Source organism: Flavobacterium sp. 83, from assembly GCF_000744835.1.
Lineage (GTDB): Bacteria > Bacteroidota > Bacteroidia > Flavobacteriales > Flavobacteriaceae > Flavobacterium.
In genome coordinates this window covers 749731-865073 of record NZ_JQMS01000001.1, presented here as the reverse complement: position 1 = coordinate 865073, position 115343 = coordinate 749731, and the positions used below count along the sequence as shown (strand labels likewise).

81 protein-coding genes and 1 tRNA gene (2 of these 82 only partly in view) are annotated in these 115343 nt (G+C 34.5%); 45 read left to right on the top strand and 37 right to left on the bottom strand.

The features are described 5' to 3' along the window. From T410_RS03755 to T410_RS03740, 4 genes are all read left to right on the top strand, one after another. On the top strand, window positions 1-2775 hold the 3' portion of the coding sequence (locus tag T410_RS03755) for a TonB-dependent receptor domain-containing protein (RefSeq protein ID WP_035668835.1). Its footprint begins 60 nt before the window's first position; the window shows 2775 of its 2835 coding nt (coding positions 61-2835); its start codon lies off the left edge, out of view; the stop codon is at window positions 2773-2775. A gap of 31 nt (window positions 2776-2806) precedes the next feature. After that, complete coding sequence (locus T410_RS03750) at window positions 2807-4273, top strand: SGNH/GDSL hydrolase family protein (RefSeq protein ID WP_035668834.1); 1467 nt, start codon at window positions 2807-2809, stop codon at window positions 4271-4273. Window positions 4274-4532: 259 nt separating this feature from the next. Beyond that, entirely contained in the window at window positions 4533-6044 is a 1512-nt protein-coding gene (gene atpD, locus T410_RS03745) for a F0F1 ATP synthase subunit beta (protein ID WP_035668832.1), read from the top strand. A 78-nt stretch (window positions 6045-6122) separates the two neighbouring features. After that, window positions 6123-6404 carry a F0F1 ATP synthase subunit epsilon gene (locus T410_RS03740; protein ID WP_035668831.1) on the top strand — a complete coding sequence of 94 codons (282 nt, stop codon included), beginning with the start codon at window positions 6123-6125 and terminating at the stop codon, window positions 6402-6404. 51 nt (window positions 6405-6455) lie between these two features. Here the strand turns inward: T410_RS03740 and T410_RS03735 are convergent, their stop codons facing one another. From T410_RS03735 to T410_RS03710, 6 genes are all read right to left on the bottom strand, one after another. Then, entirely contained in the window at window positions 6456-6998 is a 543-nt protein-coding gene (locus T410_RS03735) for a GNAT family N-acetyltransferase (RefSeq protein ID WP_035668830.1), read from the bottom strand. A gap of 85 nt (window positions 6999-7083) precedes the next feature. Further along, on the bottom strand, window positions 7084-7506 hold the full coding sequence (locus tag T410_RS03730; protein ID WP_238567341.1) for a DoxX family membrane protein: 423 nt from the start codon (window positions 7504-7506) through the stop codon (window positions 7084-7086). Window positions 7507-7730: 224 nt separating this feature from the next. After that, window positions 7731-9287 (bottom strand): vanadium-dependent haloperoxidase, encoded by a 1557-nt coding sequence (locus tag T410_RS03725; protein WP_035668829.1) that lies wholly within the window; start codon window positions 9285-9287, stop codon window positions 7731-7733. A gap of 9 nt (window positions 9288-9296) precedes the next feature. After that, a complete protein-coding gene (locus T410_RS03720) occupies window positions 9297-10199 on the bottom strand; it encodes a hypothetical protein (RefSeq protein WP_035668828.1) in 903 nt (300 codons plus the stop codon). A 110-nt stretch (window positions 10200-10309) separates the two neighbouring features. Next, the gene (locus T410_RS03715) at window positions 10310-11515 is read right to left on the bottom strand and encodes a hypothetical protein (protein ID WP_051929347.1); all 1206 of its coding nucleotides are present in this window, start codon (window positions 11513-11515) and stop codon (window positions 10310-10312) included. Window positions 11516-11985: 470 nt separating this feature from the next. Continuing rightward, window positions 11986-12525, bottom strand: coding sequence for a hypothetical protein (locus T410_RS03710; protein ID WP_152556927.1), 540 nt, complete (start codon window positions 12523-12525; stop codon window positions 11986-11988). A 285-nt stretch (window positions 12526-12810) separates the two neighbouring features. On the opposite strand from T410_RS03710, the gene T410_RS03705 reads away from it, so the two are divergent. From T410_RS03705 to T410_RS03685, 5 genes are all read left to right on the top strand, one after another. Further along, window positions 12811-13959 (top strand): 8-amino-7-oxononanoate synthase, encoded by a 1149-nt coding sequence (locus tag T410_RS03705; RefSeq protein WP_035668824.1) that lies wholly within the window; start codon window positions 12811-12813, stop codon window positions 13957-13959. A gap of 147 nt (window positions 13960-14106) precedes the next feature. Next, a complete protein-coding gene (locus tag T410_RS03700; RefSeq protein WP_238567340.1) occupies window positions 14107-14385 on the top strand; it encodes a GxxExxY protein in 279 nt (92 codons plus the stop codon). Between the two features lie 49 nt (window positions 14386-14434). Next, window positions 14435-15055: a dethiobiotin synthase gene (bioD, locus tag T410_RS03695; RefSeq protein WP_035668823.1), complete on the top strand. Its 621-nt coding sequence runs from the start codon at window positions 14435-14437 to the stop codon at window positions 15053-15055. 28 nt (window positions 15056-15083) lie between these two features. Beyond that, window positions 15084-16355 carry an adenosylmethionine--8-amino-7-oxononanoate transaminase gene (gene bioA / locus T410_RS03690; RefSeq protein ID WP_035668822.1) on the top strand — a complete coding sequence of 424 codons (1272 nt, stop codon included), beginning with the start codon at window positions 15084-15086 and terminating at the stop codon, window positions 16353-16355. Between the two features lie 101 nt (window positions 16356-16456). Beyond that, the gene (locus T410_RS03685; RefSeq protein ID WP_035668820.1) at window positions 16457-17611 is read left to right on the top strand and encodes a beta-ketoacyl synthase N-terminal-like domain-containing protein; all 1155 of its coding nucleotides are present in this window, start codon (window positions 16457-16459) and stop codon (window positions 17609-17611) included. 130 nt (window positions 17612-17741) lie between these two features. On the opposite strand, the gene T410_RS03680 is transcribed toward T410_RS03685, so the two are convergent. Next, window positions 17742-18221 carry a regulatory protein RecX gene (locus T410_RS03680; protein WP_035668819.1) on the bottom strand — a complete coding sequence of 160 codons (480 nt, stop codon included), beginning with the start codon at window positions 18219-18221 and terminating at the stop codon, window positions 17742-17744. Between the two features lie 608 nt (window positions 18222-18829). On the opposite strand from T410_RS03680, the gene T410_RS16420 reads away from it, so the two are divergent. The 5 genes from T410_RS16420 to T410_RS03655 all read left to right on the top strand — a co-directional run bounded on the left by T410_RS16420 (window position 18830) and on the right by T410_RS03655 (window position 34970). Then, a complete protein-coding gene (locus T410_RS16420; protein ID WP_051929346.1) occupies window positions 18830-22294 on the top strand; it encodes a T9SS sorting signal type C domain-containing protein in 3465 nt (1154 codons plus the stop codon). A 230-nt stretch (window positions 22295-22524) separates the two neighbouring features. After that, window positions 22525-25056: a hypothetical protein gene (locus T410_RS16415; protein WP_051929345.1), complete on the top strand. Its 2532-nt coding sequence runs from the start codon at window positions 22525-22527 to the stop codon at window positions 25054-25056. A 153-nt stretch (window positions 25057-25209) separates the two neighbouring features. Beyond that, window positions 25210-25911 carry a T9SS sorting signal type C domain-containing protein gene (locus tag T410_RS16410; RefSeq protein WP_193743719.1) on the top strand — a complete coding sequence of 234 codons (702 nt, stop codon included), beginning with the start codon at window positions 25210-25212 and terminating at the stop codon, window positions 25909-25911. A 258-nt stretch (window positions 25912-26169) separates the two neighbouring features. After that, the gene (locus T410_RS03660; protein ID WP_035668816.1) at window positions 26170-30798 is read left to right on the top strand and encodes a T9SS sorting signal type C domain-containing protein; all 4629 of its coding nucleotides are present in this window, start codon (window positions 26170-26172) and stop codon (window positions 30796-30798) included. 317 nt (window positions 30799-31115) lie between these two features. Then, complete coding sequence (locus T410_RS03655; protein WP_035668814.1) at window positions 31116-34970, top strand: T9SS sorting signal type C domain-containing protein; 3855 nt, start codon at window positions 31116-31118, stop codon at window positions 34968-34970. A 68-nt stretch (window positions 34971-35038) separates the two neighbouring features. On the opposite strand, the gene T410_RS03650 is transcribed toward T410_RS03655, so the two are convergent. The 5 genes from T410_RS03650 to T410_RS03630 all read right to left on the bottom strand — a co-directional run bounded on the left by T410_RS03650 (window position 35039) and on the right by T410_RS03630 (window position 39517). Beyond that, window positions 35039-35908 (bottom strand): cupin-like domain-containing protein, encoded by an 870-nt coding sequence (locus T410_RS03650; protein ID WP_035668813.1) that lies wholly within the window; start codon window positions 35906-35908, stop codon window positions 35039-35041. 80 nt (window positions 35909-35988) lie between these two features. Beyond that, window positions 35989-37074 (bottom strand): biotin synthase BioB, encoded by a 1086-nt coding sequence (gene bioB, locus T410_RS03645; protein ID WP_035674047.1) that lies wholly within the window; start codon window positions 37072-37074, stop codon window positions 35989-35991. Between the two features lie 97 nt (window positions 37075-37171). After that, a complete protein-coding gene (locus T410_RS03640; protein ID WP_035668812.1) occupies window positions 37172-37609 on the bottom strand; it encodes a hypothetical protein in 438 nt (145 codons plus the stop codon). Window positions 37610-38015: 406 nt separating this feature from the next. Then, window positions 38016-38465, bottom strand: coding sequence for a hypothetical protein (locus tag T410_RS03635; protein WP_035668811.1), 450 nt, complete (start codon window positions 38463-38465; stop codon window positions 38016-38018). A 122-nt stretch (window positions 38466-38587) separates the two neighbouring features. Continuing rightward, window positions 38588-39517 (bottom strand): bifunctional riboflavin kinase/FAD synthetase, encoded by a 930-nt coding sequence (locus tag T410_RS03630; protein WP_035674044.1) that lies wholly within the window; start codon window positions 39515-39517, stop codon window positions 38588-38590. Between the two features lie 217 nt (window positions 39518-39734). On the opposite strand from T410_RS03630, the gene T410_RS03625 reads away from it, so the two are divergent. Then, window positions 39735-42413 (top strand): reprolysin-like metallopeptidase, encoded by a 2679-nt coding sequence (locus T410_RS03625; protein ID WP_035668806.1) that lies wholly within the window; start codon window positions 39735-39737, stop codon window positions 42411-42413. A gap of 53 nt (window positions 42414-42466) precedes the next feature. Here T410_RS03625 and pth read toward each other — a convergent pair whose 3' ends face one another. From pth to T410_RS03610, 3 genes are all read right to left on the bottom strand, one after another. Continuing rightward, window positions 42467-43141: an aminoacyl-tRNA hydrolase gene (gene pth / locus T410_RS03620; protein WP_035668804.1), complete on the bottom strand. Its 675-nt coding sequence runs from the start codon at window positions 43139-43141 to the stop codon at window positions 42467-42469. Between the two features lie 266 nt (window positions 43142-43407). Then, entirely contained in the window at window positions 43408-44019 is a 612-nt protein-coding gene (locus T410_RS03615; RefSeq protein ID WP_035668803.1) for a 50S ribosomal protein L25/general stress protein Ctc, read from the bottom strand. Between the two features lie 106 nt (window positions 44020-44125). Next, entirely contained in the window at window positions 44126-45067 is a 942-nt protein-coding gene (locus tag T410_RS03610; RefSeq protein WP_035668801.1) for a ribose-phosphate pyrophosphokinase, read from the bottom strand. Between the two features lie 220 nt (window positions 45068-45287). Here T410_RS03610 and T410_RS03605 point away from each other — a divergent pair. Then, window positions 45288-45367 (top strand) — tRNA-Leu (locus tag T410_RS03605). A 186-nt stretch (window positions 45368-45553) separates the two neighbouring features. Next, window positions 45554-47473 carry a glycoside hydrolase family 97 protein gene (locus T410_RS03600; protein ID WP_035668800.1) on the top strand — a complete coding sequence of 640 codons (1920 nt, stop codon included), beginning with the start codon at window positions 45554-45556 and terminating at the stop codon, window positions 47471-47473. A gap of 416 nt (window positions 47474-47889) precedes the next feature. Here the strand turns inward: T410_RS03600 and T410_RS03595 are convergent, their stop codons facing one another. From T410_RS03595 to T410_RS03540, 12 genes are all read right to left on the bottom strand, one after another. Next, window positions 47890-49077: an aldose epimerase family protein gene (locus T410_RS03595; protein ID WP_035668799.1), complete on the bottom strand. Its 1188-nt coding sequence runs from the start codon at window positions 49075-49077 to the stop codon at window positions 47890-47892. 18 nt (window positions 49078-49095) lie between these two features. After that, complete coding sequence (gene araA / locus T410_RS03590) at window positions 49096-50610, bottom strand: L-arabinose isomerase (protein WP_035668796.1); 1515 nt, start codon at window positions 50608-50610, stop codon at window positions 49096-49098. A gap of 83 nt (window positions 50611-50693) precedes the next feature. Beyond that, window positions 50694-51386 carry an L-ribulose-5-phosphate 4-epimerase gene (locus T410_RS03585; protein WP_035668795.1) on the bottom strand — a complete coding sequence of 231 codons (693 nt, stop codon included), beginning with the start codon at window positions 51384-51386 and terminating at the stop codon, window positions 50694-50696. Continuing rightward, a complete protein-coding gene (locus T410_RS03580) occupies window positions 51379-53070 on the bottom strand; it encodes a ribulokinase (RefSeq protein ID WP_035668793.1) in 1692 nt (563 codons plus the stop codon). Before T410_RS03580 ends, T410_RS03585 begins: the two co-directional genes overlap by 8 nt. A 167-nt stretch (window positions 53071-53237) precedes the next feature. After that, window positions 53238-55223, bottom strand: coding sequence for an alpha-L-arabinofuranosidase C-terminal domain-containing protein (locus T410_RS03575; protein WP_035668790.1), 1986 nt, complete (start codon window positions 55221-55223; stop codon window positions 53238-53240). Window positions 55224-55312: 89 nt separating this feature from the next. Next, on the bottom strand, window positions 55313-57280 hold the full coding sequence (locus tag T410_RS03570; protein WP_035668788.1) for a glycoside hydrolase family 127 protein: 1968 nt from the start codon (window positions 57278-57280) through the stop codon (window positions 55313-55315). Between the two features lie 33 nt (window positions 57281-57313). After that, window positions 57314-58294 (bottom strand): arabinan endo-1,5-alpha-L-arabinosidase, encoded by a 981-nt coding sequence (locus tag T410_RS03565; RefSeq protein ID WP_035674042.1) that lies wholly within the window; start codon window positions 58292-58294, stop codon window positions 57314-57316. A gap of 107 nt (window positions 58295-58401) precedes the next feature. Beyond that, window positions 58402-59397 carry a glycoside hydrolase family 43 protein gene (locus T410_RS03560; RefSeq protein ID WP_081897797.1) on the bottom strand — a complete coding sequence of 332 codons (996 nt, stop codon included), beginning with the start codon at window positions 59395-59397 and terminating at the stop codon, window positions 58402-58404. 82 nt (window positions 59398-59479) lie between these two features. Continuing rightward, a complete protein-coding gene (locus tag T410_RS03555) occupies window positions 59480-61096 on the bottom strand; it encodes an arabinan endo-1,5-alpha-L-arabinosidase (protein WP_035668787.1) in 1617 nt (538 codons plus the stop codon). 11 nt (window positions 61097-61107) lie between these two features. After that, window positions 61108-62655 (bottom strand): alpha-N-arabinofuranosidase, encoded by a 1548-nt coding sequence (locus T410_RS03550; protein ID WP_035668786.1) that lies wholly within the window; start codon window positions 62653-62655, stop codon window positions 61108-61110. A gap of 99 nt (window positions 62656-62754) precedes the next feature. Beyond that, window positions 62755-64317 (bottom strand): RagB/SusD family nutrient uptake outer membrane protein, encoded by a 1563-nt coding sequence (locus T410_RS03545; RefSeq protein ID WP_035668784.1) that lies wholly within the window; start codon window positions 64315-64317, stop codon window positions 62755-62757. A 31-nt stretch (window positions 64318-64348) separates the two neighbouring features. Then, on the bottom strand, window positions 64349-67396 hold the full coding sequence (locus T410_RS03540) for a TonB-dependent receptor (protein ID WP_051929343.1): 3048 nt from the start codon (window positions 67394-67396) through the stop codon (window positions 64349-64351). A 629-nt stretch (window positions 67397-68025) separates the two neighbouring features. On the opposite strand from T410_RS03540, the gene T410_RS03535 reads away from it, so the two are divergent. After that, the gene (locus T410_RS03535) at window positions 68026-68715 is read left to right on the top strand and encodes an NUDIX domain-containing protein (RefSeq protein WP_035668779.1); all 690 of its coding nucleotides are present in this window, start codon (window positions 68026-68028) and stop codon (window positions 68713-68715) included. A gap of 200 nt (window positions 68716-68915) precedes the next feature. Here T410_RS03535 and fsa read toward each other — a convergent pair whose 3' ends face one another. The 3 genes from fsa to T410_RS03520 form a co-directional block, all read right to left on the bottom strand. Beyond that, window positions 68916-69572 (bottom strand): fructose-6-phosphate aldolase, encoded by a 657-nt coding sequence (gene fsa / locus T410_RS03530; RefSeq protein WP_035668777.1) that lies wholly within the window; start codon window positions 69570-69572, stop codon window positions 68916-68918. Window positions 69573-69595: 23 nt separating this feature from the next. Continuing rightward, window positions 69596-71635, bottom strand: a complete 2040-nt coding sequence (locus T410_RS03525; protein WP_035668774.1) for a transketolase — start codon at window positions 71633-71635, stop codon at window positions 69596-69598. Window positions 71636-72041: 406 nt separating this feature from the next. Next, window positions 72042-73040, bottom strand: coding sequence for a GntR family transcriptional regulator (locus T410_RS03520; protein WP_035668772.1), 999 nt, complete (start codon window positions 73038-73040; stop codon window positions 72042-72044). Between the two features lie 127 nt (window positions 73041-73167). Here T410_RS03520 and T410_RS03515 point away from each other — a divergent pair, with 127 nt between their 5' ends. The 8 genes from T410_RS03515 (at window position 73168) to T410_RS03480 (ending at window position 85544) form a co-directional block, all read left to right on the top strand. Then, window positions 73168-74193: an aldose epimerase family protein gene (locus tag T410_RS03515; RefSeq protein WP_238567339.1), complete on the top strand. Its 1026-nt coding sequence runs from the start codon at window positions 73168-73170 to the stop codon at window positions 74191-74193. After that, window positions 74194-75249, top strand: a complete 1056-nt coding sequence (locus T410_RS03510) for a glycosyl hydrolase 53 family protein (RefSeq protein ID WP_238567338.1) — start codon at window positions 74194-74196, stop codon at window positions 75247-75249. It begins immediately after the preceding gene. A gap of 112 nt (window positions 75250-75361) precedes the next feature. Then, window positions 75362-77788 carry a DUF4982 domain-containing protein gene (locus T410_RS03505; RefSeq protein WP_035674035.1) on the top strand — a complete coding sequence of 809 codons (2427 nt, stop codon included), beginning with the start codon at window positions 75362-75364 and terminating at the stop codon, window positions 77786-77788. 132 nt (window positions 77789-77920) lie between these two features. Next, window positions 77921-79090, top strand: a complete 1170-nt coding sequence (gene galK / locus T410_RS03500; RefSeq protein ID WP_035668768.1) for a galactokinase — start codon at window positions 77921-77923, stop codon at window positions 79088-79090. Window position 79091: 1 nt separating this feature from the next. Continuing rightward, entirely contained in the window at window positions 79092-80144 is a 1053-nt protein-coding gene (locus T410_RS03495; RefSeq protein ID WP_035668763.1) for a UDP-glucose--hexose-1-phosphate uridylyltransferase, read from the top strand. A 36-nt stretch (window positions 80145-80180) separates the two neighbouring features. Beyond that, entirely contained in the window at window positions 80181-82403 is a 2223-nt protein-coding gene (locus tag T410_RS03490) for an alpha-galactosidase (protein ID WP_035668755.1), read from the top strand. Window positions 82404-82490: 87 nt separating this feature from the next. Further along, window positions 82491-83510, top strand: coding sequence for a UDP-glucose 4-epimerase GalE (gene galE, locus T410_RS03485; RefSeq protein ID WP_035668753.1), 1020 nt, complete (start codon window positions 82491-82493; stop codon window positions 83508-83510). Between the two features lie 348 nt (window positions 83511-83858). After that, window positions 83859-85544, top strand: coding sequence for a sodium/sugar symporter (locus T410_RS03480; RefSeq protein ID WP_035668752.1), 1686 nt, complete (start codon window positions 83859-83861; stop codon window positions 85542-85544). A gap of 358 nt (window positions 85545-85902) precedes the next feature. Here the strand turns inward: T410_RS03480 and T410_RS03475 are convergent, their stop codons facing one another. After that, window positions 85903-86268 carry a toxin-antitoxin system YwqK family antitoxin gene (locus tag T410_RS03475; protein ID WP_035668750.1) on the bottom strand — a complete coding sequence of 122 codons (366 nt, stop codon included), beginning with the start codon at window positions 86266-86268 and terminating at the stop codon, window positions 85903-85905. A gap of 237 nt (window positions 86269-86505) precedes the next feature. Between T410_RS03475 and aspS the strand changes: the two genes are divergently transcribed. The 17 genes from aspS (at window position 86506) to T410_RS03385 (ending at window position 102906) form a co-directional block, all read left to right on the top strand. Beyond that, complete coding sequence (gene aspS / locus T410_RS03465) at window positions 86506-88254, top strand: aspartate--tRNA ligase (protein WP_035668748.1); 1749 nt, start codon at window positions 86506-86508, stop codon at window positions 88252-88254. A 129-nt stretch (window positions 88255-88383) separates the two neighbouring features. Then, window positions 88384-88578, top strand: coding sequence for a cold-shock protein (locus tag T410_RS03460; protein ID WP_007137066.1), 195 nt, complete (start codon window positions 88384-88386; stop codon window positions 88576-88578). Window positions 88579-88811: 233 nt separating this feature from the next. Continuing rightward, window positions 88812-89177 carry an NADH-quinone oxidoreductase subunit A gene (locus tag T410_RS03455; RefSeq protein WP_035668746.1) on the top strand — a complete coding sequence of 122 codons (366 nt, stop codon included), beginning with the start codon at window positions 88812-88814 and terminating at the stop codon, window positions 89175-89177. 86 nt (window positions 89178-89263) lie between these two features. Further along, window positions 89264-89812, top strand: coding sequence for an NADH-quinone oxidoreductase subunit B (locus tag T410_RS03450; RefSeq protein ID WP_035668744.1), 549 nt, complete (start codon window positions 89264-89266; stop codon window positions 89810-89812). A 3-nt stretch (window positions 89813-89815) separates the two neighbouring features. After that, on the top strand, window positions 89816-90337 hold the full coding sequence (locus T410_RS03445; protein WP_035668742.1) for an NADH-quinone oxidoreductase subunit C: 522 nt from the start codon (window positions 89816-89818) through the stop codon (window positions 90335-90337). A 35-nt stretch (window positions 90338-90372) separates the two neighbouring features. Further along, window positions 90373-91611, top strand: a complete 1239-nt coding sequence (locus tag T410_RS03440; RefSeq protein ID WP_035668739.1) for an NADH-quinone oxidoreductase subunit D — start codon at window positions 90373-90375, stop codon at window positions 91609-91611. 82 nt (window positions 91612-91693) lie between these two features. Continuing rightward, window positions 91694-92224 carry an NAD(P)H-dependent oxidoreductase subunit E gene (locus T410_RS03435; protein WP_035668738.1) on the top strand — a complete coding sequence of 177 codons (531 nt, stop codon included), beginning with the start codon at window positions 91694-91696 and terminating at the stop codon, window positions 92222-92224. 1 nt (window position 92225) lies between these two features. Then, window positions 92226-93593: an NADH-quinone oxidoreductase subunit NuoF gene (gene nuoF, locus T410_RS03430; protein ID WP_035668736.1), complete on the top strand. Its 1368-nt coding sequence runs from the start codon at window positions 92226-92228 to the stop codon at window positions 93591-93593. An 18-nt stretch (window positions 93594-93611) separates the two neighbouring features. Further along, entirely contained in the window at window positions 93612-94661 is a 1050-nt protein-coding gene (locus tag T410_RS03425; RefSeq protein ID WP_035668733.1) for a 2Fe-2S iron-sulfur cluster-binding protein, read from the top strand. Then, window positions 94654-95706, top strand: a complete 1053-nt coding sequence (nuoH, locus tag T410_RS03420) for an NADH-quinone oxidoreductase subunit NuoH (protein WP_035668731.1) — start codon at window positions 94654-94656, stop codon at window positions 95704-95706. The genes T410_RS03425 and nuoH overlap by 8 nt, the downstream gene beginning before the upstream one ends. Window positions 95707-95839: 133 nt before the next feature. Beyond that, on the top strand, window positions 95840-96385 hold the full coding sequence (locus T410_RS03415; protein WP_035668729.1) for an NADH-quinone oxidoreductase subunit I: 546 nt from the start codon (window positions 95840-95842) through the stop codon (window positions 96383-96385). Next, window positions 96385-96924 carry an NADH-quinone oxidoreductase subunit J gene (locus T410_RS03410; protein ID WP_035668726.1) on the top strand — a complete coding sequence of 180 codons (540 nt, stop codon included), beginning with the start codon at window positions 96385-96387 and terminating at the stop codon, window positions 96922-96924. Before T410_RS03415 ends, T410_RS03410 begins: the two co-directional genes overlap by 1 nt. 1 nt (window position 96925) lies before the next feature. Beyond that, window positions 96926-97246, top strand: a complete 321-nt coding sequence (gene nuoK, locus T410_RS03405) for an NADH-quinone oxidoreductase subunit NuoK (RefSeq protein WP_035668725.1) — start codon at window positions 96926-96928, stop codon at window positions 97244-97246. A 6-nt stretch (window positions 97247-97252) separates the two neighbouring features. Beyond that, on the top strand, window positions 97253-99148 hold the full coding sequence (nuoL, locus tag T410_RS03400; RefSeq protein ID WP_035674033.1) for an NADH-quinone oxidoreductase subunit L: 1896 nt from the start codon (window positions 97253-97255) through the stop codon (window positions 99146-99148). 9 nt (window positions 99149-99157) lie between these two features. Beyond that, window positions 99158-100600 (top strand): NuoM family protein, encoded by a 1443-nt coding sequence (locus T410_RS03395; RefSeq protein WP_035668724.1) that lies wholly within the window; start codon window positions 99158-99160, stop codon window positions 100598-100600. Between the two features lie 13 nt (window positions 100601-100613). After that, window positions 100614-101984 carry an NADH-quinone oxidoreductase subunit N gene (locus T410_RS03390; protein WP_035668723.1) on the top strand — a complete coding sequence of 457 codons (1371 nt, stop codon included), beginning with the start codon at window positions 100614-100616 and terminating at the stop codon, window positions 101982-101984. A 205-nt stretch (window positions 101985-102189) separates the two neighbouring features. After that, complete coding sequence (locus T410_RS03385) at window positions 102190-102906, top strand: DsbA family oxidoreductase (RefSeq protein ID WP_035668722.1); 717 nt, start codon at window positions 102190-102192, stop codon at window positions 102904-102906. A gap of 81 nt (window positions 102907-102987) precedes the next feature. Here T410_RS03385 and T410_RS03380 read toward each other — a convergent pair whose 3' ends face one another. Continuing rightward, on the bottom strand, window positions 102988-103698 hold the full coding sequence (locus tag T410_RS03380; protein ID WP_035668720.1) for a hypothetical protein: 711 nt from the start codon (window positions 103696-103698) through the stop codon (window positions 102988-102990). A gap of 512 nt (window positions 103699-104210) precedes the next feature. Between T410_RS03380 and T410_RS03375 the strand changes: the two genes are divergently transcribed. Beyond that, a complete protein-coding gene (locus tag T410_RS03375; RefSeq protein WP_035668717.1) occupies window positions 104211-105203 on the top strand; it encodes a Gfo/Idh/MocA family protein in 993 nt (330 codons plus the stop codon). Window positions 105204-105283: 80 nt separating this feature from the next. On the opposite strand, the gene T410_RS16405 is transcribed toward T410_RS03375, so the two are convergent. After that, window positions 105284-105880, bottom strand: coding sequence for a hypothetical protein (locus T410_RS16405; protein ID WP_051929342.1), 597 nt, complete (start codon window positions 105878-105880; stop codon window positions 105284-105286). 189 nt (window positions 105881-106069) lie between these two features. On the opposite strand from T410_RS16405, the gene T410_RS03365 reads away from it, so the two are divergent. Beyond that, window positions 106070-106942, top strand: a complete 873-nt coding sequence (locus T410_RS03365; protein ID WP_035668714.1) for an AraC family transcriptional regulator — start codon at window positions 106070-106072, stop codon at window positions 106940-106942. A gap of 259 nt (window positions 106943-107201) precedes the next feature. Here T410_RS03365 and T410_RS03360 read toward each other — a convergent pair whose 3' ends face one another. The 4 genes from T410_RS03360 to T410_RS03345 form a co-directional block, all read right to left on the bottom strand. Further along, entirely contained in the window at window positions 107202-108257 is a 1056-nt protein-coding gene (locus T410_RS03360) for a nucleoside hydrolase (RefSeq protein ID WP_035668711.1), read from the bottom strand. A gap of 197 nt (window positions 108258-108454) precedes the next feature. After that, window positions 108455-110464, bottom strand: coding sequence for a beta-galactosidase (locus T410_RS03355; protein WP_035668710.1), 2010 nt, complete (start codon window positions 110462-110464; stop codon window positions 108455-108457). 498 nt (window positions 110465-110962) lie between these two features. Next, a complete protein-coding gene (locus T410_RS03350; RefSeq protein WP_035668709.1) occupies window positions 110963-112468 on the bottom strand; it encodes a RagB/SusD family nutrient uptake outer membrane protein in 1506 nt (501 codons plus the stop codon). Between the two features lie 14 nt (window positions 112469-112482). Beyond that, window positions 112483-115343 carry the 3' portion of a TonB-dependent receptor gene (locus T410_RS03345; protein WP_035668707.1) on the bottom strand. It continues 250 nt past the right edge of the window, so the window shows 2861 of its 3111 coding nt (coding positions 251-3111); its start codon lies off the right edge, out of view; the stop codon is at window positions 112483-112485.

The window sequence follows — 115343 nt, the reverse complement described above, 5'->3', positions numbered from 1 at the left end:
ACAATTTCAGGTATTGTTACAGACAGTAACAATCAACCTATTCCTGGAGCCAATATCAAAATTGTTGGAGAAACCGCTGGTAGCGTTACCGACATTGATGGAAAATTTACTTTAAATTCATCAAAAAAACCTCCCTATGTGCTTACTATTACAAGCATAGGTTATGGTTCTCAAAGAGTAAATGTTTCTTCAAATAATCAAAAAATCAGTGTTAAGCTTGCTGATGCAGAAACAAAATTGAATGAGATTGTTGTTTCTGCTTCCAGAACACCGGAAAGAGTATTAGAATCTCCTGTTACTATTGAAAGAATGAGTGTTGCTGATATAAAGAAAACGGCATCGCCAACCTTTTATGATGGTTTAGAGAATTTAAAAGAAGTTCAGATGAATACAAGTAGTATGTCCTTTAAGTCAATAAATACACGTGGTTTTGCAACTGTGGCAAATACTCGTTTTATGCAATTGGTTGACGGAATGGACAACTCTTCACCATTATTAAATTTTGTGTTAGGAAATTTAATTGGTGTTTCAGAAATAGATGTTCAAAGTGTGGAGTTGTTGCCAGGTGCATCTTCTGCTCTATACGGAGCAAATGCATTTAATGGTATTCTGTTTATGAATAGTAAAAGCCCATTTACAAGTCAAGGAATCACTGCTTACGCAAAATATGGGCAAACTAGTCAAGAAGCTGCAGGGTCGAACGATTTTATTGATTATGGAGTTAGAATGGCGCATGCGTTTAGTTCAAAATTAGCGGGTAAAGTTAACTTTACTTATATGAGAGGTACAGATTGGCATGCAACAAATTATGATGACAAAACACATCCGGGTATTGACAGAAGTAATGTGAATTACGATGGTATAAATGTATATGGGGATGAAGTTTCTACAAATTTAAAAGGAGTTGGGCAATCATTGGCTACTTTAGGTTTGATATCTCAAGGAGCTGTCAACTTACTGCCTAACTATAATGTGAGCAGAACGGGGTACAACGAGGTAAATTTAACGGATAATAAAGCAAGTAATACTAAAATTGATTTCTCGCTTCATTACAGACCTTTTGGAAATGAAAATTTAGAAATCATTTGGCAAAGTAAATTTGGTTTTGGAAATGCAGTATATCAAGGGGCAAACAGATATTATTTGAATAACTTTTTTATGCAACAACATAAATTAGAATTTAAAGGTAAAAACTTTTTTGTAAGAGGGTATACTACAACTGAAGACGGGGGAGATTCTTATGATATGCTTTTTACAGGTATCAACATAAATAGAAAATGGAAAGATGATAAAACATGGTTCGGACAATATGCAGGTGCTTATATTCAATCTACATTAGCTGGTATGACTCCTGAAAATGCGCATATTGCAGCAAGAGCTACTGCCGATACAGGTAGATTTTTACCAGGAACGCCTGAGTTTAAAAATGCTTTTAATCAAGTAATTGCTGATCCAAGTGTGCTTTCAGGTTCAAAATTGGTAGATAATTCTAAAATATACCATTCGGATGCAAATTATAATTTTAAAGACGTTATAAAATTTGCCGAAATTCAAGTTGGTGGATCTTTTAGATTGTATGAATTAAATTCTCATGGCAGAATTTATACTGATGCAAATGGACCTATTAATTACAATGAATATGGTGCTTATACACAGTTAACAAAAAGATTTGTAGATGACAGATTGAAATTTACAGGATCTCTTCGTTATGATAAATCAAAAAATTTCGATGGTAGTTTTTCACCTAGAGTGTCGCTAGTATATTCTGGAGGAGAAAGTAAGAAACACAACTTTAGAGCTTCTTTTCAAACCGGTTTCAGAAATCCTTCAACGCAAGATCAATACATTGGTTTTAATGTGGGAAGTGCAATATTGCTTGGTTCAGCTCCTGATAACTTAACAAGATATAGTGAAATTTTACCAGTTTCAACTGCTGTAGGTCAGGCTTTTGCTGGTGGATCAACTGTTGTTATGACGGGGATTAATGCTTATAATAATTCATACACAGCATCTTCGGTTGGGGCGTTTAGTGCCTTGGCAGCTAGTAATCCTGTTGCAGGGTCCGCTTTGTTGAGAAAAACAAATGTTAATTATGTGAAGCCAGAACAGGTTAAAGCATTTGAATTAGGATACCGCTCATTCATAAAAGACATGTCAGTTGATATTAATGGATATTATAATATTTACAATGATTTCATTGGAAACTTAAATGTTGTTGCGCCGTTATATGGTAAAGCACAAGATTCTCCAAGTCCTTTAGCAGGTCCAACAGATCCTGGAACACAGTCATTACATGCGCTTCAAAATGGTAATTACAGAGCCTATCAATTATATACGAATACTAATATTGAAATCAAATCCCTTGGTTTTGGGATTGGACTTTCTAAAAAAGTATATAGAAATTTCGAAGTTGGTGTTAATTATAACTTTGCTGAATTTAAGTTTGATCAAGAAAAAGATCCAAGTTTTGAAGCTGGGTTTAATACACCAAAACATAGAGTAAAAGCTTCATTTGGAAACGAAAAATTGTTTGATAATTTTGGATTTAACATAAGCGGAAGATGGAATAGTTCCTATTTGTGGCAATCTACAATGGTGGATGGTATGATCGCTTCAGCTACAGTAATCGATGCTCAAGTAAATTACAATATGCCAAAACTTAAATCAACTCTTAAATTAGGAGCTTCAAACATTGGCGGAAAAGAGTATACTCAGGTATTAGGTGCAGGATTAATTGGACAGCAGTTTTTTGCTTCTTGGACAATCAACCCATAATTAAGGCTTTAATTTAAAAAAAAATACGACCATGATAAAAAATTTCAAATGGCTACTATTGGTTTCTTTAAGCTTTGTAGCATGTAATAATGATGATAATACAACTGTCGTTGAAGAGCCGGTGAGTTCGGGGACGGCTAGTTTTACAAAATATGTTGCGTTAGGGGATTCTTTTGCGGCAGGTTATAGTGATGGCGCGCTTTTCAAAAAAGGACAGGAAGGTTCTTATGTAAATATAGTAGCTCAGCAATTTGCTACTGCAGGTGGAGGGGACTTCAAGATACCTTTTACATCAGATAATTTTGGTGGATTGTTATTGGGAGGAAATGTAATAGCTGGAGTTCGCTTGTATTTCAATGGCGCAGGGCCTGCGCCGGTTAGTGGAACACCTACAACTGAAGTGAGTACTAAAATCACTGGGCCTTTTAATAATTTAGGAATTCCTGGGGCAAAAAGTTATCATTTGGTAGCGCCTGGATATGGAAATGTTGCCGGAGTTGCTTCGGGTAAAGCAAATCCTTATTTTGCAAGATTTGCAACTTCGTCCGGTACAACAGTTTTGGCCGATGCTTTAGTTCAGGCACCCACTTTCTTTTCATTATGGATTGGAGGGAATGATGTCTTGGGTTATGCTACATCTGGGGGTGTTGGTGTAAACCAAACAGGGAATTTAGATCCGGCTACTTATGGTGGAAATGATATAACTGATCCTAATGTTTTTGCAAGTGTTTATTCAAGTTTGGTTACTAATTTAACTGCAAATGGAGCAAAAGGAGTGGTTGCAAATCTCCCTTATGTAAATACGCTTCCTTATTTTACAACTGTTCCTTATAATCCAGTTCCGTTAACTGCAGAGGTGGCTGCTCAATTAAATGCTGGTTATGCAGCATATAATGGTGGATTGCAATATGCTGCGGCAAATGGTTTGATTACGGCTGCAGAAGCAACAAAGAGAACGGTTAAGTTTGTTGCGGGCAGTAATGCGGTTGTTGTTGTTGATAGTTATTTAACAAATTTAGCTGCATATGGCATCCCTTCTTATAGACAAGCTACTGCTGAGGATTTGCCTGTTTTAACATCTAGAACTTTTATCGGGACTCTTGTGAATGGTAATCCAGCTGCTGTTAATGGGGTTTCGGTTCCTTTAGCTGATCAATGGATATTGACTAAAGATGAGATTGCCGAAGTTAAAGTTGCTACAGATGCTTATAATGTCACTATAAAAGCAATTGCTGATGCTAAAGGACTGGCTTTTGTTGATACGAAAGTGATTATGACTCAATTATCAAGTGGAGGAATTGTTAGTAATAGTTTTACACTTACTTCGGCTTATGTAACTGGTGGGGCGTTTTCACTTGATGGGATTCATCCCAGTCCTAGAGGTTATGCTTTAATTGCAAATGCTTTTACGGCTGCCATAAATGCGAAATATTCTTCAACATTAAAGCCTGTTGATTTGAGTCAATATTCGATATTATATCCAGCCATAATTCAATAATCGTATTGTGGTCTGGCATGAAAAACCATCCGTTTTATAACGTGGTGGTTTTTTTGTTTTTACCCGAATAATAAAGGTTTGTTTGTTTTAAAACAATATAAAAAAACAAAGCAGTAAAAATATGCGGTTTTTTTATAAAAAAATATTGATTTTATATTTTAAAAAATTATCTTTGCGCACTGAAAAAAGCATCTAATCGATAAATTTCGGTTGGTATTATTTCATAAACCTAAATAGCTATTTAATAAATACATAAGTAATGTCTAAAGTAATAGGAAAAGTTGCCCAAATCATTGGCCCAGTAGTTGACGTTGTTTTCAACGGTAAGGATGTTGAACTTCCAAAAATTTATGATTCATTAGAAATCACAAAAAAAGATGGTACATTATTAGTACTTGAAGTGCAATCTCACATTGGTGAAAACACAGTTCGTACCATTTCGATGGACTCAACAGATGGTTTGAGTAGAGGTTATGAAGTAGTTGGAACAGGGAATCCTATCCAAATGCCAATCGGTGCAGATGTTTACGGCCGTTTATTCAACGTAATTGGAGATGCCATTGATGGTTTAGGAAACTTGCCAAAAACAGGTGAAAACGGAATGTCTATTCACAGACAAGCTCCAAAATTTGAAGATTTATCTACTTCTTCTGAAGTTTTATTCACAGGTATTAAAGTAATCGATTTAATTGAGCCTTACTCAAAAGGGGGTAAAATTGGATTGTTCGGTGGTGCTGGAGTTGGTAAAACAGTATTAATTCAGGAGTTGATTAACAATATCGCAAAAGGTCACGGTGGACTTTCAGTATTCGCAGGAGTAGGAGAAAGAACACGTGAAGGGAATGACTTACTTCGCGAGATGTTAGAGTCAGGAATTATAAAATACGGGGATGAATTCATGCACTCTATGGAAAATGGAGGATGGGATTTATCTAAAGTTGATATGCCAGGGATGAGAGAGTCAAAAGCTACTTTCGTTTTCGGTCAAATGAATGAGCCTCCAGGAGCTCGTGCTCGTGTGGCACTTTCTGGATTATCTATCGCTGAATATTTCCGTGATGGAGCAGGAACTGATCAAGGTAAAGATGTATTGTTCTTCGTGGATAATATCTTCCGTTTTACACAAGCAGGTTCTGAGGTTTCAGCACTTTTAGGTCGTATGCCATCTGCGGTAGGATACCAACCAACATTGGCTACTGAAATGGGTGCGATGCAAGAGCGTATTACATCTACAAATAAAGGTTCTATTACATCTGTACAAGCGGTTTACGTTCCTGCGGATGATTTAACTGACCCGGCTCCGGCTACAACTTTTGCTCACTTAGATGCTACTACTGTATTGTCTCGTAAAATTGCTGAGTTAGGAATTTATCCTGCGGTGGATCCATTAGATTCAACTTCAAGAATTCTTACTCCTCAAATCTTAGGTGATGAGCATTATGACTGTGCTCAAAGAGTAAAAGAAATTTTACAAAAATACAAACAATTACAAGATATTATTGCGATTCTTGGTATGGAAGAATTATCAGAAGATGATAAATTAGCCGTTTCAAGAGCGCGTCGTGTTCAACGTTTCTTATCTCAACCTTTCCACGTTGCTGAGCAATTTACAGGATTAAAAGGAGTTTTAGTTGATATTAAAGATACTATCAAAGGATTTAATATGATTATTGATGGTGAATTAGATCACTTGCCAGAATCAGCTTTTAACCTTAAAGGTACCATTGAAGAAGCTATCGAAGCTGGAGAAAAAATGTTGGCGGAAGCTTAAAATTAGTTTAAAAGTTTAAAGTTTAAAGTTTACTCATAACTTTAAACTTTAAACTTTTGAATTTCAAACTACAAAAATATGTTATTAGAAATAGTATCACCAGAAGCAAAATTATTTTCAGCAGAAGTGACTTCGGTTACATTGCCAGGAGTTGATGGAAGCTTTCAAATTTTGAATAACCACGCACCAATCGTTTCTATTTTAGGAAAAGGTGTTGTGAAAATTACAGCTTCTAATTTTGCTTTCGCAAAAGAAGTAGCCAGTAAATTCACAAAGCTAGATGATCAAAATTATACACTAGCAATCACTTCAGGAACAATTGAAATGAAAGATAATAAAGTTATTATTTTAGCGGACTAAAGTAATTTCGATTATAAAAAATTAAAGCCTAACTTAGTCGTTAGGCTTTTTTTATGTCCAATCCCAAGCAATTATATTCCAAACTGTACCATCTTCTTCATAATGATCGATTGTTTTGAAACCAACGGATTCGTGTGCTTGCATGGAGCGAAGGTTTATAGTGGCAACTTCGGTGATTAAATAATCAAATTGATGTTGCAGCTCCTCTCTGTAAAAATGATAAAGACCTCGAAATATTCCTTGTTTTCTATAGTTTTTATCTACGCAAATTTGACCCATTACAACGAATGTTTTATCCTTGGGCACTAATCCATCGATTCTTTCAAACATGGGTATAAGAACCTCAATTTCGTTTCTAAAGCTGGATAGCATCACCAATGCAAAACCTACTACGATATCATTGTCTTTTGCAATAATATGTGCACAGGCTGAATTCATTTGTTCTAATAGGGCAACAGTGTGTTGTACGGTAACAAATCCTTCTTGAAGTTTTTCTTCAGAACTTATGTTTTGGGAACTATTTTGTAATTGTAGTGTTCTAATTTGTTCTAGTTCATCTAGACTTGATGCTCTTTTGTAAATTATCGGTTTCATCTAATGCTATTGATTAATTACCATTTGTTTTAGCTGTAATTATAAAAATAGATAATCTTTTAATTATGAAAAGCGAATTCAATCTTTATTTTATAATTAGTTTCGAATTCATTTCGGCATAATAGGTTTCATTGTATTTTGCTGCAACTACAAGAGCTCCTGAAATTAAAATAAGATTTTTAATTATGTATTGACCAACCAGAGTAGGGCAGTAGGGAAAAGCATCAAAACAGACTGTTTTTAGAATAAAAATAGGAAAAAAGGTAACTGCCATATGCATCAATAGCAATACAATTGTGTAAGGAATAAATCGTTTTATGAGTAATCCAAGACCTATAATTACTTCACCAATACCTAGAATTGGAATAAATATTTCGGGTTTAAACCAATAAACAGTTTGTTCTACTAATTCTCCTGCAGGACTCATCCCGAAAATTTTCAAAGTACCAAACCAGACGTATATTATAGCAAGTGAAATTCGCATCAGATTGACACTGTGTTTTTGCATTTTTTTACTAAATCTAAAATAAAAGGATTTGAATGTTGGTTCCATAATGAAATTGTTAGTTGTATTCGTTTCCTGTTTTGCAATGTCAGAAATCATTGTTATTGTATATGTAGCTAATAGTGAATAAATAGCCTAACAGATTTCCAACGTCTGTTAGGCTGTAGTTGATAAAATGAAATATTAAAACAAACCACTAAAACAAACCATCAACTTATTTATATAAATTATTCAGCACCGTCAGTAGCGGCTCTAGCGAGAGCAATACCACCCACTTTTTCGCCTAATTCAAGTCCTTTTTCACAATCACTTCTATAGTGGATACAGCCAAACATTCTAGAATCAGATGCTTCTTTTGCCATATTTATAAAACGCTGCGATTTTTCAGGAATTAAATGTGATAAAACTACGCAAGCAGCTCCACTAAAAGTAGAATGACCCGATACATAAGAAGGGAAATTTGGTGTTCCAGTCATTGTTTTTATAGAAGGATCCATTTGTGATGGTCTTGGATTAAAATAAGTATACTTAGCGTCCCAGCAGCTAATGGCGGCGTCCATCATAGCAATATTCAATAATGCCATATTTCTTGCCCATCGTACTTCACTATAATTTTGTTCTACAAATGACTCTGATGCAATAGCATTCCAGTGCCCGGGTGGTGTATAAGTTCCTACGCCATCAGCCCAAAAAGTAACAATTTCCATGTTCTTTCTGGATGGATTATTGGCATAATTTTTTACTTCAGCTAATTCTTTTGCAAATTGTTCTGATTTTGTAGACGGGGGTGAAGCTGGACGGTTCGCTATAACCATTTCAGGAGTCATAAGGAATGATTTGACTTTTCCGAATAATGGTAACATAGGTGGTCTGGTAGGTAATTCTAAAGATTTCCATGGTGTTTCTCCAGTAGCCAAAGTTTGTGTTTCTAATTGTGTCCAAAGTGCTTGGTTCCCAATAGCAGCCCCAGCTCCATCTGTACTGGCACGTGCGATAAATTTTGCCGCAATTTTTCTGCCTAAAATGATACCGGCATCTACATCACTACGAACGTTAGCACCGCTTATAATGCGATACAGTTTTTGTTCTTCTGCTTTTCCGTCAATGTATGCGATTTCAGTTGGGAACAATAGTTTTAATAATTCAACAGTTACACCAGATAATACACCGTCTTCTGAAGGATAAGAAGGCATAGGACTTTTTGGAATTAAAACTTGTAATGTTGCATCAACAGTAAACGGAGCTGCTCTATTGTATAGTTTTTTATAATACCAAGTGGCAACCATTGCGTCATATTGGGCTGCACTTACATAGGCATAAGCTCTAGCTGCATAAGGTGGATTTGAAAATGGAAATTGCGGATTTGCAAAAGGATTCGCCGCTGATGGTGCAGGATAGGTTCCATCTTCATTTTGATAAGGAGGACGGTTGTGTCTTGCCACTAAAGTTCGCATGATTTCATTCCAGCGTAAAACACCACCAGCGCTCCAATATTTTATTATTCTTTTTTGATCTTCTGATATATTGACTTGGTAGCTTTTTATTTCATTGATTTCTCTTGTGTATGCTGGTGTACTTGTGGCAACAGGTGCATCAAGTGGGAATTCGTTTGGAGTTGTTAATAAAAAAGTTTTCCAAGTTCCGGCTGCATCATCTGTATTGGTAGGATTTAAAGCTTGAAATTGTTCGTTTTTTTCAGTAATATCATCACTACATGAATAAGTACAGGCAAGAAATAAAGTTATAAGAGTAGTGTAGGCTATTTTTTGTATTTTATTTTTCATCTTGATTTGCTATTTTTTAAAATTAATCACATAAAACAAACCACCATAAAAGGTGTCTGATTTTCCAACGTTTCTACCTTCTACAACATAGTTATAACCGCCTACAAGAGATAATTCAGGTATTTTTTTAAATGTATATTTTGAATTAACACCATATTTTAGTGCATTCATTGTATTACTTGGAAAAGGCATATTATTTTTTGTAATGTCAAATCCTCCAGATTGGGTTACCCAATTGTCTATAATGAACTCAGCAATTAATCTATTAGAACGATAACCAGCTCTAAAGTTCACTGAAATGGCATCAGGCATATCAACTTCGTTTGTATAATGGATTTCGTCAGTTAAATAAGCATTTCTGTCAATTGTTATATTCGCTCTTTTTACATAAGCACCAGATAATGTAGCAAAGAAGTTTCCTCTCTGATAATCTCCCATTAATCGCAATGAAGCGGTTTTGCTTCGTAAACCGAGACTTAATGGTAAATAATCAGCGGGATAATCGGATAGTGGTGTTGAATAACTTCCCAATACATAAATGGAATAGGTGGATTGGCCAACTGTTTTCTCCAGAGGCATGTATTTTAGCGTAAGCGAAAGATCTTGAATTCCTTTTTGACCTTTCATGGTTCCAGCAGAAGCGTTGGTTTCTACATACGGCACACTAAAAATAGCATTCAATTTATCTGAGATACCATAATTTCCCATTAGACCAATGGATTTTGTGGATACGGTGCCAAGGTTTAGATTTTCTCTCTTGAAATCACCTTCCCAATATTGATCCCAACTACTGTATTGGTATATTGTTCCAACGCAAAAGTTGTTTTTGCTCATCATGATGCCATCAATATCTGTTTGAGCATTCATGAAAATAGGTACTAATAATAAGCAACTTAAGTAAATTTTTTTCATTTTAATAAAATGGTTTAATTATGAAATGGCATAAGTAATCTTTTGTTTTTATAATTTTATTCTAAAGAACAACTGAAGAGAATTAACGCTCTTCAGTTGTTAATCTAAAATTAATGCTTCATTGACATTGTCATTTTTTTATTCAAATTGAAACGATATGAATAACCAACATTGATAGAGTAATCTGCAAAAGCGGCATCACCTTGTACATGTACGTATTTGCTTGGATCTGTAATTACTGAATTTTGTAAATCTTGAGAAGCAATATCAGCAGCACTTTGAATACGGTTTTTTACAACATTGTAAGGGATGTAAAGACTGAAACCATGTTTTCCTATACGGTATGAAAAGCCATATTCAACAGCAATAACATATCCAGGACGACGGTATGCTACTTGACCACCAAAAGCGTCATAAGCAGGAATGCCTTCAAATCTTCCAGCTAATGATACGGTGAAATTTTCTTTTTTGTCAACAGCAGCCATAAAACCTGCACGTCCAAAATATTGGTCTGGACTAGCGTAGATTTCATATCCTTCCAATCCAGCTTTTGGTGCTGATTTGAAAGTGCCATTAGATTCTCTTGGATTAAATAAATAATATCCATTTGCAAAACCATAAAGACGCCCGGTTAATTGTCTAAAAGCTTGTATTTCTACTGAATAACCAACACCTCCGTCACCAGGTTGAATAGCTTGGTCCATTACTACACTTTTAGTAGTTCCGTCTGCTTGTGGTGCGTCATCTCTTCGATCATGGCTACCAGTATTTAATTTTACACCTAATCCTACCATAAGATTTCCTTTTTTGGCAGTTTTTGGATCAAAAACCCAATAGTTTACACTTAAACGCGCATCAGCAATTCCATCAGCGTAAACGCTGTAACGATAAGTGTTTTTTACCGGTGTAGTTTGTTTTAAAATTTGAGAACGTTCATTGTTTACATAAGGCAATGTTGCGTTCAATTGGATGCGGTCAGTCAATCCGTAAGATATATTTAAATCAACCGCATGTGAATAGATGTTTACTGCATTACCGCGTTCTTTTCCGTTTGCATCAAACCCACCTCCTGTTAATTGGCGTTGTGGTTGCTCTTCTGTACCAACAAAGTGCCTCCAAGAATGAAAATAGCGATAATTTGCTCCTACTTGAAACTCCCCTTCACTTAAAGTATAGGAATTAGAAGAGTTCATGTTTTGTCCCCCCATTTGGCGTACAGCCACACAACCTTGAGCAGTCATATTTTGGGTATTGAAACCGATTGTAACGAATAAAATAATTATAAAAGCGGAATGTAAAAAAGATAAATTTTTCAAAGTTTAGTTTGTTTGAATGGTTAATAATGTAAAATAGATTGGCACAACTTCTTTTAAATAAGACTGGTGATGAAAACAGTTTAATAGTAAATGGCATATAATCAATGTAATACAAGATTGTATTTTTGGCTCTTGCCAAAAAGGGTACCCAGGTATAACAAAGAAAATGACGGGCTAAAAGATTACTTTGCAACAAATGGTTTTAAGAAATCTTTTGTTGAGATTTGCAAATGAATTTAAGTCTAGATGTAAAAAGCAGAAAAACGTACCTATTAAAAGTAAAATAATAAATAGACCAATATTGTAAGCTCAAAAACGAGTGGCTTTAAAAAACAGTATATTGTGTTGTTTTTTACTGGTAAATTTTAAATTATTTGTAATTAATATACATTTTAGCTCAAGCAATCATGAATTATAATGCTTTTGCAAAAGTCTAAGTCTGTGAAAGGTTTCACAAGAAATAAAGAAGATTATGCCATATCAGGCGGAGAATACGATAAAGAAAAGTATCCGGAATGTAATGCCATGTTTGGCGTAATGATTGGCTCTATTGAGCTAATAGCAGTTTTTGGAGAAAAATCAACCGCAATAGTATTATTTGGAATGTAATCTTGTAGAAAAGATTTCATCAGTTTTTTTACTGGAGCGTCTTTTGAAGAAGATCCATTGAATAATTGATTGTCAACAATGTCTTTTAGGTCTTTACCTATTGCATCCTGATGTGAATTATGAAGGTAATAAAGACTTAAGACGTTATTTTGAATTCTTTTCTTGAAAATATGGTAACTTTTATTATTTATAACCACATCTTCATTTACATATTCAAAATCAGTGTCTTCAATAAAAGAATATAAAGTAGCATTTAATTTTATTATGTGCATCTCTGAACTAGGTGCCTTTTCCATACTAGTTACCCATGCTTGCTCTTGTTGATAAGCAAACATCAGATAGTATCCCAGAACATTGTAAAACAATGTTACTAATAAGAAAAGTGATGCAATTCGTTTCATAATGGCCGAAAGTAGAAAACTATTTTATAACGAAATATTTTTGAAGTGAATTTTAAGATAGTTTTAACATAATTTTAACATAATGTTGAATCGAAACCGTTTTCGAAATTTTTTATCATTTTTATTTCCACTATTATTTTTCATTTGTTAATTTTTAAAGAATTTCATTTTTATGAATAGTATAATTCGATCTTAAAACCGAATGAATCCCATAATTACAATAAGTCACTAAACAAAAATGGAACAAAATATATAAACCAAAAAAGATGCTTATTTTTGTGGCCTATGAGAAAATTTCCAAAAAAATTATCCGCTAAACTTGAAATCAGAAAGCAAAATAATGCCTTGCGACAATTGTCTTTATCCAGTAAAGGGGTTGATTTTGCTTCCAATGATTATCTTGGATTGTCTAAATCAGAAACTATTTTTCATGATACTCATGAGTATTTAATTCAAAATAATAGGGTTCAAAACGGAGCAACAGGTTCCAGATTATTATCCGGAAATCATAAATTATATCCAGAAACCGAAAATTACATCGCTCAGTTTCACAAATCAGAATCGGCTTTGATTTTTAATTCGGGGTATGATGCCAACGTTGGTTTTTTTAGTTCGCTTCCGCAAAAAGGCGACTTAATTTTATACGATGAATTGTGTCATGCTTCCATTCGCGACGGAATTCAACTGTCGAATGCCAAAGCCTATAAATTTAATCATAATGATTTTGAGGATTTAGAACGATTGATTCTTCGTAATCAAAATGCAGTCATCTATATAGTTACCGAATCTGTTTTTTCGATGGATGGCGATACACCCAATCTGGAGGAATTAGTGCAAGTATCCGAAAAGTACAATTGTTATTTAGTGGTTGATGAAGCGCATGCTTTGGGCGTTTTTGGTTCAACTGGAGAAGGATTGGTTCAAATGTTAGGCTTGCAAAATCAGGTTTTTGCACGGATTATGACTTTTGGGAAAGGTTTGGGATGTCACGGAGCCGCTATTTTAGGATCTTTAGAATTGAATGATTATTTAGTAAATTTTTCCCGAAGTTTTATTTACACCACAGGACTTTCGCCACATTCGGTTGCTACGATATTGATGGGGTATCACTATTTAGACAAAGAGAAACAAAACATAGAAGTGCTGAGGGAAAACATCATTCATTTCAATCAGGAAAAAAGCGTATTGGGTTTAAAGCAATTATTTGTTAGAAGTAAATCGGCCATACAATCAGCCATAATTCCAGGAAATGAAAACGTTAAATCCATAGCTCAAAAGTTACAAGCAAAAGGATTTGATGTCAAAGCGATACTTTCGCCAACGGTGCCAGAAGGGCAGGAGCGACTGCGATTTTGTTTGCACAGTTTTAATTCAAAAGAAGAAATCTCAGAAGTGTTGCAATTGTTGAGTACTTTTGTGTTTAGCCACAGATGACACGGATTAAACGGATTTTAATTTTTAAACCATAAATAATGACTGAAATTTTACACAAAGAATTATCGGAATCTATATTAAAAGTTTTTTTATGAAGTTTATAATGAATTGGGTTATGGTTTTCTTGAAAAGGTGTATCAAAACGCAATGTATTTAGAATTAAAATCACAAGGTTTTAAAGTGGAACCTCAAAGGCAAATTAAAGTATATTATAAAAAAGAACTTGTTGGTGATTTTTTTGCCGATTTATTAATTAATGATGTTATCATTTTAGAATTAAAGGCTTGTGAGAGTTTGGTGAAAGCGCATTATGTTCAAACTTTAAATTATTTAAAGGCGACAAATATTGAAATAGGTTTGTTATTAAATTTTGGAGAAAAACCAGAAATTAAAAGACTAATTTTTACAAATAATAGAAAAAACTAAAGAATCTATATAAATCCGTTTAATCCGTGTCATCTGTGGCCAAATATCTATGAAATTATTTATTACAGGAATATCTACCGATGTCGGTAAAACCATTGCATCAGCAATTATAACAGAATCGCTAGAAGCTGATTATTGGAAACCGATTCAAGCGGGCGATTTAGAAAACTCTGACAGTCATAAAGTCAAATCGTTTTTGTCTAATAAAAATACCGTGGTTCATCCTAATAGTTATGCTTTGAATACACCGGCGAGTCCTCATCTGGCGGCTGAATTAGACAATATTGTTATTGATTTAAAGAAAATCATCGAGCCAAAAACAGCAAATCATTTAGTTGTTGAAGGCGCTGGGGGTATTTTTGTGCCATTAAATTCAAATGATTGTGTTATTGATTTGATTCAGCCCGATTATAAAGTGATTTTGGTTTCCAGACATTATCTAGGAAGTATCAATCATACTCTGCTCACAATTGAAGCCTTACAAAACCGAAAAATTACTATCGCAGGAATTATTTTTTCTGGTGACGAAAATAAAGCTACAGAGACAATAATATTGAGTAAAACTGGAGTAAAATGCATAGGAAGAATTGAACAAGAACCCTATTTTGACCAAAATGTAATCAAAGAATATGCTGATTTGTTCCGGGAGAATTTATTGAAACTTCAATAGCAATCACAATAGCAAAATTTAAAATCAAATGAATTTAACAGAAAGAGACAGCCAATATCTTTGGCATCCTTATACACAACACAAAACTGCAGCATTGCCAATTGCCATTAAAAAAGGAGAAGGGGCTTTGCTTTGGGACGAGAATGACAAAGAATATATTGATGCCATCGCTTCTTGGTGGGTAAATCCATATGGTCATTCGAATAAATTTATCGCGGATGCGATTTATAAACAACTCACCACATTAGAACATGTTCTTTTTGGTGGATTTACGCATGAGCCAGCAATTTTGGTTGCGGAGAAGTTGATGGAAATTTTGCCAAAAAACCAGCAAAAAATATTCTTTTCGGATAATGGTTCTACCGCAGTGGAAGTTGCGATTAAAGTCGCACTACAATATTTTTTCAATAAAGGGGAAAAGAGAACTACAATAATTGCTTTCGAGAATGCTTTTCATGGCGACACTTTTGCGGCCATGGCAGCGAGCGGAATTTCCTTTTATACGCAGGCTTTTCATGGGATGTTTATTGATGTAGTTCGGATTCCAGTTCCTGTAAAAGGAAAAGAACAGGAAAGTTACGATGCACTTGACAAAGTTATAAAAGAGAATAACTGCGCCGGTTTTATTTATGAGCCACTTGTTCAAGGAGCAGCAGGAATGGTGATGTATGAACCGGAATCATTAGATCAATTAATCCGAATTTGTCAGGAAAATAAAGTACTTACTATTGCTGATGAAGTCATGACCGGTTTTGGAAAAACAGGAAAAACTTTTGCAACCGATTATCAGGTAGAAAAACCAGACATGATGTGTTTGTCAAAAGCGTTGACAGGAGGGACAATTCCTATGGCAATTACCACTTTTACTCAAGATATTTTCGAGGCCTTTTACAATGATGATATTAATAAAGCGCTGTTTCACGGGCACACATTTACCGCAAATCCTACAGGTTGTGCGGCGGCTTTAGCAAGTATAGAATTGTTGCAAACTATTGAAATGCAAGCGAGTATTGCTCGGGTAAATCAAAGCCATCTGGACTTTCAGGAACACATAAAAAAACATCCTAAAGTAACCACAACGCGTGTTCTGGGAGTAATTTTTGCTTTAGAAATAAAAACGGAAAGTGCTGCCAGTTATTACGGAACCTTACGTAATAAATTGTACGATTTTTTTATCGAAAACGGAGTAATTCTGCGACCTGTTGGGAATATCGTTTACATTTTGCCTCCTTATATCATTACTGATGAGCAATTGAAAAAAGTGTATCGAGTGGTTGAAAAGGCTTTAGAAATAGTTTAAATTTATAACAATAATGGGGTATTTTGAAAGTGTAAATTTTCAAACCTTGGTAAACTTTGTAAAAAACTTTGCGACCTTTGCCCTTAAATAATAATCGTATTTTGTCACAAACAATCTCTATAACTGCTATCGCTTCCATTTCACCTTTAGGGAATACTCCTGAACTGATTTGGGAAAATTATCTAACTGAAAAACATTGTTTTGTTGAGCGTGATTTAGACTTTAAAAAAACATTTGTAGCGGCCTTAGATGCTACTTCAGAACAAGTTGTCACTGAATTGCGAGAATCAGATAACAAGTACAAATCGTTAGATAAATCTGTTTTGTATGCTATGGTGGCATCAAGAAATGCGATGCAAAATGCTGGTTGGTCTCAAAATGATGTTTTCGGAATTAATATTGGTTCTTCTCGTGGTGCCACAGATTTGTTCGAAAAGCATTATAAGGAATATTTAGAAACAGGAAAAGCACACACGCTGTCTTCGCCTACGACAACTTTGGGAAATATTTCTTCTTGGGTTGCTCATGATTTGCAAAGTTCAGGTCCTGAGATTTCGCATTCTATTACTTGTTCTACTGCTTTGCATGCAGTTTTAAATGGTGTGGCTTGGCTAAAGGCTGGAATGGCTGATAAATTTTTGGTTGGAGGTAGTGAAGCACCTTTAACGGATTTTACCATTGGACAAATGCGTGCGTTGAAAATTTATTCGAATAGTGAAGAGACGTATCCTAATCGTGCTTTGGATTTAGAAAAGAAACAAAGTACGATGATTCTGGGCGAAGGCGCCGGAGTTTGTTGTCTCGAAATTGGGAAAAAAGAAAATGCCTTGGCTTATATTGAAGGAATTGGCTATGCGACAGAAATTTTGGAACACAATATTTCTATCTCTGCAGAAGCGAGTTGTTTTCAAAAATCAATGAAAATGGCGTTGCAAAATACAGATTTATCACAAGTTGATGCAATTGTCATGCACGCACCGGGAACCATAAAAGGTGATTTAACCGAATATCGAGCGATTGAAAAAGTATTTGGTGAAAGGCTTCCGTTATTAACTACTAATAAATGGAAAATTGGTCACACTTTTGGTGCTTCAGGAATACTTAGTATGGAATTGGCCATTATGATGATGCAACACAACACCTTCATTGGAGTCCCTTTTGCGAAAGCGCAATTACAAACAAAACCGATTAGAAAAGTATTGATTAATGCCGTTGGTTTTGGCGGAAATGCAGTAAGTGTTTTGTTGTCTCTGTAGTTTTGGTTAAAAATCAGCCGCAGATTTGAACGGATTTCCACAGATTATTTAAAATATCCCCCAACTTAAATGACCTCGTATGTCTTATATGGTTAAAATATAATATCCGTGATAATCTGTTATATCAGTTTCATCCGTATGCCAATCCTTCTAATTCCTTTACTTTATCATAAACCAGATTGCTCTCAAATCCTCGGCGTAACATATAATCACAGAATTTCTTCCGTTTTTTCATTAAATTGGTTTCTCTTATGGATTCCCAGTGTCTTTCTGCTAGTGTGTGAAAAGTTGTTGCATATTCCTCAGGAGTGATTTCCTTTAATGCAATATTGATAAGTGTTTGTGTTATTTTTTTTGACTTTAATTCGTTTACAATCCTAATTTTTCCCCAATGTTTAATGCGGTGTTTTCCTCTGGCAAAACTGCACGCAAAACGTTCTTCATTTAGAAAATTATCGCTGATTAGATGTGCCATAATACTGTCGATTTCCTCTGACTCCATTTTCATACTTCGCAGTTTTTGTACTACTTCTTCATGACTGCGTTCTTGATAGGCACAAAAATGTTCGATTTTATGGATGGCTTCTTTTAGGGAATAAACGTCATTCATTTTTGATTTTATTGATAGATATAAATATTTTATAAATATTTATCAATCTATATTGATTCCAAAAATAGTATTTTAATTGAATAGGATTCTGAATTAATCGTTGGAATTCTTTCTTTTTAACTTTTCTTATTTTAAATAAGTTTATTTTTTTTAGCGCTTTTTTTTAAATTTAGAAGTGTTTTTGTGGCAAGAATCCCTGAAAAAACACACTTTTTCACTTTATTTTGTTTAACGATATTTTTTTGTATTTAGTTGTTGCTGCAAAAAAAATATTTTTATAAAACTCATTAAAACAGTATTTTATATTTTAAAAAAAAGACATTTTTTTGAAATATATACAAATAATATTTTTTTATAGGTTAAACAATATTGTATATCAACTTATAAAAAAGTACTTAATCGATAATTTTAGATTGACCATTTTAAAAAAATATCAAAAATTATCTTTGTCAAACAAGTTTTTGTTTTAAAATGTAGATTTTCTGTTAGTACTTCAAAACTAAGAGCTGGATTTATACGTATTTAAATGCTGATATGACAAGAATCTTTTTTGAAATAAAAAAGATTTAAAAAATTTGTGAGATTTTAATTTTGATTAAACGGTTAATATGAATAAATTTTTACTTTTAGTAATTGCATCTTTTTTTAGTTTTGTTTCGGGTTATGGACAGACTGTAGTGAATTTTAATTCAGGATCTACTAATTGGATTTGTCCTGCCGGAGTGACATCCATAAAGGTTGAAGCGTGGGGGTCTGGATCAGGAGGTAGTAGTAATGGTGGCGGCGGTGGTGCTTTTGCGGGAAACAATACTCTTGCAGTAACTCCAGGAGTAACTTATCTTATAACTGTTGGTGCAGGTGGGAATTCTGGTAATAACGGACAAGATTCCAGTTTTGGAACCTTAGTTATTGCTAAAGGTGCTGAAGGTGCTGCAGGCGGATTGGCGTCAGCCAGTACAGGTACAATTAAATATAATGGTGGAAATGGTGGATCAAGTGGTGGAAATAGCGGCGGCGGTGGCGGCGGATCAGCCGGTTCCCTAGGAGATGGTGGAAATGGTGGAAATGGTGGAGGAAATTCGCCTGGAGTAGGTGGATTAGGTGGTAGTGGAATTAGTGGCGTTGGAGGTGCTGGCGGAGGTAATAAAGAGAGTGGAAATGACGGTTTAAATCCAGGAGGTGGAGGTGGAGTTAGTGGAAATAGTAATTCTGTAAACGGAAAAGGAGGTAATGGGAAAGTTGTTATTACTTATGCTTGTAAAGTATATAGTCTTACAAGTGTTTCGGTACCTACCTCTGCATGTACTCCTCCTAGTACAATTGTTGTAACTCTGTCGGGTTCGGCTAATGGTCTTCCGGTAGGTAATTATACAGTAACCTATACAAGAAGCGATCCTAATGCAACAGGATTGACAGCTTCTATGACTGTAACTACTGCGGGAACTGGAGTTTTTACAGCAGTAGGATTGACTAATCCGGATAACGCTGGAACGACTATTACTGTTACAAATTTAGCGTCAGGTTCATGTTCAAATGGAATTACATCAAATAATATTTCTAATACCTTTGTATTGCGTGCTCCATTAAGCGCTCCTTCCGGTTTAAATGGGTATGGATCTTGTCCTAATTATATCGTTCAATGGAATAATGGATCTCCGCGTGTTGATAATTATTTTTTAGATGTTTCTATTAGTAATACTTTTGGAACATTTTTGGCTGGATATAATAGTAAAGATCTTGGGACGGCTTTCTCTGCAACTATCACAGGGCTAGCGAGTGGTACAACATATTATTACAGAGTTCGTGCAGCTAATGTATGTGGAACATCTGGAAATTCTGTTGTAGCAAGTTTTGTTGCTCCAGGGGTGTCAGTAGCTCCAATCACTGGAGGTTCAACAACTGTTTGTGTAGGTTCGCAAACTCCAGCGTTCAATGATGCAACCTCAGGGGGAACTTGGTCAATAATAAATGGTACAGGAAGTGCAACAATAACATCTGGGGGAATTGTTTCTGGTTCTACTCCAGGGACTGTTACAGTTGTCTATTCAGTAAGTAATAATGGCTGTACTAGTTCAGTGACAATGCCTTTAACGGTAAATGCTTTACCATCCAAGCCAACTGTAGGAGTACCTAATCAGCCTAATTGTAATTCAAATAAAGGAAGTGTTTCTGTAAGTAATTTGCCAACGTCAGGTATTTTAGTACAAAACATAGGAGGTGTAATTACAAATTACACTATTACGGGACAAACCATGAATATTACGGGACTTTCTCCTGGCGATTATACATTTAGCGTATCTGTTGGTTCATGTAGTTCAATTGTTTCTGATATAGTCAAAATTAACCCAGTAACAACAACATCTTGGACGGGTACATCTTGGTCAAAGGGGATTCCAACACTTTCTGATGAAGCAATTATTAATGCAAATTATGATACTTCAATCCATGGAAAGATTGACGCTTGTAGTTTGATTATTAATAATGCTACACTTATTGTAGGGAATCAAAACTTTGTTACAATACAAAACGATTTAACGGTTAATCCAAGTGGAGTCATGAAGATTTTGAATCAAGGCTCATTGGTAATGATAAATGATTCAGGTATTATTACTTATAAAGGTATTATTGAGGTGAATAAAACAACAACGCCCTTTGAAAAATATGATTATACATATTGGTCTTCGCCAATAGTTGGTCCTGCAAACATAGGAGCAATATTTCCAACATGGCGAACAGATTATGCATTTGCATTTCATCCTGAGAATTTCATTGATGCTAATAATGATGGTTTTGATGATAATGGTGATGATTATATAAATGCATCTACGATGGACCCGGGTAGGGGATATATTATTATGGGACCCACTTCGGGAAGTTTTCCAAGAACAGAATCAGTGGTTTTTACGGGTAAAGTTAATAATGGAGTAGTTAAAACGGACATCGTTTTAACTCCTGGGACTGACCCTGAAGATGACTTTAATTTGGTTGGCAATCCTTATCCATCGGCTATATCAGCAGATGCATTAATAAAAGCTAATATTAGCGGGACAGGTACAATCAATAAGACTATTGAAGGAACTTTGTATTTTTGGACGCATAAAGCGGATATTTCAGTTAGCAATCCTGGGCCAGACGGACTAAATTTTTCTCAGGATGATTATGCGGTATATAATTTAAGCGGTGGAGTAGGTACTTCTGGTAGTGCTTCAGGAGGAGGAAAGCCTTTAGGATATATAGCTTCGGGACAAGGTTTTTTTGTAGAAGCTGATGTTGCGGGTTATTTGACTTTTAATAATTCTATGCGTGTCAGTCCCTCGATTGTATCTTCTCAACCAACACCCACAAATGCAAACACCCAGTTTTATAAAATTTTACCAACTAAGGATAAAGCAGTATCTAAAGATCGTGTTTGGCTGAATCTGGAAAATGAGGATGGTATGTTTAGTCAACAATTAGTGGGTTATTTTGAAAATACAACTATGGGTTTTGATAATGGGTATGATGGTTTGGTTAGTGATGCTGGTAATTATGTTAGTTTTTATTCCTTTATAGATGAGGGGATTTATAAAATACAAGGAAGAGAATCTTTTGATAATAAGGATCAAGTTCGTTTAGGTTATTTTAGTGCGGTTGCAGGACCTTTTAATATTAATATTGACTCTAAAGAAGGGGTTTTTGATGAAGATCAAACAAATGTCTATTTAGAAGATAAATTAACCAATACTATTCATGATTTAAAGAAAGGACCCTACAATTTTGAAACAGACAGTGGAACATTCAATGATCGTTTTGTATTGCGTTACACAGATAAAAAATTAGGAACGGGAGATTTTGATAAAGCAAATTTGGAGGTTGCAGTTACTGTAAAAAACAAAGAAATAAAGATTAATTCAGAGATTGAAATGCTAGATAAAATTTTAATTTTTGATATTTCTGGAAAACTAATTTATAAAAAAGCTAATATTAATAATAATGAGACTACAGTTGTAAATTTGACTTCCGGAGTACATACTTTATTAGTAAAGATTGTTTTGAAAAATGGACAAAATCTAACTAGAAAAATTATTTATTAAAGACTATTTAGTGCATTGTAAAAAACCTTGTCTGTTTCAAATAGACAAGGTTTTTTTGTTTTTATATTTCTTAAATATATACAAAACAGTTGTATAACGAATAAAAATGCGCATCAACGATTTTATTATTTTTTATTGTATTGTTTTTTTTAATTTGTTTTTTGATGTAAGTTTTTTCTTTTAGAAGGACTCAGTTTTAAAAATAAATGTATTAAAATAATATTAAATATATGGTTAAGAAATTACTTTTTACCCTTTTTTTAGTCCTGGTTCAAACGGCAGTTTTTGCACAAACAGTAGGAGATTATCGATCTAATATAGTTAATGGAAATTGGACTTCCTTAGCAAGCTGGCAGTATTATAACGGTTCTTCATGGGTTACTCCTTCAGGAACATCGCCACAAGGTTATCCTGGGCAATTTACAGGTACGGGTGTCGTAACAATTAGGAATGGAAATAATATTTCTATAAGTGTTTCAACTCCAAATAATTTTTCTTCTTTGGTTATTGGCGAGGGGATTTCTGGGATTTTAACAGTTGCTGCAGATGTTGATGTTAAAACTCTAAATATAAAAATTAATGCAAGTGGACAAATTAAATTTTCAGGAAATAATGAAATCCGTTTTCCTGAAAATGCTTCAATTATAATTAATTCGCCAGGAAAAATAGATGATGGAGGAACATGTAATAATAATGTTGCTGTTTATATCGGAACTACAAAGTACGCTGTGTGTAAAGGTGCGGGGAATGCAGAATTTTCATTTGAAGAAATTAATTCAAGTGGAGGTAGTATAATAGCTAATCCAGGCAATAATTCTTCTGTTTGTGGTAATACAATTGTTTTGTCAGGTTCTTATTCTGGGGCTAAATTAGCGGACTTTCCAGTCACTTATAAATGGTCAGGTTCGGGTTTAACTTTTAGTCCTTCAGATACTGCTCAGTCACCATCGGTATCATCGGCTGTTTCAGGTACGTATTTATTAAGATTAACAGTGACCAATGGGAATTATAGTAATTACAAAGATATTACTATTGTTTTTAATAGCTTGCCAACATCACCATCAGTTGAGGCATTATCACAACCAACTTGCACTACCTCAAACGGAAGTTTTACAATAGCTAATTATAATGCATCTTATACTTATACGGTAAGTCCATCAGCAGGGGTTACGGTTTCTGGAAATACAGTAACTGCTCCAACTGGCAGCTATACAGTAACCGCTACATTGGGAACTTGTACATCAGTTGCATCGTCTAGTGTAGTAATTAATTCGCAACCTGCAGCGCCAGTTCAACCTACTCTAAGTACTCCAATACAACCAACTTGCACTACCTCAAACGGGAGTTTTACAATAGCTAATTATAATGCATCTTATACTTATACGGTAAGTCCATCAGCAGGGGTTACGGTTTCTGGAAATACAGTAACTGCTCCAACTGGCAGCTATACAGTAACTGCTAAATTGGGAACTTGTACATCAGTTGCATCGTCTGGTGTAGTAATTAATTCACAACCTGCAGTACCAGTTCAACCTACTCTAAGTACTCCAATACAACCAACTTGCACCACCTCAAACGGGAGTTTTACAATAGCTAATTATAATGCATCTTATACCTATACGGTAAGTCCATCAGCAGGGGTTATGGTTTCTGGAAATACAGTAACTGCGCCAACTGGCAGTTATACGGTTACGGCTACATTGGGAACTTGTACATCTGTTGCTTCAGCAAGTGTAACTATTAATGCACAACCTACTAATACTTGGAATGGTTCAGCATGGTCAACTGGATTAGCGCCTACAAGTTCTGAGAAAATAATTTTTGATGGATTTTATTCTTCAGCTACGAATCTTAATGGTTGTTCTTGTCAGGTTAATTCAGGTAAATCAGCTACTATATTGTCAGGCGGGATACTAAAAATAACTAATGAGCTTACTGTTTTAGGAACAGGAACGTTAACATTTGAGAATAATTCGAGTTTAGTACAAATAAATGATGCTGCAATAAATACAGGTAATATAATTTATAGAAGACAAACGACTCCAATAAGTAAATTTGACTATACCTATTGGTCTTCTCCCGTGTCACCACAAACACTGTATAATGTATCTCCAAATACCCTTTATGACAAATTTTTCTCTTACAATGCAGTATCAGACATTTGGACTCAGGAAAACCCAGGAAACAATATGGTAAAAGGGGCTGGTTATATTATTCGCGGTCCTCAAAATTATGCTGCACCAACTCCTCCGGGTTTATATGAAGCTAATTTTAAAGGAGTGCCTAATAATGGAATAATTACTATTCCAATTGGAGGATTAGATAGTTCAAATCTTATAGGGAATCCCTATCCATCTGCTTTAGATGCGAATAAATTTTTAACGGATAATAGTGCAGTTTTAGATGGAACCCTTTATTTCTGGACACACAATACAGCTATTCAATTAGCTTCAGGTATTACTAATGGTAGTGCAGGTTCAGGGGATTATGCTTATACCTCTGATGATTATGCCTCTTATAATCTTACAGGAGGAGTTGGTACTGACGGTGTGACATACGCACAAGGCGGAAATGTTGCGGGAACTGGTGGACAAAAACCCTCTGGTAAAATTGCATCAGGGCAAGGATTTTTCGCTACAGGTAAATCTAGTGGTACTGCTACATTCAATAATAACCCGTTGGGTGCAATTATTAAAAACGTCAATTCGAGTGTTTTTTGTGTAGTAAAACGGAACAAAAAATGTATAGAGAATCGTTTTTAATGAAATTTTGCTTGTTCTCGATACGATTTTCTATCGAAAATCACTCGAACTGACGAAAAATTATCATCAAAAACCTAATTACACCCAACGGGTAATAATAGTATGCGAGTAGGCGTTGGTGCTATTACGGGGGATAATTCTCAATTTTTTAAGATGACTTCAAAAAAAGAAAGTGTACTTGAAAAACATAGAATCTGGCTTAACTTAACTAATACGCAAGGTGCTTTTAAGCAAATGTTATTAGGCTATGTTACAAATGCGACTAATGGCTATGATAATTCTTATGATGGAGAGAGTTTTGATGGTAATACGTTTGTTGATTTTTACACTGTAAATGATGATAAAAATTTAACTATACAGGGAAGAGCATTACCTTTTGACGAAAATGATGTAGTTCCAATAGGATTTAGTTCAACAATTGAAGGTGTTTTTTCTATAGGTATTGATGAAGTTGATGGATTGTTTGCTTCTCAAAATGTTTTTCTTGAAGATAAGAATACAAATAGTTTAAAAAATTTAAAAGAAGGAGCTTATACTTTTACTACACAATCAGGGACTTACAATGATCGTTTTGTATTGCATTTTACTGATAGGACTTTGGCAACAGATTCTTTTGCTGAATTTGATACTACTATTGTAGTTTCGAATAAAAATAAAGTGATAAAAATTGATTCATCGGTTGAATTAATAAATAAAGTGCAGGTATATGATTTGTTGGGTAGAAAAATATATGAAAAAATAAATATTGATGCTAATGAATTATCACTGTCTAATTTGGTCATGAAAAATCAAGTATTGCTTGTTAAAATTGTTTTGCAAAATGGCCAAAATGTAACAAAGAAAATTATTTATTAAAGCGGTTTAAAGTATTATAATTTAAAGTCCATTTTGTTTCAATATAAAGTGGGCTTTTTTTGTGCTTTGCAGTTTTTGAACCTAAATTTCCGAACGAATCATATAGATCAAATAAAATAGTTTTTAGGCAGATATAATTGCCTTTAGACGGTTTAATTTTGATGGTATGTAATTTTTTTATGTTTTTGTATTGAAAATATCTTTTAGTGAAATGCCATAAATAGCAGTAAAAGATTTTATGTAAATTCCAAAACAAATATGATTAAAAAATTAGTACCCCATTTTTTTTTAGTTTTAGCTGAATTCATGTTTTTTTTTAAAACTAAATTACGTCCAAATGCAATTTTTCAGAGGCTTGAATATGACAATAGCCCATTCCTACTAGGTTTTTTGTTTTTTAAAAAACCATTTGCTATTAATTCTTATAAATCATTATTTGTTTCGGTATTGTTTTTTGCGTTTTCATTCGCAAATGCAGCCACACGAACGAGTACAGCTATAGGCGGCTTGTGGTCTTCTGGTACAACTTGGGTAGGAGGTATTGCGCCCGTTGCCGGAGATAACGCAACAATAGTCGCAGGAGCAACTGTCACGGTATCTGCCTCAGCAGGCATAACTAATCTTTCTTTGAATGCAGCAACAAGCAAATTAGTGATAAGCAGTGGTCAGACGCTTACTGTTTCAGGAACTTTTACTAATATTGGAACGACAACAAACGGAGTGAATGGACCTGGAACGATCTTGTTTAAAGGTACTGCAACCTTTGGCGCTTTAACTCCAACTGGTACTCCTCCTAATGTCACAATTGGAGATGGTGTAAGTGTAAATACCGTAACTCTGGGTGTTAATAGTGTTATAGTTGCTAATCTAATCACTAATATAGGTGCTACTTTAGCTGTAGGTACAAGAAATCCGTTTACTATAACGGGATCTTTTAATAACGGTGGTAAAGTTACAGGTACTAGCAGCCGACTAATTCTTGCAGGAAATTTTACAAATACCGGAAGTTTTACCTTAACAAGCGGTCGTTTGACTATTTCGTCTGGTAATTTTTCAAATAATGGGGCTTTTTCCTTAACCACGGGTCGTTTATCGCTAACATCTGGTAGTATAGTAAACTCAGGAACAATAAAATTTTCTAAAGGTATTTTAACGCTTACTTCTGGAAGTTTAACGAATAATGCAAATAGTTCTATCAATTATTCAACAGCCAGTACAACTGCAAATTTACTTTTGGGTGGGGATTTTATTAATTTAGGTACGGTTTCTCTTGGCTTGCCTTATGTTCAATTTACAGGTGGTGCTAATCAAACGATTCAAACATTTACTACAACAGGAACTGTTAATATGTTAAAAACAGGCGGTACAGCAACGTTTGCCGGAAATATAAATGGAGCAGCTTTGTCTATAAATGGAAGTACAAGTACGCTTAATTTGGGTACAGGGTTAGTTCATACATTTACCGGGGCTGTTGCGCTTAGTGCTGGAACATTAAACGGAGGTTCAAGTACCTTAAATTTAAAATTGATTGGTGGAACTTTAAACGGTGCAGGGACACTTTTTACTGCTGGTACAGGCACAGTAAATTTTGCAGCAGCGGGAGCGCAAACTATAGCAGCAGCAAATTTAGTTTTCAATAATTTAACAATTTCTGTAACAGGATTAAGAACATTTGCGACAACACCAACAGTTAATGGCAAACTTTCACTAGAAGGAACAACTGTTTCACCTGTAGTCGTAACTGGAGGTACAGGAGTTGTAGCCTATGGTTCATTAGCAACGTTGCAATATAATATGGCAGTTGCTAACTCCGTAACTTCAGAAGAATGGGTAACTCCATTTACAGGTTCTGGAGGTGTAATAATAACTAATTCGGGAATAATCACGGTTAATGCGGCTAAGGTCTTTAATTCGAATGTACCGTTAACCATAAATAGTGGGGCAACATTAGCTAATGGAGGTTTCGGAATATCTGGAGCTTCGGCTACTCTGTCAGTAGGTACTGGAGGAATTTTAAATTTAAGTGGTACTAGTTCTTTTCCAACGGGTTTTACCCCAATATTAAATGCGACGTCTACAATAATTTATAGTGGTACAGCTCAGGCTGTTGCGGTACAGAACTATGGTAATCTTAGTCTTAGTGGTTCAGGAAACAAGACTTTTGCTGGTACTACTACAATAGCGAATGGGCTAAGTATTGGAGGGACTGCAATTGCCATTCTTCCTAATGCGACTACTTCTACTGCGCAAACACTAACACTTGGGAGTACACTTCAAACCGCAGGATTATGGGGAGGAACGGGGTCATCTGCGAACATAAAAAACGCTGCTTTTGGAAGTACAACTACTGGAATTTTGAATGTAAATGCAGCATGTACAGCAGGAACTTGGCTTGGAATTTTTGGAACAGACTGGAATACCTCTGGAAATTGGTGTAGTGGAGTTTTACCAACAGCAACTACTGATGTTACCATTCTTTCTTCAGCTTCGGTACAACCAGTAATAGGTCCTGCCGGAGGGGTTTGTAAAAATTTAAATATTGGTGTTGGTGCCTCATTGACAATAACTGGTGCAAACACATTAGCTGTAAGTGGTGACTGGAGTAATTCAGGTACTTTTACAGCCAATTCAAGTGTTGTGAATTTTAATGGTACAATAACGCAATCTATTGGAGGTTCTTCGATAAATACATTTTATAATCTAACTAATTCTAATACTAGTTTTATTGTCACAGCAACAGCTGATGTCACTATAAATAATATGCTGACTCTTAGTAATGCGTCTAAATTAGATATGACAACTTATGGATTAGTAGGAGGAGCAAATTTTTCTAATTCTGGAACAGGTGAGGTTAGAACTGCTAATAGTTCTACTAGCCCAATCCCTTCGGGAAAAATATGGACTTCAAAAGTCGTATATAATAAACTTACGGGAGGTCAGTCTTTAGTTCCGGGAACATACAATGCAACTCCGTCTTCTTTAGAAATTGACAATGTATCAGGAACCCAAACTGCATTAGGAAATATTAGTACGGGAGGTTCGTTTAATATAGACAACGGAGGAACTCCTATGGTTTTAATGAATGGTTTTAATCTTACCGTAGGTAGTTTAAATATTCCTACCGTGGATGCTATTTTAGATATGAAAACCGGAGTTTTATCGTATACTATTTTAACGGATATGGAAGGAAAAGTACGTTTTTCGGGTGCTACAAATGGTAAAGCTTTTTCAACAGGAATTGTAGACTATTATGGCACTGGTCAAACAGTCGCTATTGGAGCTTATAATGAACTTTTGTTTTCGGGTGTTGGAGGTAGTTATACTATCGCGGGCGATTTGGATATTGCCAATACTCTCACCGTTATCAATGGAGCGGTAAACGTTCAAGACGCCTCTGCAGTGTCAGTTGATAATGCAGTCACTGTGACAGCTCCCGGGACATTAACTTTTCAAAATAATACTAGTCTCATTCAAACAACTTATACAGGGCTTAATTATGGAGATATTGTTGTAAAAAGAAACTCAACACCGCTACTTTTATATGATTATAGTTATTGGTCTTCACCTACAAACGGTACACAAACATTGTATAATTTTTCGCCCAATACAGTAAGTGATAAATATTTTATTTACAATAATAACTGGTTCAATGTAAATGCTTCAACTACTGTTTTTGCAACTGGAATTGGATATGCTATTCGCTCTTCACAGACAACGAGTAGTGTTACTCCTACTGTTGATACTTCGTTACAATTTAAAGGAGTACCTAATAATGGGACGGTAAATATTCCGGTTACATCAATATTGGATAATGGAGAACCTGCAGGTCTGCGTTTACTAGGAAATCCTTATCCGTCATCAATTGATGCGGATGCGTTTATTGATGCTAATATTACATCTGGAACGGGCACCCAAACCATTACCGGGACATTGTATTTTTGGACGCATAATAATAGAATATTTGGAAATGTTTATGATGACACAGATTATGCTGTCTATACTAAAGGAGGAGGGATAGGGGTACCTTTTGGTATAGGTAATACTGTTGCGCCAACAGGAGATATTGCTTCTGGTCAAGGTTTTTTAGTAGAGGTTGATGTTACGGGAGATGTCACTTTTAATAATGATATGAGAACTACGGCTACAAATACATCTAATAGTAATTTTTATAGACTAGTTAACACGAATAAAATCAAAACAGATGGAAGTGAGGAGAAAGATAGAATGTGGCTTAACCTTACAAATGCTGCCAAAGGAAGCCAAACATTAGTAGGATATGTAACAAATGCGACTAATGATTTTGATTCAGGTTATGATGGGTTAGTTTTTAATGATCAACAACCCTTTGCGATATATAGTATCTTAGGAACCGATAAATTAGCAATACAAGCACGAGCTTTGCCTTTTGTTGATACTGATACTGTTGCTTTGGGATATGCTATAAATGTTGCTGGAAATGCAACTATCACATTAGATCATGTAGATGGATTGTTTCTGGGGGATCAAAACATATATCTTGAGGATAAAGCATTGAATATAGTTCATGATATTAAAGCAGGACCTTATAATTTCACTTCTGAAGTAGGAACTTTTAATGATCGTTTTGTATTGCGATATACTGACAAAACTTTAGGAACTGGTAGTTTTGAATCAAATGATGCTAGCGTTTTAATTTCTAAAGATAAAAATGAATTAAAAATAAAATCAGAACTTGAAAATATAAAGCGAATTACTGTTTTTGATCTAACTGGAAGGAAAGTATTTGATAAAGAAGCAGTAAATAGTACTGAATTTCGTACTTCAAATATTACTATAAATAAGCAAATGGTATTAGTAAAAGTTACTTTAACTAATGGTATAATAATTTCTAAAAAAGTACTTTACTAGACCCATTTAACTAACCATTTAAATTTTATAAACACCCATTCCGTCTCAACAGAATGGGTGTTTTTTTTGAATTCAATAATTTAAAATTAACAATAGCAATCTTTAATTATTGATTCATTTTGAATCTGTAGTGATTATTCAATTCCTTAGGTGTTTTTATAATTATTAGTACTTAATCAAAATTTATAAGTAAATATCACCAAAAGTGGGTATTGTATTACAAAAATATTCCATATAATTTTATAGAAGTTTTAAAATGAAATAATTACAAATCGTTTCATTGTTCTAATTGCAACTATAAATTCTATATAAATTTGATGGTAAAACTTTATTTCCTCGTTATTATATTCAGTCTTTTTATTAGTGGTTCAGTCTATTCCCAGCAAGGAAAAGTAGATTTAGCTTTTAATGTTTTCGATGATGGCCTCCAAGGAGATGGTTTTGATAGTACAGTCAGAACAGTTGCTTTGCAAGCAGATGGAAAACTAATTGTTGGAGGGGATTTTTTGAATTTTAATGGTGCCGTAACCCCATATTTGACCCGATTATTTTCAGATGGTTCTAAAGATATTTCTTTTATTTTAGGTTCTGGTTTCAATGGAAAAATATATTGTTCTCTGGTGCAACCCGATGGCAAAATAGTTTTGGGAGGCACTTTTACTACTTTTAACGGTTCTGTCGCTGGACGATTAATAAGGTTGAATAGTGATGGCTCTTTTGATGCCAGTTTTAATACCTCAGTAGCAGCAAGTACCGGTATAGTCCATAGTTTAGCCTTACAAACTGACGGGAGTATTGTTATTGTAGGAAGTTTTACAAAATATAATGGCGTGACTGCAAATCATCTCGCCCGAATATTGCCAAATGGAAATTTAGATACTTCTTTTGTTACGGGGTCTGGAGCAAGTGCAGCCGTAGAAGAAGTTCAAATTCAAACTGATGGAAAAATAATTGTAGCGGGTTCATTTATTTCTTTCAATGGTACTGTTTGTAATAGAATAATTAGATTAAATAGTAATGGCTCTATTGATACTGCATTTGGGATTGGAACAAGTTTTAATGATAATATTGGGGCTCTTTCTTTACAATCAGATGGGAAAATTTTAGTGGGAGGCGATTTTACCACTTATAATGGAACTTTAGCAAATAGAATCATTCGCTTAAATAGTGATGGATCTATTGATGGCGGTTTTACATCCGGGTCTGGATTTAGTGCTGTTGGGGTAAATAGTATTAAAGTAGATTCTAATGGGGCGATTATGGTTGCAGGTTCTTTTACCGGGAGTTATAATGGATCAGCAGTGAATAGATTAGTTTTGTTGGGTTCTAATGGAGTCATTAATTCTTTATTTGATATTGGTTTTGGTCCAGCAACAGCAACGGTTTATACAGTAGCCGATGCTCCTGATGGTTCTTGGTTTGTGGGTGGCTCTTTTTCGGTTTTTGATTCCCAAAATCAAGGCAGACTTGCCAAAATAGATGCAGTAGGAACTTTAGATATTGGATATCTAACCGCTGGTGTAGGTTTCAATAATTCCGTATTAAAAATTATTTCTTTACCAGATAATAAAACGATGGCTTTTGGGAGCTTTACTAAATTCAATGGAGCAAGTGCTAATAGAATTGCTTGTTTATTAGAGGACGGTGCTGTCGATCCCACTTTTAATTCTTTGGGAATTGGAGCGAATAATACAATTAAGAGTGCTGTTATACAAGCCGATAATAAAATGGTTCTGGTTGGTAGTTTTACTACCTATAATGGCGTTGCTGCAAACAGAATAATTAGGACTTTATCAAATGGAGATGTCGACGCGACATTTACAATTGGTACAGGAACAAATAATCAAATTTATGCTGTAGCTCTTCAGCCTGATGGCAAAATAATTATTGGTGGAAATTTTACTAATTACAATGGTGTTTTAGTTAATAGAATTGCCAGATTATTGTCAGATGGGACAGTGGATCTAAGTTTTAATAAAGGTTTAGGTGCAGATGCTATAGTAGAAACTCTTTTATTACAACCCGATGGGAAAATTGTTTTAGGTGGTCGATTCACAACTTTCAATGGTCTTTCGTATAATAAAATGGTCCGTCTGAATGCAGATGGAAGTATAGATCTTGGATTTGTTACAGGCACAGGTTTTGATAAATATGTTTATGCTATCGCAATTCAATCCGATAATAAACTCATTATTGGTGGTACATTTTTGAATTATGGCAGTGCTTCCGCAAAAAAAATAGTCAGACTCAATAGCAATGGTAGTTTAGATGTTTCTTTTGCTTCGGGAGCGGGCTTTAGTATAGGAGAAGTTAGAACAATTTTGGTTCAACCCGATAATCGATTGCTTATAGGAGGGACCTTTTCCGGAACCTATAATGGAACTGCGGTTAAACGAATGATTCGATTAATGGCTACTGGAGTTTATGATAGTTCTTTCTCTGTGAATTTAAATAGTACTTTGTATAGTATTTGCTTTACTCCAAATAATAAAGTAATGATTGGTGGGAATTTTAATTCTATTTCGGGTATTACGAAGCATCGTGTTGCTCTTATAAAATTATGTACGAACAGCACTATTTGGGACGGTGTTACATGGGGTAATGGATTGCCATCTCCTGAAAAAACGATAATATTCAACGGAAGTTTCCCTTTTTTTAATTCAACAAATGCCTGTTCATGTTCAATAACTGCAGGAAATACAGTTGCAATTCCAAATGGAAATACGCTGGGGTTGCTTTTTGATTATACAGGATTAGGGACATTAGTTTTAGAAAACAATGCAGCACTTTATCAATCGGATGATCAAATTGTTAATACGGGTAATATTCGGTTGAAAAGACAAACAACACCTATTTTAAAAACGGATTATACCTATTGGTCTTCACCGGTTTCAAATCAAAAATTAATTGACGTTTCTTCTCTCTCTCTTTCGGATAAGTTTTATTCTTTTGATGCATCAGTTGATAATTGGCATAATGAAGCGCCAACAAATGTTATGGGTGCGGGCAATGGTTATATTATCCGCGGTCCCGAAAATTATTCAACAATAATTCCAGCTGTTTACGAGGCTGTTTTTTCAGGGATTCCTAATAATGGGGTAGTTTCAGTTCCAATAGCAGCAACGGATACTTCAAATCTCATTGGGAATCCATATCCCTCAGCAATTGACGCTGATGTTTTTATTGCGACAAATGCTGGCGTCACAGATGGGACAATTTATCTCTGGACACATAATACTGCTATTACAAATAATGCATATACCTCAGATGATTATGCTGTTTATAACTTATCCGGCGGAGTAGGAACAAGTCCTGCCTTGAAATTAGGAATAAATAATACCAAACCTAATGGTAAAATTGCATCAGGTCAGTCATTTTTTGTGACAAGTAGTAATGGAGGCGGGACAGCGGTTTTTAATAATAGCATGCGCATTGCCGGTAATAATTCTAGTTTTTTTAAATCGAATGTAATAAAAAAATTGGCGAAGATAAGTATAGAGAAAGATCGAATCTGGCTAAATTTATCTAATAGTCAAGGGGCTTTCAAACAAACTTTAATTGGCTATATAGAAGGGGCAACTAATGATTTTGATATTGGTTTTGATGGGGAAAGTTTTGATGCAAATGAGTACATAGATTTTTATAGTGTTAATCAAAATCAAAATTTAGTGATTCAGGCCAAAGGTTTGCCATTTGACGAAACAGATGTTATTCCTTTAGGTTACAGTACGACTATTGAGGGTCTTTTTTCAATAAATATTGATGCGGTTGATGGATTATTATCCAATCAGCTAGTTTTCATCGAAGACAAATTAAATAATACAATTTTTGATTTGAAAAATGGCAGCTATACTTTTAATACCCAAACGGGTACTTTTAATGACCGTTTTGTATTGCGTTTTACAGATAAAACGTTAGCCGAAAATAGCTTTAAAAAAGAGAAAAATTCTGTTTGTGTTTTTAGAAAGAACAAACAGATACAAGTAAATTCATCAGTTGAACCAATAGATAAAATTGTTATTTATGATTTGTCAGGAAGGAAACTGTATCAAAAAAACAATATAGGCAGTTCTGAATTTTTGGTGCCTAATTTGCTTTCAAGTGAACAAATTGTATTGGTAAAAACGGTATTAAAAAACGGTAAAATGATAGCTAATAAAATTATAAATTAAGAGATTTCAATTCTATTATCCAGGATACAAAGAGGATTTGTTTCTAATAAATCTCATTTTTTTTGGTTCTAACTAATGTTTAGTTTCTGGTGCGTTAGTGTTATAGCTTTTTTATTCTTGTAATCAATCCATTTTTGTCCTTTTAGTCTGCGCATTAAATTATCGTAGTAGCGCATTATAATCATATTGTAAACTGCTTTTGACAGATTTGAAATTTTTCGGGGGTAAGCCCGCAAACTCATTGAGAAACCAGGTTCGAGGTATTTCATATAATGCCAATAGCCTTCGGGCATGAACAACATTTCACCATGATTTAATTTGCAAATAAATCCTTTTGCTTGTTTTAAAGCCGGCCATTTATCAAAGTCTGGATTGTCAAAATCAATATCTTCTCTGCAGATTAATGAATGGGGGATTTTGTATAAAAAAGGGGTTTGATGCGGGTCGAATAAAATACATTGTTTTTGACCGTCAAATTGAAAATGGAGAATATTTGAATAATCGATATCAAAATGCATGAATACTTTGGAGTTTTTCCCTCCAAAGAAAAGCATTGGTAATTGTTTTATTAGGTGTAATCCTAAATTAGGCCATCGAAAATCTTTGTGGAGAATGGGTAATTCCTTCATTAAATCATAAAGGAATATTCTATAATTGGTGGGTTTTGATTGTAATAAGTCAACATAGTCTGCCATTTTCATTTTGGCGTGGGCTTCATTAAATCCATCTTTATGCGAAACGGGCCTGTTGTCGTACAAAGGGACTATTTTTTCGCCTGCGACTGATTTAATATAGTTGAGGTTCCATTTATTGTATGCGGGCCAATCTTGCGTTAATTTTTCAATAACTAACGGCTTTTGTTTTTGAACATAATTAGTATGAAAATCCTCTTTCGAAATGGTTGAAACACGTTCTATTTCGGTTAAATCAATTTTCATAAATTAAAATTATAAAATGCTCTTAATTTTTAGGTTAAGAGCATATTAGATTTACTTTAATCAATTATTGTAAAAAAATACTATTTTTCTTTAGTAGAGGCTTCAAGATTTCTCTCGATGGTATGTCCTGGTCTTGACCATTTTGGTTTTTCGCCTAATGGAGCAAATTGAGAATCTGCTGCTTCAACCGTTTGAGGTTGTGATACTTTTGTAAATGGTTTTTGAGGGTTTAATCCCAACATTTCAAACATTTTCATGTCTTCATTTACATCTGGGTTTGGCGTAGTCAGTAATTTATCTCCGGCAAAAATAGAATTAGCTCCGGCAAAAAAGCACATTGCTTGTCCCTCTCGGCTCATGTTCATTCTTCCTGCTGATAAACGCACTTGAGTTTCTGGCATGATAATTCTGGTAGTGGCTACCATTCGGATCATTTCCCAAATTTCTACTGGTTTTTCTTCTTCCATCGGAGTTCCTTCAACAGCAACTAATGCATTTATTGGCACTGATTCCGGTTGAGGATTTAGTGTAGAAAGAGCAACAAGCATTCCGGCTCTGTCCTCAATACTTTCTCCCATGCCAATAATTCCACCACTACAAACAGTAACATTCGTTTTACGGACATTCTCGATGGTTTGTAAACGGTCTTCAAAACCACGTGTTGAGATTACTTCTTTATAATATTCTTCTGAAGTGTCTAAATTGTGGTTGTATGCATATAAACCGGCTTCTGCCAAACGATGTGCTTGGTTTTCAGTAATCATTCCAAGTGTACAGCACACTTCCATATCCAGTTTATTGATGGTACGCACCATTTCTAGTACTTGATCAAACTCAGGGCCGTCTTTTACATTTCTCCATGCTGCTCCCATACATACTCGCGAAGAACCAGTTGACTTTGCACGCAAAGCTTGTGCTTTTACTTGGCTTACTGACATTAAATCATTTCCTTCAATTTCAGTGTGATAACGGGCTGCCTGAGGGCAATATCCACAATCTTCTGGGCAACCACCTGTTTTTATAGATAATAAGGTTGAAACCTGAACAACGTTAGGGTCATGATGTTCTCTATGGATAGAAGCTGCTTCAAAAAGCAAATCCATCATAGGCTTGTTATATATTGCGATAATTTCGTCTTTCGTCCAGTTGTGTTTTGTAATGCTCATCGATACGCTTTTTTGATGCATCAAAAGTAGTCAAATTGTTGTAAAGAAGCAATGCAATAGCTTTAAAAGCCAATTAGAAACAATTTTAAAGTCGAAGTTAATCGGTTGTAAGGCGGTTGTTCCAATATAGCATGAGTAACATGGTAACAATTACTGACGAAGCAATCCCTTCAAAGAGTAAGCAAATAGAATATGTGTTCACGGATGGATTTCCCCCAAATAAAAATGTTTTCGGTAAGGATTTTACGTAAGAATCCCCGCCTTGCATATAGCTATAAATTACTAGTCCAATGATGCTTAGAAATACACCAGCAAGTGATGTCATCATAGCCGATATTGCATTAGCGATGAATGTTTTTTTGCCTTCTGCAAGATTCATTGAGATAGTTCTGTTAACGCCATAAAAAACAAAAAATACGTTAACGAGTCGTAAATAAAATAAATCAGCATAGCCTAATGCATTCATTAACAAGAAATAAAGGCCAATTCCGATAAAAATAAGACATCCGTTTAATAACTCTTTTGGTAGTTTCATGAGGTTTGTTTTTTAAAATTAAAATAATCAGGTTGTTTTGAAACAGAATGTTTTTTTAGAACTATCATCCATCCGGTAGGCGTAATTAGTATTGAAAAAAGGTTTTTGATACGCACTTCACTTCGAATGTGATGTGTATCGAGAAGTTTTGTTCAGGTCTGCTAAACAAAAAACACTACCATTTACGTTTTATTAAAAAAGGTACTCGATACAAATTTTTTTAAAAAGCTGTTCGTATTTTTAGAAAATTTACCTGAACTGACGAGATAGTTGTAACGTCATTTTATATTGTTTTTTTAGAATAAAAATTATGCCTCGGACTGACGTTTTGAATCATTGGATCTAAAGGGTAATTATAGAGTCTTTTTCATGAAACAGATCAATTAAAAAACCTTTTTTTATTTACTTAATTTTGATGTTTGTCAGAAGAGTAACGGCTATCCCAATACAGCAGTAGCATAAATGTAACAATGACAGCAGATACGATTCCCTCAAAAAGTAAAGAAATTGAATAAGTCATTACAGAGGGATTGCCGCCAAATAATAAAGTTTTTGATAATGACCCTACATAGGCGTCGCCACCTTTTGAATAACTGTAGATTATGAGTCCGATGACACTTAAAAAAATCCCTGTGAGTGATGTGGTTAATGCAGAGGCAGCATTAGAAACAAGAATGGTTTTTCCTTCAGTAAAATTTGTTTTTAAAGTTCGGTTAGTACCATAAAAAACAAATAGGACATTGAAAAGGCGTAAGTAAAACAAATCAGCAAGCCCTAAAAGCTCCATGAATAAAAAGTAAAGACCAATTCCTAGGAAAATTATAAATCCGTTGTAAAATTCTTTTGGCAGTTTCATATGATTAATTTTTAGAAGATTTAAAAATAATACGGCTATGATAAACAATGCATTACATTTCAAATTTACTGAAAATATGACAATATTTAATGAAATGTGTTAAAAAAGAATTTTATAGAAAGTTAAATTTTTTTTAGGTATTCAGTTGCGGTTTTTTTGTCTTTTTCGAGTTGCTCTTTTAAAAGAATAAAAGATTCAAATTTTTGCTCAGAACGAATTCTGTGCAACAAGGAAACTCTAATTTTTTGATTGTATAAATCTTCGTCAAAATCAAAATAATGAACTTCAATAGTCTGATTTTGTCCATCGACAGTGGGATTGAATCCAATATTCATCATGCCAAAAACAGTTTTTTGGTTGATGGTGCTTTTTACAATATAAACTCCATTTTGCGGAATAAGCTTGTAATTTTCTTCGATTTTTATGTTGGCAGTCGGAAAGTTTATTGTTCTTCCCAATTGTTTTCCTTTAACAATAATTCCGGTTAGGAAATACTCATAGCCTAAACACTCATTAGCCAAATCCATATTTCCTTCTAACAATGCTGTTCTAATTTTAGTAGAACTTACTGAAATGTCATTTATTTCCTGAACGGATATTTGTTCAACTTCAAAACTATATTCTTTTCCAAAAGCAATAAGGTCGTCAATATTAGCCGTGCGGTTTCTGCCAAATCGATGATCGTAACCTATTATTATTTTTTGAATATGAAATCGATCTACGAGCACATTTTTCACAAACTCTTCGGCGGTCAATCTCGAAAAAGTCTCGTCAAAAGGATGGATGACAAGATTTTCAATGCCAATTTGCTCCAATAAAGCTATTTTTTCATCTATAGTATTGAGTAGTTTTATGTCGGAATGTTCCTGTAAGACCATTCTGGGGTGTGGAAAAAAAGTAAGGACTAAACTTTCATAGTCTTCTTTTTTTGTTTTTTGGATAAGCTTTTCCAGGATTTTTTTGTGACCAATATGAACTCCGTCAAAGGTGCCTAAAGTTAGGATTGTTTTCTTGTTAGAACTGAAATCGTTTATAGAATGAAAAATCTTCAAAGCAAATGTTTTATAATACTGCAAATTTATACTATCTATTTTAAAAGAAGCGGTATGGGAATTGATTTTCGATAGAATTTAGCGCTGGTTCCTGAAAAAAACTATAAAAAATCAGAAATCTAACCTTTGGAAGTAGATAATTCATTTAAAATAGTGGATATTCTTTTTATACATTAACATAAATGCTTTAATTTTGAGGTTCAAATACCCTCAAATCATGAAAAGAATTATATTATTCTTTGTAATTATTGTTTCTAATTCAATAATAAATGCTCAAAACGGGACTCCGTGGAAAAGAGTAGATCAAAATAAGATTGCTGTTTCAGATAGAAAGAGTGCTAAACCAAGTGCTGATAATGAATTGTTATTCAAATTGGACGAAATTGCTATCAGACAATCTTTGGAGCCACTTCAAAATAAAACGGCAAAGGGAAATAGAATTCAAATTACTATTCCTAATGCTGATGGAATTATGGAATGGTTTTCAGTTTGGGAATCCTCTAATTTTGAACCTGAATTACAAGCGAAATATCCTGAAATAAGAGCCTATAATGGTGTTGGTATTACTGATAAAAATGCCTTTCTTTATTTTAGTTTTTCACCAAAAGGGATTCAAACCATGATTTTAAGAGGCGATAGTGGTTCAGAATTTATTGAGCCTTATTCAAAAGACAACTCGATCTATGTTCTTTTTAATTCTAAAAATAGAGCTATAGGAAGCTTGCCATTGGTCTGTAAAACGCAAGATGTTGCATTAAACAAACATTTGCTAAATAAAACTAGTACGATGTATGCGAGTAATAAAGTTTTTAAAACATTAAGACTTGCTTTGTCATGTACGGGTGAATATGCTGCTTATTTTGGTGGAACTGTTGCTGGAGCATTGGCTGGTATGAATGCTACTATGACAAGAGTTAATGGTATTTTTAATAAAGATCTGGCTATAAAACTGAACATTATTTCAAACAACAATCTTATAATGTATACTGATGCAGCCACTGACCCCTACTCGGATTCGGCTGCCGGGGCAGGGGGGGCTTGGAATCAAGAATTACAAGATGATTTGAGTAGCAATATAACTAATGGTGGGTATGATATTGGTCATTTATTTGGGGCAGATGGAGGAGGAGGAAATGCTGGTTGTATAGGTTGTGTGTGTGTAAATCCTACTGTAGCGGTCCCTTCGGGAAAAGGAAGTGCTTTTACGTCTCCTTCTGACTCTAAACCTGAAGGTGATACTTTTGATATTGATTTTGTTGCTCATGAAATGGGTCATCAGCTAGGAGCTAATCATACTTTTTCTTATGAAATTGAAAACACAGGAGTAAGTGTCGAGCCTGGAAGCGGGTCAACCATTATGGGTTATGCGGGAATTAGTATTGATTATGATGTTCAAGCTAATTCAGATGATTATTTTTCGTACGCAAGTATTAAACAGATTCAGGATAACTTACTTACAAAAACGTGTCCTGTCAGTACGATCATAACTAATAGTCCTCCAGCAATCAGTGCAGGTTTAGATTTTACTATTCCTAACGGCACCGCATTTAAATTAGCAGGGACAGGTTCTGATGTTAATGGGGATTCTATTTCATATTGCTGGGAACAAAATGATTCGGCAGTAACCACTAGTGGCGCTAGTAGTATTGCCCTACCAAGCAAAATCGACGGACCTCTTTTTAGATCTTTATATCCTGTAAGTTCTCCAATACGTTATATGCCTGCGTATAGTACTGTTTTGTCAGGTAAATTAAGTACAACATGGGAATCAGTTGCTACAATAGCCAGAACACTTCATTTTACCTTAACGGGTAGAGACAATGCTGCTCAAGGAACGGCACAAACGGCTACCGATGAAATGATTGTAAATGTAAGTGGAACAGTTGGTCCGTTTGCTATTACATCGCAAAATACAGAAAATCTTAGTTGGTTTCAAGGGACAACACAAGTGGTGACTTGGAGCGTAAATGGTTCAAGTGCTTTGACGGGATCTACTAATGTAAATATCAAACTTTCTACGGATGGAGGGTTAACTTTCCCTACAACGTTAGTTTCTGCAACCCCAAATGATGGTTCTCAAACGGTCACAGTTCCAAACATTACTGCTAAAAATTGCAGAATTTTGATCGAACCTACAGCAAATATTTTCTATGCAGTAAACAGTACGCCATTCGCTATTGGTTATTCAGTTACTTCTTCTTGTAATACGTATACTTTTGCAGCTCCTTTTGCCATTCCGGAATCAGCATCATACACATCTAAAACTATTAGTGCTCCCAGTTCAACGGGAATCGTTACTGATGTAAATGTTGCAGTAAATTTTACACACGCCTCTTTATCTGACGTGCAAATAGAAATGGTCAGTCCACAAGGAACAACAGTAAAATTATTTGAAACTAGTTGTGGAAGAACGAATAGTACTTTAGCGTTGAATTATGATGATTTGGGAGGGGTTTTAGCCTGCGGAACTACTACTGATCAAACTGTAGCGCCATTTGAGCCCTTGTCTGCTTTTAATGGGCAAAACCCGCAAGGAGTTTGGACGTTGCGAGTTCGCGATGCTTACAAGAATGATTTAGGTACTTTAAATTCAGCTTCAATAACAATTTGTACGCAAACGTATACATTAGCAGCACCTGAATTTCAAATCAATGATTTTGTTTTGTATCCTAATCCAAATAAAGGGAATTTTAATATTCAATTTACTAGTGCATCATCAAATGGGGTGAAGGTGTTGGTACATGATTTATTAGGCAGAAAATTATTTGAGAATAAATTTGAAAGTAATTCTAATTTTAATAAAAATATCCAGTTGAAAAATGTTCAACCCGGACTTTATCTATTGACAGTAATTGATGGGGATAGAAAAGAAGAAAGAAAAATTGTGATTGAATAATAAAAATATAGTCTATTAAAAAAGGGAAACATTTTAGAAACGTTTCCCTTTTTTTATTTTCCATTAAATGTGGTCATTGTGATTTCTAAACCAGCAGTTCCAAACGATTTTATAATTTCAGAAGCTAATTCCAGTCGCTCCGGCAGTGCAGCTTTCTCGGTGTCATCCCATTCTCCAAGGACATAATCAACTTGTTTTCCTTTTTTGAATTCGTCGCTAATTCCAAAACGAAATCGGGCATAGTTTTGTGTATTCAGGACAAGGTTGATGTTTTTTAATCCGTTGTGTCCACCATCGCTTCCTTTTTGTCGGATGCGAATGGTTCCAAAGGAAAGATTTAAGTCATCTGTAATGACTAAGATATTTTCCAAAGGAATTTTCTCTTTGTCCATCCAATAATGTAGGGCTTTCCCACTCAAATTCATGTAGGTATTGGGTTTCAAAAGTAGAAAAGTTCTTCCTTTGAATTTATATTGGGCCAGTGCACCTAGTTTTACGGTTTCGAAGTTTACTCCTTCTTTTTTAGCTAAAAAATCGACTACTTTAAAACCGATATTGTGTCGGGTGTTTACATATTCGGCACCAATGTTGCCTAGTCCAACTATTAAAAATTTATTACTCACGCTTTCTATATTGTTTTTTTGGTGTTCGTGAACCTCCGGTTTCTTACAATCCGTATTGTCTGCTGTTTTTGTTGATGAGAATAAATTTGAAATCCATTTTATCATGCTGCAAAAGTAAACTTAATTAGAGTATCGGACTATTAGATTTTTAGAAAATCGTTATCAAGAACAAAATATTTCTGAATAGCCCTGAAAGTCGAATTGTTCTCACAATTACCTTTTATGCCGGTTTTCGGCAGGAAAGATATAACGGACAGCAGGAGGGATTGTGTTTTGAAATTGAGATATTCGTACTCCTGATAAATAAAGTAATACGCATAAAAAAAGCACCAGTTTTACAACTGATGCTTTCTTGAATGATTGAAAAAATATTATTTTTTCTTTCCTTTTGCAGGAGCTTTCGCTGCTTTTGCTGCTTCTTGAGCCGCTTTCATAGCAGCACGAGAAATCTTCACTTGACAAATTACTGTATTGTCTGGGTGCATGATTTTGAAGTTTTCTGATGGCACTTTAGTAACATATAATTTGTTACCCATGTCAAGTGGTGTAATGTCAGCCTCAACAAAATCAGGAAGATTTTTAGGTAAAGCTCTTACTTTTAATTTACGTGTATTTAAACGTAAATCTCCACCTGCCATAACTCCTTTAGAGTTACCAACGATTTTTACAGGAACTTCCATAGTGATTTCTTTGTCATCAAAAATTTGAAAGAAGTCAATATGTAAAATCTTGTCAGACACCGGGTGAACCTGAATGTCTTGTAAAATAGCATTAAATGATTTTCCTTTTCCAAGATCGATCTCAACTGTGTGAGCGTTTGGAGTGTAAACCAAGTTTTTGAAAGCCATAACTTCTGCTGAGAAATGAACTGCCTGATTTCCTCCGTATAATACGCAAGGAACCAATCCAGCATTACGTAGGGCTTTAGTTGCTACTTTACCCACGCTTTCTCTTTCTGATCCTTTAATTGTAATCGATTTCATTGTAAAAAAAATATAGTTATTAATAATATTACTTATTTGGCCTCCTGCTTTTGGCTTTTGGCATGACTTTATAATTTTAAAACAGTAGTCTTTAGGACGATTGTTTTTACATTATAAATTTTCCACTAATGGAATTGTTGTGGTGTACCATGTGCATAACTTCGGCAAAAAGTGGCGCACAACTCAATACTTTGATTTTGTTTGATTCTTTCTTCAACGGAATTGAATCGGTAACTATCAATTCGCTTAATTGCGAGTTTTCTATTTTTTCGTAAGCACCACCTGATAAAATAGCGTGCGTGCAAATGGCTCTTACACTTAATGCTCCTTTTTCGATCATTAAATCTGCGGCTTTCGCCAAAGTGCCTCCGGTATCAATCATGTCATCTACTAAGATTACATTTCTACCTTTTACCTCACCAATTAATTCCATGGTGTCGATAACATTTGCTTCTTTTCTTTGTTTGTAGCAAATTACTACATCTGAATTTAAAAATTTAGAATAAGCATAAGCTCTTTTAGAACCTCCCATATCTGGAGAAGCAATCGTTAAATTGTCTAAACCTAAACTTTCTATATACGGTATGAAAATAGTCGATGCAAAAAGATGGTCTACTGGTTTTTCAAAGAATCCTTGAATTTGATCAGCATGCAAATCCATGGTCATTACTCTTGTTGCGCCTGCAGCATCTAATAAATTAGCTACTAATTTAGCTCCTATCGGAACTCTTGGCTTGTCTTTTCTATCTTGTCTAGCCCAGCCAAAGTAAGGAATTACTGCGGTAATGTGTCTTGCCGAAGCACGTTTTGCAGCATCAATCATCAGTAACATTTCCATTAAATTGTCGGCAGTTGGAAAAGTTGAACAAACTATAAATACGCGTAAACCCCTGATAGACTCCTCGTAAGAAGGTTGAAATTCACCGTCGCTGTACTTTGACATAGTGATTTTTCCTAATGGGATTCCGTATTGCTCTGCTATTTTTTCTGCAAGATAGACACTTTGTGAACAAGCAAAAATTTTAGCTTCCGGTTCTAGGTGTGACATTTAATTTGTTGTTTTGTAGTTAGTTGTGTGTTCCGTTTTTAGCGAGGTGCAAATTTATAAAATTTATTCAACTCTGAAAGAAAAAAATTAAGTATTTTTAGTTGAACATTTAATATTATTTTTTACATTTGCACCGTGTTAAAGGAATTGATGGTTGATTTAAACACAATCACATCTTTTATTGCGTTGAAATAACTGTCGTTATTTCATGTCTAGCTAAGCCCGGATGGCGGAATTGGTAGACGCGCTGGTCTCAAACACCTGTGGGAAACCGTGCCGGTTCGACTCCGGCTCCGGGTACAAAAACCGCTTCGATAGAAGCGGTTTTTTTGGTTTTATACTTTTCTTAATTTAGGATTGGCACAAATTAAAATAGGTATTATCTTATTTGATATTTAACTCGTAACGCTTTAACTATTTTAACTTCATCGTTATTTATATAAATTTATTTTCGTATTCTTGTAAGTGTAAATTAAACACTTAATTATGAAAAAAATAGTTTTGCTAGCATTATTGGCTGTGTCATTGACTTCTTTTGTGGGGAAGCCAATCGCTTATTATTTTGTCAATTCGGATAAAACAATAAAAATGGAATTTAATCTAACTTCAAAGAAAACGCCTTCTTACAAAGTTTTCTTTAAAGATAAATTAGTTATCAATGCTTCCGATTTGGGGATTATAAGAGAAGATGCCAATTTTTATACCGGTTTAAAAATAGTAAATGTTTCTTCTCCAAAACCAATTAAATCAACCTATTCCATGTTGCAAGGGAAGCGAAAAAAAATCTCTTATGCTGCAAATCAATATACGGTGCGGTTACAAAACAGTACGGGAGAAGCTATGGAAATTATTTTTCAATTATCCCACGATGGAATTGCGTTGCGATACCATTTTCCTGAAACTTCAACTATTATCAAAAAAATAGTGGAAGAAAAAACCACTTATAATTTTGACACAACGACAAAAGCTTGGTTACAGCCTATGTCTAAAGCTAAAACAGGATGGAAAGAAACCAATCCTGCTTATGAGGAACATTATGCTATGGGCGTTCCCGTAAATACAAAACCAGCTATTGGAGAAGGGTGGGTATATCCGGCTTTGTTCCATACGAATAATACTTGGCTTTTAGTTTCTGAAGTGGGATTGCCAAGAAATTACTGTGGCAGCCGATTGGTGTATAATGACACTTCAAAAGCGATGCAGGTAACTTTTCCACAAAAAGAAGAGATTTTTCCTAATGGTGCTTTGAATCCTGAATCTACATTGCCTTGGTTTACCCCTTGGAGAATTATAACCATTGGTTCCTTAAAAACAATCACCGAAAGTACCATGGGAACTGATTTAGCTGATCCGTCCATCGCGATGGATACTTCTTTCATAAAAAGCGGGTTGTCTTCTTGGAGTTGGGTTTTGCTAAAAGATGAATCGGTTAATTATGAAACTACGGTAAAATTCGTTGATTACGCTTCCAAAATGAATTGGCCGTATTGCTTAATTGATGCCGATTGGGACACTAGAATTGGCTATGATAAAATGAAGGAGTTAGCGGCTTATGCTAAAGGTAAAAATGTAAAGCTATTGGTTTGGTACAATTCATCAGGATCTTGGAACAGCACTGAATACCATCCTAAAAGCAAATTATTGACTCATGCCGACAGAGATAGAGAATTTACTAAACTTACAGATATGGGTATTGCGGGGATTAAAGTAGATTTCTTTGGTGGTGACGGACAATCGATGATTGGGTATTACCATGATATCTTAACAGATGCTGCAGCACATAAGCTAATGGTTAATTTCCATGGTGCCACTTTGCCTAGAGGATGGCAACGTACATACCCTAATTTAGTTTCCACTGAAGCCGTTAAGGGTTATGAGTACATTACATTTTTTCAGGATATTGCTGATTTGGCTCCAAGTCATTGCTCAATGCTTCCTTTTGCACGTAATGTTTTTGATCCAATGGATTTTACGCCAATGGTTTTGGATTCTATTCCAAACATAACTAGAAAAACTACTCCAGCTTTCGAATTGGCATTGCCTGTTTTATTCTTATCCGGAGTGCAACATATTGCTGAAATTCCAGAAGGAATGGCCAAAATGCCACAGTACGTAGTGGATTATTTAAAAGATATTCCAACGAATTGGGATGATTCCAAATTTATTGATGGTTATCCAGGAAAGTATATTGTAATGGCAAGAAAAAAAGATAACGTTTGGCATATCGTTGGTATTAATGGAGAAAATACTATTAAAGAAATAGAGATCGATTTGTCTTTTGTAACCAATGCTAAAGGGTTTATTATTTCTGAAAATGAGAAAGGATTTCAGCAAAATACAGTATCAAAAAGTACTAAACTGAAAGTAATGATGAAACCTCATGGTGGGTTTGTGGTGAAGATATAATGTTTTAAAAAGGATGTTATTAATTTTAAAAGACCTCGAGAGTTTATGCTTTCGAGGTTTTTTTGTGCGTGTTAGTTTAAGATATTGGTATACTATTTTAGTATCGAAATGAAAAATAATAAGGATTATTCCCAGTTAATTTAAAGTCTACTTGGTATTAATGTAATCTATTTGTAGGCTAGAGGCGGAGGTTTATCATATTGGAAATTTGTATATTGAAATTTGTCATCATTGTAAAGGTCACTTTAATTTATTGCTTTATAGAGAAACCTAAAACGGAATAAACAAGCATAAAAAACCCCAAAAGAAAAACTTCCGGGGTTACTAACTAATTCCATATGATAAACCAAACCATTCAACTTATTAATTACGGGATAGAAAAATAATCTATAATAGTTAGTGTCTTTTTATTGAATTTATTTTACTGAAAATTTAAATGTTGTTTTTGTTTTGTAATTCTCTCCTGGGCTTAAAACCGTAGATGGAAAATCTTTTTGATTTGGAGAATCTGGATAATGCTGTGTTTCTAAACAAAAGCCAGTTCTGTGCGCGTACGTACCACCGTTTCTCATTGGCAAAGTTCCGTCTAAGAAGTTTCCAGTATAGAATTGTATTCCCGGTTGATCCGTATATACTTCTAATACTCTTCCGCTTCCTGAATCATAGGCAGATGCCGCAAAACGATATCCTTTATCCTGATTGTTGAGTACCCAGCAATGGTCGTAACCCAATCCATTTTTCAATTGTTCGTCTTTGGCCTCGATGTCTTTTCCAATAGCTTTTGGTTTTCTGAAATCGAAAGGCGTATTGGTCACATCCGTTAGTTTACCTGTTGGGATAAGTGTTGCAGCTACTGGAACCAATTTATCTGCATCGATTGTGATTTGTTCGTCTAAAATAGGTTTAGAAAAATCGGCTGACAGGTTGAAATACGAATGCTGTGTCAAATTCACAATTGTTTTCTTGTCAGTAGTCGCTTCATAAAGCACTTCTAAAGAATTATCGTTTTTCAAAGTGTAAGTTACAAAAACGGTCAAGTTTCCAGGATAGCCTTCTTCCATATCCTTGCTCACATACTTCAATTTTAATGAAGCACTGTCTCCACCTTTTGCTTCAGCGGCAGTCCAAACAACTCTATTAAAACCTTCGGGTCCACCATGTAATGCATTAGGTGCATTGTTGATAGCTAATGAATATTCTTTACCGTCTAAAGTAAATTTACCTTTTGCAATTCGGTTACCATATCTTCCAATGATAGCTCCAAAGTATGGATTAGCTTTCATGTATTGTTCCAAAGAATTGAAACCAATAACCACTTCTTCGGATTTACCAGCTTTATTAGGCACTTTTAAAGAAGATATAATGCCACCAAAAGTAATAATGTTTACTTCCATTCCCTTTTGATTTTTAAGGGTATAGCGTTCTATTTTTTCTCCTTTTGGCGTAGTGCCGTACGCTGTTTTTGCTATAGATACTGAATCTGTAGCTTTAGTTTCTAAAGCAGTTTCATCGGCTCCTGCCTTTTTATCTCCTTTACATTGAATATTCATACTGGTTAAACTCATGATGGAAATTCCATAAATACAACGTTTTATTACATTCATAATTACTTTTTTTAGTTATTATAGACCGTGCTGAAACAAATGATAGTATGCTTCATTAGCATTAATTTTATCCTTAAAATCTCTGATAGTTGTTTTCTCATCAATAACAAGCAATTCTATACCTGCAATATCGGCAAAATCTTCCATATATTCTGTTGTAAGTACTTGACTATAGACTGTATGATGTGCACCACCTGCTAAAATCCATGTTGTTGCAGCAATATCAAGGTTTGGTTTGCAATCCCATAGGACACGAGCAACTGGAAGTTTAGGTAAATCAGCCATAGGAGCTACTGCTTCTACTTCGTTTACGATTAACCTGAAACGGTTACCCATGTCAATCAATGAAGCATTGATGGCGTCTCCCGCTGCTACATTAAATACTAAACGAACGGGGTCTTCTTTTCCTCCAATTCCTAATGGGTGTACTTCGCAAGAAGGTTTTGCATCAGCAATAGAAGAACATATTTCTAGCATGTGAGAACCTAAAACATACGATTTTTGTGGTGTGAAATGGTAGGTATAATCCTCCATGAAAGAAGTTCCTCCTTGATTTTCAAGACCTACATTCATTACTTTCATCGCACGGAGTAAAGCGGCAGTTTTCCAGTCACCTTCTCCTCCAAAACCGTATCCATCAGCCATAAGACGTTGTACAGCAATTCCAGGAAGTTGTTTTAATGAACCTAAATTTTCAAAAGTATCGGTGAAAGCTCCAAAACCTCCTTCTACAAGGAATGCTCTAAGGCCTATTTCGATTTTAGCAGCTTCTATTAGTGAGTCTCTTTGAGCGCCGCCTTTTTGAAGAGCAGGAGCTAAAGTGTAAGAAGCTTCATAAACTTCTATTAATTTGTTGATGTCAGCTTCAGAAACTGTATCTATGTGCTTCGTAATATCTGAAGAGTCGAAACCGTTTACCGAAAAACCAAAACGGATTTGGGCTTCGACTTTATCTCCTTCAGTTACTGCAACTTCACGCATATTGTCTCCAAATCTTGCTACTTTTAAGTTTTGAAACTCATCCCAACCTAAAACTACTCTGGACCAAATGCCTAATTTTTTTTGAACGCGTTCATCTTCCCAATGTCCTACAACCACTTTGCGTTTTTTACGCATTCTGGACATGATAAAACCAAACTCTCTGTCTCCGTGTGCTGATTGGTTTAAATTCATGAAGTCCATATCCATAGAAGCCCATGGAATTTCAGCGTTGAATTGGGTATGTAAGTGACACAATGGTTTTTTAAGAATATTTAAACCACCAATCCACATTTTAGCAGGTGAAAAAGTATGCATCCAAGCAATAATTCCAATACAGTTTTTATTTGAATTAGCTTCTAAACATACATTAGTAATTTGCGCAGGAGACTTTACTACATCTTTATACACTATTTTCACAGGTATATTTGATGAAGCATCTAATCCTTTTGCAATTTGCTGGGAATGTTCGGCTACTTTTCTTAGCGTTTCGTCACCATATAATTCTTGGCTGCCTACTACAAACCAAACTTCTTTTTGAGATATATCTATCATTATATTTTGTTTAATATTTTTTTTTGACTTTTAGTTTCTGGTTTGACGTTGCAACAAAAACTTGAAACTTGAAACAATTTTTTTTACTGCCCGTAATACGAGTCTTTTCCGTGTTTACGTTCGTAATGTTTTTTTATTAAGGAATCTTTCAGTCTTGGTGCATTTGGGTTTATTAGTAATGTTAAGTGAGCCATTTCAGCTACTACTTCAAGAACTTTACTATTATAAACTGCTTTTGCGGCATTTTTTCCCCAAGCAAATGGCCCGTGATTTCCAATAAGAACCATTTCAACTTCTTCATAAGAAAGATTTTTTTCTTTGAAACAATCCAAGATTTGAATTCCTGTATTGTGTTCGTAATTTCCTTCGATAAGTGAGTCGGCCATTGGCGCAGCACAAGGAATATCAGATGTTAAATGATCGGCATGTGTTGTTCCAAAAATTGGAATGTCTCTTTGTGCTTGTGCCCAAGCCACAGAATAAGTGGCATGAGTATGTGCGACACCGCCAATGTTTGGCCAATTTTTGTATAAATAAGCATGCGTTTTAGTATCCGAAGAAGGACGCATATTGCCCTCGATAATGTTATTGTCAAAGTCAACTATAACAATGTCTTCCGGTTTTAAATCTTCATAAGGAACTCCGCTTGGTTTTATGGCAAAAACGCTATTTTTTCTATCTACAGCACTTACATTTCCAAAAGTATATACTACTAAATTTAATGCGTTTAATTGCATATTTGCTTCGTAGCATTCTTGTTTTAAATCTTTATACATAGTGTTCCTGTTGAAGTTTTTTTATAGAAGGATCTGCAAATGCGCTTAAATTCTCATAGGCTAACAGCAGTTTATTGTAAGCGGCTACTTTGTCTAATTGAGGTAAATATTCACTTTCAAAATCGCTTCCCATTTTTTGGCTAGCGTCAATAACATTAGCGTAAATCCCTGCTGCTACTGCTGCGTAAATTGCAGCCCCAAGAGCAGGCGCTTGGTCTGAAGCAGCCACTTTGATTGGTTTGTTCAACACATTGGCCAAAGTTTGCATAATAAAAGGCGATTTTCTTGCTACACCACCAATTCCGATTACGCTGTTGATTTTTACACCTTCTTCTTCAAAACGATCCACAATTTTTTTAGAGCCAAAACAAATAGCATTCACTAATGATTTGAATAAATGAGGCGCTTTTGTACCTAATGACAAATTAGATATCGCACTTTTCAGTTCTTGATTGGCATCTGGAGTTCTTCGACCGTTGATCCAGTCTAAAGCGATTGGTACGCTTTCGGATAAAGGAATCTTTTCGGCTTCAGCAGTTAATTGGATTATTAAATTGTCGCTGATTTCTTCTTTTAGTTGCTCTTTTTGGGCATCTGTCAAAAGTGTAGAAGAAGCTAATAAATGATCTGTTGGCCATAGCAGTAACTCTTTGTACCAAGCCAATAAATCTCCAAAAGCAGATTGACCTGCTTCAAGACCTATATAACCCGGAATTACTGAACCATTTACTTGTCCGCATATTCCACGGACTGATTTACTTCCGATTGCCTCTTCTGAAGCAACAATTATATCACAAGTTGAGGTTCCCATAACACGAACCAATGTATGTTCTTCTATTTTTGCACCTACAGCACCAGAGTGTGCATCGAATGTTCCAACAGCTATAACAGTATCAGTTGTAAGCCCCAATCTGGTTGCCCATTCTTGACTTAAATTTCCTGCTACAAGGTCGGATGTATAAGTTTCATCGTATAATCTTCCACGAAGTGTTGCAAGATAAGGATGCAGTTTTCCTAGAAATATTGAAGGAGGTAAACCATTCCAGTCTTCATGCCACATGGCTTTATGTCCTGCTGCACAACGACTTCTTTTGAATGATTTCAAATCTTTATTATCAATCAATAAATAGGTCATTAAATCACAATGTTCCATCCAAGTGTAAGCGGCATTTTTTACTGCTTCGTCTTGTTTGGCTATGTGCATAATTTTTGCCCAAAACCATTCTGAAGAATAAATTCCTCCAACATATTTGGTAAAATTTTCTCCACCCCAAGTAGCGGCAAGTTCATTTATTTCGTTTGCTTCATTGATAGAAGTATGATCTTTCCATAATACCATCATAGCATTAGGATTGTTTTCGAAACCTTTTGTCAAAGCTAATGGCGTTCCATCTTCAGTAACTGGTACAGGAGAAGAACCAGTTGTGTCGATGCAAATGCTTCGTATAAGTGAAGGGTCTACATTGCTATTTTCAACAACATATTTTATAGTGGTTTCTAATCCTTCGATATGATCTAAAGGGTGTTGACGAAACTGATTTATGGAAGCGTTGCAATATTCCTTGTTTTTCCATCGCTTGTAATGACAAACATTTGATGCTATTTCTTGTCCATTTTCAGTGTCTATTAAAATTGCTCGAACAGAATCTGTTCCATAGTCTAACCCTATAACATAATTTTTCATTCTAGATTCTTTTAATTATAATGACAAATATAGTATAAATAATTTATAAGTGTATAAAAAACACTTAATTTAATTTAACATTCTAATTTTTATTAAAACAACATTAAAACAGCTGTTTATGAATAAAAAAAATAATAAACATTTGTTATACGTTTATTCTATTGCGATTATTTCAGCTTTAATTTCAAAACTGTTACTGAATAGGCTGGAAGGCTTGTTTGCGCTTTATCTCCTTTTAACTTAAATTCCTTTTCTGTAGGACTTATTTTTTTTGGAGCAGCAAATGAATTTTCATCTTCTAGGTGCGTACTTGTAAGTGTTATAAGAGTTCCTTTAGCCGCTAATTTGCTTCCTTTTAAATCAATATTTACTTCTTGTGCAGTTGCAGCTGTATTTACCAATTTTACAATTACTTCTTTTGTATTTACATCTTTTACCGCTGAAGCAAACAAATTATTTTGACCTGTTACTGGTTTTCCGTCTTTGGTAATTGCAATTAAATCGGTTCCTTTATTAGTTGAAAATAATTTTTGAACATAATAATTTGCAGAACCATATGCTTCTAAATTATTGAACCAAAGTAAATCTGGTGTCCATTGCCAAGCTTCTTCATGTGCCATCAATGGGGCATAAGAGGTAAGGTTTACCACTTCGGCGTTTCTTTCTAAACCAGTCATAAAAGCGGCTTCAGAAAACGCACATTCCCAATTGTTTTTATTATCAGGACTTGCAATAGCGACACTTTGAGCGGCATATTCTCCTGCAAAAACTTTAGGCCCTTTTCTGTCGTATTTGTCATAACGAGTTGCATTTTCTCTAAACCATTGTGGGTTTTTATAATAATGTTCATCAACGATTTCGGCATTTAACTTTTTAAGTTCCTGCATGCCATAATCAAAATAATCACCTTCTGGAAATGGACCAGCACCTGACACGATAGTCATTTTTGGATATTTTGATTTTATTGCTTTTTCGAATACTTTAAATCTTTCGATGTATTGAGGCCCCCATTGTTCGTTTCCAACACCAATAAGTTTCAAATTAAAAGGTTTTAGATGTCCCATCTCAGAACGGATTCTTCCCCAAGGAGTTTCAACGCTACCATTAGCAAATTCGATTAAATCCAAAGCATCTTGTACATAAGGATCTAATTCATCCATAGGAACTAATTCCCCAGTATTGAACTGACAAGCCATTCCACAACTTAAAATAGGCAATGGTTGTGCACCAAGATCTTCGGAAAGTTGGAAATATTCAAAAAATCCCAATCCAAAAGTCTGGAAATAATCCGGTGCTGGTTTGTGAGTGAACTCAGTGTTCCAACGGTTGATTAATGTTTCTCTGTTTTCTACATCTCCTACAGTTTTTTTCCATTGGTAGCGTTGTGCCAAAGTTCTTCCTTCAACAATACAACCTCCTGGAAATCTTAAAAATCCTGGTTTCATCTCATATAATAATTGTACGATGTCTTTTCGTAAACCATTTTTTCTATTTTTCCAAGTGTCTTCGGGGAATAATGAAATCATGTCTAAATCAATGGTTCCGTTTCCTTCAAAAGTGATTTTCAATTGTGCTTTTGCTTCGGTTTGGGTTGCTGTAAATTGAGCTGAATACCCTTTCCAGTCATTCGAGGTTGGCGTGATGCTGGTTTCTCCTAGAACTTTCTTGTTTTTATCAATAAATTGGATAATAATTTTTTTGATGGCGCCGTCGTGATTCGCAGCTTTTAGAGAAAGATTGTATTTGGCATCTTTCTTAATGCCCATTCCTCTAAATCCTGTATTAATTATTTCAAATCCTTTGTCACTATTTACAAGAACTCTACAAAAACTTGGATTTGTTTTATTTTCTAATGCTTTAATAGTTGTGGCAATACCTGATGCTGCATTGAAAGAATGGATATCACTATTGGGTTGTTCCCAGCCCATAAGAGGCGTGTCAAATTCAAAAGAACGGTTCTTGATCATTTCAGCATACAATCCCCCATCAGCAGCAAAGTTGATGTCTTCAAAAAAGGCACCATACATTGTAGGTTGAATTTTAGTAATTGTTTTGCTGGTATTTACTTCGAGATTTGTTTTTTGGGCATTGGCATATATACCATTTAGTAACAGCCCGCAAAGGGTAATTTTGGTGATTAAATTTGGTTTCATTTTTAATTTTTTTTAAAGTTCAATTCAGCGGATCAAAATTCATTAGTTTTTCCGTCTATTATCTGTTTTCTTAAAATTTAATATTTCTTTTATTCTTTATAATCTATCCAAACTTTCATTTTTCCAACGCCTCTATTGGACCAAGAATAATAAGGAATAGCTTTGAATTTTTCTGTTTGAATGGTATTCACCCCTTCTAAAAGAGAGTCTTCTTTTTTAACTTTGAAACTATCTTTTGCACTAATGGTTATGGCGTCGAAATTAGTAGCATTATCTGCCTCTTCAATTGCATAAACAATTGGGCCATACTCTAAAGCTACTTTTCCAATGTTGCCTTCAACTTTAGTATTTGTAACTACTTCTTTCACCTCCATTGGAAAATCTAGGACAATTGTTTCTCCTTTTTTCCATTTTCTGGTAATAGTAATATATCCTTTGTCTTCTTTATAGGCGATACGTTTTCCGTCTATCGTAACTGAAGTTTTCGCAGCCGACGTGTTTTTATAACGGTATAAATCCCCTGGTAATACTTGATTTTGTGCCCAGCTAGGAATACGTAATTTTATCGTAAAAGGAGTTTCGTTTTTGGGAGTAACGGCAAGAGATACTTTGCCATTCCATGGGTAGTTGGTTTTTTGTGAAATTTCTAACTTTGTGTTTTCCAATGCTATCTTCGCCGTATTGGAAGCATATAAATTTACATAAAGTATGTCTTTAGTTGTAGAATAAATCAATCCCGGGATTGAAGGAATAAACCGAATTAAATTGGTTGGACAGCAAGAACAATCAAACCAAGATTGGCGGGTGCATTCCCCACGATTGAATTTATAAACCCCATCTGATTCTAAAGCATTTGGATAAAAGAATTTTTTTCCGTCCAAAGATAATCCAGAGATCAATCCGTTGTATAAAGTGCGTTCAATCACATCAAAATAATCAGAACTGCCAGATAAATTATGTAGTCTGTGATTCCAATATACATTTCCAATTGCTGCGCAAGTCTCATTATAAGCGGTAAGGTTTGGTAATTCGTAGTTTTCTCCAAAAGCTTCTCCGTCATGCTTGGCGCCAATGCCTCCCGTGATGTACATTTTTTTGTTGACCATATTGCTCCACAAATTATTAACCGCATTGCCGTAGGCTTTGTCATTTTCGATAGCAGCTATATCAGTCATTCCAGCATACATATATACTGCTCTTACAGCATGACCTACCGCTTCTTTTTGCTGAATAACAGGAATGTCATCTTGTGAATAGGCTCCGTATAATTTATGGTTTTTTGGATTTCCTCTATTGTCCAGGTAGTATTTGGCCAAATTTAAATAGGCTTTATTGTTAGTGATTTGATAGAGATTAACCAAACCAGTTTCTACAATTTGATGGCCTGGAACACCATGAACTTGTGTTGCACCATCACCAAAAGTACGTACTAACATATCGGCATTTTTGATGGCAATGTCCAAGAAATTTCTTTTTCCGGTAGCTTGATAATGCACAACGGCAGCTTCTATCATATGGCCTGAGTTGTACAATTCATGACTTATTTGTAAGGATTCCCAACGCTTTCCTTCTATCACGGGTACCCATGGAGCTGGAGGTTTAGCGGGGTTTATAGTTCTCCAAGTCGTAAGATAGCCATCTTTTTCTTGGCCAATTTTCACAATGCTTATTAATGAATCCAGTAAAGTTTCAAGTTTTGGATTGGGTTCACTAATTAAAGTATTTGATGCACCTTCAATAATTTTATAGACATCGGTATCGTCAAAAGGCATTTGTCCTTTTACGGTTCCTGCCATTTTACCGCCTGCCATTAAGAAGTTATCCATACGACCTTCCTCTTCACATTTATGAATGGCATATTCGATGGTTTTTTCTTGTACCTTTTTTATTATTGGCAACCAGAATGCATCGGTTAATTTTACATTCTGAATGTTTACAGGGGTGAGGGTATAACCTATTTTTTTTGTTGCATTAGATTTCTTTGTATGCTGTTGACTCTGTCCGTAAACGGTCATTAATACACAAATTGCTACTATTGTTTTTTTTATAAAGGTCATTTTACCCGTTATTAATCGATTTATATATTGAATCTAGAATTTTGGCCATAAAGTGGCATCCCATTTTAATTCTTTGATTTCTAATTTTGGTCTTCCATTATTCTTAATTTCATAAGCATGAAAAACAATATAATCTTTTCCGTCAAAAGTATAGGTGCTGTTGTGACCTGCTCCATACCAGTTTTTATCTCCTTGAATCAATAAAGAACCTCCGCCTTCGGTCAATAGTTTTCCGTCTTTATCTACATAAGGACCAGTTATGTTTTTTGATCTTCCCACGACTACTTTATAAGTGCTGTTTTCACCTCGGCAACACAAGTCCCAAGAAAGGAACAAGTAATAATAATCGTTTTTTCTAAATACAAATGGAGCTTCCAAAGCAGAATCGCCCGGGTCAGTATCCACTAATTCGAAAGTTCTTTTGCGTTTGGCTATCGTATGCCATTCTTCTGGTTGAGCAATTGATTTTAAATCGGGATTTAATTTCACCATTTTCAAACCATTCCAAAAAGAACCAAAAGCCAACCAAGGAACATTATTTTCATCGAATGTTAAATTTGGATCTATAGCGTTCCACATATCACGGTTAGGAACGGATTGGATTACAATTCCGTGATCGACCCATTTGTAAGCAGGGTCTTTTGGATCCAACGTAGTATTAGTAGCGAGTGCTATCGCCGAAGTATTTTTTGCGAAAGCAGAAACTGAATAATACAAATAATAGGTGTTGTTGTGAAAGGAGACATCAGGTGCCCAAATGTGATTGTCAAAATTAGGTACTACTGAATCCACCCAAATTGGTTTTTTTGCGAATATAGCCGGTTCCGGATTCCAGTTTTTCAAGTCTTTTGAACTGAAAACACTAATTCCTTGTCCTGTACAGTATAAATAATAAGTGTCTTTTTGCTTAATCATCACTGGATCATGAACAGTAATGTCTTGCGCCCATGATAAAGTTGTTACCAGAAGTATAAGTAAGAGGAATAGCGGTTGTGTTTTTTTATATAATTTCATTTTTTTACTTTTTTTGACCGTAGAATTCAATTAAGGAAATCGAAGTTTTAAAGGTTTTGATAATCGTTTCATTTTAAAGCAATTCGTGAAAACTCGATTGATACAATTTACTGCGTTATTCCTTCCGAAGTCATGATTACTCGTTTCATAGTTCCATCTTCATTGTAATACAAACGGTCTACACAAACGGATCTTCTAAAACTACCGCCATTTGGTTGAGTAGCTCCATTGTGATAGATGAAATAATCTTTTCCTTTAAAACTGATGATTGCTTGATGATTTGTATTTGAGTTTCCAGCAAGTTCATTTAAAATGCCTTTATATTCCCATGGTCCATTGATAGACTTGCTCATGGCGTAGGCGATTTTCTCTGGAAACTGATAGGCATACGACAAATAATACCAATTGTTATGTTTGTGAATCCAAGGCGCTTCGGTATAATTGGGTAAAGAGATTGTTTGTATTGGGCCATCGAATTCGGTCATGTTTGCTTTCAATTTCGCATAATGACAAACAGAATTTCCCCAAAAAAGATAGGCTTGACCGTCATCATCAATCATTACTGTTGGGTCAATATCATCCCAGTCAATCTTGGTTTGTGTGGTCATATCATTAGTAACAAGCGCTTTTCCAAGCGCATCTTTGAAAGGTCCTGTTGGGCTGTCAGAAACGCCAACCCCTATGGCTTTCCCATTAATGGCTCCATGTGAAACGGTTACATACCAATAAAATTTTCCGTTGCGTTCAATAACTTGAGAAGCCCAAGCATCGGATGTTGCCCAAGTAAAATCAGTGACTTTAAGCGGTACGGGATGTTCCTCCCAATGCACCATATCCGATGAGGAATATACCAGCCATTCATTCATTTTATAAAAATTGAAATCATTTGGCGCTTCATCGTGACCTGCATAAAGATATACTTTGTCTTTGTAAACCAAAGCTGCAGGGTCACCTGTGTATTTATCTTTTATGATGGGATTGTTGAGTACGATTGAATTGCTGCTTTCCCCCCCATTGGCGGAAGCCATAGCTTCATTAGTTTTTACAGACTTACAAGAAGTAATTATGACAAGGGAAAATAATGTCAAAAATATATTTTTCATTTTTTCATTTTTTATTCAAACGCCCTTCCTAATTTTGGGAAGGGCTGTTTGTGTTCCTTAATTAAATAGTGAAAGGAAATAATTAGTTTATCTTTTTACCCCATACTGGAAGTCCTCCCGAAGTAAATCCGGAATAGGTTATTGTTACTTTACGGGTTGCACTTTCCCAATCCCAAGCATCACTAACTTTACATTTTATTCCGTTTACGGTTAGTGTTTTATTGGTGCTGTCGTACGACCATGTTCCAATAAGGCCACCGCTTACTTTTTTATCGGCTGTTAGGTATATGGTAACTGATTTTTGGATGGTTGCGTATTGATAGTTCATTGTAATTTGCTCCCAAGAGCCTATGAATGAAGTCTCGGTTATTGTTGTAGCAGGTACTCCGGCATAACGCTCAGGATCTACAACTGGCCAACCATCTTCTGTCCAGTTAATGGCTCTTACATGCCCCATCATAATAGCATTTGAAGCTGCAATTCCTGGAACACCTACCGGCAAACGCGCTTGTGAGGAATAAAACCATTGTTTAGTATCTGGGTTTTGAAACACGGCGCAATGTGAAATTCCAACCCAACCTGTGTGCGTATTGAATGCGTAAGGATGAGTTAACATTGGCCAACAGTCAGCACCGGATGTTACATCTCTGCCATCAATTCCTAGATATGGTCCAGTTATAGATTTAGAACGGCAAACTCTAGTGTTGTAGGGGACATCCAGACCATCATAAGCCAAGAAAAGATAATAATATTGTGTGTCTGGATTGTATATAATCTCTGGGCCTTCTGAGGCTTGCCAACGACTAGTAGCACTGCGGGTGGCAATACGAGTTCCATAATCGCTTAAGGTTTTGAGTTGATCTGGTTTTCCTGTTGTTGGATTTAACTTAAGAGCTGCAATTCCTGAGTGCCAAGAACCGTATATTAAATATTGTTCGCCTTGCGGAGTTTCTATAAAACTAGGGTCAATTGCATTGAATTTAAAATATGCATTTTCCCAATTTCGTGTGCCTGTAAAAGAATATGGCTTTAATCCATCCGGTTCTGAACAAACTACCATTCCTTTATCTGTCCATACATTAGAGGCTAAATCGTCTGTTTCGGCCAATCCAATAAAGGCTCTCTCTCCCCATGTGTAAGTAAAATCAGTTCCGATTATAGGATTGTCAACTACAATGCTGTAATACATACGGTATTTATTACCTACTTTACGCACACAGGGTGCCCAATACCCATAATTAGGATTTTCGATAGGAGGTAATGCAGGCGACATTCTGGCTCTTTTATTATTCAAGGAATCTTTAACCCAAGCTGGAGCTGTGACCATAGATGACCCCATAAATTGCCAATTCACTAAATCTTTTGAACGTCTGTAAAAGAAATGTCCATGTCCATCGTGCGCATTTCCATAGGAAGCATCTGTTTGATACATATAGTAATAATCACCACATTTTTCGACTGTTGGATCGTGAACATTGGCTAAATTCCATTGCGAATTAGAACCCCAAGAAGAAATGGAAGAATAATTATCAAGATAAGTAGGTCCTGCAAATGTTGGCGTTGGTGTTGGCGTTGGTGTAGGAGTTGGAGTCGGCGTCGGAGCCGGACTGTCACTACTCGAACAACTACTAACTGATACCACCAATAAAAATAGTACTAGATAGGGTGCTAACTTTAAAATGGAATTTGATTTTTTCATTTTATTCTTTTTTATTTACCTTCTAATATTATTACAGAAAAAGGAGGGACTGTTACAACTAATTTACCCTTTTTTATTTCGTACCCTTTGAAAGCAGTAGGTTGGATTTTTGTTGGGTTGTCAAAGGAATTGAAATCTTGCAATTTTGAAGATGCTAATAAGCTTCCCGAAACATTTTTGATTCCAAGTTCTTTTATGTCGATTTCGATTTTATTTTCTTTTTTAGAGTCAATATTTACTAATGAAATATGGACTAATCCGTTTTTATCTTTTGATGCTGAAGCAGATAAAGCAGGAAGTGTTTCGCCATTATAGGTGTATAGTGGAGAATTTATTGTAATTGGTAATAATTTTGCATCTTGATGTACGCTGTACATTTTCATTACATGATAAGTTGGTGTTAAAATCATTTTGGCTTTATCTGTAAGAATAACGGCTTGCAAAACATTTACACATTGCGCTAGATTAGCCATACGAACTCTGTCAGCATGGTTATTAAAAATATTAAGAGTTGCCCCAGCCAAAACAGCATCTCTCATCGTATTTTGTTGGTATAAAAATCCAGGATTACTTCCTTTCTCTACATCGTACCAACCGCCCCATTCATCTACAACCAAAGCAATTTTTTGCTCAGGATCGTATTTATCCATAATGGCGCCATGTTTAGTAATAAGTTCATCCATTTTTAAGGCTTCTTTCATAGTAGTGAAATATTGCCCTTCAGTAAAGTCTACTGCATCTCCTTTTTTGTTCCATTCTATTACAGAATAATGATGCATTGCTACACCGCCCAACATACTTCCTGGGATATTCTTCATTAATGTTTCTGTCCAATTATAATCGGCATCACTTGCGCCGGATGCAATACGCATTAACCCGCCAGTGTTTTCCCAATCAGACATAAATGTGGCATATTTACGGTATTCCCCAGCATAATAGTCCGGTTTCATATTACCACCACAGCCCCAGGCTTCATTACCAATTCCCCAGATTTTTACTTTCCAAGGTTCTGTTCTTCCATTTTTTTTGCGCAAATCACTCATCGGGCTTTTACCTCCAAAGTTGGCATATTGAACCCAATCAGAAAGTTCCTGAACAGTACCGCTTCCCACATTGCCAGATAAGTAAGGTTCAGCTCCAAGTAATTCACACATATTTAAAAAATCATGAGTTCCAAAACTATTGTCTTCAGTAGTTCCTCCCCACCATTGATTTACGATTGTTGGTCTGTTCTCTTTTGGACCAATACCATCTTTCCAGTGATACGTATCCGCAAAACAACCACCCGGCCATCTTAAATTAGGGATTTTTAATTTTTTAAGAGCATCAATAATATCGTTACGTACCCCATTTGTATTTGGGATTTTTGAAGTATCCCCAACGAAGAAGCCACCATAGATTGATCTTCCTAAATGTTCCGCAAAATGCCCGTAGATATTTTTATTGATAATAGGAGCATTGGCAGTATTTTTTATAGAAAGTACTGTGGTTTCTTTTTGTGCAACAATAATTTGATTGCAAAAAGTAAAAATAAATAAGATTAATAGGGCTTTTTTCATGTTGTCTCTAAGTTATAATATCACATGGTAAGCTAATTAAAAGCTTACCACATGATACTAAAGAATGCTGAAATTATAATTAACTAACTCAAAATAATATTAATAACCACTGTTTTGAATTGTTCCTGGATTGTTATCCATTTCCAATTGTGGTATTGGGAAGAATTCTCTTCCTGTTGCATAGGAATTAAATTCAACATCTCTTGATTTTAACCATGCTAATTTTGTAGCATCTTGTAACCAACCCCAACGACGAATATCATCAAAACGGTGTCCTTCTAATGGGAACTCTAAGAATCTTTCGTGACCTATTTGTTCTCTCATGGCAGCTTGACTTAATCCAGGTTTTGCTGTAGCTAAATTAGGTAAGCCAACTCTGTTTCTAACCATTTGAATGTAAGTGTATGCACCTGGAGTGTCGCCAGTTTCGTTTAAACATTCAGCATACATTAATAATATATCAGAATATCTTAATAGACGCTCGTTGATGCCTGAACGCCAATCGAATTCATTTGCATAAGCTCCATCAGAATTTTCGTATTTTCTACAGAATAAATCATTTAAATCTCCTGGATTTCCAGCATAAAAAGTAGCGAAATTTTGTCCGTAAAGTTGCATACCACCTGGTTTGTTATAAAACATGGTAGCATCTAAACGTGGATCAACTTCATTTGCGGTTGTTTTTTCATCATGATATTCATTGAATAAAGTCCAAGTTGGTTGCACGTCTGTCCATCCAAAAGCTCTAGGTGCATAAGTAATTGCTCTTGCAGATGTTTTCCCCCAACCGGAAGATGGAGCACCACCCCAGCCTAAATCAACACCACCAGCTTGTCTGCTAAATTGTACTTCGAATAGTGATTCTGAATTGTTTTCATTAGAGTCCGTAAAGTTATCACGGTAATTAGATACTAAAGAGTAAACACCTAAATCAATCACTTGTTTAAATGTTGTTTTTGCATTTGCAAAATCTTTAGTAAACAAGTATGCTTTTCCTAAATATCCTAAAGCTGCTCCTTTAGTAGCACGCCCTTTTTGACCTGCATCTAATCCTATAACATTATCATAAGTTGTTGGTAACAAATCTGCAGCGGCTTTAAAATCCGCAATAACTTGCGCCCAACCTTCTTCGTTTGTTTTTTGTGGATAGATAGTCGCAATTTCTGTTGGCAATGGTACGCTTTTAAACATGTTTACAGCATGAAATAAATACAACCCTCTCAAGAAATAGGCTTGGCCCAGAATTCTGTTTTTAAGGTTTGCATCTGCCATTTCGATAGCAGGTACTTTTGTTATAACTTGATTCGCACGGTAAATACCTTGATAATACGTTTCATAAGCCCAACCATAAATGGCAGAATTTGAAACATTCGAGTTAAATCGACCCACATTATACATGGCATCCCATGGGCTGTTACTTCTAGTGTCATCCCCTTTTAAGTCTAATAATAAAGGTGTACTTCTCATGTAAGTACCATCGGTCAATAAGCTTCCGTAAGCGGCATTTACGCCTTCAATAGCGTCTTGGTCTGTTTTCCAGAATGAATCTACTGCGTCATTATTTGGGTCAACTTGAACTAAATCTTCATTGTTAACACAACTTGTTGTTACGACTGCTAGTGAGAAGAAAACAGTTAGATAATTAAATATTTTATATTTCATTTTGATTCGTTTTTAATTTGTTTGGTTAGTTTTAAAAATTCACTTCAAGTCCCAAAGAAACAGTTCTAGGATTTGGGAATGAACCACCATCGTATCCTCTAGAGAATAATCCGTCATTGCTATTAAAATCAGGGTCATATCCTCTGTATTTGCTGATTATTAATAGGTTTTGACCATTTACAAATACTTTAGCTTTTTGGATAAAACTTGCAGTTGGAACAGGGATTTCATATCCAATTTCCATAGTTTGCAATTTTATATAATCCCCTTTTTCAATAAATCGATTAGAATCTCTTGTGTTCGCATTTGGATCTCCAATAATTGGACGTGGTACATTAGTATTTGTATTTGTAGGAGTCCAATAATTAAGCGCATCAGTACTGCTGTTTCCATATTGTCCAGCCATTAAATTGCGGTACATACCATCAAATACTTTGTTTCCGCCACTACCTTGCCAAAACATAGAGAAATCCCAGTTTTTGTAAGAACTACTGAAGTTGATGCCGTAACTGTATTTAGGAATTGTAATTCCTTGAAATGTTCTGTCAAGATCACTAATCATACCATCTCCATTTACATCTTTGAACTTTACATCCCCAATTCCAGCATTTGTTTGTGTTGGAGATGAAGCAATATCTGCAGCATTTTGGAAAATTCCATTTGTTTCATAAGCATAAATCTCACCTATTGATCTACCCACTTCTGTTTTTGAAGCAGCACCATAGATTGGATTTCCATCAAGACCAATTTGTAATACTTTATTTTTCAAGGTTCCTAAGTTAGCTGAGATGCTGTACTTGAAATCATGATGATTGTTATTATATGTTGCAGAAAACTCTAAACCGTTATTTCTAACCGCACCTGCATTTGTAGTTACACTAGCAGGAAAAGCACCCGTTGAAAATGGTAATGGAACACCAATTAAAAGATCAGTTGATTTCTTAACATAATATTCAGCCGTAAACTGCAAGTCATTATTGAATAATCCTAACTCAAGTGCCACATTGGTAGTTTTTGTTTCTTCCCAATGTACATTTGGATCTAATGCACTTACTACTGTTGTACCAGGAGCTAATTGATTATTAAAATCATAACCAGCAAAACTATTAATTGTACTAGCGAAGAAATACGTTGGTATTGTGTTATTTCCTAATATACCGTAACCACCTCTTAATTTAATATTGCTTACCCATTCTGGCAACTTAAGAAATTTTTCATTACTAATTTTCCAAGCTCCTGAAAAAGAGTAAAAATTACCTTTATTGTATTTTTGACTAAAAAGAGATGTTTTATCTTGTCTAAAGTTAGCTTGTAACAAATAACGATCATCATAACCGTAATTTATTCTACTCAAGTATGATACACCTGTAACCGTATTTTCATACTCTCCAGCACTTGTTGCATCAGCATATTCTAAATGACTAATTTCACCTGGTTTGTAACCCACACCTCTTGACCAGTGGTTGTAATTATCATTTCTTTCTTGAACCCATCCTGCTAAAACATCAAATTTATGTTTACCAATTGCTTTTTCGTAAGTTAATAAATTATTAAGGAAAGTTCTAGACTGACTTCCAGTAGATACATCTAGTGAAGCTTCATCATTAGTTGTAATATAATACCAACCTAAATCACTTGGCGGTACAAATTTTCTGTTTTGCCAATCTAATCGGTCAAAACTAGCGTCAATTTTATATTTTAATCCTTTTACGATTTCAAATTCTCCCCAAATGTCTCCAATAAAACGATTTCTTTTGGCGTTGTTTGTAATTAAGTTATTGTATCCAATAACGTTCATTGATATTGCTCTTTGTGTTAAGTTAGTTGTTCCTCCGTATCCACCAAGTCTATTTACATCGTAAACAGGCATTGTAGGAATGGCACCTAATAAATCACTAACTGGTGATTCCCCAGCATTGTATTCGTTAAAATTTTCTTTTCCAGATTGAGTGAAACCTATTTTTGAACCATATTTAAATTTCCCTTTTTTACCTGTTAAGTTTAAAGTGGTAGATATTCTTTTGTAATCTTGTGGAGAATTAAGGTAGCTACTGTTTTTGAAATAATCTACATTCATGTTATAACCTAAGCTTTCTGCACCACCACTAAAAGTCAAGGAATGGTTTTCTATGATTCCAGTTTGGAATGCTGCTTTTTGCCAGTTAGTATCTACATTATTTATAAAATAAGGGCTTGTTGGGTCATTTCCTGGTGCTACAGTTAATCCTGCATTTTTCTCAGCTGCAGTAGTAATATTTTGGTATCCTACTCTGTCAGTTAGCGACCATTCTTTAGCAACATTTTGAAATCCAACAAGGGATTTGTATTTAATGTCAAATTTACCAGCTTTTCCTTTTTTAGTAGTAATAATGATAACTCCATTAGCTCCACGAACACCATAGATTGCTGCCGAAGATGCATCTTTTAATACTTGCATAGATTCTATTTCACCAGTAGCAAAATCGTAAGGACTGTCTACAATCATACCATCTACTACGAAAAGTGGGTTGTTATTACTAAAAGAACTGATTCCTCTAATTTTAATATTAACAAAACCACCTGGTTCTCCAGAGCTTTGCATGGTTACACCTGCAACTTGACCCTGTAGCATTTTTGCAACATCGTAGCTTACTGTTTTTTTAGCATTGTCCATGTTTACGACACTCACAGATCCGGTAAGATCTGCTTTCTTCTGAGTTCCGTATCCTACAACAACAACTTCGTTTAGTTTATTCAAATCATCATTCAGTACTATATTTAGTTGAGACTTGTTACCTACAACAACTTCTTGGTTTGCAAAACCTATATAACTGAAGACAAGAATATCGTTAGACGCTGCTTTTATTGAATATTCTCCATCAAATCCAGTAACAACTACTTTGTTGGTACCTTTTATTAAAACATTTACACCAGGTAAAGGCATCGCATCTTTTGCTGATGTAACAATTCCTTTTATAGTCTTATCTTGTTGTGCAGAAAGAGTATAAGAAGAAAATAACATAACTATTATTGCTAATAGCCATTCTTTTCTTGGCAATAAAAAATTGCAATAGAAAAATAATCGTTGGTTTGTTTTCATTCTGTTTTGTTTTGGTTAAATTATAAGTGTGTATTTTACATTTGTAAATTTAATTAAAAAAAAACTATAAAAACAAATTAATCTGATAAAAAAAACTCCTTAAAAAAAGACATCTTGTAATTTAAGTGTAAAAATTACATTTAAATATTGTGGTTTTGTAAAAAAAGTTTCTGTTTTCACAATTAATTTATTTAAAATCTACACTTTTAGTGAAAAAACAAGTTTTTCTACAAAAAACAGCTTGTGTTAATTATTTTAAAAAAAATAGAAATAGTCTCTTTTTTAACTATAAATCAGGGTGATATTGCAAAAAAAGTCTTGTTTAAAGTTTGTTTTTTTAGAAAAAAAGCCAAATTGTGACCTGATAAGGAATCTTTTTTCTTCTCAATCGATTGAAAAGTTGTTTTGTAAATCAATAAATTTGAAATTCAACACGTTATATTTTTTAATTATACACTAAAATAGCACTTTGAAATAGGTTAGTGACTTCTTTCAAATGAAGTGGCTAATCGATTAATTTATCCTAATGGAGATTTTTATTTTTTTTAAAAATTTACAAATGTTAAATGCACATTAATAAAATTATGAAACCTATAAGGAAGTTTATATATTTACCCTAAAAAAGTAGTATGCTTAATAGTTATAGTTCTGCTGATAAAGTTTTATTGGCGGTAGATTGTATCATTTTTGGTTTTGATGAGGAAGGTTTAAAAATACTTTTGATTAAAAGGGATTTTGAACCCGAAAAAGGAAAATGGTCCTTGATAGGAGGCTTTCTTAAAAAAGAAGAAGTATTAGATACTGCTGCAATTAGAATTCTTGATCGGTATACGGGTCTTCAGGATATCTATATGGAACAACTATATGCTTATAGTGAAATAAATCGTGACCCTGTCGAAAGAACTATTTCGGTGGCTTATTATGCATTAATTAATATTGAGAATCACAACAAAGAATTGACTCAAAACTATCATGCACAATGGTTTAGTGTTGCTCAGGCTCCTAAATTAATCTTTGACCATGATTCTATGGTAGAACATGCCATTAGAAGATTGCGTTATAGAACTTCAATCAAACCTGTTGGATTTGAGCTTTTGCCAGAAAAATTTACAATGCGTCAATTATTAGAATTATATGAAGCTATTTTAAGTAAAGAGCTGGATAAAAGAAATTTTATCAGTAAAATCAATTCGTTAGATATTTTGATAAAATTAGAAGAAAAAGACATGATGTCCTCGAGAAAAGGATCATACCTATATACCTTTGACAAAGAAAAATATGATGCCAAATTGTTGGATAATTTTGTATTGAATTTATAAATTGTTTTGCCTGTTAACTTAACACAAAAAAGGAAGCCTCTTAAATGAGACTTCCTTTTTTTATAGAGCTAATTAAAATTAAAAAGAAATAACCTGTTTTCTTTGATTTACTACAATTTCAAGATCTCAGATTATTTCTTATAAATAAGAATTACTACAATTATAAAATGGCTAAAATTATGTAATTCTAAATTTTGGTATTAGCTATTCCCTTTGTTATAATCTGCTAAGAATGTAGCTAGACCACTATCTGTTAGGGGGTGTTTTAGTAAACCTTCAATGGCGCTTAATGGCCCAGTGATTACATCGGCACCAATTTTTGCACAATTCAAAATATGCATGACGTGACGTACTGAAGCGGCTAAAATTTGTGTTTCATATCCGTAATTATCGTAAATCAATTTGATTTCGGCAATTAATGCCATTCCATCTGTTGAAATATCGTCTAATCTTCCAATAAAAGGAGACACATACGTCGCGCCGGCTTTGGCAGCAAGTAAGGCTTGACCGGCTGAAAATACTAAAGTACAATTAGTTCTGATTCCTTTATTAGAAAAATATTTTATTGCTTTTATACCATCTTTAATCATTGGAATTTTTACTACAATTTGTGGGTGCAAAGCCGCTAATCGTTCTCCTTCGGTAATCATTCCTGCTAAATCAGTCGAAATTACTTCGGCACTAACATCGCCATCTACCAATTCACATATTTTCACGTAATGTGCTATGATATTTTCAGCTCCCGTAATTCCTTCCTTCGCCATTAGCGATGGGTTAGTGGTTACACCGTCTAGAATTCCTAGATCATTGGCTTCTTTTATGTCTTTCAAATTTGCGGTATCGATAAAAAATTTCATTTCTTTATTATTTAGTTTTTTGATTATTTATTTTCTTCAATATATTTTAGGATTGCAGCACAAGCATGTTCACTTGTAAATCCAAATTTTTCGTCTAGTACGCTTGCCGGAGCTGAATAGCCAAAATGGTCCAATCCTATTACTTTTCCACTGTCTCCAATCAACCCTTCAAGGTTTACGGGAAGTCCTGCTGTAAGACCAAAAACCAATTTCCCTTTCGGAATGATGCTTTCTTGGTATGATTTTGATTGTTCTTTGAATAAACCTTCGGATATAATTGAGGCTACGTTTATTTTTAGATTTTTAGATTTTTCCAATATAACTGCGGCTTCTAAAAGTGTTGCCACTTCTGATCCATTTGCAATTAAAGTGATATCAGGATTTTGTGTTGATTTAACTAAATAACCTCCTTTTGTTGCTTCAGTTGCTTCTTCATACCTTGAAGTTCCTTGTGCTGGAATGTCTTTGATGTTTTGTCTCGAAAGAATTAAACCTGTTGGAGTTTTGGTATTTTTTAATGCCATATCCCAAGCTACTGAAGTTTCAATAGCATCTGCTGGGCGCAATGCTAGTAAACTTTGATTTCCTGAATGGTTTTTTATTTTTTCCATCAAACGAATTTGTGCTTCCTGTTCAATAGGTTGGTGTGTTGGTCCATCTTCACCTACTCGGAAAGAGTCGTGTGTCCAAACATATTTTACCGGAAGTTCTTGAATAGCTGCTAATCGAATGGCAGGTTTCATATAATCAGAAAACACAAAAAACGTAGCTACTACAGGAATAACACCACCATGAAGTGCAATTCCATTAGCTATTGAAGTCATGGTCAATTCCGCAACACCCGCTTGTAAAAAGGCTCCGCTAAAATCATTTTTTTGTAAAACAGAGGATTTTTTCAGGAACCCGTCTGTTTTGTCACTATTCGACAAATCTGCTGATGAAACAATCATGTTTTCCACGTTTTCGGCTAAATAGGCCAATACAGCAGATGATGCATCTCTAGTGGCTGCATTTGGTTTTTGGATAACACTGCTTAGATCTAATTCAGGTAGTTTTCCTGATAAAAATAAATCCATCTTTTCAGATAATTCGGGATTTTCTTTTCTCCAGCTTGTTATTTGAATTTTTTTATACGCTGATTTTTCTGCTTTTATAGCCAGTATTTTTGCATAATGCGTTTCTACTTCTTCAAAGATTGCAAACGGATTTTCAGGATTTGCATTCAAATTAATAAGCGTTTTTACGTAATCTGCTTTGGTGTCACCAATAGGCTTTCCGTGCAATTCACATTCTCCTTCATACATGGCGCCTGTTGCGGTAACACACCCTTTTCCCATAATTGTTTTTCCAATTATTAGCGTCGGTTTATCAGATTCTGCATGAGCTTCATTCAACGCTTTTCTAATTTGTTCATGGTCGTGGCCATCGATGGTTATTACATTCCATCCCCAAGCTTCATATTTCATGGCTGTATCTTCTGAGGTAACTTCATCTGTCATAGAAGAAAGTTGCACATCATTAGAATCATAAAACATGATAAAATTATTTAATCCTAAATGCCCAGCGATTCTCCCAGCTCCCTGAGAAATTTCTTCCTGCACACCGCCATCAGTTATAAAACCATATATTTTGTGATTGAAAAGTCCTTTGAATCTTGCCTCTAAAAATTTTGCTGCAATTGCGGCTCCCACTCCCATAGCATGTCCTTGACCAAGAGGGCCTGATGTGTTTTCAATTCCTCTGAGCACATCTACTTCTGGATGACCTGGTGTAACTGATCCCCATTGTCTAAAATTTTGAAGGTCTTCTTTTTTATAATTTCCCAATAAATAATATTGCGAATACATTAATGCTGATAAATGCCCCGCATCCATAAAGAAACGATCTCTAAATTTCCAATCCATTTCTGTAGGATCAAAATCTACATATTCAGTGTACAAAATGTGCATAAAATCAGCACCTCCCATAGCACCTCCCGGATGTCCAGAGTTTGCTTTTTCTACCATTGAAATGGCAAGTGCTCTTATATTATCGGCTGCTAATTGGTCAATTTTTTTATTCATAATTAATTTGTAATAATTTGATGTAAATAGGAATAGTATATAGTTCGTTTGTAGTATAGGTGTTTCAACATAGAAACTTTAAATTTTCTAAATCCATTTCAAATGGTCTTTTTTGAAGTAGTTGTTCAAAATTCAATAAGCTAATAGTTTTAAAAACGGATTACTGTATTTAATTATTTTTTTCTAATGTTTTTAATCAATCAAATAAAAGGCTGTTTTTGAGAGAATAACGTAGAAATTAATAATAAGTGTAAAAAATACATTTGCAAATATATATAAATTTATTTTACAATAACAAATAAATTATTTTTCTTGCTTTTATAAAATTGGAATCACATTTTCTTTGCCAATAAAAAATGAGATCCCTATTTTTTTAAAATTATAGGTATAAATAAGAGAATTGTTTTTATAAAGAATTTCTAATAATTAGGGCGCACTTGTTTTCTATTTGTTCTTTTTTTCCTTGTAGAATCATCTGAGCCATAATTTTTCCCATGGCCTCAAAATTCGTTGAAATTGTTGTAATTCCATTTGCAACTACTTTTTTTAGAGGAGTTTCGTTATAGGAAATAATGCCAAAATCACTGCCTAATAGTAAGTTTTGAAGCTTTGATTTTTCAATGACACGAACTAAATCTCGGTCGTTTGGGATGATGTATACTTCACCGATGCTTATTTCTCTGTCGGCAAACTCAGTAATTACTTCGTAATTAAATGAATAGTCGTTGCAAAAATCCAAAAAACCTTCTTTCATTCCCGGCGGTTCTCTAAATCCAGGAAAAATCATAATGAGTTTTTTGTATTTATTTAGCCTGGATTTTCCTTTGCATAAGCCATCAAAGATGTCTTTTTTGTGATTCTGATAAATTGCGGGATAGGATTCTAGTTCAATATTAGTCTGATCTAGTATGAAAACTTCATTTACTGGTAGGGTTTTTATAAATTCAGCAACATTGATTATGTTGGTTGGCATTATAATGTATTTTGTATAATTCCCATTATTGTCATTTATTAGTTTTTTAAAAACTTGCTCATTAAAATAATGGAAAAAAATATCTACCTGTGCATTTTTTCCAATATTTTTCACAAATGAATTATAGGTGTCTTCTTTGAAAATGTTTAACTCATCAAAAAGCAAAAAAATCCTTTGTTTTATGGTGATTTCAACACTTTTAATGTAATAACCTTTGCCAGGAATAGCGTAAACAATGCCTCTCTTTTTCAATTCATCGTAGGCCTGAAGTACAGTGTCACGTGATAATGATGAGGTCAAACAAACTTTATTTACAGAAGGAAGTCGGTCTCCTTTTTTTAGTTTTTCTTCTTCTATTGCCTTTTCAACGGACAGTATTATCTGCTTATATTTTGGAACTCCAAGATTGTTTTGAATCGAAATAATTTTCATAAATAAAAATTTTAATGCAATATACAAAAAACTGGTAGGTACTGGTATGCTAAAGTGAATTAATCGTGTAATTTTGAATTTAATATTTCACAATAAAGTAATAAAAATAAAACACATATCCTATTTTATGTCTAATTATATAATGGAATCATTTGGTTTAATGCCTGGAGGTGAGATTGTCGATTCTTGTGAATTGACTAACAAAAATGGAATGCAATTATGTGTTATTAATTATGGCGCTACCATTACATCATTGAAAATGCCATTGGAAAATGGAAAAATTGTGGATGTAGTTTTGGGATTTGAGACTTTAGAAGACTATATGGAATCCTTTAATTTAGAAAGTGCCCCTTATCTTGGAGCAACAATTGGACGGTTTGCAGGAAGGATAAAGGATGGTGTTTTTAGTTTGAACGAAAAAAAAAATCAATTGAATAAAAACAATAATAATAATTCATTACATGGAGGAATCGCCAGCTTCAGCCAGAAAATTTGGAAGATTAAAAATGTTAAAGAAGGTAAAAATCCATCTGTAACGTTGTCGTATTTCAGTCCAAATAATGAAGAGAATTATCCTGGAGATTTAACAGTTGAGTTAACTTATACTTTATCTTATGAAAATGAATTAATTATTGAATACAAAGCAAATACCACTGAGGATACAATTGTGAATTTGACGCATCACAGTTATTTTAATCTTGATGGTCATAATTCAGATATACTAGAACAAGAGTTGATTATCAATTCTGAAAAAATAGTAGAGACAACAAATGAAAATATTCCAACAGGAAAGTTTTTAAATACGGCTGATTCTTCTTTTGATTTTAGTCAGCCAAAAAAATGTCCTTCAAAAATTGATACCACATTTGTTTTAGAAAAAGAAAATGAATTTTCAGCTTCACTTTTTAATAAAAAGAATAATCTGAAAATGACGGTTTATACGAACCAATCAGGTGTTCATATTTATGTAGGAGGCAATTGTTTTAATAAGATAAAAGGAAAAGAAAATGTCGATTACCATGCTTTGAGCGGAATTTGTTTTGAAACCCAAAATTTTCCGGATGCGCCTAATCACGAACATTTTCCAAGTTCCATTTTGAGAAAAGGGGATCTCTATCATCATAAAACTATTTATAAATTTCAATCATTTTAAGTGAAAAACATTAAAGATCAATTTTATTGCATAGCAATTATAGGATTGTTTTTTACTTCCTGTAATTCACAAATACCTGCAGATCAAAATCCAATGTTGCCGCCTACCGTTTCTACTTTTGCAAAAGGTGCTGACGTAGGTTGGTTGCCTCAAATGGAGACTACAGGATATAAATTCTATGATGTTGACGGTACCCAAAAGGACTGCTTGCAATTGTTGAAAGACAGAGGAATAAATACAATTCGGCTTCGTGTTTGGGTAAATCCAAATGACGATAAAGCCAGTGGACATTGCAGCAAGGAAGAAACTGTAGTCATGGCTTTGCGGGCTCAAAAAATGGGAATGCGCATCATGATTGATTTTCATTATAGCGACTCATGGGCAGATCCAGGAAAACAATTTAAGCCAAAAGCTTGGGAAAACCATAGTTTTTCAGAATTGTTGACGGATGTTTACAATCATACTTTTGATGTTTTAAGTGCGTTAAAAAAAGTTGGAGTTACGCCTGAGTGGGTACAAGTTGGAAATGAAATTCCTGGTGGAATGCTATGGCCAGAAGGGAGTACAAAAAATTGGTTACAATTAGCACAATTACTTAACAAAGGCTATGAAGCAACAAAAGCTATTGATCCTAAAATTAAAGTAATTGTTCATTTAGACGAAGGAAATGACAATGCAAAATTCAGATGGTTTTTTGATAATGCTAAAGCAAATAATGTAAAATATGATGTTATAGGACTATCCTATTATCCTTTTTGGATTAAAAAAGATTATACGGAAACGATTGTTGATTTAGAGAATAATCTTAAAGATATGGCTTCTCGATATGATAAAGAAGTGATGATAGTCGAGGTAGGGGGAGAATATGACAAAGTGCAAAATACGTATGAAATGCTAGCGGCAACAATCAAAGCGGTCAAAGCTGTACCAAATAACAAAGGATTGGGCGTAATTTATTGGGAACCAGAAGGAGAAAAAAGTTGGAGCGGTTATTCCCTGAGTACTTGGCAATCTAACGGAAAACCATCAACAGCTTTGGATGCTTTTAAAGAATAGTTTTGATTAATCGAACTTAAAAAATAATACCGTTCTGCCTTTCGCGGAAGCAGGGGAATATAAAGGAACAAATTGTAATTGTATGATTTTAAATAGTTATAAAGGGTTAAAAATGAAAAAATTAATACATTTTCTGGTTCTATTTTTAGCATTTACACAAATGGCTTTGTCTCAAACACGAGAAGTTAAAGTGTTAGATACCAATTGGAAATTTCAAAAAGGTGATTTTGAAGAGGCGTATAAAGTAGATTTTAATGATTCGAAATGGGAAACCGTAACCGTTCCACATGACTGGGCAATCTACGGGCCTTTTGATAAAAATGTAGATATACAGAAAGTTGCGATTGTTCAAAACGGAGAAAATGTTGCTACTGAAAAAACAGGACGAACAGGGGCTTTACCCCATATTGGAACAGCCTGGTACCGCAATACATTTACATTGCCGAAAGATTCAAAAGGGAAGAAAATAATTTTACTTTTTGAAGGTGCAATGAGCGAACCTCAAGTGTATTTGAACGGTAAAAAAGTGGGAGAATGGGCCTATGGTTACAGTTATTTCTATTTTGACATTTCCCAATTTATACAAGAAGGAGCGAACACATTGTCAGTAAAACTAACCAATAAAGAATTTGCTTCACGCTGGTATCCTGGTGCTGGTTTGTATCGAAAAGTTAGTGTTATTATAAAAAATAACGAAAGTATTGATCAATGGGGTCAGTTTGTAAGGACTCCTTTTATCAGTGATGAAGTGGCAAAAGTTAATATTAAAACAAAAACTTCTGGGGAAAATACTCGTTTAGTCACCACTATTTTTGATGCAGAAGGACATAAACTAAGTTCAGAAGAGTCAACTATTCAATTCGGAAAGGAGTTCGATCAAAATATAAAAGTAGAGAAGCCAAAATTGTGGAGCCCCGAAACGCCTTATTTGTATAAAGCGGTTTCCCAATTGTATGTTGGAAAAGAGCTTAAAGATGCCATTTCAACGCCTTTTGGAATTCGAGAAATAAAATACGAGCCCAATAAAGGCTTTAGTCTTAATGGAAAGGTAACTAAATTCAAAGGCGTTTGTCTTCACCACGATTTGGGTCCACTTGGAGCTGCAGTAAATAAAGCAGCTTTGCGCAGGCAAATGAAGATTTTAAAAGATATGGGCTGTAATGCGATTCGCAGTTCGCACAATATGCCCTCTTTCGAGCAACTGGAATTGGCAGATGAAATGGGTTTTCTGTTTTTGGCAGAGAGTTTTGACGAATGGGTTTTACCAAAAGTAGAAAATGGCTACCATCGTTTTTTTGACGAATATGCCGAAAAAGACATCGTGAATTTAGTTCAGGCAACAAGAAATCATCCTTCTATTGTGATGTGGAGTGCTGGAAATGAAGTGCCGGATCAATGGGGAGAAGCGGGTGTAAAACGTGCTAAATGGTTGCAGGAACTATTTCATAGAGAAGATCCAACACGTCCGGTAACTGTTGGTATGGATCAAGTGAAAGCAACTATGGAATCAGGTTTTGGAGCTTTGTTGGATGTTCCGGGATTGAATTATCGCGTGCATTTATACGATGAAGCATTTGCAAAATTTCCGCAAGGATTTATTTTAGGTTCCGAAACCGCATCAACGGTTAGCTCTCGAGGGATTTATAAATTCCCTGTGGTTCAGGAAAAAATGAAGCAATACCTTGATTTTCAATCTTCATCTTATGATTTGGAAGCCTGTAGCTGGTCTAATGTGCCTGATGAAGATTTTGTACTTCAGGATGATAAACCTTGGGTAATTGGAGAGTTTGTTTGGACTGGTTTTGATTATTTAGGCGAACCAACTCCTTATGATGAAAGTTGGCCATCTAGAAGTTCTTATTTTGGAATCAACGATTTAGCGGGTTTGCCAAAAGACCGCTATTATTTATACAGAAGCCGTTGGAATACGAAAGAATCTACTCTTCATATCCTGCCGCATTGGAACTGGGAAGGCCGTGAAGGAGAGATAACTCCGGTTTTTGTATATACGAACTACAACAGTGCTGAACTTTTCATTAATGGAAAAAGCATGGGCGTGCAGAAAAAGAATAAAAACACACCTCAGAATCGCTATCGTCTAATGTGGATGGATGTGAAATATGAGCCAGGAACGGTAAAAGTGGTGGCTTATGATGACAATGGTAAAGCTGTTGCTGAACAAGAAGTAAAAACTGCAGGAAAGCCTTATCAAATTGTTTTAGAAGCAGACAGGAAAACTATCTCTGCCGATGGCGAGGATATATCTTTCGTAACCATATCTGTAGTTGATAAAAATGGAATTCCTTGCCCAACGGCGACTAACCAATTAAAATTTAAGGTTACAGGAGCGGGTACTTACAGAGCTGCCTGCAATGGTGATGCCACTTCACTTGAAATGTTTCATAAAGATACCATGAAACTTTTTAGCGGAAAGTTAGTAGTGCTTGTAAAATCTACAACTACTGCTGGTGATGTAAAACTTGAAGTAAATGGAGCTGGGCTTAAGAGCGGTAAATTAACTTTAGCATCTACTAAATAAAAATAAAGCTGAACGAGATAGCTCAACTACGCTTTTGATATAAAAAGATCTTAAAGGAAATTGATGTTTAAGCGTCGAGTAAAGTTTGGAAATGGAATACTTTAAAAATTTAAAAATAATAATTTCAAAATTATGAATGATATTTTAATTAAAAACACAACCAATTTTTTTAAAGAGACTTTTGGGACTGAACCACAAAAAATTGTGCTTTCTCCCGGAAGAATTAATATTATTGGGGAACATATTGATTATAATGATGGGTATGTTTTGCCAGCTGCCATTGACAAAATCATTTGTTTTGCTTTCGAGAAAAACAATTCGAATCAATCAAGAATAATTGCGATTGATCTTAATGATGAGTTCGAAATTAACCTTGCAGATCCAATAGGATTGACCGATAATGTGTGGACAAATTATGTGAGAGGAGTTATGAATCAATTGAAATTAAAAGGTTTTGATTTTGAAGGTTTCAACTGTGTTTTTAGCAGTAATATTCCTGTTGGTTCTGGTTTGTCATCTTCTGCAGCTTTAGAATGTGGCTTTTTATTTGGTCTAAATGAACTTTTTAATTTGAAAATAAAACCAGTTGATATTGCATTGATGGGACAAAGCGCTGAACATTGGGTTGGAATCAATTGTGGAATTATGGATCAATTTTCTAGTGTGATGGGTTTAGAAAATAAAGTCATAAAAATTGATTGCAAAACATTGGAATATGAATACCATAACGCTAATTTTAATGATTATTCATTAATTTTATTTGATTCGAATGTAAAGCATTCCTTAATGACATCGGCTTATAATGAAAGAAGGGAACAGTGTGAAGAGGGTATTGCCATTGTGAAAGAGAATTTTCCGGAGATTACTAGTTTTAGAGATTGTACAGAGCAACATATTTTAGGATTACAAAATGTAATGAGTGCTAATGTTTTTAAAAGAAGTCTTTTTGTTGTAAAAGAAATCAACAGAGTAAAACTAGCCTGTGAAGCATTAGATAACGGGGAAATTGAAGCTCTAGGGAAATTAATGTTTGAAACACATGAAGGATTGTCTAAAGATTATGAAGTAAGTTGCGATGAATTAGACATGATTGTTGATATTCTCAAAGGAGAAGAAGCGGTAGTTGGTTCCCGATTAATGGGTGGTGGCTTTGGTGGCTGCACAATCAACTTGATTAAAAAAGGGAATGAAGAGGAGATTAAAAAGAAACTATCGGCACTTTATTTTGACGCTTTTGGAATAGAATTAAAAATTTATGATGTTAAAATCGGAAACGGTACATCACTTTATAACAACAACTAGGATGAAAAAATTTGATATCAACGAAGATCCGCACAGACGCTATAATCCATTAATTAACGAATGGGTTTTGGTCTCTCCACATCGTTCTAAAAGACCTTGGCAGGGACAAAATGAAACTGTAAGCTCCCATTCTTTACCAGAATATGATCCAACTTGTTATTTGTGTCCGGGAAATGTTAGAGCTAATGGAGAAGTAAATCCGGCATATGAAAATGCATTTGTTTTTGAAAATGATTTTGCGGCGTTAAAGCAGGAAGAAATTGCATTTGAAGAAAATAAAAACGAAACTTTTTTCAAAGCACAGCCAGAAAGAGGAATTTCTAGAGTGGTTTGTTTTTCACCAAAACACAACTTGACTTTGCCTGAAATGTCAGTTGACGCTATAGAAAACATCATTCATACTTGGCAAAAAGAATATATCGCTTTGGGGAATGTTGATTACATTAATCACGTTCAAATTTTTGAAAATAAAGGAAGTGTTATGGGTTGTAGTAACCCACATCCTCATGGACAAATTTGGGCACAATCTTCATTACCAACCGAAGTGGAGAAAACGCAAAATAACCTGAAAGTCTATTATGATAAACATAAAAGCAATCTTTTACAGGATTATTTACAAGAAGAATTGAAGTTAAACGAACGTATAGTAATTGAGAATGATCATTTTGTGGCATTAGTTCCTTTTTGGGCCATTTGGCCTTATGAAACCATGATAATCAGTAAGCGTCATTTGACCAAAATTACTGATTTCACGGAGGATGAGGTGTCTGATTTTGCCTTGACCTTAAAGCAATTGACAATTAAATACGATAATTTGTTTGAAACTTCATTCCCGTATTCATCAGGAATTCATCAATCACCAACAGATGGAGAATTGCATCCTGAATGGCAATTTCACATGCATTTTTATCCTCCATTGTTGCGCTCTGCAACGGTAAAAAAATTTATGGTAGGTTACGAAATGATGGGTGAATCGCAACGTGACATCACTCCCGAAAAGAGTGCTTCAGTATTAAAAGAACAGAACGATGTACATTATAAAAATTCACTCTAGTTAAACAGAAAGATTATGACATTTAAAACAATAATTATGAAAAAAAATATCACTCATTATTTTAACAAAAAAAGTCTATTTCTTTTTAGTTTTATAATTGCTGCAATGCATGTATCAGCACAAACGATAACCATACCTGTTAGTACAGAAAATAGTATGTTGTTATTACAAACCGACAGTAGTAATAGGTTGATGAACGTATATTTTGGTAAACCACTTGTAAACGAAAATGAATTTTCAACGGTTTCGGCAGGATATAATTATGATTATTCTAATCAAGGAATTTACAATTCTGCTTACACACCATCAGGTACTTGGAATCTTTCTGAACCAGCAATTCAGGTCAAACATGCGGATGGAAATACTTCTTTAGAACTAAAATATGTAAGCCATAAAGTTGAAAAAATCGACGACAATAGCTCTATAACAAGTATCGTTCTTAAAGATCCAATTTATCCTTTTGAAGTAACTTTGTTTTATAAAGTTTGGGAAAAAGAAAATGTAATTGAGCAATGGACTGAAATAAAACACAATGAGAAGAAAGCCGTTTTGCTACAAAAATACGCTTCGGCAAATCTATTTTTTGGAGGAAAAGATTTCTATCTCACCAGTTTTCAAGGAGAGTATCTAAAAGAAATGCAACCTGTTGAAACTAAGCTTGTACAGGGAATAAGATCTTTAGATACAAAATTAGGAACTAGAGCAATGCTTACGCAAACACCTAATTTTATGGTTTCTTTTGGTAAACCAGCATCAGAAAATGAAGGCTCAGTGATGTTAGGACAATTAGCTTGGAGTAGTAATTTTAAATTGGAATTTGAAATTGACTCTAATAAAAATCTTAGGCTAATTGCAGGAATCAACCCTTATGCTTCTGAATATTCATTGGCTCCAAACGTAATTTTTAAAACACCTTCTTTAATTTATGCGCTTTCAAATCATGGTACGGGTGAAGCCAGTAGAAATTTACACGATTGGGCAAGAAAATACAGACTTCTTGACGGACAAGGGGAACGACTTACTTTATTGAACAATTGGGAAGCTACCTATTTTGATTTTGATGAAAATAAACTTAAAGGTTTGTTTAAAGACGCCAAAGACTTAGGAGTTGATATGTTTTTGTTAGACGATGGATGGTTTGGTAATAAATATCCAAGAAATAATGACGATGCAGGACTTGGTGATTGGCAAGAAAATAAAAAGAAACTCCCAAGTGGCTTGGGTTATTTAGTAAAAGAAGCCAAAAAAGAAGGAGTTAAATTTGGTATTTGGATAGAGCCTGAAATGGTAAATCCTAAAAGTGAGTTGTACGAAAAACATTTAGACTGGGTAATTCGTCAACCAGAAAGACCGGAGATTTATTACAGAAATCAACTCGTTTTAGATTTGTCGAATCCCGAAGTGCAAGATTATGTTTTTGGAATTGTAGACAATCTATTTGTTAAAAATCCAGAATTAGCCTTTATAAAATGGGATTGTAATGCGACAATTTATAACGCTTATTCCGCATATCTTAATAAAAAAGGATTGCCACAATCTAATTTGTATGTAGATTATACGAAAGGATTATATAAAGTGCTGCAGCGAATTAGAGCTAAATATCCAAAAGTACCTATGATGTTATGTTCTGGCGGAGGTGGCCGAGGAGAATATGAATTCTTGAAGTATTTTACGGAATTTTGGCCAACGGATGATACCGAGCCATTAGAAAGAATATTTGTGCAATGGGATTACTCTTATTTCTTTCCTTCGATTGCTACTTGTAATCACGTAACGGATTGGGGAAAACAACCACTGAAATTTAGAGTGGATGTGGCTAGTATGGGTAAATTAGGTTTTGATATTGTAGCAAGCAAATTAAATCCAGATGATAAAACATTTTGCAAACAAGCTATTTCAAATTACAATTCATTTAAAGATATAGTTTGGCATGGCGATATGTTTCGTTTAGTGAATCCTCACGAAAACAATATTGCGGCATTAATGTATGTCAATCCAAACAAAAGCAAAGCAGTTGTTTTTAACTACTTAGTGAATAATAGATTTAATATTACTGCTACAGAACGACCAGTTGTTTTAAATGGATTGGATCCAAAGAAAAAATACTCTGTAAAAGAAATTAACTTGTTTCCAGGTACAACTTCACCTATCGCTGCTGATAAAGTTTACTCAGGCGATTTCTTGATGAAAGCAGGAATTAATCCAAATGTTAGTTTAAAAAGAACAAGTGTAGTTCTTGAAATATCAGAAGTAAAATAAGAAAGTAAAAATAGTTAAAAGCAGAATAAATGATTTGAAGTTATCTTCTAATTTTTTACTGTTTTTAAATAGTTTAAAAAATACATTATGAAAATAGTAGTTACCGGCGGATTGGGATTTATTGGTTCGCATACTGTAGTTGAATTGCAAAATGAAGGTTTTGAAGTGATAATTATTGATAACCTTTCTAATTCCTCTGAAGAAGTTTTAAAAGGAATAGTTGCTATAACTGGTAAAACTCCTGTTTTTGAAAAGCTGGATTTGAGAGAGAAAGCATCAGTTCAGGATTTTTTTAATAGACATTCTGATGTTTCGGGTGTAATTCATTTTGCAGCTTCCAAAGCAGTTGGAGAAAGTGTAGGAAACCCGTTATTATATTATGAAAATAATATTAATACCCTGATTTATTTGCTTCAGGAATTGCAACAAAAACAGGAGTCTCATTTTATTTTCAGCTCATCTTGTACGGTTTATGGTCAAGCCGAAACGATGCCTATTAATGAAAGTGCCTCAGTTAAACCAGCAATGTCTCCTTATGGAAATACCAAACAAATTGGTGAAGAAATCATTACAGATGTTACAAAAGTAAGCGGGATAAATGCAATTTTATTGCGTTATTTTAATCCTATTGGCGCTCATCCATCAACAGAAATAGGCGAATTACCTATAGGAACTCCACAAAATTTAGTGCCTTTTATCACCCAAACGGGAGTTGGATTGAGGAAAGAATTATCTGTTTATGGGGATGATTATCCAACACCTGACGGGACTTGTGTTCGGGATTATATTCATGTTGTTGATTTGGCGAAAGCCCATGTTGTCGCTTTGCAGCGATTAGCAAACAAAAAAAATGTATCTAAAATGGAAACTTTCAATTTGGGAACAGGAACAGGAAGCTCTGTTTTGGAAGTAATTGCAGCTTTCGAAAAAGTAAGTGGACAAAAATTACCTTACAAGATTGTTGATAGAAGAGAGGGTGATGTGATTTCGGCTTATGCCAATACAGATAAGGCGAATAATATTCTTGGCTGGAAAACAATGTCAACTCTTGAAGAAGGGATGGCAAGTGCTTGGAAATGGGAACAGAAAATCAGAAAGGCTAACTAAAATAATTAGTATTACAAGTCAGTGAAATGAATTAAAAAATAAAAGTAGCATTCAATAACAACACTTTTTTAAGTATTTAGCTTGCATAAAAACAATAAATGTAAAAAATACATTTATAAATGATGTAAATAAATATTTTTATTTTACTTTTGACTTTCGTAATTCTTAAAATAACAATATAATTTAAATACATATCATATTTTATACTTAAATTTTGTAATAGAATTGCATATTTTTAACCAAATTATAAGATATGTTTGGTGTTAAAACTGAAAACAGTTCACTTAACAATAAAAAAATAGTACAAGTCGCATTCATTTATATTAATTTCTAAAAAACCATTTACTCATGAACCAGAACCTTGCTTTTGCGGATTACGCAGTATTTATTATCTATTTTATAGTGGTATCCACCTATGGATATACCATTTATCGCAAACGTGAAAAAAACGAACACGATGCAAAAGCTTATTTTCTTGCAGAAGGAACGCTTACTTGGTGGGCTATTGGTGCTTCATTGATCGCTTCTAATATTTCGGCAGAACAATTTATTGGAATGAGTGGAGAAGGATTCTTTTTAGGAGTTGCTGTTGCTGCTTACGAGTGGATTGCTGCTATTGCTTTAATTATTGTTGCTGTTTGGTTTATTCCTGTTTATTTGAAAAACAAGATTTATACCATGCCTCAGTTTTTGAAAACGAGATATAATGAATCTACAGCATTAATTATGGCTGTTTTTTGGCTATTTTTATATGTTTTTGTAAACTTAACTTCTATTTTATATTTAGGAGCTGTTGCCATTAATGGTCTGGCTGGTGGGGAATACCTACACGTTATTATGATTGGTTTAGCTCTTTTTGCATTGCTGATTTCTTTAGGAGGAATGAAAGTGGTGGCCTATACTGATGTGATTCAGGTTGCGGTTTTAATCATCGGAGGATTAGTTACTTCTTATATAGCTTTGACTACCGTTGGACATTATTTTGGTTTTGGCGATGATGCAATTGCTGGTTTCAAAGTACTAATGGAAAAAGCACCGGAGCATTTCAAAATGATTATTCCAAAACCTACAGCTACATCTTCTCAATTGGAAATCAACAAGTATCTTACTTTTCCTGGAATGATGTCTTATTTAGCAGGTATTTGGATTATAAATCTTAATTATTGGGGTTGTAATCAATATATTACACAAAGAGCTTTGGGTGCTGATTTGCAAACTGCCCGTACCGGTATTTTATTTGCTGGAATGCTAAAATTATTAATGCCATTAATTGTTATGTTGCCAGGTATTGCAGCTTATGTTTTATATGAAAACGGACATTTACCACAATTAGTTGGAGGGAAAGATGGTGCGTATTCTGCAATGTTAACATTTTTGCCTACAGGTTTAAAAGGGTTGTCAGTTGCAGCTTTAACTGCAGCTATTGTGGCTTCATTAGCCGGTAAAGTCAATAGTATCTCGACTATTTATACTTTGGACGTGCATAAAAAATACATTCAAAAAAATGCTACAGATAGAGCTCAAGTTAACATAGGTAGATATGCCGTTTTTGCAGCAATGCTTCTTGCAGTTATGTTTACTTGGAATGACTTATTAGGTATTGGTGGAGTGGGTGGTTTCACTTACATTCAAAAATATACAGGTTTTATTAGTCCAGGGGTATTTGCAATGTTCTTCCTTGGGATGTTTTGGAAAAGAACAACTGGAACAGCTGCTATTGTGGGTGTGATTTCAGGTTTCTTATTGTCTGTTTTATTCAATGAATTTGCACCTGCTTTATTCGGAAATGAAACGTTGTTATACACAGCTTTTGCTAATGGTAAAGGCGGATTCGAAATCCCATTCCATATTTGTATGGGATTGTCTTTTGCATTTACTATGATTCTAATGATTGCCATCAGTTTTGCTGGGCCAAAAGTAAATCCAAAAGCATTTGAATTAGATACAGAAATGTTTAAGGTAAAACCACAAACAACCGTATTGATCGTAATAACACTATTAGTTATTTTTGCTTTATACGTGAAGTTCTGGTAATATTATTTGATTCGTAAAGTAATTCAAAACAAAGCCCTTTATTTAAGATTAGTCAGTAGATAGTTGACTGTTCTTAAGTAAAGGGTTTTTTGTTTTAAGGAGGTATTTTATAACGGGAAGAATGATGAAAAAATAATTTTTATTGCTGTCGATTACTTTTTTTTATCTAAACAAATTGTAGAGTCTTTATCCTTTAATAAAAACTGTTTTTATTATTCATTAGACTAAAAGAATACATATTAGTTTGTAAATGTTTTTTTAAGTCACTGAATTGAAGGATTGTTTTTTTATTAAAATAAACAAAAAAGCTTTCGTTTTTTAGGCGAAAGCTTTTTTATAAGTTTAAAAGAGTTGACAGTTAGTTTCTATTAGCTAATGCTTCTTGCTTCCAGTTTTTTATCGAAGCTATTCTATTGTTAGAATAGTCAACTTCGCTTAAATTGTTGAAGCCATTATCGCTTTTTTCAGACCAAAAAAACCACTTTCCTGTTTTAATGCCATTTTGATATTCACCGGATGAAGTTTTATTTCCTTTTTCATCATAAGATACCCAAATCCCTTCTAATTTTCCGTTTTCAAAAAAACCTTCCTGCTGCACTTGACCGTTTTCAAAGAAGTAAGTTGCTTTAACTTTTTTGCCAAAAGGCTCTAAAACTGGTTTTGATTCTTGTGCAAAAATCATTCCTGTGAATAATATTGCGATTAAAATAATACATTTTTTCATATCTCGAGTTTTTAATATTTTATATTTCTTTATCAAAATTAACTAATAGTTTACATTAAAAAAACTTTTTGATAACAATTTAGTAACATTAGACAAAAGCTTAACATTGGAAAATAATTTGAGATTAAAAACAATACCGTAAAAATTCATTATTCTCAATTCATTATTCATAATTAGTCCTAAATTTGCACCCAGCGCCAAAAGCGCAAACAGATGAAATAATCTAAAATTTGGATCATGTATAGAAGTCATAATTGTGGCGAATTAAACGCCTCGCATATTAATACAGAAGTTACACTTGCCGGTTGGGTGCAAAAATCACGTGATAAAGGATTTATGAATTGGGTCGATTTACGCGATCGTTATGGAATCACGCAATTAATTTTTGATGAAGGCCGTTCTGATAAAACAGTTTTCGAATTAGCAAAAACATTGGGTCGTGAATTTGTAATTCAGGTGAAAGGAACTGTTATTGAGCGTGAAGCGAAGAATAAAAACATAGCAACAGGAGAGATAGAAATTTTAGTTACTGAACTGAAGATTCTTAATGCTTCGTTGACACCACCTTTCACAATTGAAGACGAAACAGATGGTGGAGAAGACATCCGAATGAAATACCGTTACCTTGATATAAGAAGAAATCCTGTGAAAAACAGTTTGCTTTTCCGTCATAAAGTAGCGATGGAAGTACGTAAGTATCTTTCTGACTTGGATTTTTGTGAAGTAGAAACTCCTTATTTGATTAAATCTACTCCAGAGGGAGCCAGAGATTTTGTAGTTCCTTCTCGAATGAATGAAGGACAATTTTATGCATTGCCACAATCACCTCAAACATTTAAGCAGTTATTGATGGTGGGTGGAATGGATAAATATTTCCAAATCGTGAAATGTTTCCGTGATGAAGATTTGCGTGCTGATAGACAGCCTGAATTTACACAAATCGATTGCGAAATGGCTTTCGTGGAGCAAGAAGATATTTTGAATATTTTTGAAGGATTGACGAGACATTTGCTAAAAGAAATAAAAGGCATCGAAGTAGAAAAATTTCCTAGAATGACCTATGAGCATGCCATGAAAACATATGGTAATGACAAACCCGACATTCGTTTCGGAATGGAATTTGGTGAATTAAATGAAGTCGCTAAAAGTAAAGAATTTCCAGTTTTTAATGCAGCAGAATTAGTAGTTGGAATTGCCGTTCCCGGAGTTGGAAACTATACTCGTAAGGAAATTGATGGATTAATTGACTGGGTAAAACGCCCTCAAGTTGGTGCTTCAGGAATGGTATATGTAAAATGTAACGAAGACGGAACTTATAAATCATCCGTGGATAAATTCTATGACCAAGCTGATTTAAGCAATTGGGCAAAAACAACAGGGGCACAACCAGGAGATATGATTTTTGTACTTTCGGGACCTGCTGATAAAACCCGTTCTCAATTAAGTGCTTTACGCATGGAATTAGCGACGCGATTAGGATTGAGAAATCCAGCTGAATTTGCGCCACTTTGGGTTGTTGATTTTCCATTATTGGAATTTGATGAAGAAAGCGGTCGTTACCATGCCATGCATCATCCTTTTACCTCTCCTAAGCCAGAAGACATGCACTTATTGGAAACCAATCCAGGAAAAGTTCGTGCTAATGCGTATGATATGGTTTTAAATGGAAATGAAATTGGAGGAGGTTCAATTCGTATTCACGATAAAGCTACACAACAATTAATGTTTAAATATTTAGGTTTCACGGAAGAAGAAGCGAAAGCGCAATTTGGATTTCTGATGGATGCATTTCAGTTTGGTGCACCGCCACACGGAGGTTTGGCTTTTGGATTGGATAGGTTAGTTGCGATTCTTGGTGGACAGGAAACTATCCGAGACTTTATTGCTTTTCCAAAAAATAATTCTGGAAGAGATGTTATGATTGATGCTCCGTCTACAATTGACGAATCACAGTTAAAAGAGCTCCATATAAAAATAAACTTATAGTAGTTTAACGTTAAAATTTGTTTGAAAACGTTGAATATCAATATTTTTACAAAATAAAAAGCGAAGAATGTCTTTCGTATTATATTAAATATTACATTTGCTCCATTATAAATTATTATTACTATTACAATGCGTACAGGTACAGTTAAATTTTTCAATGAATCTAAAGGTTACGGATTCATTACAGACGAAGAAACAGGAAAAGACATTTTTGTTCATGCATCAGGAATCAACGCGGAAGAATTACGCGAAGGTGACAGAGTTAGTTATGAAGAAGAAGAAGGAAGAAAAGGAAAAGTTGCTGCGAAAGTAGCAGTAATCTAAGCATAAAAAAATTAATTTTTTTTGCCTACGAATGTTTAAAACGTTCCGATTATTCGGAACGTTTTTTTTTGCGCTATTGTGAAATAAGGTTATTATAAACATGGGTTATTTATAATCATTAAAAATTACAACAAAATCATATTTTCATAGAGATTAATTTCAGTTTTTAGCTTGTGTTTTAATTCCTTGAAACCTATCTTTGTGGCTTATTTTTGCACGAAAAAAACATACTTATGCAGTCCGATCAATTAAATTATATTCCTATTTTAATGCAGTTTGTTTTAGCTGTAGGTTTTGTAGTTGGAACAATACTTGTTTCTGGGAAATTAGGTCCAAAACGTAATTCTGAAATTAAAGATAAAAACTTCGAATGCGGTATTGAATCAGTAGGTAACGCAAGAATTCCGTTTTCGGTTAAATACTTTCTCGTTGCTATATTATTTGTTTTGTTTGATGTTGAGGTAATTTTTCTTTACCCATGGGCAATCAATTTCAAAGAATTGGGAATGGAAGGAATGGTGAAAATGGTAATTTTTATGCTTTTGCTTTTGGTAGGTTTTTTCTACATTATCAAAAAGAAAGCACTAGAGTGGGAATAACGATTTATTTTAAATGTTGAATTCTAAATTTTATATGATTTCATAGTAATTTATAATTCAAAGTTTATAATTCAAAATAATAAAAAATGAGCGATTCTAAAATAAATATGGTTGAGCCACCTGAAGGTGTTGTTGGGGAAGGTTTCTTCGCTACAAAACTGAATGATGTTGTGGGAATGGCTCGTGCTAATTCATTATGGCCTTTACCATTTGCAACTTCTTGTTGTGGGATTGAATTTATGGCTACAATGGCTTCGCATTATGATTTGGCACGTTTTGGTTCGGAACGAGTGAGTTTTTCTCCTCGTCAAGCGGATATGCTTATGGTAATGGGAACAATTTCCAAAAAAATGGCGCCAATCTTACGTCAGGTTTACGAACAAATGTCAGAACCTCGTTGGGTTATCGCTGTTGGAGCTTGTGCTTGTTCAGGTGGGATTTTTGATACCTATTCTGTTTTGCAAGGAATTGACAAAGTGATTCCAGTTGATGTTTATGTTCCAGGTTGTCCGCCAAGACCAGAACAAATTGTTGATGGTGTTATGAAATTGCAGGAATTAGTAAGGAATGAATCTGTAAGAAGAAGGAGTTCTCCAGAATACCAAGAATTATTGGCTTCTTATAATATCAAATAAATAATGGCGCTAGAAACAATACAAATCCAAGAAAAATTAGTTGAAACATTTGATTCGGCTGTTTTTGAATTCAAGCAGGAAAAAGATATATTTTCATTTGAAGTCGCTGCTGATAAAATTACGGCGGTGATTCTTTTTTTGAAAAATGATCCAACATTACGTTTTCATTTTTTAACTGACTTGTGTGGGATTCACTATCCTGACAATGATGTTGATCATCAATTTGCAGTGGTTTATCATTTGCACAACTGGTACGAAAACAAAAGAATTAAAATCAAAGCTTTTATCAACGGTGAAAATCCAGAAATAAAAACGATATCTAATATTTTCTTAAGTTCAAATTGGATGGAAAGAGAAACATATGATTTTTTTGGCATAAACTTCATTGGTCATCCACAATTAAAACGTATTTTGAATATGGATGAAATGATTTCTTTTCCAATGCGAAAAGAATTTCCTATGGAAGATAGCGGAAGAACGGATAAAGATGATCGTTTCTTTGGAAGAACAACCGACAATTATTAAAAACACACACTATTATAATTTTTCACATTAAATAAATGTCAGAACTATTATTACCACCAGAGCATCGCTATGCTAAAAGAATTGCAGCCCAATTAAATGAAGACGGAAGTGAGCTTTCGATTTTGAATTTAGGGCCTACTCACCCAGCGACACATGGTATTTTTCAAAATATTTTGTTGATGGATGGAGAACGTATTCTGGAAGCGGAACCAACCATTGGTTACATTCACAGAGCTTTCGAAAAAATTGCTGAAAATCGTCCTTTTTACCAAATCACCCCTCTTACTGATAGAATGAACTACTGTTCATCACCTATAAACAATATGGGTTGGTGGATGACATTAGAAAAATTGTTAGATATTGAAGTTCCTAAAAGAGCGCAATATTTAAGAGTTATTGTAATGGAGTTGGCGAGAATTACGGATCATATTATCTGTAACTCGATTCTGGGTGTTGATACCGGAGCCTATACCGGATTTTTATATGTTTTTCAATTTAGAGAAAAAGTGTACGAAATCTACGAAGAAATTTGTGGTGCTCGTTTGACTACTAATATGGGAAGAATTGGTGGTTTCGAAAGAGATTGGTCAGCAGAAGCTTTTAGAAAATTAGATGTGTTTTTACAAGACTTTCCAGCAGCTTGGAAAGAATTTGAAAACTTATTCGAAAGAAATAGAATTTTTATTGACAGAACTGTAAATGTTGGAGCTATAACGGCTGAACAAGCTATGGCTTATGGGTTTACAGGTCCAAATTTGCGTGCTGCAGGTGTTGATTATGATGTTCGTGTAGCGCAACCGTACTCTTCTTACGAAGATTTTGATTTTATTATTCCTGTTGGAAAGTCGGGTGATACGTATGACCGTTTTTGTGTTCGTAATGCCGAAGTTTGGGAAAGTTTGAGTATCATTCGTCAAGCTTTAGCAAAAATGCCAGAAGGCAATGATTTCCATGCGGATGTTCCGGATTATTACCTTCCTCCAAAAGAAGATGTTTACCATAATATGGAATCGTTAATTTATCATTTCAAAATTGTAATGGGTGAAGTTCCTGTTCCAGTTGCCGAAATATATCATCCAGTAGAAGGTGGTAATGGAGAACTAGGGTTTTATTTAGTAACTGATGGAAGCAGAACGCCTTATAGATTGCATTTCCGCAGACCTTGTTTTATTTATTATCAAGCGTATCCAGAAATGATTAAAGGTTCATTACTATCGGATGCAATTGTTATTTTATCAAGTTTAAATGTTATTGCCGGAGAATTAGACGCATAATAAAATTATAAATGATGAATTGTAAATTATAAATTGTTCAAAATATTAAAAATTTATAATTCAAAATTTGAAATAATAAAAAATGGAACGTACGTATCACAAACAAGAAATAAATATGACCGAAGCATTGATGTCCCGCATCAATGAATTAATCGGTCATTATCCTGAAGACAAAAGAAAATCGGCATTATTGCCTGTTTTGCATGAAGTTCAAGATGCTCACGAGAATTGGTTGAGTATTGAATTAATGAATAAAGTAGCCGAAATCCTTTTGATCAAACCCATTGAAGTTTACGAAGTAGTGTCGTTTTATACGATGTACAACCAAAGACCAATTGGAAAATACATGTTCGAATTTTGTCAAACTTCACCATGTTGTTTGAATGGAGTGGAAGATTTAATGGATTATACCTGTGAAAAATTAGGTGTAAAAGTGGGTGAGCCTACTCCAGACGGTCTTTTTGAAGTGAGAGGAGTTGAATGTTTAGGTGCTTGTGGTTACGCTCCAATGATGCAATTAGGCGATTTTTACAAAGAACATTTGACGGCAGCAAAAATCGACCAGTTAATTGAAGATTGCAAAAACGATACAATAATATTACACGATAAATAATATGTCACAAAAAATATTATTAGACAAAATAAATATTCCAGGAATTAAAACTTATGAAGTATACCGTCAAAACGGTGGTTACGCTTCAGTTGAAAAAGCCCTAAAAACATTAACGCCAGACGAAGTTGTTGAAGAAGTGAAAACTTCAGGATTACGTGGTCGTGGTGGAGCAGGTTTCCCAGCAGGAATGAAATGGAGTTTTATTGATAAAAAATCAGGAAAACCAAGACATTTAGTTTGTAATGCGGATGAATCAGAGCCGGGAACTTTCAAAGACCGTTATTTGATGGAATTTATTCCTCATTTATTGATTGAAGGAATGATTACTTCCAGTTATGCTTTGGGTGCCAACCTTTCTTACATCTACATTCGTGGAGAGTATATGTGGGTTTATAAAATATTAGAAAAGGCAATTAACGAAGCAAAAGCTGCTGGTTTTTTGGGAAAAAATATATTAGGTTCTGGTTATGACTTGGATTTATACGTTCATTGTGGTGCCGGAGCTTACATTTGTGGTGAAGAAACTGCATTGATTGAATCATTGGAAGGAAAAAGAGGAAATCCTCGTATTAAACCACCATTTCCTGCTATTTCAGGACTTTGGGCAAATCCAACGGTTGTAAATAACGTGGAAACAATTGCCGCTGTGCCTTGGATTATCAATAATACAGGTGCGGAATATGCTAAAATTGGTATCGGACGTTCTACAGGAACCAAATTAATTTCGGCTTCAGGACATATTAAAAATCCTGGTGTTTATGAAATTGAATTGGGTTTAAGTGTTTACGAATTCATGAATTCAGATGAATATTTAGGCGGAATGAGTTCTGACAGGCCTTTAAAAGCTTTTGTACCGGGAGGAAGTTCTGTTCCCGTTTTACCAGCACATTTAATTTATAAAACTGCCGCTGGCGAAGATCGTTTGATGTCATACGAATCGTTAAGTGACGGTGGATTTGCAACTGGTTCTATGTTAGGATCGGGTGGATTTATTGTTTACAATGATACTTCTTGCATTGTTCGTAATACTTGGAATTTCTCTCGTTTTTATCACCATGAAAGTTGTGGACAATGTTCGCCTTGTCGTGAAGGTACAGGCTGGATGGAAAAAGTATTGCACCGAATAGAAAATGGTCATGGTCGTGAAGAAGATATTGATTTGTTGTTGAGCATTCAAAGTAAAATTGAAGGAAACACAATTTGTCCATTAGGTGACGCAGCAGCTTGGCCAGTAGCAGCTGCTATTCGTCATTTTAGAGATGAGTTTGAATACCATATTCGTTTCCCGGAAAAAATAAAAAATAGAGATCATTTTGTTGCTGAACCTTTTGAAAAGGTAAAGCATTTAGTTTCTAAAGTAATCGTATAAAGTCAAGAATTTCAGAAAATGAAAGTAACAATAGACGGACAGTCAATAGAAGTAGAACCAGGAACAACAATCCTACAAGCAGCACGTATGATAGGTGGAGAAGTAGTTCCCCCTGCGATGTGCTATTATTCTAAACTAAAAGGAAGCGGTGGAAAATGCCGTTGTTGTTTAGTGGAAGTTGCAAAAGGAAGTGAAGCCGACCCAAGACCAATGCCAAAATTAATGGCTTCTTGTGTAACCGGTTGTATGGACGGAATGGAAGTGAACAGCAAATCTTCTGAGAGAGTAACCGAAGCCAGAAAATCAGTAACGGAGTTTTTATTAATCAATCACCCATTAGATTGTCCTGTTTGTGACCAAGCTGGTGAATGTGATTTGCAAAATTTAAGCTTTGAACACGGGAAATCAGAAACTCGTTTTATCGAAGAAAAAAGAACTTTTGAGCCAGAAAACATTGGTGATAATATTCAATTACACATGAATCGTTGTATCCTTTGCTACCGTTGCGTAATGGTTGCTGATCAATTGACTGATGATCGCGTGCACGGTGTAATGGATAGAGGAGATCATTCTAATATTTCGACTTGTATTTCTAAAGCAATCGACAATGAGTTCTCTGGAAACATGATTGACGTATGCCCTGTAGGAGCTTTAACTGATAAAACTTTTAGATTCAAATCTAGAGTTTGGTTCAGCAAGCCTTATAATGCACACAGAAATTGCCCTACTTGTTCTGGAAAAACTACAGTTTGGATGTTTGGTGACGAAATCCAGCGTGTTACCGGAAGAAAAGATGAGTACCATGAAGTAGATGAATTTATTTGTAATGGATGTCGTTTTGATCACAAAGAAATTTCAGATTGGACAATTGAAGGACCGAGAGCATTCGAAAAAGATTCGGTTATCAACCAAAATAAATACAACAGAAAATTAGAGAAAGTTGAAATCGCTACCGAAGAGCATATTCTTCTAGGTAGAGAGGAAGACCGTAAGAAAATAAGCATGGCCGAAATTCCATTGACCGAAGAAGATATTATAAATCAAAAAAGCTTGGGTAATAATGGATAGTACTATTATCATAGAAAAAAGTGTCATTATTGTTGCAGTTTTTGCTTTGACAATGTTGATGGCAATGTATTCCACTTGGGCAGAACGAAAAGTTGCCGCTTGGCTTCAAGATCGTGTTGGACCAAACAGAGCCGGTCCTTTTGGATTATTTCAACCGCTTGCCGATGGTTTAAAATTATTCTCTAAAGAAGAATTTGAACCCAATACACCAAACAGATTTTTGTTTTTTGTAGGTCCTGCAATCGCAATGAGTACCGCATTAATGACGAGTGCCGTAATTCCTTGGGGAGACAGGCTGCATTTATTTGGAAGAGATATTTTATTGCAGGCAACTGATTTAAACATTGGATTGTTATACTTTTTTGGAGTTGTATCAGTAGGTGTTTACGGAATCATGATTGGTGGTTGGGCATCTAATAATAAGTTCTCTTTGATGGGTGCTGTTCGTGCCGCTTCGCAAATGGTGTCTTATGAAGTTGCGATGGGACTTTCGATGATTGCTTTGTTGATGATGACCGGAACGTTGAGTTTAAGAGAAATTTCAGCACAACAAGCAGGAATGAATTGGAATGTATTTTACCAACCATTATCTTTTATTATATTTTTAATTTGTGCTTTTGCAGAAACGAACAGAACTCCTTTTGACTTAGCGGAATGTGAAAGTGAATTGATTGGTGGATATCATACGGAATATTCATCGATGAAAATGGGATTTTATTTATTTGCTGAATATGCTAATATGTTTATTTCCTCTACGATTTTGGCGGTTTTATTCTTTGGTGGGTATAATTATCCGGGAATGAGTTGGGTTGTTGAAAATTGGGGTGTAAATATTGCCAATATTATAGGATTTGGTGCTTTGTTTATCAAATTGTGTGGATTCATATTTTTCTACATGTGGGTTCGATGGACTATCCCAAGATTCAGATACGATCAATTGATGCATTTGGGTTGGAGAATATTAATTCCATTATCAATCATCAATATTATGATTACTGGTATTGTAATTTTGAGAAGTGAAATTGCAACTTATTTAGGATTTTAATTAGTACCGAAAAGCCCTAGCCCTGATAGCAGTGGAAATCCTTTTATCCTGAACTTGTTTCAGGATCCTGAAACAAGTTCAGGATAAAAGATTGAAACGAATAGCAGGATTAAGCTTCAAATAAAAATAAAAAATGTCAATAGAAAGTATATCCTTATCGGGAAGAAAAAAAATGGTCTCTAATAAAGAGATGACTTTTTTTGAAAGAATGTATCTCATTGCTATAGTCAAAGGTTTGATTATTACAATTAAGCACTTGTTTAGTAGGAAAGTGACGATTCAATATCCAGAGCAAGTACGAGAAATGAGTCCAGTTTATCGTGGTCAACACATGTTGAAACGTGATGAGGAAGGACGTGAGAATTGTACAGCTTGTGGTTTGTGTGCGTTGTCTTGTCCTGCAGAAGCAATCACGATGAAGGCAGAGGAGCGCAAAGCGGATGAAAAGCATTTGTACAGAGAAGAGAAATATGCGTCGATTTACCAGATCAATATGTTACGTTGTATTTTTTGTGGATTATGTGAAGAGGCTTGTCCAAAAGATGCAATTTATCTGACGACTTCAAAAGTATTGGTTCCTTCTAGTTATGAAAGAGAAGATTTTATCTTTGGAAAAGACAAACTGGTCATGCCTTTAGAAATGGCAATGAAAAATGCTCAACTTAAAAACGCTAATTAATGATACATATACCTGATTTAGCTAATGCCACACCAATACAAATCATTTTTTGTGTTTTATCTATTATTACATTAGCCACTGCATTTTTGACAATTTTTAGTAGAAACCCGATTCACAGTGCTATTTATCTAGTGATTTGTTTCTTTTCGGTTGCAGGACATTATTTATTATTGAATGCACAGTTTTTAGCAATTGTTCACATTATTGTTTACTCTGGAGCTATTATGATTTTATTTTTATTCACCATTATGTTGATGAATTTGAATGAACAACATGAAGTCCATAGACCAAGGATTACCAGATTAGGCGCTATTGTTTCTTTTTGTTTGATATGCATCGTTCTTATTTTGATTTTTATAAACTCAAAACCAATTGTTGGAGAATACGTTGCTACTGGTGAAGATTTTCAGTCTATAAAAGTATTAGGTAGAATATTACTAAACGAATATATGGTTCCTTTTGAATTTGCTTCCATATTACTTTTGGTTGCTATGATTGGGACTGTTTTATTGTCTAAAAAAGAAAAACTGCAAAAATAAGATGAACAATATTTTAAATCAAATAGGTATAGAAAATTATATATTCCTTTGCGTAATACTTTTTTGTATTGGCGTTTTTGGAGTGCTATACAGACGAAATGCCATTATCGTATTTATGTCAATTGAAATAATGCTGAATGCAGTAAACTTATTGTTTGTAGCATTTTCTACCTATCATCAAGATGCCCAAGGACAAGTTTTTGTGTTTTTCTCGATGGCTGTTGCAGCTGCAGAAGTTGCGGTAGGTTTGGCCATTTTAGTTTCAATATTTAGAAACTTAGGCTCTATTACTATCGATAATTTAAAAAACTTAAAAGGATAAATGGAAATGAATACCAATATAGCTTTAGTTTTAGTTCTTGCTCCTTTTTTAGGATTTTTAATCAATGTTTTCTTTGGCAAAAGCCTTGGAAAATCGCTTTCAGGAATAATAGGGACATTTTCAGTAGTAATTTCTTTTATTGCTACCGCTTATTTCTTCAGTGGAATTTCAGCACAACCTGAGGGGATTCATATTGCTCTTTTTGACTGGATTCAAATCAGTAATTTCAAAGTTGATTTTGGATTTCAATTGGACCAATTATCCATTTTATGGTTGCTTTTTGTAACCGGGATTGGATCTTTGATTCATTTGTACTCTATCAGTTACATGCACGATGATGAAAATATGCACAAGTTCTTTGCGTATTTGAATCTGTTTATATTCTTCATGATCACTTTAGTAATAGGAAGTAACTTATTAGTAATGTTTATTGGATGGGAAGGTGTAGGTCTTTGTTCGTATTTGTTAATTGGATTTTGGCATAAAAACCAAGATTTCAATGATGCAGCAAAGAAAGCATTCATCATGAACCGAATTGGAGATTTAGGTTTATTAGTTGGAATTTTCATCCTCGGAAGCTTATTTTCGACATTAGATTTTGCTACATTAAAAACTGCAATTGCAACAGCTACCAACTTGAATAGCTATTGGATTGGTGTTGCCACTTTTGCTCTATTTATTGGAGCTTGTGGTAAATCAGCACAAATACCATTATATACTTGGTTGCCGGATGCGATGGCAGGTCCAACTCCTGTATCTGCATTAATTCACGCGGCGACAATGGTTACAGCAGGTATTTTTATGATTACCAGATTAAACTTTTTATACAGTCTTGATTTGCCGAGTATGCATTTGGTAAATGATATTATTGCGATTGTTGGAGCAGTTACAGCTTTAGTTGCTGCAACAATTGGTTTGGTTCAAAATGATATTAAAAAAGTCTTGGCTTATTCAACTGTTTCTCAATTGGGATTAATGTTTTTGGCTTTAGGTTTAGGGGCTTATGAAGTGGCTGTTTTCCACGTAATCACACACGCTTTTTTCAAAGCTTGTTTGTTCTTGGGTTCTGGTTCTGTTATTCACGCTTTACATGGAGAACAAGACATGCGTAAAATGGGTGGTTTGAAAAAAGCGATGCCAATTACTTTTATCACGATGTTAATTGCTTCATTAGCGATTTCCGGAGTTCCATTATTCTCAGGTTTTTTCTCTAAAGACGAAATATTATTAGTTGCTTTCGAACATACAATTCCATTATGGGTTGTGGCTTCGGTTGCGTCGATAATGACTGCTTTTTATATGTTTAGATTGATGTTTTTAACTTTTTTCCAAGAATTCAGAGGAACTGCTGAACAAAAGCATCATTTACATGAAAGTCCTTCTTTGATTACTTTTCCTTTAATTGTTTTAGCAATATTGGCAACGATAGGCGGGTTAATCAGTTTGCCAGGAAACAGTTGGTTGAATGGATATTTAACTCCTATTTTGCCTGAGTTGGCAAAAGCAGAACACCATTTAGGTTCTACTGAATATATGTTAATGGCTATTGCTGTTGTAGGTGGATTAGTAGGGATAGGTTTGGCTTATGCAAAATACATCAAACAAAATACAGTTCCATCAGAAGATGCTGAAATCACAGGGTTTTCTAAAGTACTATACAATAAATATTATGTTGATGAATTCTATGACGCTATTTTTGTTAAACCAATTAATATTTTGTCTCGTTTTTTTAGAGATACTATTGAAACGGCTTTATCAGCTTTAGTTTTTGGATTCGGAAAAGTAACTAACGAAATAAGTTATCAAGGAAAGAAAATACAAAATGGAAGCATTGGTCTTTATCTTTTTGTTTTCGTATTAGGGCTTTGTGCCATTGTTTCTTATTTATTTTTAGCTCAATAATCATATATCATGAATGTATCTCTAATATTAATTATACTTTTGGTTGGTGCGTTTGCAACTTTTCTTGCAGGCGATAAACTAGCTTCAAAAGTGGCTTTGTTCTTTGGGTTAGCTGCTGCAGGCGCTTCTATTGTGTTATTAAATCACTATAATTTAGGTGAAAATATCAGTTTCATCAAACAGTGGATTACAAAACCTAATATTTCTTTTGCTTTAAAAGCAGACGGACTTTCGCTGGCAATGCTTTTGTTGACTACGGTTTTGACACCAATTATTATTTTCTCTTCTTTTGGGAATGACTATAAAAATTCAAAATCGTTTTATGCTTTAATTCTTTTTATGTCATTTGCAATGGCAGGAACATTTTTAGCATCTGACGGGTTATTATATTATATTTTCTGGGAATTATCATTGATACCTATTTACTTTATCGCATTAATTTGGGGTAATGGCGACACCGAAGAACGCAAAAAAGCAGTAGTTAAATTCTTTATCTACACATTGGCAGGTTCATTATTTATGTTAGTGGCTTTTGTTTACATGTATCAGAAAGCAGGTAGTCTTTTATTGGAAGATTTATACAAATTGAATTTATCTGCAACTGAACAATTATGGATATTCTTGGCTTTCTTCTTAGCGTATGCTATTAAGATTCCATTGATTCCTTTCCACACTTGGCAGGCGAATGTGTACCAAAAAGCACCAACTGTTGGAACGATGCTTTTGTCGGGTATTATGCTAAAAATGGGTTTGTACAGTGTTATCCGTTGGCAATTGCCATTGGCGCCATTGGCAGCCAAAGAATACATGTATATTTTTATTGGACTTGGAATCGCAGGTGTGATTTATGGTTCAATTGTAGCCTTGAGGCAAAAAGACTTGAAGAAATTATTAGCGTATTCTTCTTTGGCACACGTTGGTTTAATCGCAGCAGGAACATACACTTTGACATTAGACGGATTGCGTGGTGCAGTTTTACAAATGATTGCACACGGATTTGTAGTTGTTGGATTGTTTTTTGTAGCTGAAATTATATTCAGGAGATACGAAACCAGAGCCATAGCTGAAATGGGCGGTATTCGTACTCAAACACCAAAATTTACCTCCATGTTTTTGATTTTGGTTTTAGCATCAGTTGCTTTGCCAACTACTTTTAACTTTGTTGGAGAATTCACCGTTTTATACAGTCTTTCACAAATTAATATTTGGTTTGCCATTTTAGGAGGATTAACTATAATTTTAGGAGCGTATTATATGTTGAAAATGTTTCAACACGCTATGTTAGGCGAAACTAATTCAAAAGTTTTTGCTGATGTAACTATCAATGAAGGAATAACTTTGGTAATTGTAATTGCTGTCCTATTCTTCTTTGGATTGTATCCAAAACCAATTATAGATTTGATCACACCAAGTCTTGAAGAAATTTTAACTCAAATAAACCGAATTAACTAAGTCAAATAAAAAAATGAATACATTAATAGCTATAATAGGATTAGGTGTTTTATGCCTTTTATTTGAAATTTTTAATTTAAGGAAAGCCATTGTTCCAATAACGATTATTGGATTATTGGCAGTTCTTGGTTTAACCATATCTGAATTTAATTCGACACAGAGTTACTATAACAATATGATTATTGTAAGTAAATTTTCAACTGTGTTTTCTTCTTTGTTTATTGTGCTTACTATTTTCTTAGTGGCTTTAGGGCATAATTTTTACGAAAATCATCAATCTAAAATCTCTGATTTTATTGCCATAAAAGTATTTTTATTGGCGGGAGCAGTGGCAATGGTTTCTTTTGGGAACTTAGCGATGTTCTTTTTAGGAATCGAAGTATTATCGATTTCGCTTTATATTCTTGCGGCAAGTGACCGTATGAATTTAAAAAGTAACGAGGCAGGAATGAAGTATTTCTTAATGGGATCTTTTGCTTCAGGAATTATTCTATTTGGTATCTGTTTAATTTACGGAGCAATGGGAAGTTTTGACGTTACTGAAATCAGCGAATTATCACAATCGGCTGAATTGCCAATCTGGTTTCCAATAGGGATTGTATTGTTAACGATTGGAATGTTATTTAAAGTTGCTGCAGTTCCTTTTCATTTTTGGGCACCGGATGTTTACGAAGGTTCACCGGCATTGACAACAGCGTTGATGAGTACTTTGGCAAAAGTAGTTGCAATGGCTACTTTATACAAATTGCTATACGTTATGAATGCTGATATTTCAGAAGCATTTAAAACTATTGTAGTTGTTATTTCTATGGCTTCCATGACTGTTGGTAATATCATGGCCTTAAGACAAACAAACGTGAAACGTATGTTGGCTTTTTCAGGAATTTCGCATGCTGGTTTTATGTTGATGACTTTATTGAGTTTGTCCACTTCAGCAGGTAGTTTATTGTATTATGCGTCAGCTTATTCTTTATCTGGAATAGCTGCTTTTAGCGTGATTTTATACGTTTGCAAAAATAGAGATAACGAGGATATTGTTAATTTTCACGGTTTAGGAAAAACAAATCCATTGTTAGCAGCTATTCTTACAGCCGCTTTGCTTTCTATGGCTGGTATTCCAATTTTTGCTGGATTCTTTGCTAAGTTGGTTTTGTTCAATCAAACGATTCAAGCAGGTTATTTGGCTTTAGTAATCGTAGCAGTTGTGAATTCTATCATAAGCGTTGGGTACTATTTCAAATTGATTTTGGCGATGTATACTAAAGAACCAAATGAAGAAAGAAAAGGAACGCCAGTTATTATTTATGCTGTTGCCGTTATAGCGATTGTTTTGAATATCGCATTGGGTTTGTTTCCGTCTTTTGTTTTGGATTTATTGGGATAAGCCAAAGTTTTAAAAATATACAAAAACCATCAAGAGCAATTTTGATGGTTTTTTTGGTTTCAGGAACTTCCTGTTTCCTTGATTGTAATAAATATTTACTATTCGAGTATCTATAATAAAATCCCAAAACTCAAAATGCTCAAAACAGAATTGATTAATTTTGTCTTATAGAATCAATTTTTGAATTTCAATTAAATAAATGAAGATGGAAAATACATTAAAAATACAAATCTGGTCGGATATCATGTGTCCGTTTTGTTATATAGGAAAAAGAAGGATTGAAGAAGCGCTAGAGCTTTTTGAACACAAAGATTCAGTTGAAATTGAATGGAAAAGCTTTCAATTAGACGCTGGTTTTATTGCTTCTCCTGAGGACAATATGGTAGAACATTTGGCAGAAAAATACAGAAAAGACAATGACTGGGCTCAAAATATGCTCGATAACATGACTCAAAATTTAAAGACTGCAGGATTGGATTTTCATTTTGAAAAAGCAGTTCTAGCAAATTCATTGAATGCACATCGACTGTTGCATTTGGCCAAAAAGTACAATCGTGCAAATGATTTAGAAGAACTATTGTTTAAAGCGTATTTGACCGAAGGCAAGAACGTTAACGATTTAAATACCTTAGCCGAATTAGGGCTTGAAGTTGGACTAGAAGCGGAAGAAATTAAACAAGTGTTGTATTCTGATGCTTTTGCAAATGAAGTACAGCAAGATATTGCAGCGGCAAACTCAATAGGCGTGCAAGGTGTTCCCTTTTTTGTTTTCGAAAATAAATATGCAATTTCTGGAGCGCAACCCGCAGCCGCTTTTCTAAAAACGTTAGATAAAGTATGGGAAGAAGGTAAATTTGAGTCTAAAGTTACTTTGTTGAATACAACAACCGAGAATAGTTGCGACATCAATGGTTGTGACTAAAACGGAGAATATTTTCAAACAAAAGTCCCGTTGATACGAATACCAACGGGACTTTTTAACTAACCATTTTAAACAAACTAATTATCTTTTATCTACTCTAATATCTAAACTTCCTGTTACTTTAGTGTCTTCGATTTTAGCTTTTGTACCATTAGTTCTGTAATAGTATTGATCTTGATCATTTGAATTTTGAGTGTTTCCAATATCACGATTGTCGTAGTCATCGTTATTTTGATTATTTCTATAATCACGATCATTATTGTCATAGTTATTTTGGCTGTATTCATTTGCTCTACGTCCTTTTACACTTCCAACAATATCAATAATTTGGCCACGACGGTTGTAGATAATTTGCAATCCACCTACTTGTTCTAAGGCATAACGGTTGTAAGTCATGTATACGGAACCAACTCGTTTAATTCTATCATTTGAATCATAGTTGATAAATACATTTCCAATACGTCTTACTTTACCAGAATTATCATGTTCCACTTTTACACCATAATTTTGGTTTCTAAAATTTGTAGGTGCTCCATACGTTTTGTTTACTGCACTTGTTCGGGTTGATTTATAATACATATCGCTACTTGTTGATGGACGTGTATTGAAATCAAATTGTCCGTCAGGAAAAACAAAAAATTCGATTCCTCTTTCGGTGAAGACAATTGGATCCGCATTTCTAAAATCAACAGGTGATCTTCTCTCATGAGAAAAATTCGTTTTTTCTGTTGCATTCGCTACACCACCTCCAATAATGAAGATACTAGCTACTAAAAGGGTAATTTTTTTCATAATCAATATAATTTGGGTTTTGCCTACTCTCGAGCTTTTCGGCTTACGCTTTTTTACTTATTTGATTAGGTATATCCAAGTAGCGTGCCAAAGTTTTGAATAACGGTTTTGTACTTATGGAATTTAAATGATTTTTTAATGTTTAAAACGTATAAAATCAGTACGTTGTAGATGTAAGGATGATTGATAATATATTTTCAATCAATAAATATTTAAGTTTTTTTTAAGTGTAATTTCGCTTTAAGACTATTTTTTCTTGGCTTTTCACATAATTTAATTACTGATAATAGTTACTACAGCAATGAAAAGACTAAAATAAAAAGACATTTTTTATTTCTAATAGTTGCCAAATAACTTTGATGAATGTTTTGTCTTTGCCAATAAATATTTAAATTTACTTTAATGTTAACGGCTTGTTTTATTCGTAAATAGGTATTAGTAATGTGTATATTGGCTTTAAAAAAAGAAATAAACTGATATTATAAGTAGTATTAGTTTTTAAACTATCGAAAATGACTAACAGGAGTGAAAGCGTTAAAGTAATTCGTTGGGGAATATTAGGATGTGGTAATGTTACTGAAGTAAAAAGTGGTCCTGCTTACCAGAAAACAGATGGCTTTAAAATCGAAGCAGTGATGCGAAGAGATGCTGATAAAGCTGCCGATTATGCTAAAAGACATAGTATAGATAAATTTTACACTAATGGAGATGACTTAATTAATGATCCAGAAATTGATGCAATTTACATTGCAACACCTCCTGATACTCATAAATATTACGGACTTAAAGTTGCTCAAGCCGGGAAAATTTGCTGTATCGAAAAACCTTTGGCGCCAAATTACCAAGATAGTCTCGCCATTTATGAGGCTTTTGAAGAAAAAAATATCCCCTTGTTTGTTGCCTATTATAGACGTACACTTCCTCGTTTTGAACAAATAAAAACATGGCTGGATGCTGATAGCATTGGAACTGTCAGGCACATAAGATGGCATTTGAGTAAACCTACAACTACTCAAGATTTATCTGGAGAATACAATTGGAGAACTGATTCTGTGATTGCTACTGGGGGATATTTTGATGATTTGGCGAGTCATGGACTGGATTTGTTTATTCATCTTTTAGGAAATGTAAAAGATGTTTCGGGTATAAGTCTTAACCAGCAAGGATTGTATTCAGCCAAAGATGCCGTTACAGCTTGTTGGGTTCATGAATCTGGAATCACTGGAACTGGAAGTTGGAACTTTGGTTGTTATGAGCGGGAAGATAAAGTTGAAATTTTTGGAAGTAAAGGAAAAATTACATTCTCTGTCTTTGAAAATGAGCCTTTAGTGCTTTCTAATGAGCAAGGAAAAACCGAACTTTTTATTGAACATCCAGAAAATATTCAGTTGTATCATGTAAAACAAATGCGGGAAGATCTTCTGGGGAATAGTAAACATCCTTCAACAGGATTAACTGGTGCCCATACTAGTTGGGTTATGGATAAAATGATAGGAAACCTTTAGCAATTTAAAATAGTTCAAAACAAAAAAAAAGGCTATCCCAAAAAGACAGCCTTCTCAAATTACTACAATTTATTTAATCACTATTTAGCATCAACGGTTTCTATAAAAGTTTTTCCGTTAGAAGTTATCACAAACGTGCATCTGTCTCCTTCGATGTTACTTACATCAAATAGTTTACCAACATTTAATTCAGAAGATAAAGTTGCGTTATATACTTCTGTATCAGAAAAGTTGTAAATTTTAACAGTTACGGGAGTTTGAGAAACGTTCAACATATTTAGGGTTACTATTCCGTCTTTAGTTGTTAACGAAGGCTTATAAACTTCAGAAATAGCATCAGTAGATAATTTAGCTACTTTACCAACAACCTCAATTTTATACTTTGAGATTTTAAGGTCGCTTTCAGCTTGTAAATAGTATACTCCGTCAGGGAAAGCCGTTAAATCATATGTTCTGTTAATATCGTCATCCGAAGTAACATTTTCTTGATAAATTAAATTGTCACTGGTGTCATAAATCGACAAGTCGATTTTCTTGATCTCTCTTAAAGTAAAACTTACTGTTTTTCCTTCGTCTTTTTTTAAATCTAATGAGAAATCAGCGTTCCCTGCATGTGCTTCTACGGCAGTTAATGCTACTGCGGCTAGGACTAAACTAAATTTTAAAATCTTTTTCATAATGTAAATGTTTAGATTTATAATTGATTATTTATCTGATGCTAAATTACCCTAAGAGATTCATTATGAAGTAGTACAGGATTTTCTAATTTATGTGCTATTTTACCTTTTACGAAATCGATTAAGGTTAAAAAAGATAATTGTGTGTCTGTTTTAGGTAATTTTGTGCTAATTCTAAATACGTAGTCGATGAAAATAGTACCGCCTGCCTTTGAAATTATAGCACCATCCTTCGGGAGTTCCTTTTACTTTTCTCAATATGTTGAAAATGCCAACAGTAAGGCACATTTATGGCATTATCATCCAGAAATCGAATTGGTCTTTGTAAATGGAGGATCTGGGAAGCGACAAATAGGGAGCCATATATCCTATTATACTGATGGAGACCTAATACTTATAGGGAGCAATTTGCCTCATTGTGGGTTTACTAATGAAGAAACAGGGAATAAAAATGAAACGGTGATACAGATGAAACCGGATTTTCTTGGGAATGATTTTTTTGATATTTCAGAAATGAAAAATATTCGGAATCTTTTTAGTCAAGCCAAAGCAGGAATTGCTTTTGAAGGAGAAACTAAAAAGAATATTGGAAAGAAAATAGAATCTATGGAAAAACAGTCTCATTTTGAAAAGTTGCTGACCATGTTAAGCATTCTTAATGATCTGGAATTATCCAATGAATTTACCGTTCTGAATGCTGATGGATTTAGGATGGAAATGCAAATGCAGGATAATGATCGTATTAATGCCGTTTTTAATTATGTGAAAGATAATTTTCAGGAACATATTACACTGGATGAAGTGGCTGTATTGGTAAGCATGACTGTTCCTTCTTTTTGTCGGTATTTTAAAAAAATTACCAATAAAACATTTACTCATTTTGTAAATGATTATCGTTTGGTCCATGCTTCTAAACTACTGGCAGAAAAACCCATAAGCATTACTGAAATCTGTTTTGAAAGTGGTTTCAATAATTTCAGCTATTTCAATAAATCATTCAAGGAGTTTACGGGTAAAAGTGCTTCGCAATACCGTCAGGAACTTAGTTCCGTGCTTAAGTAGGGTGGAAAAACGTTTGATAATTACCATTTTTATTTTAATCAATTCTATTGTAGAACTAATTTTGACGTTAAAAAAATAAAAAAAGCCCCATATGTCTATGAGGCATTGTAAAAAACACTCTTAAAAAAACACACAAGATTGCTACAGATTTTATTCTTTAGCGTATCCTGTTTTTCATTCAATTTGTTTAACCGATAGTTTTAATCGGTTTGGGAATGTTCTCTTTTTTTGAATACATACCTATAATTGTAAAAATTACCTATTTGGCACTACTTTTTATTTGTTGAAAAAGAGTTAGTTTTGAGTAAAAATCGTCCATCAAAAGCCCGACATCCAGTTTTTTATAAATCCTGATATTTCGTCCTTTTGAATTTACTTCATAAAGGCCCTGTTCATTAATTAAAGGTGAAGGGTGCAAAACATATTGACTTGAAGAAGGATCGGCTTCAAATGAAGATTGTAAAGCAGTTAATAATACTAGGGGACTATCTCCCAATATGTATGTTTCACCTATAGGATAATTTACAGATGTTAGGTAACTCATAATTTTCTCGACAGACTTGCCTAAGAAATCTCCAATTTTTCCTTGATTTTTAACCTTAAGTAGTAAGGAAGAATATGGTAATAATACTTGGCGATACGCATCACGAGGAACTTGCCATATTGGTAATTGTGAATTATTGAAGATTACCTGACCCGCTTTTATATCAATACCCAAATTATATTCTAAACTTGTATACCCTGGTGGTGGAGATGCAATTTCCGAGTATTCAGGCCCGCCAATCCATATTAATGTTAATCGATCAGCAATTTTTGGTTCTAATAAATAGGCACTTGCTAAATCCGTTAGTCCGGCACCACAAACCACATATAATGGCAATTTGGTATCTTCTCGCATTGCTTCTTTTACAATCAAAGATGCTGCTGCTGATTGTTGCGGTGTATTCAAATCTTTTAACGATTCATTAGACCCTTGATATACATTGTAATTATTTTCTAATTGCATTATTTTCAAGAGTTCTAAAACTTTATTCTTAGCATTAACAGCCGTAATAGTCGAATTATCAAAACCATCTCCAGGTTTAAGATGTGACCCAATTATTCCTCTAATATCTACTGAAGGAGAAAGTAAATGTTGGACAAGCTCGAATAATCCGTCAGGATCTCCTCCAAAATCATTGTCTATAATTATGCGCATTCTTGGCTTGATCCTAATTTCATCAAATGATTTTGGCACCTTTTGGTTTGTTTTCTTTTGAGCCATTACATTTCCACTTATCAATACAGAAAGTATTATAAATAAAATATTTTTCATATGTGTTTGTTTTTAAAAAGAAGGAATTGGGCAATCTGTTTAATAAAATGTTCCATGGAATACAAATGTTAAATCAATAACCTATAACAGTAAGATTCATGTACTTCCTCTAATTAGATTAAAAAAATAGAGTTACAATTAACCAAATTGTAACTCTATAAAACGACTCATTTTAAATAAGAGTGGTTTTTTACTAATTAATTTTCCTCAATAATCTTTACTCCCCACGGTTCTAATTGAACCTCTTTGTTTTTTATTATACTTTCTGCAGAGAGCAGTTCTTTACCTTCTTTGTATGGGTAACTAAATGAGCTTGTAACAGATGAATAATTAAAATAATAATGAATTGTTTTTCCTTTTTCATTTACTCCTGACTTTGTAATCAAAGGGAAAGATAGTTGTTGATCAAGTCCCCACAAATCTGCTTTCTTAAGCGCACCCGCTACTATTTTTTCAATTACGGCAGTACTTGTTACGCATCCAATATAGGTTGCCAATCCTTTACCATAATTATTTTCTGTTATTGCCGCGTATTTTCCCCAAACAGGATGGTCATAGTAAGCCAGAACTTTTGCTGTAGTAGGAGTAATTAATTCCATCCATGTGCTAACTTTATTATTTTCGACACCCACATTATATGGGTCTGCTTTTAGAGTAACATTTTCAGGAATGGTAAATTGACTGTAATTAATACCACAAGCTTCCTCAATAATACCGGGTTGTTTAGATGTTCTAACTTTCACATTTTGATCAGAAAATCCACTTTTAAAAGTATAAACAATATGGCCTCCGTTTTTTACAAATAGATTTAAACGTTGCAATAAACTATCTGGTGCGGCATATAAAGCAGGAACAACAAGCAACTTATAGTCTTCTAAATTAGTGCTCGAAGGATCAACAAAATCCACCCCTACATTCATTCGATATAAAGCATCATAGAAAGGACGAAGAATATCATTATAACTTTCCTTAGATCCCCAACCAAATCCAAACCATTTGAATGCCGTTAATGCTTCGTTGCTAAAAAGGACGGCTACTTTATTTTTTTTCTTAAGATTGACTAAATGCGAACTAAGTCTTTCAAAATCCTTACCAATGGTTTTAGCTTCATTATACGTTGGATTAGGTTCAAAATCATGGCTAAGCAAACCTTTCCAATATGTCTCGGCAGAATTATGAATCGAATGCCAATGCCAATACTCCACCATATTTGCTCCAGATGCCAAATGACTAAACGCCTGTAATCTTAATTGTCCTGTATAAGGAACCCACTGTGCAAATCCTTGCGCTTCGGTTTCAATAACCAGATAGTTTTTTCCTCCCTTCATGGAGCGGGTTAAATCTCCTCCAAGAGAGATTTCGATACCGGTGAGTTTGTCCTGTGTAGGATGGTAAATATCCACTCCTGCAATATCCATTGCTTTTGCAGCGGCAAAATGATCTACTTCAGATTGAATGCCATACGAATATCCTCTCCAGTCTAAATCAAAATTTTGTGTTACAAATTGATCCGGATGTTTGTATTCTCTCACCATTGATGCCTGCCAAGTCAAATAATCAGTTACCAGTTTACGTTGAAACTTTGAAAATTCAGAGCCAAGACTTGCATTTATTGTTCCGACTGTTGAAGGGAAATCATCCCAATTATTAATTCGGTTGCTCCAATAATCCAAACCAAACTCTTTATTAATAACATCTAGCGATTTAAACTTTTCCTGCATGTATTTTACAAAAAGTTTTTGTACTTCAGGACCGGCTGTATTATAAGCTTTCGTTTCATTATCAACTTGGTAGCCTATTATGCCAGGATAATCCTTAACATGTTCCATGATTTTTCGAATTACAATTTCAGCATGTTTGCGAAAATTTGGATTAGAAATATCCATATTCTGACGTGCTCCATATCGATTGGGACCATCTGGAGTTATAGCCAATATATCTGGATATTTTCGTACTAACCAGGTAGGGACAGCGTAGGTTGGTGTGCCTACAATTACACTTATTCCAGCCTTGTGCATGGCATTTAGTACTCGATCAATGTGGGTAAAATCAAATACACCATCTTGCGGTTCAACCGTACTCCAGGTTGATTCGGCAATACGGACTACATTTATGCCGGCCTCTTTCATCATTTGGATGTCCTTATCCAGTCGGTCGTAAGGCATGTATTCATCATAATAAGCAACTCCATAAAGCAGCTTGTCCATTTTAATTTTTTGCCCGCATACAACTGTTTGCCCGCAAAAAATAAAGAGGAAATAAAAAATTATTTTATTCATTTCAGTTTTAGGATTTAAATTAATTACTTATTTCTAATGAATGATTTTAGAGGTTTATAAATGATATTTGATATTGATTCTTTTACTCATTTCCTAAAATAGGAATGGATTATATGCTGTTTTTCTAATTATTGTGTTTCTAATTTTGAGAATATAATGTGCTTTCTCAAAATTAATTTTATGCGTTTGTTAATTTAAAAATAGCCCATAAACATAAGAATATGGGCTATTTTGCAACCTAATTTCAAACCAACTTATTTTACTACTTCGATTGCTGCATTTGTACTATTTATCAACAATTGGAAATCGAAAGACAGCCTTTGCATTGGAATCTAATAAACCATTTCTTGTGTATGGCTCATTTTGAAACTTGTTGATTTACTTAATGTTTACATTTGAAGCAGTAGGTAAATCAACTATGAATTATTAATAACCAGGGTTTTGTTTTAATTTAGTCCCCTGTAGCTCAGTCAATGGAATAGGGAAAATTTCATCTTTACCCGCAACGAAACCTCTGTTTGCTAGTTTGCTGGCTGCATCTCCCCATCTTACTAAGTCAAAGAATCTGTGTCCTTCACCTGCAAGTTCCATTCTTCTTTCGTTTTTAATAGCAGCAAGTGTAACAGGTACAGATGGTAAACCAACTCTCGCTCTTACGGCATCCAATAAAGCTTGTGCTCTTGCTCCTGAACCTAATGCTTCCGCTTCCATTAAATAAGTGTCGGCTAATCTTATTATATAAGAATCTTGCTCATAATTAAAAAATGACAATCCTCCGCCAGTATGCACGTCTTTTGTTCTTGGAAGAAATTTATTTAAAAAATATCCTGTGTCTTGATATCCAGAAATATAATCTACTTGTCCTGCAGCTTTTAAAGCTTTTAGGTCTAATATTGTAGCTCCAAATCTTGGATCTAATTTAATGGCATCATAAAAATCTTGTGTAAGAACATTAAAACTCCACCCAGACGGTAAATCTGGAGCTGTAGAACCAACTGGTCTTGAATAACTTCTAGGACCAACCATAACATTCAATGAATTTCCTTCATCAGCACCAGTCATCCAAGCTGGCCCTTCAGTATTACCGGCACCTGTGCGAACTTCTTCTAAAATTGATTCTGAATTAAATTTATTAGAAACTACCCATAAATCATTATAGTCAGCTAATAATTTGTTTCCATACTGATTCGCTGAACCAGGCGTACCGTTTACTTGTGCCAAAACAGCAGCAGCTTCGGTCTTTTTTCCATCATACAAATACACTTTTCCAAGCATCGCTTGAGCCGCACATTTTGTAAGACGACCAGATTCAGTTGTAGCATTAACACTTGTAGGTAAATCTGCAGCAGCCTCTATTAAATCTTTTTCTATTTGAGCATAAACAGCTGCTGGATTTGATTGCTCAATATCATACATGTTAACCGCTGTCAAAGGTTCTAGTGTTAATGGTATGTTTTTAAACATTCGCACTAAATTGAAATAATAAATTGCACGTAGTCCTTTTGCTTCGGCAGCAAATCTAGTTTTCAAATTATCCGACATGTCAACAGCGTCTAATTTTGAAAGTAACGTATTTGCTCTAAAAATTCCTTGGTATTGCCAGTTCCAATAACCATCTGGTATTGTTGTAGCAGTAAGGGCATGTCTGGAAAAATATTGAACTCCGCCACCATCAGTTTCTCCACCACCACCTGCGTAATGATCATCCGAACCTGCGTTCATCATACCAACGAGATTAAAAAAACCACCTGTGTTTCTACCAAGAACATCATAAACTCCTATTAAAGCAGCCGTAGCTTGTTCTTGATTGGCATAATAATTCTCAGAAACAAAAGAGCCTTTTGGTGTCAAATTCACAAACTCTTCTGAGCATGATCCAAAAGAAGCCATTGCCATTGCAATAAATAAATATTTAAATTTTATTGTTTTCATAATTCTTGATTTTATTAAAATTGTAAATTAGCTCCAAACATGAATGTTCTTGCTTGAGGGTAAACCCCTTTGTCAATACCAAATACACTTCCTCCAATTTCAGGGTCAAATCCTGTATATTTAGTAAGAGTCAATAAGTTTTCAGCCGTTAGATAAAGGCGTAATTTACTTGCTCCTATTTTCGAAACTAAATTAGCCGGTAAAGTATATCCTAATTGTACTACTTTCAAACGTAGGTAATCTCCTTTTTCTAAGTAGAAATCAGACATTTGACCAAAATTTCCATTGCTGTCATCATTGGTTAATCTAGGGTAGCTATTAGATGTTCCTTCGCCTGTCCAACGTCCCATCGCTTCTGTTAGGTAGTTTGCTTCCAAAATATCTAACCTTCTTAATCCTTGGAAAATTTTATTTCCGGCTGCTCCTTGAGCAAAAGCCATTAAATCGAAGTTTTTATAATCAACATTTAAAGTTATACCAAAGGTATATTTTGGAATACTACTCCCTAAAATATGTTTGTCATTATCATCGATTGAACCGTTACCATCATAATCAACCCAACGGAAATCTCCTGGTTTTGCTCTAGGCTGAATTAATCCGCCAGAAGCATTTGTGTAAGCATTTATTTCAGCTTGGTTTTGAAAAATACCAGCTGTTTTCAACCCGTAGAATGCATTGTAAGATTGTCCTACTTGTGTTCTGGTTACAGGTCCGTAACTTTGAAAAGTAGCATCTCCAATAATAAAATTTGAACTAGAAGCCACATAAGTAACTTCGTTTTTCAAATAAGCAACATTTCCATTTGCAGAGAAATTTACTTGACCAAATTTCTTTTTGTAGCCTAACTCAACCTCAATACCTTTGTTATCCATGTCAGCAATGTTTCCTGTAGGATTTGCAACAACACCTACGTAACCAGGAATAGTTATAGGACGTAAAATACCGTTAGTAGTTTTCTTATATAAATCTACAGTAAGATTTATAGTGTTGAAAAATTTGGATTCGAAACCAATATTTGCTTGTGATGTTTCTTCCCACTTCAAGTCAGGATTGTCAAGAGTAAGGTTAGCATAACCTGTAGTTATTGCTCCTGAGTTTCCAACAGAATAGTTTTGACCACCTACCACTAATGAAAGGTATCTAAAGTTTGGTATCGCATCGTTTCCTACAACACCATATCCACCTCTAATTTTCAAAGCATTAACAGCATTGTTTTCTTTCCAAAAGCTTTCTTTAGTTACATTCCATCCTAGATTAAACGATGGGAATACTCCAAATTTATTATTTGCTCCAAAACGAGAAGAACCGTCACGACGAATAATTCCTGTGAATAAATACTTTTCTTTATAATCATAATTCACACGAGAGAATAATGAAGTCAATTTATGTTCGATCAAATCATAAGTAGAACTGCTTCTGTCTGATTGTGGAATATCAAAATTGAAAGAGGCATCACGATAATTAGTAATAGGCAATCCAAACATAGTAGTACCTGAACCACCACCAATATTATCAACATAAGATCCTTGTCCTAATAAGACAGTTAGGTTATGATTCCCAAATTGATTTGTGTATGTTGCTATATTCTCAATATTCCATGCAAAACTTTTATTTTCTGTTTGAGCGTAATTGTTTTTAAGTATGTTTTCAGTGGCACTTAAATAATAAACAGGAGTAAACGCTTGATTTCCCCAATACGTTAATTTACCACCAACAGTAGACCTGATTTTGATATGACTTGTGACAGCAGCTTCTAAATAAGCATTACCTACAAGATTATCAGACCACCCAAAATTCCCAAGTCTTGTTTTAATATAGGCCAAGGGATTCGTCATTTGTTGACCTACAATACTTGAAATTCCATAAGGATTTCCATTAGTATCTCTCATTACAGGGTTAGAGTTATATGGAGCTCCATTTGCTTTTATAGGATCCGTCTCAACCAAAGGAGTAATTGGATCTAAGTTAAGTGCAGAACTTAATGGTCCTCCAAATTCACTATTAGTATTACCAATACCTACTGATTTTTGATGAGAAAAACCAAAAGTTTGTCCTAAAGTAAATATTTTGGATATTTTGTGTGTAGAGTTTAAACGGAAATTCTTTTTAGTATAGTTAGAAATTTCAGTAGCAACAATTCCTTCTTGATCTTGAATTCCAAAAGAGGCATAAAAACTAGATACATCATTTCCGCCACTGATACTCAATTCATGAGAGTAACGCATAGAGCTGTTATTAAAAATGGCTTTTTGCCAATCCGTACCAACTCCTAAAGCAGCTACATTTGAGAATCTCGCAGGTTGACCTGCATTAATTAACTTTTCATTCAAAATGGTGCCGTATTGAGTAGCATTTAATAAATTTAAAGTCTTCTCTGGTGCCGAAGTTCCTATAAATCCGTTATAGTTTACACTTATTTTTCCGGCTTTACCTTTTTTGGTAGTTACTAATATTACTCCTGTAGCAGCACGTGTTCCGTAAATTGCAGCTGAAGCAGCATCTTTTAAAACTTCCATGGACTCAATATCAGATTGATTTAAAAATCCTATTCCTCCTGAATCTACCACTACACCGTCCACAACCCAAAGAGGATCGTTTCCACCTTCTCCGAAAGTAGTTACCCCTCTCACTCGAATAGTTGAAGCAGAACCTGGTTGACCAGAACTGGCAGCAATGGTAACACCCGAAACTCTACCTTGTAAAGCTTGCTCAATACGGCCATTAGGTACTTTTTCAAGATCTTTAGCTCTTACACTGGATATTGCACCAGTAACAACGCTTTTCTTTTGAGAACCATACCCTACAACAACAACTTCATTCAAATCCTGAGATTGAGGTTTAAGTTTAACTTCAATTTGAGTTCTTCCTTTTATAG

Excerpts from the sequence above, each read along its gene's own strand:
- T410_RS03750 (WP_035668834.1), top strand. The coding sequence starts at position 2,807 with ATGATAAAAAATTTCAAATGGCTACTATTGGTTTCTTTAAGCTTTGTA.
- atpD (WP_035668832.1), top strand. The coding sequence starts at position 4,533 with ATGTCTAAAGTAATAGGAAAAGTTGCCCAAATCATTGGCCCAGTAGTT.
- T410_RS03740 (WP_035668831.1), top strand. The coding sequence starts at position 6,123 with ATGTTATTAGAAATAGTATCACCAGAAGCAAAATTATTTTCAGCAGAA.
- T410_RS03735 (WP_035668830.1), bottom strand. The coding sequence starts at position 6,998 with ATGAAACCGATAATTTACAAAAGAGCATCAAGTCTAGATGAACTAGAA.
- T410_RS03730 (WP_238567341.1), bottom strand. The coding sequence starts at position 7,506 with ATGCAAAAACACAGTGTCAATCTGATGCGAATTTCACTTGCTATAATA.
- T410_RS03725 (WP_035668829.1), bottom strand. The coding sequence starts at position 9,287 with ATGAAAAATAAAATACAAAAAATAGCCTACACTACTCTTATAACTTTA.
- T410_RS03720 (WP_035668828.1), bottom strand. The coding sequence starts at position 10,199 with ATGAAAAAAATTTACTTAAGTTGCTTATTATTAGTACCTATTTTCATG.
- T410_RS03710 (WP_152556927.1), bottom strand. The coding sequence starts at position 12,525 with ATGAAACGAATTGCATCACTTTTCTTATTAGTAACATTGTTTTACAAT.
- T410_RS03705 (WP_035668824.1), top strand. The coding sequence starts at position 12,811 with ATGAGAAAATTTCCAAAAAAATTATCCGCTAAACTTGAAATCAGAAAG.
- T410_RS03700 (WP_238567340.1), top strand. The coding sequence starts at position 14,107 with ATGTATTTAGAATTAAAATCACAAGGTTTTAAAGTGGAACCTCAAAGG.
- bioD (WP_035668823.1), top strand. The coding sequence starts at position 14,435 with ATGAAATTATTTATTACAGGAATATCTACCGATGTCGGTAAAACCATT.
- bioA (WP_035668822.1), top strand. The coding sequence starts at position 15,084 with ATGAATTTAACAGAAAGAGACAGCCAATATCTTTGGCATCCTTATACA.
- T410_RS03680 (WP_035668819.1), bottom strand. The coding sequence starts at position 18,221 with ATGAATGACGTTTATTCCCTAAAAGAAGCCATCCATAAAATCGAACAT.
- T410_RS16420 (WP_051929346.1), top strand. The coding sequence starts at position 18,830 with ATGAATAAATTTTTACTTTTAGTAATTGCATCTTTTTTTAGTTTTGTT.
- T410_RS16415 (WP_051929345.1), top strand. The coding sequence starts at position 22,525 with ATGGTTAAGAAATTACTTTTTACCCTTTTTTTAGTCCTGGTTCAAACG.
- T410_RS16410 (WP_193743719.1), top strand. The coding sequence starts at position 25,210 with ATGACTTCAAAAAAAGAAAGTGTACTTGAAAAACATAGAATCTGGCTT.
- T410_RS03660 (WP_035668816.1), top strand. The coding sequence starts at position 26,170 with ATGATTAAAAAATTAGTACCCCATTTTTTTTTAGTTTTAGCTGAATTC.
- T410_RS03655 (WP_035668814.1), top strand. The coding sequence starts at position 31,116 with ATGGTAAAACTTTATTTCCTCGTTATTATATTCAGTCTTTTTATTAGT.
- T410_RS03650 (WP_035668813.1), bottom strand. The coding sequence starts at position 35,908 with ATGAAAATTGATTTAACCGAAATAGAACGTGTTTCAACCATTTCGAAA.
- bioB (WP_035674047.1), bottom strand. The coding sequence starts at position 37,074 with ATGAGCATTACAAAACACAACTGGACGAAAGACGAAATTATCGCAATA.
- T410_RS03640 (WP_035668812.1), bottom strand. The coding sequence starts at position 37,609 with ATGAAACTACCAAAAGAGTTATTAAACGGATGTCTTATTTTTATCGGA.
- T410_RS03635 (WP_035668811.1), bottom strand. The coding sequence starts at position 38,465 with ATGAAACTGCCAAAAGAATTTTACAACGGATTTATAATTTTCCTAGGA.
- T410_RS03625 (WP_035668806.1), top strand. The coding sequence starts at position 39,735 with ATGAAAAGAATTATATTATTCTTTGTAATTATTGTTTCTAATTCAATA.
- pth (WP_035668804.1), bottom strand. The coding sequence starts at position 43,141 with ATGATAAAATGGATTTCAAATTTATTCTCATCAACAAAAACAGCAGAC.
- T410_RS03615 (WP_035668803.1), bottom strand. The coding sequence starts at position 44,019 with ATGAAATCGATTACAATTAAAGGATCAGAAAGAGAAAGCGTGGGTAAA.
- T410_RS03610 (WP_035668801.1), bottom strand. The coding sequence starts at position 45,067 with ATGTCACACCTAGAACCGGAAGCTAAAATTTTTGCTTGTTCACAAAGT.
- T410_RS03600 (WP_035668800.1), top strand. The coding sequence starts at position 45,554 with ATGAAAAAAATAGTTTTGCTAGCATTATTGGCTGTGTCATTGACTTCT.
- T410_RS03595 (WP_035668799.1), bottom strand. The coding sequence starts at position 49,077 with ATGAATGTAATAAAACGTTGTATTTATGGAATTTCCATCATGAGTTTA.
- araA (WP_035668796.1), bottom strand. The coding sequence starts at position 50,610 with ATGATAGATATATCTCAAAAAGAAGTTTGGTTTGTAGTAGGCAGCCAA.
- T410_RS03585 (WP_035668795.1), bottom strand. The coding sequence starts at position 51,386 with ATGTATAAAGATTTAAAACAAGAATGCTACGAAGCAAATATGCAATTA.
- T410_RS03580 (WP_035668793.1), bottom strand. The coding sequence starts at position 53,070 with ATGAAAAATTATGTTATAGGGTTAGACTATGGAACAGATTCTGTTCGA.
- T410_RS03575 (WP_035668790.1), bottom strand. The coding sequence starts at position 55,223 with ATGAAACCAAATTTAATCACCAAAATTACCCTTTGCGGGCTGTTACTA.
- T410_RS03570 (WP_035668788.1), bottom strand. The coding sequence starts at position 57,280 with ATGACCTTTATAAAAAAAACAATAGTAGCAATTTGTGTATTAATGACC.
- T410_RS03565 (WP_035674042.1), bottom strand. The coding sequence starts at position 58,294 with ATGAAATTATATAAAAAAACACAACCGCTATTCCTCTTACTTATACTT.
- T410_RS03560 (WP_081897797.1), bottom strand. The coding sequence starts at position 59,397 with ATGAAAAATATATTTTTGACATTATTTTCCCTTGTCATAATTACTTCT.
- T410_RS03555 (WP_035668787.1), bottom strand. The coding sequence starts at position 61,096 with ATGAAAAAATCAAATTCCATTTTAAAGTTAGCACCCTATCTAGTACTA.
- T410_RS03550 (WP_035668786.1), bottom strand. The coding sequence starts at position 62,655 with ATGAAAAAAGCCCTATTAATCTTATTTATTTTTACTTTTTGCAATCAA.
- T410_RS03545 (WP_035668784.1), bottom strand. The coding sequence starts at position 64,317 with ATGAAATATAAAATATTTAATTATCTAACTGTTTTCTTCTCACTAGCA.
- T410_RS03540 (WP_051929343.1), bottom strand. The coding sequence starts at position 67,396 with ATGAAAACAAACCAACGATTATTTTTCTATTGCAATTTTTTATTGCCA.
- T410_RS03535 (WP_035668779.1), top strand. The coding sequence starts at position 68,026 with ATGCTTAATAGTTATAGTTCTGCTGATAAAGTTTTATTGGCGGTAGAT.
- fsa (WP_035668777.1), bottom strand. The coding sequence starts at position 69,572 with ATGAAATTTTTTATCGATACCGCAAATTTGAAAGACATAAAAGAAGCC.
- T410_RS03525 (WP_035668774.1), bottom strand. The coding sequence starts at position 71,635 with ATGAATAAAAAAATTGACCAATTAGCAGCCGATAATATAAGAGCACTT.
- T410_RS03520 (WP_035668772.1), bottom strand. The coding sequence starts at position 73,040 with ATGAAAATTATTTCGATTCAAAACAATCTTGGAGTTCCAAAATATAAG.
- T410_RS03515 (WP_238567339.1), top strand. The coding sequence starts at position 73,168 with ATGTCTAATTATATAATGGAATCATTTGGTTTAATGCCTGGAGGTGAG.
- T410_RS03505 (WP_035674035.1), top strand. The coding sequence starts at position 75,362 with ATGAAAAAATTAATACATTTTCTGGTTCTATTTTTAGCATTTACACAA.
- galK (WP_035668768.1), top strand. The coding sequence starts at position 77,921 with ATGAATGATATTTTAATTAAAAACACAACCAATTTTTTTAAAGAGACT.
- T410_RS03495 (WP_035668763.1), top strand. The coding sequence starts at position 79,092 with ATGAAAAAATTTGATATCAACGAAGATCCGCACAGACGCTATAATCCA.
- T410_RS03490 (WP_035668755.1), top strand. The coding sequence starts at position 80,181 with ATGAAAAAAAATATCACTCATTATTTTAACAAAAAAAGTCTATTTCTT.
- galE (WP_035668753.1), top strand. The coding sequence starts at position 82,491 with ATGAAAATAGTAGTTACCGGCGGATTGGGATTTATTGGTTCGCATACT.
- T410_RS03480 (WP_035668752.1), top strand. The coding sequence starts at position 83,859 with ATGAACCAGAACCTTGCTTTTGCGGATTACGCAGTATTTATTATCTAT.
- T410_RS03475 (WP_035668750.1), bottom strand. The coding sequence starts at position 86,268 with ATGAAAAAATGTATTATTTTAATCGCAATATTATTCACAGGAATGATT.
- aspS (WP_035668748.1), top strand. The coding sequence starts at position 86,506 with ATGTATAGAAGTCATAATTGTGGCGAATTAAACGCCTCGCATATTAAT.
- T410_RS03460 (WP_007137066.1), top strand. The coding sequence starts at position 88,384 with ATGCGTACAGGTACAGTTAAATTTTTCAATGAATCTAAAGGTTACGGA.
- T410_RS03455 (WP_035668746.1), top strand. The coding sequence starts at position 88,812 with ATGCAGTCCGATCAATTAAATTATATTCCTATTTTAATGCAGTTTGTT.
- T410_RS03450 (WP_035668744.1), top strand. The coding sequence starts at position 89,264 with ATGAGCGATTCTAAAATAAATATGGTTGAGCCACCTGAAGGTGTTGTT.
- T410_RS03445 (WP_035668742.1), top strand. The coding sequence starts at position 89,816 with ATGGCGCTAGAAACAATACAAATCCAAGAAAAATTAGTTGAAACATTT.
- T410_RS03440 (WP_035668739.1), top strand. The coding sequence starts at position 90,373 with ATGTCAGAACTATTATTACCACCAGAGCATCGCTATGCTAAAAGAATT.
- T410_RS03435 (WP_035668738.1), top strand. The coding sequence starts at position 91,694 with ATGGAACGTACGTATCACAAACAAGAAATAAATATGACCGAAGCATTG.
- nuoF (WP_035668736.1), top strand. The coding sequence starts at position 92,226 with ATGTCACAAAAAATATTATTAGACAAAATAAATATTCCAGGAATTAAA.
- T410_RS03425 (WP_035668733.1), top strand. The coding sequence starts at position 93,612 with ATGAAAGTAACAATAGACGGACAGTCAATAGAAGTAGAACCAGGAACA.
- nuoH (WP_035668731.1), top strand. The coding sequence starts at position 94,654 with ATGGATAGTACTATTATCATAGAAAAAAGTGTCATTATTGTTGCAGTT.
- T410_RS03415 (WP_035668729.1), top strand. The coding sequence starts at position 95,840 with ATGTCAATAGAAAGTATATCCTTATCGGGAAGAAAAAAAATGGTCTCT.
- T410_RS03410 (WP_035668726.1), top strand. The coding sequence starts at position 96,385 with ATGATACATATACCTGATTTAGCTAATGCCACACCAATACAAATCATT.
- nuoK (WP_035668725.1), top strand. The coding sequence starts at position 96,926 with ATGAACAATATTTTAAATCAAATAGGTATAGAAAATTATATATTCCTT.
- nuoL (WP_035674033.1), top strand. The coding sequence starts at position 97,253 with ATGAATACCAATATAGCTTTAGTTTTAGTTCTTGCTCCTTTTTTAGGA.
- T410_RS03395 (WP_035668724.1), top strand. The coding sequence starts at position 99,158 with ATGAATGTATCTCTAATATTAATTATACTTTTGGTTGGTGCGTTTGCA.
- T410_RS03390 (WP_035668723.1), top strand. The coding sequence starts at position 100,614 with ATGAATACATTAATAGCTATAATAGGATTAGGTGTTTTATGCCTTTTA.
- T410_RS03385 (WP_035668722.1), top strand. The coding sequence starts at position 102,190 with ATGGAAAATACATTAAAAATACAAATCTGGTCGGATATCATGTGTCCG.
- T410_RS03380 (WP_035668720.1), bottom strand. The coding sequence starts at position 103,698 with ATGAAAAAAATTACCCTTTTAGTAGCTAGTATCTTCATTATTGGAGGT.
- T410_RS03375 (WP_035668717.1), top strand. The coding sequence starts at position 104,211 with ATGACTAACAGGAGTGAAAGCGTTAAAGTAATTCGTTGGGGAATATTA.
- T410_RS16405 (WP_051929342.1), bottom strand. The coding sequence starts at position 105,880 with ATGAAAAAGATTTTAAAATTTAGTTTAGTCCTAGCCGCAGTAGCATTA.
- T410_RS03365 (WP_035668714.1), top strand. The coding sequence starts at position 106,070 with ATGAAAATAGTACCGCCTGCCTTTGAAATTATAGCACCATCCTTCGGG.
- T410_RS03360 (WP_035668711.1), bottom strand. The coding sequence starts at position 108,257 with ATGAAAAATATTTTATTTATAATACTTTCTGTATTGATAAGTGGAAAT.
- T410_RS03355 (WP_035668710.1), bottom strand. The coding sequence starts at position 110,464 with ATGGACAAGCTGCTTTATGGAGTTGCTTATTATGATGAATACATGCCT.
- T410_RS03350 (WP_035668709.1), bottom strand. The coding sequence starts at position 112,468 with ATGAAAACAATAAAATTTAAATATTTATTTATTGCAATGGCAATGGCT.